Here is a 114297-nt window from a genome sequence, read left to right on the forward strand (position 1 = left end):
CACCCCGCCGCCGGCGTACGGCTATCCGCAGGCGCCGCCGACCGGTCAGCCGACCGTTGGTCCGGGCTACCAGGCGGTGCTGCGCTACCGGGCGCCGGACGGCAGCGAGCAGCAGCTGATCCGCCGCTCGGCGCCCGGTACGCCGCACCCGGAGTGGCAGATGCTGCACGAGCTGCGGGCGATGAACGTGCCTCCGCAGCAGGTCATCGAGTTGCACACGGAGCTGGAGTCGTGTGAGCTGCCCGGTGGTTACTGTGCGCGGATGATCCGGGAGACCTGGCCGCAGGTGCGGATCACGAGCGTCGCCCCGTACGGCACGGACCACGCCAGCCGGCAGCAGGGCATGCAGCATCTGCTGACGCACCAGGGCGAGTTGCACCAGGTGGCGGACGGCCCGGCGAGGCCGGCCCCGGTGCGGGCGCCGCTGCCGCAGATGCAGCCGGCGCCGCCGGTGCCGCCGGAGGCGATCGCGGAGGAGATGCTTCAGACGTTCGGTCCGCAGGGTGTGCTGCGTTTCGATCAGCGTGCGGTGTCCCGTCAGGGTGTGCCGGAGATCGTGGCGCGGACGCTGGTGTGGGCGGGTCTGCCCGCCGACTTCGGGCCGTTCTTCTGGGCGCAGCCGGGTCAGCCGGTGGTGCCGACGCTGGCGGAGCTGGCCGCGCAGCGGCAGGTGCAGCCGGCGTCGGACGCGGGGGCGTACCTGGTGATGGGTTCGGACTTCGGCCGGGCGATCTGTGTGCAGTACGGGACGGCGCACATCGTGGCCGTGCCGGTTGAGGCGGGCCCGGGTGGTGCGCCGGTGCCGCCGCAGTTCGTGAACACGGGGCTGCCGGAGTTCACGCGCTGCATGGCGCTGCTGGGCCGGATGTGGCGGCTGCGCTACGGCCTGAACCCGGAGCAGGCGGGGCGCTGGACGGTGGACTTCCAGGCGCAGCTGGTGGCGCTGGACGCGGCGGCGCTGGCGTCGCCGGAGAGCTGGTGGTCGGTGCTCCTGGAGCAGATGTGGGACGGGCTGATCTGACCGTTCGGTACGGCGGGCGTGGTGCCCCGGTCCCTTTCGGGGGCCGGGGCACCACGCCTTCGCTGTTTGTGATGCCGGTCGCTTCCGTCCGGAAAGCGCCTCATTGATTCAGACTTCTTGACCAATTGCCGCATCCTTGACGTATTGCTCGATGGTCCGTTCCCGGAGCCGGGAAGATCGGAAAGAGGCGTCAAGGATGAGTTCTGCACCGGTGTCCGCGCACGGCTTCACCGGCGTACGGGGTCGTGGGTACCGCCCGGAGCAGGTGGACCGTGCGGTGGCCGCGCTGTCCGCGGAGCGGGACGAGGCCGCGGCGGGGGTGGCGCGGCTGACGGAGCTGGCGGAGCGGCTGGCGGCGGAGTCGGCCCGGCTGGACGAGGCCGTCGCCCGGCTGGCACCGCAGGACTACGCGTCGCTGGGGGAGCGGGCGCAGCGGATTCTGGCGCTGGCGGAGGAGGAGGCGCAGTCGGTGCGGGGCGCCGCGCAGGACGAGGCGCAGGCGGTGTGGGACGAGGCGGACGCGGCGGCGCGGGCCCTGCGGGAGTCGGCGCGCGCGGACGCGGCGGCGGTGCGGGCGGCGGCGGTGGGCCGGGCCGATGAGGTGGTGGCCGCTGCGGAGAGTGCCGCCGGGGAGGCGCTGGAGGCTGCCCGGCTGGAGGCGGCCGGGCTGCGCGAGGAGGCGGAGGCCGCGATGGCGGCGACCCGCAGCCGTACGGCGAGTGTGCTGGCGCATCAGGAGCAGGAGCACGCGGAACGGTGGGCGGCGGCGGAGGGGGAGATGGCGGCCGCGGAGGCGGCGCAGGAGGCGACCCACGCCGAGCTGCTGGAGCGGGCGCAGGCCGGTCTCGCCGAGGCGCGGCGGCTCCGTGCCGAGGCGGAGGAGGCCGCGCGGCACGGGCAGGAGGACGCGGAGGCGCGGGCGGCCGAGCTGATCGCCGGGGCGCGGATGCGTGAGGAGCGGGTGGTGCGGGAGACCGAGCGGATTCTGCGGGAGCACGAGGAGGGCCGCGAGGAGGTCCGGGCGCACATGGCGCACGTACGCAGCTCGCTCGCGGCGCTCACCGGGCGGGTCTCCCCGGGGCAGGACTGACCGCCTCCTCGGGAGGGGGACGGGTCAAGGGCGGGGCCAGGGGCGCTTGGAGAGTCCCTCGATGCTGGTGTTGAAACGCTTGAGGTAGCCGGCGAAGGCGGCGATGTCGTCGTCCGGCCAGTCGTGCATGACCTGGTCCAGGGACCGGACGACGCGTTCGCGTTCCGCGTCGAGGAGCTTCGTGCCCTCGTCGGTGATGCGGAACTTGCGGGCCATGCCGCCGTCGGGGTCGGCGATGCGTTCGGCGAGCCCGGCCCGGGTCACGGCGGCGGTCTGGCGGTTGAGGGTGGAGGCGTCGAGGCCGAAGGCGTCGCTCAGTTCGCCGTTGGACATGGGGCCCTGGACACGCAGGCGGCTCAGCAGGATGTACGCGCTCCGGTCCAGGAGGGCGTACTTGTGGCGCCCGCCCCGGTGATCGGCGAGGCTGTGGCGGCCGAGCAGCATCTGCTCGTACTCCACCTCTTCTGTGGGCCTGGGCATGTCTGCGGCCTCCTGCCTTCTGCGCCGGGGGTCGGTGGAACGGCGGGTTCCGGGTGGCGGGTCCATTCTCGCATGGAGTGTGTATGGGGCACATAATGTGTATGACGCATTGAGCATGTACGATGCACGTCGCTGTCCCGGTAGGCGGGACCACGACCCCACCCCTCAAGGAGTCCCACCTCATGGATGCCCCCCAGCCGACAGCGAGGTCAGGCGGCGTCGTCGCCACGCTGGCCTTCGCCGGCACCGTGGCAGCGATCATGCAGACCCTGGTCACGCCTCTCATCGCGGAGCTGCCCAAGATCCTCGACACCACCTCCTCCAACGCGGCGTGGGTGATCACCGCCACCCTGCTGGTCTCCGCGGTGTGCGTGCCGGTCTCCGGCCGGCTGGGCGACCTGCTGGGCAAGCGGCGGATGCTGCTCGTCTGCGCGGTCCCGCTGATCGTGGGTTCGGTGGTCTGCGCGCTCTCGTCCACCGTGGTCCCCATGATCGTCGGGCGCGGCCTCCAGGGCATGGGCATGGGCATGGTGCCGCTCGGCATCGCCCTGCTGCGTGACGTGGTGCCCGCGGAGAAGATGAGCTCGTCCATCGCCCTGGTCAGCGCCTCCCTCGGCATCGGCGGCGCCCTCGGCCTGCCGATCGCCTCCGCGGTCGCCCAGTACGCGAACTGGCGGGTGCTGTTCTGGGGTTCCGCCGCGCTGGCCCTCACCATCTTCGCGCTGATCTGGTTCCTCATCCCGGACGTCCCGGCCGCCGCCAAGGGGCAGCGCTTCGACGTGCCCGGCGCCCTCGGCCTGGCCGCCGGCCTGGTCTGCCTGCTCCTCGCCGTCTCCAAGGGCGCCGACTGGGGCTGGGCGTCCACGACGGTCATCGGCCTGTTCGCCGCCGCCGTCGTGGTGCTCGTGGCCTGGGGCTTCTGGGAGCTGCGGACCACCGATCCGCTGGTCGACCTGCGCACCACCGCCCGCCCCCGGGTGCTCATCACCAACCTGGCGTCGCTCTTCGTCGGCTTCGGCATGTACGCAGGCATGCTGATCGCGCCGCAGCTCCTCCAGTTCCCCGAGGCCACCGGCTACGGGCTCGGCCAGTCGATGCTCCAGGCCGGTCTGTGGATGGCCCCCGGCGGCATCATGATGATGATCGTCTCCCCGCTCGGCGGGAAGCTCACCGACGCCCGCGGCCCGAAGTTCACGCTGATCAGCGGCGTCCTGGTCATCGCGGCCGCCTACGGCCTCGGCATCCTGCTGATGGGCTCCGCCTGGGGCCTGATGGTGTTCCTCATGGTCAGCAGCAGCGGCGTCGGCCTCGCCTACGGTGCGATGCCCGCCCTCATCATGAGCGCGGTCCCGGCCTCCGAGACGGCCGCCGCCAACGGCTTCAACACCCTCATGCGCGCCCTCGGCACCTCGATCGGCGCCGCCGTGATCGGCGCGGTCCTCGCCCAGATGACCACCGAGGCGGGCGGCTTCACCTTCACCTCCGAGGCCGGATTCCGCATGGGCCTGATCTTCGGCTGCGGCGTCGCCCTGATCGCGGTCGCGATCTCGGCGTTCATCCCGGCGGTACGCCGCTCCGCCACCGGTGAGAAGGCCGAAGCGGCCGCCCCGTCCGAGGTGGCCACGGTCAGGAGCTGACCCGGTCCCTACCCGGCCACTGCCCGGTGCCGGCCTCCGCGGGGGCCGGCACCGGGCAGTTCGCGTTCCGGTCCGGTGAAGGCACCTGCCTGGCTACCGGATGCACTGATCGACCCGTGGAAGCAGTGGCCCGGGTGCCGGGGCGTTACCGCACCGCGGCAGCTCGCCGTGCGAGCGGAGGATGCGGCTGTTGTGCCGGCCGATGCCTGCGCGGTGCTGCGGGCGGCGGGCCAAGGGGCCGTCTGCGTCAGGCGCGCGGGTCCGTGGGGTGCGAGCCGCTGGTGGGGCCGGCGGCCGGGCCGGTGCCGCGGGTGCGCGGGACGTTGTTCTCCTTCTTCTTGCGCGGGATCAGGCCGGCCAGACCCAGGAGGCCGACGAGGCCCCACAGGCCCCAGCCACCGCTGCTGTCGTCCTTGTCGTCGGTCATGTTGGGCTCGTTGGTCGGGGTGGGCGCGGCAGCGACGGAGATGCCCGCCTGTGCGGTGCCGGTCTGGGCGAGGGCGGGTGCGGCGGGGGCCAGGAGGAGTGCGGCGGTGAGGCTGAGAGTGGCTGCGGTGTGTCGCATGTCTTCTGTTCCTTTTCTTCTCTGTGGTCTGCCGGATTCCGGGTGACGTGCCGGTGGCACGGGCCCCTGCGTGTCGCCGCGGTCGTCGTAGCCCGGTCGGCGTCGTGTCCGGCGCGCAGGTGCCTGCGCCTCTTCATCTCCCTGCATCCGGTCCGCACCCGCAACCGCACATCGCCCGTCCGGCCCCCCAGATCGGCGACGAGGGGCGGCGATCCCGCCGCGGCCGGGACCGGCCATGCAGGTGAAGGACGGGGAAACCCGCCCCCCGCCCCCTCTCCGACGCGGCCCGGGCGGGGGCGCCCCCGTATCCGCGGTCTCCTCGCCGCATCGAGGTCCCGCCGGGCCTGTCGGGGGGCCCTCGGGGTTCCCCCGTACCGCCGCCAACCGGGCCGGTCCCCGCCCAGGGGTGTGAGCCCCTGGGTGCAGCCCCTGAGAGACCCGTCCACCCAGGGGACCAGCCCCCTAGGGGTAGCTCCTTACACCGGGCCAGGGCGTGATCGTCCCGCCGGAGGACGTGCCCGCACGACTCCGTTCCGTAGCGTGTTTGTCGTACCGCAGACGTACCGCAGACGTACCGCAGACGTACCGCAGACGTACCGCAGAGGTGCCGCAGAGGTACCGCGGACGGGCGGACCGCAGGGGGCAGGGTGGGGAAAACCCCACCGCAAGACTGCGCCGGGCACCAGCGCGCCGGACCCCCTCCAGCCAGCAGACTTCACAGCAGACGGCGACGAGCCGTCGCTGACCGACATAGGAGAAAAACCGTGACAACGGCTGTAACCATTCCCAGGCACGGGGGCACTGGAGGGCGTACGGCCGTGGCTGCGCGGGCGCGGCAGGTCGTCAAGGCGTACGGGACGGGGGAGACCCGGGTCGTCGCGCTGGACCACGTCGACGTGGACATCGCCCGTGGGCAGTTCACGGCGATCATGGGCCCGTCCGGCTCCGGAAAGTCGACGCTGATGCACTGCCTGGCCGGTCTGGACACCGTGACGTCCGGTCAGATCCACCTGGCCGAGACCGAGATCACCGGCCTCAAGGACAAGAAGCTCACCCAACTGCGGCGCGACCGCATCGGGTTCATCTTCCAGGCGTTCAACCTCCTGCCGACGCTCAACGCGCTGGAGAACATCACGCTGCCGATGGACATCGCGGGCCGCAAGCCGGACGCCGGGTGGCTGAACCAGGTCGTGGAGACCGTGGGCCTGGCCGGCCGGCTCAAGCACCGCCCGACCCAGCTGTCCGGCGGGCAGCAGCAGCGCGTCGCGGTGGCGCGGGCCCTCGCCGCCCAGCCGGAGATCATCTTCGGCGACGAGCCGACCGGGAACCTGGACTCGCGGGCCGGCGCCGAGGTGCTGACGTTCCTGCGCAAGTCCGTGGACGAGCTGGGCCAGACCATCGTCATGGTCACCCACGACCCGGTCGCCGCCTCCTACGCGGACCGGGTGCTCTACCTCGCCGACGGGCGCATCGTCGACGAGATGCACAACCCCACCGCCGACCAGGTGCTGGACCGCATGAAGGACTTCGACGCGCGCGGGCGGACGTCATGACCGTCTGGAAGACCTCGATGCGCAACTTCTTCGCGCACAAGGGACGCATGGCGCTCTCCGCCGTCGCCGTCCTGCTGTCGGTGGCGTTCGTCTGCGGAACCCTCGTCTTCACCGACACCATGAACACCACGTTCGACAAGCTCTTCGCCGCGACCTCGGCCGATGTCACCGTCAGCCCGAAGAAGGCCAAGGTCGACGACATACCCGAGAACGGCAAGCCGGAATCGCTGCCCGCCTCCGTCGTCGCCCGGGTCGAGAAGGCCGAAGGCGTGAAGAAGGCTGAGGGCGGCGTCTCCAGCTCGGCCGTCACCGTCGTGGACAGCCACAACAAGAACATGGGCTCCGAGACCGGCGCCCCGACCATCGCCGGCAGCTGGACGCAGAACGACCTGCGGTCCATGGAGATCACCTCCGGCCACGCCCCGCGCGGCCCGACCGAGGTCATGATCGACGCCGACACCGCCGACAAGCACCACCTCGAGATCGGTGACGAGCTGCGCACCATCGCGGCCACCGGCGACATCAAGGGGAAGATCACCGGCATCGTCGCCTTCAAGGTGACCAACCCGGGCGCTGCCATCGTCTACCTCGACACGGCCACCGCCCAGCGGCAGCTGCTCGGCAGCCCCGACGTCTTCTCGCACGTCTCCGTCACCGCCGAACCCGGCGTCAGCGACGCCCAGCTGAAGCAGAACGTGGCCAAGGCGCTCGACGGCTCCGCCGCGTACAAGCTGCAGACCCAGAAGGAGGCGGCCGACGCCGACAAGGACTCCATGGGGTCGTTCCTCGACGTCATGAAGTACGCGATGCTCGGCTTCGCCGGGATCGCCTTCCTCGTCGGCATCTTCCTGATCGTCAACACCTTCTCGATGCTGGTCGCCCAGCGGACCCGCGAGATCGGGTTGATGCGGGCCATCGGCTCCAGCCGCGAACAGGTCAACCGGTCGGTGCTGCTGGAAGCGGTGCTCCTGGGCGTCATCGGATCGATCCTCGGCGTCGGCGCCGGGATCGGGCTCGCCGTCGGCCTGATGAAGGTCATGGGCGCCATCGGCATGGAGCTGTCCACCGGGGACCTCACCATCTCCTGGACGACCCCGGTGGTCGGCCTCGCGCTCGGCGTCATCGTCACCGTCCTCGCCGCCTACATCCCCGCCCGCCGGGCCGGCAAGGTCTCGCCCATGGCCGCCCTGCGCGACGCCGGAACCCCGGCCGACGCCAGGTCCGGATGGGTCAGGGCCGGTATCGGCCTGGTCGTCACCGGCGCCGGCGTCGCGGCCCTGTGGTGGACGACGCAGGTCGACAAGGCGAGCGACGGCTCCGCCTTCCTCGGGCTCGGCGTGGTCCTCAGCCTCATCGGCTTCATCATCATCGGCCCGCTGCTCGCCGGGGTCGTCGTACGGGCCCTCAGCGCCGTACTCCTGCGGTTCTTCGGCCCGGTCGGCCGCCTCGCCGAGCGCAACGCGCTGCGCAACCCGCGCCGCACCGGCGCGACCGGCGCGGCCCTGATGATCGGCCTGGCCCTGGTGGCCTGCCTGTCCGTGGTCGGCTCCTCCATGGTCGCCTCGGCCACCGACGAGCTGGACAAGTCGGTCGGCGCGGACTTCATCGTGCAGTCGGCCAACGGCCGGCTCATCGTCCCGCAGGCCGCCGAGGCGCTGGCCGCCGCTCCCGGCATCGACCACCTCACGCACTACAAGGTCCTCTCCGCCTCGCTCACCGGCCCCGACGGCAAGAGGGAGGACGAGCACGTCACGGCGGCCGACCCGACGTACCAGCAGGACGTGCGGCGCGAGGTCCTCTCCGGTGATCTGGGGAAGGCGTACGGCAAGGACGCCATGTCGGTCGGCAGCGACTACGCCACCGCGCACCACATCAAGGTCGGGGACACGATCACCGTCGCGTTCAAGTCGGGCGGCGAGGCGAAGCTGAAGGTCGCGGCGATCACCTCGGACGACACGAGCCTCGACCAGGGCGCGATGTACATGAGCATCGCGACCGCCCAGCGGCACGTCTCGGCCGACAAGATGCCGCAGAACATGATGATGTTCGCCAAGGCGAAGGACGGCGACGAGAAGGCGGCCTACGCGGCGCTCAAGACCGCGATCGTGAAGTACCCGCAGTACAAGGTGCAGAACCAGGCCGACTTCAAGCAGGACCTGAAGGACCAGATCGGCCAGCTCCTGAACGTCGTGTACGGCCTGCTCGCCCTGGCGATCATCGTCGCGGTCCTCGGAGTGGTGAACACCCTGGCACTCTCGGTCGTCGAGCGGACCCGTGAGATCGGCCTGATGCGCGCCATCGGCCTCTCCCGCCGCCAGCTGCGCCGGATGATCCGGCTGGAGTCCGTGGTCATCGCCCTGTTCGGCGCCCTGCTCGGCCTCGGCCTGGGCATGGGCTGGGGCACCTCGGCCCAGAAGCTGCTTGCGCTGGAGGGCCTGGGGGTCCTGGAGATCCCGTGGCCGACCATCGGCACGGTGTTCGTCGCCTCCGCCTTCGTCGGCCTGTTCGCCGCGCTGGTCCCGGCCTTCCGGGCCGGCCGGATGAACGTCCTGAACGCTATCGCCACGGACGGGTGAGGCGGGCGCCCGTGGACTGACGGTTCCGGCCCCGGGGCGTTCCTCCGAACGCCCCGGGGCCGGACCGCGTGCGGAGCCGGGGCACGTCCGGGGCCCCTGTCGCGCAAGCGGCTGTCGGTCCGGAGTCGTACGCTTGGAACCCCGGCCCGTGCTACGTGTCGGGCCCTTCGCGTTGTCGCCGAGGCGACGCGCCCTGGCGGCAGCCGGCCGTCAGAGCCCACTCTCACCACCCGGACGGAAGCCCTTCATGAGCCTGCACGGTCTGCTGGATGTCGTCGTACGTGACCCGGCGCTCGACGAAGCGGTGAAGGCCGCCGGTGACGGCCACCGGATGCACATCGACCTGGTGGGCCCACCGGCCGCGCGGCCCTTCGCCGTGGCGGCGCTGGCCCGGGACACCGGCCGGACCGTGCTCGCCGTCACCGCGACCGGACGGGAGGCGGAGGACCTGGCGGCCGCGCTGCGCACCATGCTGCCGCCGGACACGATCGCGGAGTTCCCGTCCTGGGAGACCCTGCCGCACGAGCGGCTGTCGCCCCGCTCCGACACCGTGGGCCGCCGGCTGGCCGTGCTGCGGCGCCTCGCGCACCCGCGTGTGGACGACCCGGAGACCGGGCCGGTCTCGGTCGTCGTCGCGCCGATCCGTTCCGTGCTCCAGCCGCAGGTCAAGGGGCTCGCCGACCTGGAGCCCGTATCGCTGCGGACCGGGCAGAGCGCGGACCTCGGGGAGATCGTGGAGGCGCTGGCGGCAGCCGCGTACGCCCGGGTCGAACTGGTCGAGAAGCGCGGCGAGTTCGCGGTGCGCGGCGGCATCCTGGACGTGTTCCCGCCGACCGAGGAGCACCCCCTGCGGGTGGAGTTCTGGGGCGACGACGTCGAGGAGATCCGTTACTTCAAGATCGCCGACCAGCGGTCGCTGGAGGTCGCCGAGCACGGTCTGTGGGCGCCGCCCTGCCGCGAGCTGCTGCTGACCGACCAGGTGCGCGAGCGGGCCGCCGCGCTCGCCGAGGCCCACCCCGAGTTGGGCGAACTCCTCCACAAGATCGCCGAGGGCATCGCGGTGGAGGGCATGGAGTCCCTGGCCCCGGTCCTCGTGGACGACATGGAACTGCTGCTCGACGTGCTGCCCGAGGGCGCGATGGCCGTGGTGTGCGACCCGGAGCGGGTCCGGACCCGGGCCGCCGACCTGGTCGCCACCAGCCAGGAGTTCCTGCAGGCGTCCTGGGCGGCGTCGGCGGGCGGCGGCGAGGCCCCGATCGATGTCGGCGCGGCCTCGCTGCGGGGCATCGCGGACGTCCGCGACCGGGCCCGTGACCTGAACATGATGTGGTGGTCGATCTCCCCGTTCGCCGCCGACGCGGAGCTGGACGCGGACACGCTGGCGCTCGGGATGCAGGCTCCGGAGACGTACCGGGGGGACACCGCGCGCGCCTTCGCCGACACCAAGGGCCGGCTGGCCGACGGCTGGCGCACGGTGTACGTCACCGAGGGCCAGGGGCTCGCCTCCCGTACCGTCGAGATGCTGGGCGGCGAGGGGATCGCGGCCCGGCTGGACCCGGACCTGGGGGAGATCTCCCCGTCCGTCGTGCACGTCTCCTGCGGGGCCATCGACCACGGCTTCGTCCACCCCGGGCTGAAGCTCGCCGTCCTCACCGAGACGGACCTCACCGGGCAGCGCACCGCCACCAAGGACCTGGGCCGGATGCCGGTCCGGCGCCGCAAGACCATCGACCCGCTGACGCTGGAGACGGGCGACTACATCGTCCACGAGCAGCACGGCGTGGGCCGCTACATCGAGATGGTGCAGCGCACGGTCCAGGGCGCCACCCGCGAGTACCTGCTCGTCGAGTACGCCCCCGCCAAGCGCGGCCAGCCCGGCGACCGGCTGTACATCCCGACGGACCAGCTGGAGCAGGTCACCAAGTACGTCGGCGGCGAGGCCCCGACCCTGCACCGGCTCGGCGGCGCCGACTGGACCAAGACGAAGGCGCGCGCCAAGAAGGCCGTCAAGGAGATCGCCGCCGACCTGATCAAGCTGTACTCGGCCCGGATGGCGGCCCCCGGCCATGTCTTCGGCCCGGACACGCCCTGGCAGCGCGAGCTGGAGGACGCCTTCCCGTACGCGGAGACGCCCGACCAGCTCACGACGATCGCCGAGGTCAAGGAGGACATGGAGAAGTCGGTCCCCATGGACCGGCTGATCTGCGGCGACGTCGGCTACGGCAAGACGGAGATCGCGGTCCGGGCGGCGTTCAAGGCGGTCCAGGACGGCAAGCAGGTCGCCGTCCTCGTCCCCACCACGCTCCTGGTCCAGCAGCACTACGGCACGTTCACCGAGCGCTATTCCCAGTTCCCCGTCAACGTACGGGCGCTGAGCCGCTTCCAGTCGGACTCCGAGTCCAAGGCGACCCTCGAAGGGCTCCGGGAGGGCTCGGTCGACCTGGTCATCGGCACCCACCGCCTCTTCTCGTCCGAGACGAAGTTCAAGGACCTGGGCCTGGTCATCGTGGACGAGGAGCAGCGCTTCGGCGTCGAGCACAAGGAGCAGCTGAAGAAGCTCCGCGCCAACGTGGACGTCCTGACCATGTCCGCGACGCCCATCCCCCGTACGCTCGAAATGGCGGTGACCGGCATCCGCGAGATGTCGACCATCACCACCCCGCCGGAGGAGCGCCACCCGGTCCTCACCTTCGTCGGCCCGTACGAGGAGAAGCAGATCGGCGCCGCCATCCGGCGTGAACTGCTGCGCGAGGGCCAGGCGTTCTACATCCACAACCGGGTCGAGTCGATCGACCGCGCCGCCGCCCGCCTCCGCGAGATCGTCCCGGAGGCCCGTATCGCCACGGCACACGGCCAGATGTCGGAACAGGCCCTGGAGCAGGTGGTGGTGGACTTCTGGGAGAAGAAGTTCGACGTGCTGGTCTCCACGACGATCGTGGAATCCGGCATCGACATCTCCAACGCCAACACCCTGATCGTGGAACGCGGCGACAACTTCGGCCTCTCCCAGCTCCACCAGCTGCGCGGCCGCGTAGGCCGTGGCCGCGACCGTGGCTACGCCTACTTCCTCTACCCCCCGGAGAAGCCCCTGACGGAGACCGCCCACGAGCGCCTGGCCACGATCGCCCAGCACACCGAGATGGGCGCGGGCATGTACGTGGCCATGAAGGACCTGGAGATCCGCGGCGCGGGCAACCTCCTGGGCGGCGAGCAGTCCGGCCACATCGCGGGCGTCGGCTTCGACCTGTACGTACGCATGGTGGGCGAGGCGGTCGCGGACTACCGGGCGTCCCTGGAGGGCGGCGTGGAGGAGGAGCCGCCGCTGGAGGTCAAGATCGAGCTCCCGGTCGACGCGCACGTCCCGCACGACTACGCCCCCGGCGAGCGGCTGCGCCTCCAGGCGTACCGGGCCATCGCGTCGGCGACCTCGGAGGACGACATCAAGGCGGTCCGCGAGGAGCTGACCGACCGCTACGGCAAGCTCCCGGAGCCGGTCGAGAACCTCCTCCTGGTGGCCGGCCTGCGCATGCTGGCCCGCGCCTGCGGGGTCGGCGACATCGTGCTCCAGGGGCCGAACATCCGGTTCGCGCCGGTGGAGCTGCGCGAGTCGCAGGAGCTGCGGCTGAAGCGGCTGTACCCGAAGACGGTGATCAAGCCCGCCCTGCACCAGATCCTGGTCCCGCGCCCGACGACGGGCAAGATCGGCGGCAAGCCGGTGGTGGGACGCGAACTGCTGGCGTGGACGGGGGAGTTCCTGACGACGATCCTGGGGTCGTGAGGCGGGACGAACGGGCGGTTGCCGGAGTCCACGACGATTATGAGAGTTGACTCTCACAATATGTGAGAGGATGCTCTCACGTCATGGACTCCAGCAACCGCATGGGCGACCTCGAAATCACCGACCCGCAGGCGATGCGGGCCCTGGCGCACCCGGTGCGCCTCGCGATCCTCGACCGCCTGCGCCGCAACGGCCCGGCGACCGCGACCGAGCTGGCACCGGACGTGGGGGCGACCCCCTCGGTGACCAGCTGGCACCTGCGCCACCTCGCGACATTCGGCCTGGTCCGGGACAGCACGCCCGGCCCCGACCGCCGCAGTCGGCGGTGGGAGGCGGTGGCGCGCGGCTTCCGCTTCGAGCCGTCGCAGGACCCGGCGGACGACAAGAGCCGGTCGGCCGCGCGCGAACTCTCGCGCCAGATGTTCCTGCGCTACGCGGACCTCCCGGCCCGCTGGGCCGCCGAGGTCGAGCCCGGACTCGACCCGACGTGGCGCGCGGCGGCAGGCCTGGCCAACACCCGGGTCACGGTGACGGCCGAGGAACTTGCCGCGATCCAGGACGGGATCGAGCGTGTGCTCGCCCCATATGCCACCCGCGACCCGGCCGACCACCCCGAGGACGGCCGGGGTGTGGTCCTGCTGCGGTACGTGCTGCCGGAAGGCGGCGAGGACGACGGGGGGAACGGGGGCGACGGGAACGGCGGGAAGGGCGACGGCGATGGCGGCGGCGAGGAGCGGGCGGCGGGGCGGACGTCGTGAGCGGCGCGGAGCGGGCGGCCGAGCAGTCGCCGCCCGCGATACCGGTGTCCCTGTGGCGGGACGGGCGCTTCACCCGCTTCTGGGCCGGGAACTCGATCTCGCAGTTCGGCGACCGGATCACGGAACTGGCCCTGCCTTTGATCGCGGTCGGCGCCCTGGACGCGTCGGCCAACCAGGTGGCATGGCTGACCGCGCTCGTCTGGGCGCCCAACCTGCTCGGGATCTTCCTGGGCGCGTGGGTCGATCAGCACACTCGTAAACGCCGCCTGATGGTCGTCGCGGACCTCGTACGCGCGGCGGTCCTGCTGAGCCTGCCGGTGGCGTACGTCCTGGGGGCGGTGACATCGCCGCAGCTGTACGTCGTGGCGATCCTGGCGGGCGCGGGCGGGGTGCTGTTCAACACTGCCTATCCGCCATTCTTCGTACGGCTCGTGCCGCGCGCGTCCTACGTGGACGCGAACAGCAAGATCGGCGCGAGCCGTTCGGTCTCCCAGGTGGCCGGTCCGGCGATCGGCGGCGCGCTGATCCAGGCGCTGACCGCACCCCTCGCCATCGTGGTGGACGCGCTGACGTTCCTGGCGTCGGCGGTGCTGATCGGCCGCATCCCGGTCGAGGAGGCGGCAACCGCTGATGCGCCATCTCCACTGCTGCGGCGGGCCCGCGAGGGCCTGGCGTTCGTGGTGCGCCACCCGGTGCTGCGGGCCGCCCTCGGCTGCGCGACGACGGTCAACTTCTTCACGTTCGTCGCGGGCAGCGGCCTGCTCGTCCTGTTCGCCACGCGCAGCCTCGGCCTGTCGGCCGGCGCGATCGGCCTCGCTCTGGGCATCGGTGCGACCGGCGCCCTGCTCGGTGCGGTGTGCGCCCCGCGCATCTCGCGCCGACTGGGCGTGGGCCGGGGCATCCTCGTGGGCGCCGTCCTGTTCCCGGCCCCGATCGCCCTCGCCGCCGCCGCGAACGGCCCCCTCTGGCTCCGCGCCACCGCGCTGGCCGGCGCGGAGTTCCTGTCGGGCTTCGGCGTCATGCTGTTCGACGTCAACCTCAACTCCCTCCAGGCGGCGGTGATCCCGGACCACCTGCGCAGCCGCGTCGCGGGCGCGTTCGGCACGATCAATTACGGGGTACGCCCACTGGGTGCCGTGGCCGGCGGCGCCCTGGCCACCCTCTTCGGGTTGCGCCCCACCCTCCTGGTCGCAGCAGTGGGCGGATGCCTGTCCCTGCTGTGGCTCCTGCCGTCACCGATTCCGGGGATTCGGGCGCTGGGGACGGAGGCGGTGGGGGGAGAGAACGCGGTGCGGGGAGAACGCGGTGTGGGGAGGCCGACACTGAACTCGCGGCCGGACGGCACGCCGAGGCAGGCTGTTGTCGTGCCGGTGAGGGCGGCGGAGGAGAAGTACATGGGTAACGAATGGACCAGCACCTCGACGCCCTACCTCGCCGCGCCCTCGGGCGCTCAGGGGGACACCTGGGCGGCCGAGGCCGCAGCCGAGGGGCGGCGGGGTAGCCAGCGCATCGTCCAGGCGGGTGAAGTGGTGGCCCCGGCAGCGGTGGCGGAGCTGCTGGGAGTACCGGCCGGGGGGACTGTCGTCGCTCGGCGCAGGATCATGTATCTCGACGGCGAACCGTGCGAGTTGACGGACACGTACTACCCCTTGGACATCGCGAGCGGCACCGGCCTGGCCGGTACGGCAAAGATCCCGGGCGGGGCGGTCAGGCTCCTGGCGGAGCTGGGTCATGCCGGTGCGCGCGCGTGCGAAGAGGTGACCGCCCGGTCGGCCACCGGGCACGAGGCCGAGCAGTTGCGGCTGACGGCGGGCGATCCCGTACTGCAACTGACGCGGCTCACCCTGGACGCAGCGGACCGGCCCGTTCAGGTCGACGTCATGGCCATGCCCCCGCGACGCCAGAAGCTGCGCTACGAGATCAGGATCGGATGACTGTGCCCACCCAGGGTCAGTACCAGGCGCTGCGACTGCCCGAGTTCACGGCCGAGTAGGGCCTCGTGGGCGGGGCGTTCCGACCGGTTACGCCCCGCCCGGCGTGAACAGAAGCCCGGCGAGCAGCCGGAACGCCTCCTCCGGGTCGCGGTCGCCCACCGCGTCGGTCAGGTTGCCGCTGAGCAGCAGGGTGGCGAAGCCGTGGGCCAGGGACCAGGCGGCCACGCCTGTCAGGCGGGGGTCGTCGGTGCGGGCGGCGGGGGTCAGGGTGGCGACGCCCGAGCGGAGTTCGGCCGTGGCCCGGTCCTTCGCGGCCAGGAGGTCCGGGTCGTCGGTGCGGTAGAGGGCCGGCTGGAACATCACCTGGAAGTGCGCGGGGTGCGTCGCCGCGAACCGTACGTACGCCACGCCCCGCTCGCGGAGGTCCGGCGCCCCGGCCAGGGCGTCGGCGAAGAGGCTGTAGCCCTCGGCGGCGATGGCGGTGAGCAGGCCCGTGCGGTCCTTGAAGTGGTGGGCGGGGGCGGCGTGCGAGACCCCGGCCCGGCGGGCCAGGTCGCGCAGGCTCAGCGCGGCTGGGCCCTCGGTGGCGATGACGTCGAGAGCGGCGGTGAGGACGGCCCGCCTCAGGTCGCCGTGGTGGTAGGTGCGGTCGCGATCGCTGGTCATGGACAGCAGACTACGCCGAATCTAGTCATTGACAAGTTCGAGAGGTGAGGTGCACGCTGGGCATCTGGCCAGTGACAAGATAAATGACGCTGCGGAGGCGGAGACATGTCCGAGGAACTGGGTCGCGTACGGCAGATGTGGCACCTGCTGGAGCCCCTGCACGCCGTTCTCTACTACGCGCCGGAGGCCTTCGAGGAGGCCGCATCCCTCGGGTACGGCGTCGACGAGCGGTGGCCGAGCTACTTCGCCTGGCGGGCGGCGCCGCTCGGGGAGGCCGGGGCGGGGCAGGTCGGCGAGACCTTCTACAGCTTCAGCCCGCGCATGGTGGGCGCCCACGTTCCGGGCATCTGGTCCGTCGCCTCGCCGGACGCGGTGCTCGACGCCCGGGGCCGGGCCGTCGACCGCGCGTACCGGACGCTGCTGGGCGAGGAGGCCGCCGCGCCGGGGACGGCCGAGGCCGCCGCGCTGCTGCGGCGCGTGGCGGAGGCAGCCGATACGGCGGGCCGGCCGCTCGCCGCGGCCAACGCCGCGCTGCCCTGGCCGGACGAACCCCACCTCGCCCTCTGGCACGCGGCGACCGTCCTGCGCGAGCACCGGGGCGACGGCCACCTCGCGGCGCTCGTACGCGCCGGGCTCGACCCGGTCGAGTCACTGGTGTCCTTCGCGGCGATCGGGGCCGCCCGCCGTGAGGTGTTCGCGAGCCGGGGGTGGAGCGAGGGTGAGTGGCAGGAGGGGCTCCAGCGGCTGGAGAAGCGGGGACTGGTGACGGGGGACGGTACGGCGACCGACGCCGGCCGCGCCCTGCGGGCCGAGGTCGAGCGGCGTACCGACGAGTCGGCGGCCGGTCCCTGGCGGGTGCTCGGAGAGGAGGAGCGGGACCGGCTCGTCGGGCTGTCGGGGCCGCTGTGGGTGGCGGCGATCGGGTCCGGGCTGCTGCCGTCGGAGACGACGCTCGGCATCGGCAAGGTGTGATCCAGGCCGCATCGGAGGCGAACGGTGGCCTTGAACGGCCCCTGACGGGGAAGACATCCGTAGGATTCCCGGGTTGGTTCGGCTTTCTCCCCGTCAGGACGGCTACGAGTGATATCCCTCCGCGTGTCTCGGTTGATGGTGCCCACCCTGGCCGTGACGGCCGCGCTGGCCCTGAGTGGTTGTGACCCCGACCAGGTCACCTCCGGCGCCGACCGCTCCGGCGGCGCCGCGGACGGCGGCGGTCAGTCCGTCACCGGTTTCGGGGCCAGCCCGCTGGACAACGCCGACGGTACGAAGCCGGGCCTCGCGCCCCTCACTTCGGACGCGGACCGGGCGGCGGCCCGGAAGGTCATCGAGAAGGTCGCGACCAAGGGGCGCGGCCCCAAGACGGGGTACAAGCGCGACAAGTTCGGGTACGCGTGGAAGGACTCGGTCGACGGCATACCCCTGTCCCGCAACGGCTGCGACACCCGCAACGACCTGCTCGCCCGTGACGGCAAGGACGTCGAACTCCGCTCCGGTTCGGACTGCGTGGTCGTCTCCATGACCCTCAAGGACCCGTACACCGGCAAGACCATCGAGTGGCGCAAGCAGCAGGCGACCAAGGTGCAGATCGACCACGTCATGCCGCTGTCGTACGACTGGCAGATGGGCGCCGCCCGCTGGAACGAGGCCAAGCGGCAGCAGATCGCCAACGACCCGCTCAACCTCATCCCGGTGGACGGCCCGGCCAACAACGCCAAGCGCGACTCCGGCCCCGCGACCTGGCTCCCGCCGTACAAGCCGGTGCGGTGCGCGTACGCGCTGCGCTTCGCCCAGGTCTCGCTGAAGTACGAACTGCCCGTCACCACCGCGGACAAGGAGATGATGCTGCGGCAGTGCGGCGGCTGACCCGGCAGGTCCGGTAAGTCCCACAGGCCCGGTCGGCCCGGTCGGCCCGGTCGGCCCGGTCGTGCTGGGTGGCCGGGCGCCGGGCCCCGTGATCAGAGGCCCGAGCCTCCCGTCGCGTCGATCACCGTGCCCGTCACCCAGCGGGAGTCGTCCGAGGCGAGGAACGCCACGATGTCCGCGACGTCCTCCGGCTGCCCGACCCGGCCCAGCGCCGCCAGCGACGCCGCCTGCGCCTCGGCCTCGGCGTTGCCGCGCAGCCAGTCCGCGTTGATGTCGGTGTCGATGATGCCGGGGGCCACCGAGTTGACCGTGATGCCGCGCGGGCCCAACTCCTTGGCGAGGGTCAGCGTGAAGTTGTCCACGGCGCCCTTCGTCGCGCTGTAGGCGATGATCTCCGGCATGGCGATCCGGGCCGCGCCGCTGGATATGTTGATGATCCGGCCGCCGTCGCGCAGCCGGTCCAGCCCGTGCCGGACGATGAAGAACGGCGCCCGCACGTTGACGGCGAAGACGTCGTCGAACGCCTCCTCGGTGAGGGAGGCCAGCTCGGAGTAGAGCCCGGCGGCGGCGTTGTTCACGATGATGTCCACCCCGCCGCCGGGCACGTGCGCGGTGATCTGCGCGTCGAACGCCTCCCACAGCGCGGCCGCGTCGCCGTGCGCGCCCAGCTCGGCGCGGATCGGGAACGCGGTGCCGCCGTTCTTCCGGATGACCTCCACGACCTCGTCGGCCGCCGCCGCGTCACGGGCGTAGGCGACGGCCACGACGGCCCCGTCCCGCCCCAGCCGTTCCGCGATGCCCCGGCCGATGCCCCGGCTGCCGCCGGTGACCAGTGCGACCTTGCCCTCAAGCCCGTTCTTCTCAAGCCCGTTCGTACGCACGGCTGTTGCCCCTCACCAATTTGTTGAGTGATCGTTCAAGAAAGAACTTAGCACGACTTGTTGAGTGGGCGCTCTAGAATGGGGGGCATGGGAGATAAAGGTGCGACGCGCGGGCGCCCGCGCTCCTTCGACCGGGACGCCGCGCTCGCTGCGGCGATCCGGCTGTTCTGGGAGCGCGGCTACGGTGCGACTTCGATCGGCGAGCTGACGGAGGCGATGGGTATCAGGCCCGCGAGCCTCTACGCCGCGTTCGGCGACAAGCGGTCGCTCTTCGAGGAGGCTGTCGCCGCGTACGGGAGGACGCCGGCCGGTGCCTTCATGGGCGACGCGCTGGAGGAGGAGCCCACGGCCTACCGCGCCTTCGCGCGCATCCTGCGGGACGCGGCACGGATCTACGCCGACCCGTCGCACCCGGCGGGCTGCATGACGATCAGGGCCGCAGTCAACGTCGCCCCGCAGGACGCCGAGGCGGGCGCCCACCTGAAGGGCCTGCGCAACGCCAACGTCGTGGCCTGGGAGTCACGGCTGCGGGCCGCGCAGCGCACGGGCGAACTGCCGGAGAGGGTGAACCCGCGGGCGCTCGCCGGGTACTTCGCCACGATCATCCAGGGCATGTCGCAGCGGTCCTGCGACGGGGCCGGCCCGGACGAACTGGCCGAGATCGCCGAGCTGGCGCTGGCTGCCTGGCCGGGGGAGCGCGAGGGCTGAGCCAGTGAAATGAACGGAACCCGCCGGGAGGGCGGGTTCCGTTCGGGTTCCGTGAGGGCGTACGCGGCGCGTGCGCCCTGCGGGTCAGAGCTTCAGGTCCCACTGCGTCGCGTCGTACGTGAAGCCGGGGTTGACCTCCACGGTCAGGTTCGCGGCGTCGGCCGGCGAGTCGAACGCGTAGAGGACCGTGACCTTCTTGCCCGGCAGGATCGTGCCGCTGAAGCCCTCGCCGACCTTGTCGTCGAAGATCTGCTCGGCGTCGACCCCGTCCTCCCCGGCGCGCGCATCGACGGTCACGAGCATGGAGTCGAACTTCTCCTTGCCCGCGTTCTCGATGACGACGGCGACGCGGTAGGCCTTGTTGCCCCTGGTGTGGCCGACCGCGTACTCGCTCGGGGAGTACTTGGTGGCGTCGCCGACCGTGACCGTGAGGTCGTCGTCGTACACCGCGGAGTCGCCGGCCTCCAGCGCCCCGCTGGTGTCCTTCTTCTCCCCGCTTCCCTTCCCCTTGTCCTCGCTCCCCTTCTCCTCCCCCTTTCCGCTGTCGCCGCCCGCCTTCGGCTTCGCGGACGACGTCGTGTCCGACACCGTCTTGTTCAGGTCGTCCACCGCGTCGCCGACCGCCTTGAACGTGATCACCGCGCCGACCACCGAGAGGATCAGCGCGATCAGCGCGAGGATCGTCCCGAACGTCGCCATGTTCTTGTTCGTCGCCTCGCCCCGCTTGGCGCGGCCCCGGCCGACCAGCCCCAGGATCAGTGCGATCGTGCCGAGGATGCCCGCCAGCCAGAACAGGAACGGCACCAGGCCGGAGACCGACCCGATGAGCCCGAGGATCAGGGCCGCGACGCCCAGTCCGTTGCGCGCGGGGCGCAGGCCGGGGGTCTGCTGGGGCGTGTACGGCTGCTGCGGCTGGGAGTACGGGGACTGCGGCGGCTGCGTGAACTGGGACATGGCTGTGCCCTTCGGCAAGTACGGAATGAGTGGTGAGCGAATCCACCTGTCGCCCTCGTGCAGCGACAGGTCAATCACACCATCATCTGTGAACCGAGTCAACACGGTTCGTGCAAAGGGACGCGATGCACGCTGTGAACCGGGCGGTGTGAACGGATCGGTATGCTCGCCCGCAAGCCCGTCAACGCACTAGGTGATGCGTTGGGGTGGGCCCGACACGACAGCGGTACGAGCACCAGGGAGACAGCAAGTGCCGGAGAACGCGACAGAGGTGACCGCCGCCGGGATCGCCCGCCTGGCGGGCGTGGGGCGCGCCGCCGTCAGCAACTGGCGCCGCCGGCACGCCGACTTCCCCCAGCCCGTCGGCGGCACCGAGACCAGCCCCTCCTTCGCCCTGCCCGAGGTCGAGCGGTGGCTGCGCGACCAGGGCAAGCTTGTGGAGGTCCCGCTCCGGGAACGCGTCTGGCAGCAACTGGCCGGCCACCCCGCGGGCGCCGTCGCCGCCCTGGTCCACGTCGGCTGCGCCCTCCTCGTGGCGGACCGGAGCCCGAGCGCCTGGCGCGAGATCACCGGAGTGTCCGACGAGCGCATGGCGGGCGTGCTCTCCCTCGCGCTCGACGACGCGCTCACCCACCGATTCGGGCCCGCCGGGAACGGGCGCGCGGTGCACACCCCGGACCGGGGCGAGCTGCTGCCGTCCGTGCCCCTCCTGCGCGGCGCCGCGGAGCTGGCCGCCGAGACCGGCACCCGGGAGACGTACGAGTTCCTGCTCGGCCGTCAGCTCGACGCCAACCCGCGCCAGTACACGCTGACCCCGCCCGGACTCGCCGAGCTGATGGCGGCACTGGCCGGCACCGGCGACCCGGACGTGCGTACCGTCCTCGACCCGGCGACGGGCACCGGCGCGCTGCTGGTCGCCGTCCCCGGGCCGGCCGCCCTCCACGGGCAGGAGAACGACCCGGACCTCGCGGCCCTCACCGCGCTCCGCCTCGCCCTGCGCACCGCCCCCGCCGAGTGCGCGCTCGACGTGCGGACCGGGGACACCCTGCGCACCGACGCCTTCCCGCGCCTGGCCGCCGACGCGGTCCTCTGCCACCCGCCGTTCAACGAGCGCAACTGGGGCCACGACGAACTCGCCTACGACCCCCGCTGGGAGTACGGCTTCCCCGCCCGCACCGAGTCCGAACTCGCCTGGGTGCAGCACGCGCTGGCCCGGCTGCGCGACGGGGGCACCGCCGTCCTGCTGATGCCGCCCGCCGCCGCCTCGCGCCGCTCCGGCCGCCGCATCCGCGCCGACCTGCTGCGGCGGGGCGCGCTGCGCGCCGTCATCGCCCTCCCGGCCGGCGCCGCACCCCCGTACGGCATCCCGCTGCACCTCTGGGTCCTGCGCAAGCCGGGGGCGGAACCGCACCCCACACCCGAACTGCTGCTGGTCGACACCGCCGAGCCCGCCGACCAGACCGCCGACCGGGGCGGCCGCGACCGCCTCGACTGGCCGGCCCTGCGCCGCGCCGTACTCGACGCCTGGCAGGCGTACGACGGGCAGAAGGATACGGGGGACACCCGGAAGGAGACGCCCGAAGGGCAGAAGGAGAAGGCGGTCGACGGGCGGAAGGAGAAGGCGGTCGGCGGACAGCGCGATACGGTCGGCGCCTCCCGTACCGTCCCCGTCATCGAACTCCTCGACGACGACGTCGATCTCGCCCCCGCCCGCCACCTGCCGTCCCCCGCCGTCACCGGCGGGCCCGCCGAGCTGGCCGGCGTACGGGAGCGGCTGACGCGGACCCTGGGCCTCGCCTCCGGGCTCACCCCACCGCCCCCGGCACTCTCCGCCCCCGCGCACCGCCCCCTCACCACCATCGGCGAACTCGCCCGCGCCGGCGCACTCCAGCTCCGCCACGGCGGCTCCGGAACCGGCGACGGGCCCGTCCTCACCGAGCACGACGTGCTCGCGGCCACCGCCCCCTCCGGCACCCTGTCCGCCGACGGAACGCCCGAGGAGCCCGTCCTCGTCGCGCCGGGAGATGTCGTCGTCCCCGTGCTCGGCGGCGTCACCGTCGTCCGCGTCATCGACGAGGCCACCGCGGGCGCCGCCCTCGGCCGCAACCTCCAGCTGCTGCGCCCCGACCCGGCCGTGCTCGACGCGTGGTTCCTCGCCGGCTTCCTGCGCGGCACCACCAACAACCGGCAGGCCAGCAGTCACGCCTCCACCGCGACCCGGCTCGACGCCCGCCGCCTCCAACTGCCCCGCCTGCCCCTGGCCGAGCAGCAGCGGTACGGCGAAAGGTTCCGCGCCCTGGCCGCGTTCGAGGACGCGCTGCGGCTCGCCGGACGGCTCGGCGGACAACTCGTCCAGGGCCTGTACGACGGCCTGACGGACGGCACGGTCACCCCGGAGTGAGCCGGGAGTGAGCCCCCGAGCGGTCCCGGCGACAACGGCTCAGCGGTCCCGGCGGCGACGGCTCAGCGGTGCCCGCGACGACGGCCCGCCGGGCGGTACGGTCACACGGAAGGGAGCGGAACCACAACGGTTCCGCACAACTCCGGGCCCCCTGTCGGTGTCGCCCCTTACGCTCGGTCTGCGCGCACGCCCCTGTGCGCGCGGACGTACCACCACCAGGCATCCAGGAGCAGCCATGTACGCCCCGGGTCATCCGCCCACGGCGCCGCGCCGAGTCCCCGGCAGGGCCTGGATCGTGTCCATGCGCGTGCTGTTCACCGTGCTCTCGGTGTTCTCCCTGGGGCTGCTGCTGTGGACGCCGCTGCTGCGGCTGGCGATCGTCCGCCGCAGGGCCTTCGACTGGTGGCTGACCGCGGCCGGGTTCGTGTTCGTGTGCGTCCTGCTGCCCATCATCGGCAGGGACGGACCGGAGGGCGCCCATGGCATCGACGACGTGCTCATCCCGCTGTTGCTCCTGGCGATGCTCGGCGCCCCCGCGTACTACCTGGCCGCCGACATCCGCCACTACGCGCGGCTCACGGGCAGGGGCGGCCCCGCGATCCCGCACGCGACGCCCGGCTACGGATACATGACCACCGTGCCCGTGCCCACCCCGGCGCACGGCCTGACGGGCGGCACCCCGCAGCCCTACCCGCCCCACCCCCACCAGCAGCCCCGGCCCCTTCCCCCCACACGCTTCCCCCAACCCCAACCCCAACCCCAACAGCAGCACCCGGTACCCCAACAGCAGCACCACCCCGTACCCCAGCCCCACCCGGTACCCCAGCAGCAGCACCCCGTACCCCAGCCCCACCCCCAACGCATCGACCAGGTCCGCGCCGAGCTGGATGAGCTGAGCGACTACCTCCGCAAGGAGGAAGGCCGGTGAGCGGTCGCCTCATCGGCGGGCGGTACGAACTGGCGACCATCCTCGGCCAGGGCGGCATGGGCCAGGTCTGGACGGCCTACGACCAGCGCCTGGACCGCCGGGTCGCCGTCAAGCTGCTGCGCCCCGACCGGGTCACCGGACCCATCGGCGGCACCGCCGCCGACGAACTGCGCCGGCGCTTCGTCCGCGAGTGCCGGGTCACCGCCCAGGTCGACCACCCCGGCCTGGTCACCGTGCACGACGCGGGCAGCGACGGCGACGACCTGTACCTCGTCATGCAGTACGTGGAGGGCGCCGACCTCGGCGACCACCTCGCCGAGCACGACCCGTACCCCTGGCAGTGGTCCGTCGCGGTCGCCGCGCAACTGTGCGCCGTCCTGAGCGCCGTGCACGCCGTACCGATCGTCCACCGCGACCTCAAGCCCCGCAACGTGATGGTCCGCCCGGACGGCACCGTCCTCGTCCTCGACCTCGGCGTCGCCTCCGTCCTCGACAGCGACACCACCCGCCTCACCCACACCGGCTCACCCATCGGCTCCCCGGCCTACATGGCCCCCGAGCAGGCGATGGGCGGCGCCGTCGGCCCGTACACCGACCTCTACGCCCTCGGCGTGCTCCTGTACGAACTGCTCAGCGGTGACGTGCCGTTCGCCGGCTCCACCGCCCTCGGCGTACTGCACCGCCACCTCTACGAGCCGCCGCTGCCCGTACGGCAGATCCGGCCCGACATCCCCGAGGCCCTGGAAGCGCTCGTCCTGCGGCTGCTCGCCAAGGACCCGCAGCACCGTCCGGGCAGCGCCCAGGAGGTCTACGAGCACCTCGCCCCGCTGCTGCCCACGCTCGGCTCCCGGGCGCCCTCCGGGCCGCTCGACCCGACCCGCCCCTTCCTGCGCCCGCACGCCCCCTGGCCCGACCGCGCCGCGGTCCCGCCGCCCGCCAGACCCGCCCCGGCGCCCGCCCGGCCGGACGTCGCCGCCGCCGTCGACGAGGTCAAGAAGCTGCTCGGCGAAGGCCGCATCACCCAGGCCGTCGACATGCTCGGCGGCCTCCTCCCCGTCGCCGCCGAACAGCACGGCCCCGCCTCCCCGGTCGTCCGCATCCTGCGCAAGCAGTACGCGGCGACGCTGATGGACGACGGCCAGTACCGCCGCGCCCTGCCCGAACTGCGCCTGCTCGCCGACGACCGGGCGGCCCAGGCAGGACCCGCAGACCCGCAGACCCTCGGCTACCGGTGCGACGTCGCCCAGTGCCTGGAACAGCTGGGGGAGCCCGCCGCCGCACTCGCCGAGTACCGCGCCGTCCTGCCGTACTACGAGAACCAGTACGCCACGGGCAACGACCCGGCACGCTCGTACGAGATCCGCCACCGCATCGGGCAGCTGCTGCTCGCGCTCGGCGACCATGCCGGCGCGCGCGGCCAGCTCCAGTCGCTGCTGTACGACACCGAGCGCACCTACGGGCCGCACCACCCGCTGCCCGTGGAGCTGCGCCGGCAACTGGAGCGCCAGATGGAGGTCCGGGGCGGTTGAGACAGCCGCAGCGGGGAAGGGCACTGGGCCGTTCACCTGATGGCCGCCCACCGGCCACACCGGGCTCCGGCGAGCGTCACATCGACCGGTTGATGTACATGAGTGCTGATCTCGCTGGTGGTGCCTTGTTTCAACGAGGAAGAGATCCTCGAACGCTTCCATGAACGCGTCACGGACGAAATGTCCCGGCTGGGCCACGCGTTCCAGCTGGTGTACGTGGACGACGGAAGCGCGGACCGCACCCTGCCGGTCATCCAGGAACTGGCCGCCGCCGACCCACGCGTCCGGTACGTCTCCTTCAGCCGCAACTTCGGCAAGGAGGCCGCCATGCTGGCCGGTCTCCAGCACGCCGAGGGCGACGCCGTCGTCCTCATGGACGCCGACCTCCAGCACCCGCCCGAGCTCGTCGGCCGCATGCTCCAGGAACACGCCCGCGGCTACGACCAGGTCATCGCCCGCCGCACCCGGACCGGCGACCGCGTCACCCGCACCCTCACCGCACGCGCCTACTACTGGCTGATCAACCGCCTCGTCGACGTCGAACTCGTGGACGGCGTCGGCGACTTCCGGCTGCTGTCGCGCCGCGCGGCGGACGCCGTACTCGCCCTCACCGAGTACAACCGCTTCTCCAAGGGCCTCTTCGCCTGGGTCGGCTTCCCCACCACGACGTTCAGCTACGACAACGCCGTACGCGAACAGGGCCGCTCCGCCTGGACCTTCGGCAAGCTCCTGAACTACGGCCTGGACGGGCTGCTCTCCTTCAACAACAAGCCGCTGCGCGCCGCCCTCTACCTCGGCCTGCTCCTGACCTCCCTCGCCCTCGCCTACGCCGCCTGGATCGTCGGCGTCGCCCTCGTACGGGGTGTCGACACCCCCGGATACGTCACCCTGCTCGTCGTCGTCACCGCACTCGCCGGCGTCCAGATGGTGCTGGCCGGGGTCGTCGGCGAATACGTCGGCCGCATCTACTACGAGGTCAAACGCCGCCCGCACTACCTGGTGAAGGACACCAACACCCACACCCGCCGGCCCGCGCCCGAGCCGGAACCCCGGGAGTTCGTCCGCCGATGACCGTCAAGGCGCAAATGGCGCGTTTCGTCCTCGTCGGAGCGGTGAACACCGCCACGTACTACGGCTGCTATCTGCTGCTCCTGCACGTACTGCCCTACCTGGCCGCGCACGCCCTCGCCTTCGCGCTCAGCATGACCGGCTCCTTCTTCCTCACCTCGTACGTCACCTACCGCACCCGGCCCACCTGGCGGAAGTTCCTGCTCTTCCCGCTCACCAACGCGGCGAACTTCGCCGTCACCACCGGCGGCGTCTACCTGCTCGTCGACGTGGCCGGATTCAGCAGCCGCTACGCACCGCCGCTGGCAGCGGCCGCCGCCATCCCGGTCACCTTCGCGCTCTCGCGCACGATCATGCTCCGGCCGGACACACCGCCGAAACCGGCCGAACGCGTCGGCTGAGGCGGCCCGCCGGCAGGCCACATCCCCAACTCCTCCCGAATCGTCGGTCGAATCAGTGGCCCGGACCACTTCCACTGCCCTAGAGCATCCGGCAGTCGGGGGACGGCGTCACGGGTCTGGGCACGCACATCCGCGGCGTTGTCGTCAATCAACAACGCTCCGCGTTGCCTCAATCCTCCGCCTTGCAGCTGCACGCACCCAGACCCGCTCCTTTTCCCGCCCCCCAACTGCCGGATGCTCTAACATCGATCACCGCAAGGCTTTGTGCACCGCCGCACAATCTCCTCGGGAGGCTCCTTTGCACCGCCGCCGTCGCACCGCGCTCACCGTCTCCGCCGCGCTGCTCGCCGCAGCGCCGCTCCTCACCGCCTGCGGCAGCCAGGCCCACCCCGGCGCCGCGGCCGTCGTCGGCGGGGACCGGATCACGGTGTCCACCGTGCAGGCCCAGGTGGCGGACGTGCGCCAGGCGCAGAACTCCTCCGGGCAGGGCGCCCAGCTCACCGACCAGTCGGGCCAGCTCGCCCGCGCCAAGCTGCACGGCATGATCCTCGACCGCGTCCTGGACCGGGCGTCGGAGGACGCCGGCGTGACGGTGACCCGCGCGGAGATCCAGGAGATGCGCAAGTCGGCCGTCGCCCAGTACCAGGGCGAGAAGGGCCTGCAGGCGGCCGTGCTCCAGGAACGCTGGATCGCCCCCGGCCAGATCGACGCCTTCCTGCGCGAGCAGATCCAGCTGACCAAGCTCGGCCAGGCACTCGGGGCCGACCCGAGCAGCCCGGAGGGCACCAAGGTCATCGGAGAGGCACTGGCCAAGGCGTCCGAGGCGCTGAAGGTCGACGTCAACCCGCGCTTCGGCAAGTGGAACGACCAGCAGATCCAGCTCGCCGACTACAAGGCACCCTGGATCTCGCAGGTCACCAGGCCCGCCCAGGCGCCCACGGAGGCCGGGGCCTGAGGACCGCCGCTCGGCCGGGGTAGATTCGGCCTCGTGAACGCTGAAGACCCCGGCCGCATCGTCCTGCTCACCGCCAGCCACCGGGTCGCGCCCGGACTGCTGTCCTGGCCCGCCTGGCAGGCGCTGCACGCCGCCGACCGGGTGCTCTGCGGGGAGCCGGGCCAGCCCCAGCTGCCTTATCTGCGCGAGGCCGGCATCACCGTCACCCCCGGCGTGCCCGACGCGCAGGAGCTGGTCGACGCCTGTGCGGGCGGCCGGACCGTGGTGATCGTCACCGGCGGCGAGGGCGACCAGCCGCTCACCGACGGCCTGGCCCGGCTCGCCGGTTCGGGGCGGGTGCGGATGCCCGACCTGGAGCTGCTGCCCGGTTCGTACGACCTGCCGGGCGCCCGGCTCCTCGACCTGGTCCAGGTCATGGACCGCATCCGCGTCGAGTGCCCGTGGACCTCGCAGAAGACCCACAAGGGCCTCGCCAAGTACGCCATCGAGGAGGCGTACGAACTGGTCGAGGCGATCGAGGACGGTGACCGCGAGGAACTGCGCGAGGAGTTGGGCGACGTCCTGCTCCAGGTCGTCTTCCACGCGCGCATCGCCGAGGAGGACGAGCAGGAGCCGTTCTCCGTGGACGACGTCGCCGCCACGCTGATCGAGAAGCTGATCCACCGCCACCCGCACGTCTTCGGCGACGAGACCGCCGAGACCCCGGAGGACGTCCACGCGCACTGGCTGCGGACCAAGGCGATCGAGAAGCAGCGTGCGTCGGTCACCGACGGGGTACCGCTCGGCCAGCCCGGACTCGCACTCGCCGCGAAGCTCGCCGGCCGGGCCCGTACCGCCGGACTCGACGTGCCGCTCCCCGAGGGCGACGACATCGGCTACCGCCTCCTCGCCCTCGCCGTACGCGCCCAGGAGGACGGCGTCGACCCGGAGGCCGCCCTGCGCGCCGCGGGCCGCGCGTACCGGGACGCCATCAGGACGGCCGAGGGCACCGGATAACGTCGGGGAGTGAACGACAGCCCCGCCGACCGCCCGGCGGACCGCCCGGCCGAAGCCGCGTCCGTACCCGCCGGATGCCCCGCCCATACGTCCCCCGGCGCCGTGCCACCCGCGCCCGAGCTCTTCACGTGGGAGTTCGCCACCGACCCGTACCCCGCCTACGCCTGGCTGCGCGAGCACAGCCCCGTGCACCGCACCACCCTGCCAAGCGGGGTCGAGGCATGGTTGGTGACCCGGTACGCGGACGCCCGGCAGGCCCTCGCCGACGCCCGGTTGTCCAAGAACCCGGCGCACCACGCCGAGCCAGCGCACGCCAAAGGCAAGACCGGCATCCCGGGCGAACGCAAGGCCGAGCTGATGACACATCTGCTCAACATCGACCCGCCCGACCACACCCGGCTGCGCCGCCTGGTGTCCAAGGCGTTCACCCCCCGGCGCATCGCCCAGTTCGCGCCCCGGGTGCAGGAGCTGACGGACCGGCTCATCGACGGGTTCGTGGAGAAGGGCGAGGCGGACCTGATCCACGAGTTCGCCTTCCCGCTCCCCATCTACGCGATCTGCGACCTGCTCGGCGTCCCGCGCGAGGACCAGGATGACTTCCGGGACTGGGCGGGCATGATGATCCGGCACGGCGGCGGCCCGCGCGGCGGGGTGGCCCGGTCCGTGAAGAAGATGCGGGCCTATCTCCTCGAACTGATCCACCGCAAGCGCGAGAACCCCGGCGACGACCTGATCTCGGGGCTGATCCGGGCGAGCGACCACGGCGAGCACCTGACCGAGAACGAGGCCGCTGCGATGGCCTTCATCCTCCTGTTCGCCGGCTTCGAGACCACGGTGAATCTGATCGGCAACGGCGTCCACACCCTGCTCGGCCACCCGGCCGAGCGGGAGCGGCTGCAGCGCTCCCTGGCGGCGGGGGAGAGCGAGCTGCTGGCCACCGGGGTGGAGGAGCTGCTGCGCTACGACGGGCCGGTGGAGCTGGCGACCTGGCGGTTCGCCACCGAGCCGCTGACCATCGGCGGGCAGCGCGTCGGCGAGGGCGACCCGGTGCTCGTGGTGCTCGCGGCAGCCGACCGGGACCCCGCGCGCTTCGGCGGGCCGGACACGCTGGACCTGTCACGGCGCGACAATCAGCACCTCGGCTACGGTCACGGCATCCATTACTGTCTGGGAGCGCCGCTCGCCCGGCTGGAGGGGCAGGCCGCGCTCGCCACGCTCCTGACACGCCTTCCGGACCTGCGACTCGCGGGGGAACCTACCGATTTGCGCTGGCGTGGCGGGCTCATCATGCGCGGATTGCGCACGTTGCCGGTGCGGTTCACGCCCGGTGCGCGGGTCGGCGAAGGTGACACTCTGTCAACTCTGTGACTTTCACGTGATCTCTGCTGCATCGACTTGTGACTCACGTTCGAGTCCCGCTAGGTTCACCGTTCGACTCACCAGTCGCTTGTCAGTCACACGGAAGGCATCTCCCATGGGCTCCGCGAACGGCAGACACCGTCGCCCTCGTCAGGCACCCGCCATCGTCGTCGCCGCAGGCGTCACCGGCTCGGCCATCGCCATCCCGCTGCTCGGCGCGGCAGGCGCGCACGCGGCGGACGCCTCGACCTGGGACCGGGTGGCCGAGTGCGAGAGCGGCGGCATGTGGAGCGCCGACCTCGGCAACGGCTCCTACGGTGGCCTCCAGTTCACGCCGGAGCTCTGGAAGGCGTACGGCGGTGAGTCCTACGCCGAGCGCGCGGACCTCGCCAGCCGCTCGCAGCAGATCGCCGTGGCCGAGAAGGTGCTGGCCGACAAGGGGCCGAAGGCGTGGCCCAGCTGTGCGGTGATCTCGGGGCTCACGAAGGGCGCGGGGGCGGCCGGCGTCGACCCGGGCAGTACGCCCTCCGACAGCCCCTCCCGGAGCGCGGACGCGGGCCTGGACGCGGGCCTGGGCACCGACCCGGCCGACGACGCGTCCTCGGGGGCGTCCCGCACGGCCTCGGGCGCGGCCAGGGGCGGCGCGACCGGCGGGGCCACGGGCAAGGCCGCCGACAAGAGCGCGGGCAGGAGTGCGGGCAAGGGCGGCAGGTCGAGCGCCGGTGCGTCCGCCTCCCCGTCCGGCGCGCCGTCCGGCGCCCCCTCCGGTTCGGCCGACCCGTCCGGTTCCGCCGACCCCTCCCGTTCCACCGACCCGTCCGGCAGCGCCTCGGACGGTACGCGGGAGTCGGGCGGCAAGCACCGGGGCGCCCCGGCCGCCGATGACGCGGCCGAGGCGGACAGTGGCCGCGACACGGGCCGGCACGCCTCGCGGGGCGACGGGGACGCACGCGACACCGCGGCGGCGGAAGCTGACGGCACGTACACCGTCCGGCCGGGCGACAACCTGTGGGCGATCGCCGACGCGCACGAGCTGCCCGGCGGCTGGACCGGGCTGTACGAGGCGAACAAGGCCGAGGTGGGCTCCGACCCGGACCTCATCCTGCCCGGTCAGAACCTCGACCTCGGCCTGGACGCCGAGTGAGCGCCGTCCGGCGAGCAAGCGCCGTTCGCTGAGCAGCTGAGAACGCCCCGAATTTTGGGGGGTTTAAGAGGCCTATGTCCCACTTTTGATCAAGTGAGACATGGGTCTCTTTGCGTGAACTGGCGCGTCTTGTCCGGGAGGTCCCCTCGCATCCGTTCCGACCTGCGGAAATGAGGGCTCATCGGATACTCATACGGGATGTTTATCCGGTATGTCTGTCTTTGAATATGAGGGTTGCGTGTGTTTACGGTCAGAACCGCTCGCACCGCGGGCCCCGTCGACCGTCACGCCGAATCCTGCCGTCGGTCGAAGGGAACAGACGCGTAAAGCGCCGTAGGCAGGAGCGGGGGACCCAGGTAAGCGCCGGACCCGATCGTCCAAGGACGCGTCAGGACCGGCTTGGGGTGAAGCCGCGTGCAAGGACACGCGGCCGGGCAACTCACTTGGCCCGAACCCGACAGCTCACCTCGCAGGCGTCGGTGAGGAGAAGTCTCGATGCTGCTCAACAGCAAGGGCAACAAGCACCGCCGCCCGTCCAAGCTCGTCCGGATCGCCACCCTCGCCGGTGTCACCGGTGCCGCCGTCGCCGTGCCGCTGATGGGCGCGACCGGTGCCTCCGCCGCGTCCGTCGCCACGTGGGACGCCGTCGCGCAGTGCGAGTCCGGTGGCAACTGGTCCATCAACACCGGCAACGGCTACTACGGCGGCCTGCAGTTCTCCCAGTCCAGCTGGGCGGCCGCCGGTGGTACCCAGTACGCGCCCCGCGCCGACCTGGCCACCAAGGCCCAGCAGATCGCCACCGCCGAGAAGCTCCTCGCCATGCAGGGTCCGGGCGCATGGTCCTGCGCCGGTGCCGGCAACCTGAGCAACGACGGCGTCGACCCGGGCGTCGACACCGGCTCCGGTGCGGCCAAGACCGAGACCGCTCCCAAGCGGCAGTCCGCGCCGGTCCAGAAGGCCGAGCCGAAGAAGGCCGAGCACACCGAGGCCCCCGCCACCAACCGCTCGGACCGCTCGGACGCCCCGAAGAAGGCCGAGAAGAAGACGGTCACCACCCCGACCGGCGAGAAGGTCGAGAAGGGTGACGGCGAGTACAAGGTCGTCGCCGGCGACTCCCTGAGCAAGATCGCCGCCGACCACAAGGTCAAGGGCGGCTGGGAGCGGCTGTTCAAGCTGAACAAGGACATCGTCGAGGACGCCGACCTGATCTACCCGGGTCAGCAGCTCCACCTGACGAGGTAGTCGCGGTCCCTCCTCGCTGATCGCCCAGGCCGCCCCGGCCCGGCGCGCACCTTCCCCCCGTGCGTGCCGGGCCGGGGCACGCCGCTTTCCGCGGTGGCCGGGCGGCGGGTGGCCGGGCGCGATCGTTCAACTGTTGTAGTTACTGACCAGTAATTATCTGGCGCTTTGCCCTGCTGTGCCCGCCCTTGGGTCCTTTTTCGTCCCAGGGGACGGGCGGTCGGCCGACGGAGACGGCCGGGCCGGTTAGGCTCTTGTGGCAAGGCCAAAGTGACCCTGCACAACCAGCGTCATATCCCAGAAGGAGATGCCTCGTGCCGTCCATCGACGTCGTCGTAGCCCGGGAAATCCTCGACTCCCGGGGCAACCCCACGGTCGAGGTCGAGGTTGGCCTCGACGACGGCAGCACGGGTCGTGCTGCTGTTCCGTCCGGCGCCTCCACCGGCGCGTTCGAGGCCATTGAGCTTCGCGACGGCGACCCCAACCGCTACCAGGGCAAGGGCGTCGAGAAGGCCGTCCTCGCCGTGATCGAGCAGATCGGCCCGGAGCTCGTCGGCTACGACGCCACCGAGCAGCGCCTCATCGACCAGGCGATGTTCGACCTGGACGCCACGGAGAACAAGGGCTCGCTCGGCGCCAACGCCATCCTCGGCGTCTCCCTCGCCGTCGCGCACGCCGCCTCCGAGGCCTCCGACCTCCCGCTGTTCCGCTACCTCGGTGGCCCGAACGCGCACCTGCTGCCCGTCCCGATGATGAACATCCTCAACGGTGGGTCGCACGCCGACTCCAACGTGGACATCCAGGAGTTCATGATCGCGCCCATCGGCGCCGAGTCCTTCTCCGAGGCCCTGCGCTGGGGCGCCGAGGTCTACCACACGCTGAAGAAGGTCCTGAAGACCAAGGGCCTGTCCACCGGCCTCGGCGACGAGGGCGGCTTCGCGCCGAACCTGGAGTCCAACCGCGCCGCCCTCGACCTCATCATCGAGGCCATCAAGGAGGCCGGTTACGCCCCGGGCAAGGACATCGCGCTCGCGCTCGACGTCGCCGCGTCCGAGTTCTACAAGGACGGCTCGTACGAGTTCGAGGGCAAGACCCGCTCGGCCGCCGAGATGACCGAGTACTACGAGGAGCTGGTCTCCGCGTACCCGCTGGTCTCCATCGAGGACCCGCTGTACGAGGACGACTGGGCCGGCTGGAAGGTCATCACCGACAAGCTCGGCGCCAAGGTGCAGATCGTCGGCGACGACCTCTTCGTGACCAACCCGGAGCGCCTGGCCCGCGGCATCGAGGAGGGCTCTGCCAACGCCCTGCTCGTCAAGGTCAACCAGATCGGTTCGCTGACCGAGACCCTGGACGCCGTCGAGCTGGCCCAGCGCAACGGCTTCAAGTGCATGATGTCCCACCGCTCCGGCGAGACCGAGGACGTCACCATCGCCGACCTCGCGGTCGCCGTGAACTGCGGTCAGATCAAGACCGGCGCCCCGGCCCGTTCGGACCGCGTCGCCAAGTACAACCAGCTGCTGCGCATCGAGGAGATCCTCGACGACGCCGCGGTGTACGCGGGCCGCTCGGCGTTCCCGCGGTTTCGCTCCGAGAACTGACGAACACAGCAAGGGCTGACAGCCCGGCAGGCTCCAGGGCCCCGGCCTCCGTCCGTCCCCGCACTCGGTCCCGTACCGTGTGCGGGGACGGACGTGCGTGATGGGGAGGCGGAGACATGGCCGCGAAGGACAGGGACCGGTTCTCCACCGCAACCCGGCTGCGGCTGCTCGGTGAGCAGACCGCCGCCCGCGTCTACCGGTCCCAGAACCGCCGACAGGCCCGCCGCTCCCGGCTCACCGGCCGGGCCGCCTTCCTGGCGCTGATCGTCTGCTCGCTGATCGTGGCCCTCGCGTACCCGATGCGCCAGTACGTGTCGCAGCGCGACGAGATCGCGGACCAGCAGCGGCTGGCACGGGAGGCCGAGGCGCGCACCGAGGAGCTGCGCGACGAGAAGGCGCGGCTCCAGGACGACGCGTACATCAGGCGGCTGGCCCGCGAGCACCTGCACTACCTTCTTCCCGGGGAGACCGGCTACACCGTGGTCGACCCCGACGCGGTCAAGGAGCGCAACGGGAAGCCGGCCGAGTCCGGCCGGCCGTGGCACTCCAACCTCTGGGACGGCGTCGACAGCGCCGACCGCGGCTGACGGCCGTCCCCGCCCGTATCTCTGCAGAACCGCGGTTCGAGCAGTCCGATCAGAACTCTAGGCAGGCATGGAAACGCCCCCTCCCCAGACCGAGCCCACCGTCCCCACCGACGCGGACATCGCCGCCTTCCAGCAGCAGCTGGGGCGCCCGCCGCGCGGACTGCGGGCGATCGCGCACCGCTGTCCGTGCGGCAACCCGGACGTGGTCGAGACGCAGCCCCGGCTGGAGGACGGCACCCCGTTCCCGACGACGTACTACCTGACGTGCCCGCGTGCGGCGTCCGCGATCGGCACGCTGGAGGCGAACGGGGTCATGAAGGAGATGACCGAGCGCCTGGGCCGGGACCCGGAGCTGGCGGCGGCCTACCGGGCCGCGCACGAGGACTACATCGCGCGGCGTGACGCCATCGAGGTGCTGGAGGGCTTCCCGAGCGCGGGCGGCATGCCGGACCGGGTGAAGTGCCTGCACGTGCTCGTCGGGCACTCGCTGGCGGCGGGGCCGGGTGTGAACCCGCTGGGGGACGAGGCGATCGCGATGCTTCCGGAGTGGTGGCGCAAGGGGCCGTGCGTGTCGCCGTGCGGCGAGCAGGGCACGGACGAGGGCTGAGGGCGAAGACATGACGCGCGTGGCTGCCATCGACTGCGGTACCAACTCGATCCGTCTGCTGGTCGCGGACGCCGACCCGGCCACGGGGGAGCTCGTCGAGTTCGCCCGGCGCATGGAGATCGTCCGGCTGGGGCAGGACGTCGACCGGACCGGGCGGCTCGCCCCCGAGGCGCTGGAGCGTACGTTCGCGGCCTGCCGTCAGTACGCGGCGGTGATCGAGGAGCACGGCGCCGAGAAGGTCCGCTTCGTCGCCACCTCCGCCTCCCGGGACGCGGAGAACCGGGACGACTTCGTGCGCGGGGTGCTGGACATCCTGGGCGTCGAGCCCGAGGTGATCAGCGGCGACCAGGAGGCCGCGTTCTCGTTCGACGGGGCGACCAAGGAGCTGGCCGGGCGCGACGACCTCGCCAAGCCGTACCTGGTCGTGGACATCGGCGGCGGCTCCACCGAGTTCGTCGTCGGCGACGAGAGGGTGCGGGCCGCCCGGTCCGTGGACGTCGGCTGCGTCCGGATGACCGAGCGCCACCTCGTGCGCGACGGTGTCGTCAGCGACCCGCCCTCGCCGGAGGGGGCCGAGGCGATCCGCGCGGACGTCGCGGCGGCCCTGGACCTGGCCGAGGAGAGCGTCCCGATCACCTCGGCGGCCACGCTCGTCGGCCTCGCCGGGACGGTCACCACGGTGGCCGCCATCGCGCTGGGCCTGGAGGAGTACGACTCCGAGGCGATCCACCACTCGCGGGTCTCCCTGGAGCAGGTGCGGGAGATCACCGCGCGGCTCCTGGCCTCGACGCACGCGGAGCGCGCCGCGATCGGCGCGATGCATCCGGGCCGGGTCGACGTGATCGCCTCCGGGGCGCTGATCCTGCAGGCCGTGATGGAGCGGACCGGGGCGCGCGAGGTCGTCGTCAGCGAGCACGACATCCTGGACGGAATCGCCTGGTCCCTGGCCTGAGCGGCAGGCCCGGAAGATGCTCATACGTCATTCCGGCCGCACCTTTGAGTGGGCGGGATGTGCCTGGTGAGGCGCCTTTCGGGCCGCCTCGCGACCAAGTTCGTGAACTTCTTCACAAGAGATTGGCCGCCCGGGGCCGGACTTCTGCTCCGGATGGGTGGTGGCGAGGGTGAGCGGGGTCACTCGGCGCCCGTACGGGATGGTTCCGGTCGCGGCGCGGCGGTGCGAGGCCGGGAGGGGCGCGTCTCCGGCCCGGGGGCTCAAGGGCCAGCTCACAGGCGGTGAACAACGTTCGCCAACGGCGCGGGGTTCCCGGCCCGGGTCATGACCTGGGTCACGTGGGCGGCGAACTATAGCAGAGGGTGGCCCGAACCTTGTGAAGGGGCTCACGAGCATGCCCCCCGAGTGGGGTGGATACTCGATGGCATGAGCACCACGGAGCGTCCCAGGATTCTCGTAGTAGGCGGTGGGTACGTAGGCCTGTACGCAGCTCGGCGCATCCTCAAGAAGATGCGCTACGGCGAGGCGACCGTCACGGTCGTCGACCCCCGGTCGTACATGACCTACCAGCCCTTCCTCCCCGAAGCTGCTGCCGGCAGCATCTCGCCTCGGCATGTCGTCGTCCCGCTGCGACGCGTCCTGCCCAAGGCCGAGGTCCTCACCGGCCGCGTCACCACCATCGACCAGGACCGCAAGGTCGCCACGGTCGCGCCGCTCGTCGGCGAGGCCTACGAGCTGCCCTTCGACTACCTGGTCATCGCGCTCGGCGCGGTCTCCCGCACCTTCCCGATCCCCGGCCTCGCCGAACAGGGCATCGGTATGAAGGGCATCGAGGAGGCCATCGGGCTGCGCAACCACGTCCTCGAGCAGCTGGACAAGGCCGACTCGACGACCGACGAGGACGTCCGCCGCCGGGCCCTCACCTTCGTCTTCGTGGGCGGCGGGTTCGCCGGTGCGGAGACCATCGGCGAGGTCGAGGACATGGCCCGCGACGCGGCGAAGTACTACACGAACGTGAAGCGCGAGGACATGCGCTTCATCCTCGTCGACGCCGCCGACAAGATCCTCCCCGAGGTCGGCCCGAAGCTGGGCACCTGGGGCCGGGAGCACCTGGAGTCCCGTGGTGTCGAGGTCTTCCTCTCGACCTCCATGGACTCCTGCGTCGACGGTCACGTGGTGCTGAAGAACGGCCTGGAGGTCGACTCCAACACCATCGTGTGGACGGCCGGCGTGAAGCCGAACCCGGCGCTGGCCCGCTTCGGTCTGCCGCTCGGCCCGCGTGGTCACGTGGACACCTCCGAGAAGCTCCAGGTGCAGGGCACCGACTACATCTGGGCCGCCGGCGACAACGCCCAGGTCCCGGACATGATCGGCCGCAAGGCCGGCAACCCGAACGCCTGGTGCCCGCCGAACGCCCAGCACGCGCTGCGTCAGGCCAAGGTCCTCGGTGACAACGTCATCTCCGGGATGCGCGGCTTCCCGCAGGCCGACTACAGCCACGCCAACAAGGGCGCGGTCGCCGGTCTGGGCCTGCACAAGGGCGTGGCGATGATCGTCATGGGCAAGATGAAGATCAAGCTCAAGGGCCGCCTCGCCTGGTACATGCACCGTGGCTACCACGGTCTGGCGATGCCGACCTGGAACCGCAAGATCCGGATCTTCGCCGACTGGACCCTGGCGATGTTCCTCAAGCGCGAGGTCGTCTCGCTCGGCGCCATGGAGACGCCGCGCGAGGAGTTCTACGAGGCCGCCAAGCCGGCCCCCGCGCCGGCCGCCGCCAAGCCGGTGGGCGAGAAGGCCAAGGCCTCCTAGTCCGCGCAAGGCCGTCCAGGCAGTAGTACGACGCCCGAAGGGGCCGTCCGCCATCCGTGGTGCGGGCGGCCCCTTCGGCGTATCCGGGTGTGACGGGGCGGCGCGGGGTGCCGGGGCGCGGGGGCCCGATCCCGGGCGGATGCATGTGGCGTGCACGTATTTTGCCGTTCCCTTGCCCGGTAGCGGGATGGTCCGGCCGCCGCAGACTGTTGAGGGAGGTGTGCCACGCCATGGTGCCCAGGGCGCCGGGGCGTGGTCCGAGACATGTGTGGGCATGTCTGGGCACGTTGGGAAACACCGTCACGGAGGTGTGCGCCATGGCAGACGCCGCATTGCGGCTGACCGCTCTCGCCCAGGAGTTGCTGGGAGAACCCCTACCGGTCCGTATCCGGGCCTGGGACGGCAGCGAGGCCGGACCACCCGGCGCCCCCGTCCTCGTCATCAGGAACCGCCGGGCCCTGCGCCGGCTGCTGTGGAAGCCGGGCGAACTGGGCCTGGCCCGCGCCTGGGTGGCCGGCGAGATCGACATCGAGGGCGACCTGTACGAGGCCCTGGACCTGATGGCCGGTCTGATCTGGGAGCGCGGGGACGACGTGGGCTTCGGCGTCCAAGCCCTGCGCGACCCGAGGGTGAGGGCGGCCGGCAAGGAGCTGCTGAGGCTGGCCGGCCCCTGGCCGGCGCCCCCGCCGCCGCCCGAGGAGGTACGCCGCCGCAGCGGCCCCCTGCACACCAAGCGCCGCGACAAGGAGGCCATCAGCCACCACTACGACGTGGGCAACGACTTCTACGAACTGGTTCTGGGACCGTCCATGGTCTACTCCTGCGCCTACTGGCAGGACGGCGGAACGCTGGAGAGCGCCCAGCGCGACAAGCTCGACCTGGTCTGCCGCAAGCTCGCGCTGAAGGAGGGCGACCGCCTGCTGGACGTGGGCTGCGGCTGGGGCTCCATGGCCATCCACGCCGCCCGCGAGTACGGCGCCCGGGTCACCGGCGTCACCCTCTCCATCGAACAGGCCGCCTACGCCCGGAAGCGCATCGCCGACGAGGGCCTCACCGACCGCGTCGAGATCCGCGTCCAGGACTACCGGGACGTCCGCGACGGCCCGTACGACGCGATCTCGTCCATCGGCATGGCCGAGCACGTCGGCTCCGTCCGCTACCGCGAGTACGCCGACGACCTCTACGCCCTCCTCAAGCCCGGCGGGCGCCTCCTCAACCACCAGATCGGCCGCCGCCCGGAGAAGGACGAGTCCGCGTACGAGATCGACGCGTTCATCGACGCCTACGTCTTCCCGGACGGTGAACTGGCCCCGGTCGGCCGGACTCTGGCCACCCTGGAGGAGGCCGGTTTCGAGGCCCGGGACGTCGAGGTGCTGCGCGAGCACTACGCGCTGACCCTGCGCCGCTGGGTCGCCAACCTGGAACAGGGCTGGGAGCGCGCGCTGAAGATGGTCTCGCCCGGCCGGGCGAGGGTCTGGCGGCTCTACATGGCCGCCTCCGCGCTCTCCTTCGAACGCAACAGGATCGGCGTCAACCAGATCCTGGCGGTGCGCCCGCGGGAGGACGGCTCCTCCCGGATGCCGCTGCGCGCCCGCGCCTGGAAGGCCGACGCGACCGGCTGAGCCCGCGCATGTGAACGGGGCCGGTATCCGCCACCGCGGATACCGGCCCCGTCCGTCGTACGGGTGCGGCTACTCGGTCTTGATGGCCGTCAGCATGTTCAGCTTGGCGGCGCTGCGGGCCGGCCACAGGGCGGCCAGCACCCCCACCACACCGGCCAGCAGCAGGAACACCGCGATCCGGCCCCACGGCACGACCAGCACGTACTGCGGGATTCCGTCGGCCACGGTCCGCCCGATCGCCCAGCCGAGGAACATGCCGAGCCCTATGCCGATGACCGCACCGAAGAGCGAGATCACCACGGCCTCCAGCCGGATCATGCGCTTCACCTTGCGCCGGTCCAGGCCGATCGCCCGCAGCATGCCGATCTCCTGCTGACGCTCGAACACCGACATGGCCAGGGTGTTGACGACCCCGAGCACCGCGATGACCAGCGCCATGGCGAGCAGCCCGTACATGATGTTCATGACGAGGTTGACGCTGCCGCCGAACATGTCCCGGATGTCCTGACGGTCCATGATGCTCATGCCCGGGTTGTCGCCCAGCGCGTCGACCAGCGCCTGCTCGTTGGCCGCGCTCGCGCCGCCGTCCGTCTTCACCCAGATCTCGCGGATGTCCGCCCGGCCCTCGTGCGGGGCCGTGGTCGCGCGGGGGATGAGGACCGGCGACAGGAACTCGTTGTCCTTGTAGAGGGCGCCGACCTTCAGCCGGCCCTTCTTCTTGTCCCCGTACGTGACGGAGACGGTGTCCCCGGGCTTCCAGCCGCGCGACTTCGCGGTCTTCTCGGCCACGGCGATCCCGCCGTCGCCCAGGGAGTCCATCGAGCCCGAGACGGTGTCGACGGTGAGCACCTTCTGCACGTCGCCCGGGGTGACGCCGGACGCCGAGACGTCCTTGCCGCCGATGGTGAGCCGGACGTCCTGCTGGGGTGAGACGGCGGTGACGCCGTCGGCCTTCTCCAGGGCGGTCAGCGCCGACTCGTCGAGCGCGTCGCCGCTCGCCATCGACACCATGTAGTCGGCCCTGATGTTGTCCGTCGTCATCTTGTCGACCGCCTGGCCGAGGGTGACGCCGAGCACCGAGATCCCGGTGACCAGGGTGAGGCCGATCGCCAGCGCGGAGGCGGTGGCGCCGGTGCGCCGGGGGTTGCGGACGGCGTTCTGCGCGGCCAGCTTGCCGGAGACCCCGAACAGCCGCCGCAGCAGCGGGCGCACCAGGGCGATCACCGGGCGGGACAGCAGCGGGATGAGGACGATGACGCCGATCAGCGCCAGGAACGTACCGGCCGCGACGAGCAGCTGCCCGCTCGACCCGGCCTTCGCGGCGCCGCCGAAGATCGCCGCCGCGCCGAGGAGGGTGATGACGCCGCCGATGGTGTTGCGCAGGACCAGGGACTTGACCGTGGCCACCGCGTGCGCGCTGTTCATCGCGGCGACCGGGGGGATCTTCGCGGCCCGGCGGGCGGGCAGCCAGGCGGCCAGTACGGTGATCAGGACGCCGACGGCGAACGCGGCGACGACCGTGGTCGGGGCGATCACCAGCGGACCGGCCGGGATCTTCCCGCCGATCAGGCTCATCGCGGACCGCAGCGCCGTCGCGAGGCCGAGGCCCACCGCGAAGCCGATGACGGAGGCGATGAGGCCGACCACGGCGGCCTCCAGGAGCACCGAGCGCTTGATCTGGCGGCGCGAGGCGCCGACGGCCCGCAGCAGGGCCAGTTCCTTGGTGCGCTGGGCGACCAGCATGGTGAAGGTGTTGGCGATCAGGAAGACGCCGACGAAGAGGGCGACACCGGCGAAGCCGAGGAGCAGTTTGTTGAGGCTGCTGAGGCTGTGCTCGATCTCCTCGGCCTGCTCGTCCGCACGCGCCCGGCCGGTCGTGGCCTCGGCGTCCTCGGGCAGCAGCGGCTTCACGGCGGCCAGCAGCTGCCGGTCGGATGTGCCGGGCTCGGCGGTGACGGAGACGTCCTCGAACTCGCCGGGGCGCAGGAACAGCTTCTGTGCGACGGGGGTGTCGAAGAGGACGAGGCTGCCGCCCGCGTTGACCGCGCCGTCCTCGGTGGTGAAGACCCCGGACAGGGTGTACTCCTTCACCGGCCCGTTGGTGGCGACGCGCACGGTGTCGCCGACCGTGTACTCGCCCTTCTTCGCGGTGTCCCGGTCCAGGGCGATGCTGCCGGCCTCGGTGGGGCCCGAGCCGTCGGTGAAGGTGTACGCGGCGTCCTCGCCGTCCTTGCCGGGGGCGAAGTTGGAGCCGGTGTTGGACCAGCCGTTGCCGATCAGCTTGCCGTCGGGGTCGGCGACCCCGGCGAAGCCGTCGACCCGGCCGGTGGCGGTGGCCACTCCGTCCAGGGCCTGGATCTTCTTCAGGGTGGCCGCGTCGATGGCGCGGGACTTCTCGTCCTGCTGGTCGGCGTAGGTGGTGACGGCGACGGCGATGTCGTCGTAGCTCTTGGCCGACTGGTTGCGGAAGGCGTTGCCGAGGGTGTCGGTGAAGACCAGGGTGCCGGAGACGAAGGCCACGCCGAGCATCACGGCGAGGATCGTCATCAGCAGTCTGGCCTTGTGCGCGAGCACGTTGCGCAGGGCGGTACGGAACATGTCTGTCAGTCCTGGGAGGGAAGGGGGCCGGAGGAAGCGGTACGGAGCGCGGGCAGGGGCCGGCTCAGCTGGTGCGGCCCTTGGCGTCGAACGCCTTCATCCGGTCCAGCACCCCGTCCGCGGTGGGGTGCATCATCTGGTCGACGATCGCCCCGTCCGCCAGGAAGATCACCCGGTCCGCGTAGGAGGCGGCGGCCGGGTCGTGGGTCACCATCACCACGGTCTGGCCCAGTTCGCGCACGGAGTTGCGCAGGAAGCCGAGGACCTCGGCGCCGGAGCGGGAGTCGAGGTTGCCGGTCGGCTCGTCACCGAAGATGATCTCGGGCCGCGAGGCCAGGGCACGGGCCACCGCGACGCGCTGCTGCTGACCGCCGGACAGCTCGGTGGGGCGGTGCTTCAGCCGGTCGGAGAGGCCCACCATCTCGATGACCTTGCGCAGCCACTCCTGGTCGGGCCTGCGGCCCGCGATGTCCATCGGCAGCGTGATGTTCTCCAGCGCGGTCAGCGTCGGCAGCAGGTTGAACGCCTGGAAGATGAAGCCGATCTTGTCCCGGCGCAACTGGGTGAGCTGCTTGTCCTTGAGCGCCCCGAGCTCCGTCCCGCCGATGCGCACCGAACCGCCGCTGAAGCTGTCGAGGCCGGCCACGCAGTGCATCAGCGTTGACTTGCCGGAGCCCGAGGGGCCCATGATCGCGGTGAACTCGCCCTGCGGGAAGTCCACGGTGACCCGGTCGAGTGCGGTCACCTTGGTCTCGCCCTCGCCGTAGACCTTCGACAGTTCCGTGGCGCGGGCGGCCACCGCGGTGGCGCGGTGAGCGGTGGACATGGTGGTCACGGCAGACTCCAGGGTGGGTGGGTGTGTACGGGACGGAAGCCCGCCCGGCGGCCCGCCGCACGGCGGAGCCCCGGGTCAGGGCTACCGCTCCATCGTCTCCGCCGCCTGGCCTCCGGTCGTCACTCCCGGTGCCCGTTCCCGGGCCCTCTCGAGTCGCATCATCCGACCCTCGGCATCCTCCTCCGGTATGACATCCGTCCCGGACAGGCCCCAGGGGTTACGGTCGCGGCGCCCCCGTCGAGCCGCGCGGCTCCAGCCGGGCCGTCGTGTCCTCGTAGCCGTCGGCGGCACCGTCGGTGACCAGGGCGAGCAGCATGCGGGCCGCGTGGCCCCCGTACGCCGGGATGTCGCGGCTGAGCGCGGTCAGCGGGGGGCGGACGACCTGGGAGAGCTGGGAGTCGTCCCAGGCGACGAGGGAGAGGTCGCCCGGCACGTCGAGGCCCATCTCCTGGGCGACCGAGAGACCGGCGACGGCCATGATGTCGTTGTCGTAGACGACGGCGGTGGGCCGCCGGGGCGAGCTGATCAGCCGGCGGGTGGCGTGCGCCCCGTCCTCGCCGGAGTAGGCCGTGTGCACGATGACCGGTTCGCCGAGCCCGAGTTCGGCGCAGACCTCGCGCTGGGCCCGGTCGCGCAGCGCGGTGTGGCTGAGCTCCGGCATCCCGGCGACCCGGGCGACCGAGCGGTGGCCGAGGGCGGCGAGGTACCCGAAGGTGTCGCGGACGGCCGCCGCGTCGTCGGACCAGACGGCGGGCAGCGGACCCGCCGCCGAGGGGTGGCCGATCGCCACGGCGGGCAGGCCGAGTTCGGTGACGCCCTCGATACGGGGGTCGGGGCCGCGCAGGTCGGTGAGGAAGACGCCGTCCACCCGGCCCTCGCCCCACCAGCGGCGGTAGACCTCCAGCTCCTGCGCCGGGTCGGTGACGACCTGGAGGAGCAGGGCGCAGCCGCGCGGCGAGAGTTCGGACTCGATGCCGCTGATCAGCTCCATGAAGAAGGGCTCGACGCCGAGCAGCCGGGCGGGCCGGCACAGTGCCAGGCCGACCGCGTCGGCGCGGGCGCGGGTGAGGGCGCGGGCCGCGCTGTTGGGCCGCCAGCCGATCTCCTGCGCGATGGCCTTGATGGCGGACCGGGTCGCGGGGGAGACGCCCGGCCGGTCGTTGAGCGCGTAGGACACCGCGACCTTGGAGACCCCGGCGCGGGCCGCGATGTCGGCGATCGTGGGGCGGTGTTTGGGCATGCGACCTCGCTTAACCGGTTCGTGTACCACCCACATCCTAGACGCCTGCCTTGCCGGGCACGGCCCCCGCGTCCGAGGGGAGATCGTCCAACTCCCCTGAGGAACAAAGGAATGGGAGCGCTCCCGCACCCTTGACAGCGTCACCCGGGGGCCTTAACTTCACGGCACTTACCCGGTTCAGTAACTCCGCTCGGCAGGGACGGCGGGGAGAAGGAGGGACGATGGGCACGGGATTCCGCGGACGGATCGCGGCCACGCTCGCCGTGATCGCGCTCGCCGCCACCGCGTGCACGGGGGGCGGCTCCTCGGGCGGCTCGGGCGGTTCCGGCGGCGGAGGCGGCGCGCTTCCCCGTAACGAGACGCTGTACACCACCGGCACGCAGTGGGGGCCGCCGGCCAACTACAACCCGCTGCACAACTGGGACCACGCCACCGGCACCAAGGGACTGGTCTACGAGACCCTGTTCCACTTCGACCCCGACGAGGGCAAGCTGACGCCCTGGCTCGCCGAGTCGGGCAGCTGGACCGGGGAGAAGACCTACGAGGTGAAGCTGCGCCCCGGCATCACCTGGTCCGACGGCAAGCCGCTCACCGCCAAGGACGTCGCCTACTCCTACGAGATCGGCAAGATCGAGGCGTCCTCCTTCCACAGCCTGTGGAGCTGGCTGTCCGGCGCCGAGGCGGTGGACACCACCACGGTCCGCTTCACCTTCGAGGAGGCCCGCTACCAGGAGTGGGACTTCACCCTCTACGGGCAGCCCATCGTTCCCGAGCACATCTGGAGCAAACGCTCCGAGAAGGAGGTCCTGGACGGCGTCAATGACAAGCCCGTCGGCACTGGCGCGTACACGCTCAAGAGCCACACCCAGGACCGGGTCGTCTGGCAGCGGCGCGACGACTGGTGGGGCGTCAAGGCACTGTCCATGAAGCCCGCGCCCCGCTACATCGTGGACGTGTCCAACCCCAGCAACGAGGTCGTCATCGGCCAGCTCGGCCAGGGCCAGCTGGACCTGAGCAACAACTTCCTGCCCGGCGCCGCCTCCCTGGTAAAGAGCAAGAAGGTCGTCTCGTACTACGACGAGCCGCCCTACATGCTCTCCGCCAACACCGCCTGGCTGGTGCCCAACACCACCAGGAAGCCGATGGACGACGCCGCCTTCCGCAAGGCGCTCGCCGCGTCCGTCGACGTCGGGAAGATCGTCAAGGGCGTGTACGGGGGCCTGGTCAGGGCCGCCGACCCGACCGGGCTGCTCCCGCAGTGGGACAAGTACATCGACAAGGACCTCGTCGCACGCGAAGGCTTCACCTTCGACACCGCCAAGGCCAAGCAGCTCCTCGCGGACGCCGGCTACAAGGACACCGACGGCGACGGCCTGGTGGAGAACAAGGACGGCTCGAAGATCAGCCTGAAGCTGGCCGTGCCCACCGGCTGGACCGACTGGATGGAGGCCGCCAAGGTCATCGCCTCGTCCGCCAAGGCCGCCGGAATCAAGATCACGACCGAGTTCCCCGACGCCAACGCCCTCAACGAACAGCGCGGCAAGGGCGACTTCGACCTCGTCGTCAACAACGAGCGCCAGCTCTCCAGCACCCCGTGGACGTACTACGAGTACATGTTCCAGCTGCCCGTCCAGAAGCAGCAGAACACGGTCAACTTCGGCCGCTACGAGAACAAGGACGCCTGGAAGCTCGTCCAGGAACTCGGCGGTGTGAAGACCGACGACACCGAGGGCATGAAGAAGGTCATCTCCGAGATCCAGGACATCCAGCTCAAGGAGATGCCGGTCATCCCCCTCTGGTACAACGGCCTCTGGGCCCAGTCCACCACCGGCACCTGGACGAACTGGCCGTCGGACGCCGAAGGCGCGCCCAAGTACGCACCCGCGATGTGGCGCAACTGGCTGGAGATGGGCGGCTTCGAAGCGCTCACCCAGCTCAAGCCCGCCAAGTGACCCCGCAGTCGTGAGAGCGGCCGGCATCCGCGCCGGCCCACTCCGGGGCGCCCGCCGCCCCAGCCCGTACCCATGACCGCCCCGCCGTGCGCGTGCCGACCTGACCGCCGCCCGCACGGCGGGGCTCTCTCCGGGGAGCCTCCTTGCGCCGCTACTTCGCCCGCAAACTTCTCATCTACGCGCTGACCTTCGTCGTCGCCGTCACCGTCAACTGGATGATCCCGCGCTTCATGCCCGGCGACCCGGTCGCCGCCATGGTGGCCCGGGCCCGCGTCTCGCAGCCCGAGGCAGTCGAGGCCATGCGCGCCTACTACAACAACCTCTTCGGCTTCGACGAGCCCGTCTGGCAGCAGTACCTGCACTTCTGGAGCGCCCTGCTCCAGGGCGACTTCGGTCTGTCCATCTGGGTGTTCCCCAAACCCGTCGCCGACGTGCTGCTCGACGCCCTCCCGTACACCCTCGGGCTGATGATCCCGGCCGTCCTGCTCAGCTGGTTCGTCGGCAACTGGGCCGGGGCGCTGGCCGCCCGCCGCAAGGTGCTCGACAACACCGTGCTCCCGGCCGGCTACCTGCTCACCGCCATGCCCTACATGTGGATCGCCGTCATCCTCGCCTGGGCGCTGGGCTCCAAGGCGGGCTGGTTCCCGATCTCCGGCGGCTACAGCCTCGACATCCAGCCGAACTGGTCCCTCGACTTCGCCCTGGACCTGCTCCAGCACTGGGTGCTGCCGTTCCTGTCCCTCTTCCTGGTCGCGCTCGGCGGCTGGGCCATCGGCATGCGCAACATGATCATCTACGAGCTGGAGTCCGACTACTCGTCCTACCTCTCGGCCCTCGGCGCACCCCAGCGCCTCATCCGCCGCTACGCCTTCCGCAACGCCGTGCTGCCCCAGATCACCGGACTCGCCCTCCAGCTCGGCGTCCTGGTGGCCGGAGCCCTCGTCACCGAGATCGTCTTCGCCTACCCGGGGCTCGGCTCACTGATCCTGGCCGCGATCCAGAACCAGGACTTCTTCCTGCTCCAGGGCGCGTTCCTGTTCATCGTCATCGGCGTCCTGATCGCCAACTTCCTCATCGACGTCGTGTACGTCGTCGTGGACCCCCGTACCCGTACCGGCATGGCAGGAGGCCAGTCATGAGCACCGCGCCCGAACCGGCCACCGAACCCGCCGCGCCCTCCGCCCCCGCCACCCGCCCCGGCCGCGAGACCCTGCACTACGCCGTGCGCAACCCCAAGCTCCTCATCGGGTTCACCGTCGTCGTGCTGCTCCTGCTCATCGGCCTCGTCGGGCCGCCGCTGCTCGACACCGCCGACCCCAACGAATACGTCGGCCCGCAGGCCGCCCCGCCCGACGGCACGTACTGGATGGGCACCACCACCTTCGGGCAGGACGTCTACGCCCAGTTCGTGCACGGGCTGCGCGCCACCTTCCTGGTCGGCGTCGTCGGCGGGGCCATCGCCGCCGTCATCGCCATGCTCGTCGGCTTCCTGGCCGGCTACCGGGGCGGAGCCGTGGACGAGATCCTCAACATGCTCACCAACGTGGTCCTCGTGCTGCCCGCCCTGGCCGTCCTGCTGATCATCAACGCCTACCTCGGGGTCCGCTCGGTCCCCGTACAGGGCCTGTTCATCGGGCTGACGTCCTGGCCGTGGGCGGCGCGGGCGATCCGGGCGCAGACGTTCTCGCTGCGCACCCGCGAGTTCGTGGACCTGGCCCGGCTCAGCGGCAGCGGCACCTGGCGGATCATCTTCCGCGAGATCGCGCCCAACATGAGCTCCTACCTCTTCATGATGTTCATCCTGCTGTTCGGCGGCTCGGTCCTGATCGCCTCCTCGCTCGACTTCATCGGGCTCGGCCCCACCGAGGGCGTCTCTCTCGGGCTGATGCTCCAGAGCGCCCAGCAGTGGAGCGCGCTCCAGCTCGGCATGTGGTGGTGGTTCGTCCCGCCGGGCGCCGGGATCACCGCGATCGTCGGTGCGCTGTACATCGCCAACGTCGGCCTCGACGAGGTCTTCAACCCGAAGCTCCGGGAGGCCTGAACCATGAACCTCGCGACCGACCGCTTCCTGGGAGGCCGGACCACATGACCCTGACCGTGACCGATCTCCGGGTCCACTACCGCACCCTGCGCGGTGAGGTCCGGGCCCTGGACGGCGTCTCCTTCGACCTCGCCGACGGGGAGATCCTGGGGCTTGCCGGCGAGTCCGGGTGCGGCAAGAGCACGCTCGGCAAGTCGCTGATCCGCCTCGACGGCCGGATGAGGCACGCGGGCGGCACCGTCACCCTCGACGGCGACGACGTGCCGGTGGCCGACGACCGGGCGATGAACGCCTTCCGCTTCCACCGCATCTCGCTCGTCCCGCAGTACTCCATGAGCGCCCTCAACCCGACCCGCCGCATCGGACGCATGATCCGCGAACTGCTCGCCTCGCGCGGCGTCACCGTGGACACCGCCGAACTCCACCGCAGGCTCGACCTGGTGGGCCTGGACCACGACGTCCTGGACCGCTATCCGATCGAGCTGTCCGGCGGCATGAAACAGCGCACCGTCATGGTGATCTCCACCCTGCTCGACCCGTCCGTCCTCATCGCCGACGAGGTGACCTCCGCGCTCGACGTCTCCACCCAGCGGGCCGTCGTCGGCGCGCTCACCGGACTGCGCGACAAGGGCCTGGTCACCAGCATGATCTTCGTGACCCACGACCTCGGCCTCACCTCGCACATCGCCGACTCCATCATGGTCATGTACGCGGGCAAGCTCGCCGAGAAGGCCCCCACGAAGGTCCTGACGACCGCACCCCGCCACCCGTACACCAAGCTCCTGCTCGGCTCGCTCCCCGCAGTCGGCGCCCGGCACGCCGACCAGCCCCTCAAGGGCATCGCCGGCGCCCCGCCCTCCCTCCTGAACCCGCCGGCCGGCTGCCGCTTCCGCGACCGCTGCCCGGTCGCCGACGAGCGGTGCGCCGAGGAGCCCCCCGTCGTGGAGATCGCCCCCCGCCACTCCGTCGCATGCTGGAAGGCCTGATGCTGACCCTCGACCACGTCACCAAGACCTACCGCGCCGGAGCGTTCGGCGGCGGCTCCGTCACCGCCGTCGACCGGGTCTCCTTCACCGCCGCACCCGGCGAGGTCGTCTCCCTCATCGGCGAGAGCGGCAGCGGCAAGTCCACCATCGGCCGGATGATCCTCGGCCTCACCGGCGTCAGCTCCGGCACCCTCACCCTGGACGGTCAGCGGGTGCGCCCCGGCAAGGACTTCTACCGCCGCGTCCAGGGCGTCTTCCAGGACCCCTTCTCCTGCTACAACCCCGTCTTCCGCGCCGACCGCGTCTTCGACCTGGTCCGCCGCGCCTACCACCCCGGCGTCCCCGACAAGGAGTGGGCCGACCGCGTCGAGAAGGCCGTACGGGACGTACGCCTGGACCCCGCACAGGTCCTCGGCCGCTACCCGCACCAGCTCAGCGGCGGCCAGCTGCAACGCCTCCTCATCGCCCGCGCCCTCCTGCTCGACCTGAGCTTCCTGGTCGCCGACGAGATCACCAGCATGCTCGACGCCTCCACCCGCATCGACGTCCTCAACCTCCTGGCCGGCCTCAAGGAACGCGGCCTCGGCGTCCTCTACATCACCCACGACCTCGCGCTGGGCACCTACCTCGCCGAGAAGACCGTCGTGCTGCGCCGGGGCCGGATCGTGGAACGCGGCGACACCCACAAGCTCTTCGGCAACCCCCTCCACCCCTACACCCGCACCCTGCTGGCCGCCGTGCCCCGCCTCAACCAGCCGTGGGACCCGCCGCAGCCGGTCGAGTCCTGCGCCTTCCACGAGGCGGGCCCACCCGCCACCACCGACCTGTACGAGACCGAGCCGGACCACTTCGTCGCCTGCGCCCAGCTCCCCGACTGCGGAAGGACCCCCGCGTGACCCTTCGCCACCTGCCCCTGCACGACGGCTGGACGCTGCACCCGGCCGGCCCCGTGCCCCCCGGGCTCCTAACAGGAGGCGTCCCCGCCACCGTCCCCGGCTGCGTCCACACCGACCTGCTCGCGGCCGGGCTCATCGACGACCCGTACCTGGACGACAACGAGACCCGGCTCGGCTGGATCGGCCGCACCGACTGGACGTACCGCACCACCTTCGACTGGGCACCCGACGGCCACGACCACGCCGCCCTGTGCTTCGACGGCCTCGACACCGTCGCCACCGTCCTGCTCAACGGCACCGAGGTGGGCCGCACCGCCAACCAGCACCGCTCCTACCGCTTCCCCGTCCGCCCCCTGCTGCGCGAGGGCGCCAACACGCTCGACGTCCGCTTCACCGCCCCGTACACGTACGCCGAGGAGCTGCGCGACCGGCTCGGCGACCGGCCCGGCGCGTACGCGGAGCCGTACGCCTTCATCCGCAAGATGGCCTGCAACTTCGGCTGGGACTGGGGCCCGACGCTCGTCACGTCCGGCATCTGGCGCCCGGTGGCCCTGGAGACGTGGAGCGGCCCGCGCATCGCGTCCGTGAAGCTCCTCCCGGACCTGGACGCGGACGGGGTGCCGCGCCTGACCGTCGAACTGGAGGTGGAGCACGACGGCCTCGCGCCGCTGTCGGGCGAGGTCGGGGTGATCGGCGCGGGCGCCGTCTTCATCGCCACGGAGGACGAGCACCGCGTCTCGGTCACCCTCTCGGTGCCCGAGGCCGAGGTCTGGTGGCCGCACAGCCACGGTGAACAACCGCTGTACGACGTGACGGTCCGCGTCGGCGACGACGTCCGCCGCCTCAGAACGGGCTTCCGCGCCGTCACCCTGGAACGCGAGGCGTTCCGCGTCTCCGTGAACGGCGAGCCGGTCTTCGTACGCGGCGTGAACTGGATTCCCGAGGACTGCTTCCCGGCCCGCCTCACCCGGCAGCGGATCTCCGAACGCCTGGACCAGGCCGTCGCCGCCCACGTCAACCTGATCCGGGTCTGGGGCGGCGGCCTCTACGAGAGCGACGACTTCTACGAACTGTGCGACGAGAAGGGCCTGCTGGTCTGGCAGGACTTCCCGTTCGCCTGCGCCGCCTACCCGGAGGAACAGCCCCTGTGGGACGAGGTGGCGGCCGAGGCCCGCGAGAACGTCACCCGCCTCGCCCCGCACCCTTCGCTGATCCTGTGGTGCGGAAACAACGAGAACCTGGAGGGCCACGCCGACTGGGGCTGGCAGAAGGAGCTGGGCGACCGCACGTGGGGCCACGGCTACTACCACGACCTGCTGCCCTCGATCGTCGCCGAGACCGACCCGACCCGCCCGTACTGGCCGGGCTCCCCGTACTCCGGCACCGAGGACATCCACCCGCAGGACCCGGACCACGGCACCATCCACATCTGGGACGTCTGGAACCGCGCCGACTACCTCGCCTACGCGGACCGGGTGCCGCGCTTCGTCGCCGAGTTCGGCTTCCAGGGCCCGCCCGCATACGCCACCCTGCGCCGCGCGGTCAGCGGCCCGCTCACCCCCGACGCCCCGCTCCTGGCCCACCACCAGAAGGCCGAGGACGGCAACGCCAAGCTGCTGCGCGGCCTGGGCGACCATCTGCCGCAGCCGGGAGCGGACTTCGACGACTGGCACTGGCTCACCCAGCTCAACCAGGCCCGCGCCCTCGCCTTCGGCATCCGCCACTTCCGCTCCCACGCCCCGTACTGCATGGGCACGATCGTCTGGCAGCTCAACGACTGCTGGCCGGTGGTCTCCTGGTCGGCGGTCGACGGAGAGGGCCGCCGCAAACCGCTCTGGCACGCGCTGCGTTCGGTCTACGCGGACCGCCTGATCGCGGTACGCGACGGAGCCGCCCACCTCGTCAACGACACCCCGGCCCCCTGGAACGGCACCCTCCACCTGACCCGGCACGCCCTGGACGGCACGGTCCTGGCCGAGGAGGAGCTGACGGTGACCACGGCCCCCCGCACCACGACCCGCATCCCCCTCCCCCCATCGGTGGCGATTCCCGCCGACCCGACCCACGAACTCCTGTCCGCCCGCCTGGGCGACACCAGGACCCTGGACTTCTACGAGGAGGACACACGGGTGGCGCTACCGCCGGCCCGCTTCGACGCGACGGTGACGGAGGACGGGGGCGGCGGTGCTCCCGCCTACCGCGTCGAGGTGACGGCCCGCACCCTGCTCCGGGACCTCGCCCTGTTCCCCGACCGCCTCCACCCGGACGCCGAGGCCGACCACATGCTGGTCACGCTCCTCCCGGGCGAGAGCACCACGTTCCGGGTCACGGGGGCGGCCCTGGAGGACCCGTCAGCCCTCGGCGCACGCCCGGTCCTGCGGTGCGTGAACGACCGGATCGAGACCTAAAACCGGCCATGGGGTGGCGCGCCCCTGGCGACCAGTGGCGCGCCCCTGGCGAAACGGCTGTGTCGGTGCGGCGACTTTCCGTCAATTCGGCCGGTGCCCCAAGGCTGTCGCCATCTGGTCCGGGCAGGTGGCTACGCGTCCCACGTGCGCTGACGGGCCCTCAAGAGATCGATAAGTAAGACAACATCGAGCCACTGTTCGGCTGATCGGGGTGAGCCCCCCGGATAGGGTCATGTGCCAACGCGGAGCCGCGCGCCAAGCCCGGATGGTGGAATGCAGACACGGCGAGCTTAAACCTCGCTGCCCCTCGGGGGCGTGCCGGTTCGAGTCCGGCTCCGGGCACCATCGCGTACGTGGCCCCAAGGAGACCACCGCCCGGGAGACGGCGGGGTGTTGACCGTTCACCCCGTTCCCGCCCGGCCTCCGCGATGTCGGACCCGTCTGCTGTGATGGCGGCTCGGACGACGGGAACCCGATGCGAGGGGAACGGCAACGGGTACAAGCCGAGCGGCGGGCCGTGCTGACGGCACCTTCGAGCGGCTGGCGGAGGCCGCCGGAGCCAAGTAGGCGTCCGAGGGGCGGGAGAAGTCGTTGGGGCCGGCCCGCGCGACCGGCAGGTTGGGCGTATGACGGTTATGGATCAGTACAAGCACGGTCTGCGGCTCTACCTCCAGGACGCCCGGGACACCTTTCTGTGGAAGCTCGACGGCCTGTCGGAGTACGACATCCGCCGGCCCCTGACGCCCACCGGCACCAATCTGCTGGGGCTCGTCAAGCACGTGACCGGCGCCGAGGCCTTCTGCCTCGGGGCCGCCTTCGGCCGGCCGGTCGACGCGCCCGCGCTCTGGGTCGTCGGTGACGCCGAGCCGAACGCGGACCTGTGGGCCACCGCCGACGAGACCCGCGAGGGGATCGTCGGCGGGTATCGCCGGGTGTGGGCCCACTCCGACGCGACCGTCGAGGCGTTCGGGCTCGACGCCGTCGGCCGGCTGCCCGGCCCGGACGGGGGCGGGCCCGAGCTGTCGCTCCACCGCGTCCTCGTCCACATGGTCGCCGAGACCCAGCGCCACGCCGGGCACGCCGACGTCGTCCGGGAGCTGGCCGACGGGGCGGCCGGGCTGCGGGAGGGGAGCGAGGACATGGCGCCCGGGGACGCGGCATGGTGGCGTGATCACCGGGAACGTGTGGAGAGCGCGGCCCGGGAGGCGGCCGACCGGCTCGCGGGGTGACCGTGCGTACGCCCGGTGCGGGTGGGAAAGATCCTCCCCTGGCACTAGGCTCAATGCTTTGCCTACCCATTACTCTTGTGGGAAGGCCACGCTGGGTGGCCATGGAGGAGTGAGATGAGGAGCAGCAACCCGGTCTTCTCGCGACGGGGCTTCAGCCGCGACAACGGTTACGCCGGTTTCAACGCGTCACCGCAGGCCGGGGCCCCCGCAGCGGGCGCCAACCCGTACGCGCAGGGCACCGCCCCGAACCCGTACGCCACGAACCCCTACGCACCCGCGGGCGGCGTCCCGCAGGCGCCGGCGCGCTCCGGTGCGATGACGATCGACGACGTCGTCACGCGTACGGCGATGACGCTGGGCACGGTCATCCTCGGTGCCGCGCTCGCCTGGGCGCTGCTTCCGGTCGACGAGGCCAACCTCAACAAGTCGTACGGCATCGCGATCGGCGCCGCGATCATCGCGTTCGTGCTGTCGCTCGTCCAGTCCTTCAAGCGCAAGCCCGTACCCGCGCTGATCATCGCGTACGCCGCTTTCGAGGGCGTGTTCCTCGGGGTCATCTCCAGCGCGGTCAGCACCTACATCGGGCCGGGCGTCGTGATGCAGGCGGTGATGGGCACCATGTGTGTCTTCGCCGGTGTGCTCCTCGCGTACAAGATGCGCTGGATTCGTGTCACCCGCCGGTTCTACGGCTTCGTGATGGCCGCCGCCATGGGCTTCATGCTCCTGATGGTGGTCAACCTGCTCTTCGCCGCCTTCGGCGGCGGTGACGGCCTCGGCTTCCGCAGCGGTGGCCTCGGCATCCTCTTCGGTGTCATCGGCATCGTGCTCGGCGCCTGCTTCCTGGCCCTCGACTTCAAGCAGGTCGAGGACGGCATCGCGTACGGCGCGCCGCGCGAGGAGTCCTGGCTGGCCGCCTTCGGCCTCACCATGACCCTGGTGTGGATCTACCTGGAGATGCTGCGCCTGCTCTCCATCCTCAGCGGCGACGACTGATCGCCCCTGGCTCGGTGAAGCGGCCCGCAGGCTCCGGACGGAGCCTGCGGGCCGCTTCACGTATGCGGGTAGGGTCGATGGGTGCTCGATACGACTCCCCTGATCACCGCCGTGGACCGATTCGCCGACCGGCTGCGCGCCGCCCCGCAGAGCAGGCTGAAGCGGGGAGCGGCCGCCGAAGGGCTGGCCGCGGCGCGGGAGCTGGCGATGCGGGCGCAGCGCGCCGAGGCGCCCGGGCGGGAGCCGAGGGTCATGCCGGACGCCGGGATGTTCGCGGTCGGCGACCAGCTCGCCGTCGCGGGGCGCGACCTGGCCGCGGCACTGGAAACGGCCCCGTCCGTCGAGCTGGACGAGGCCGTGCAATTCGTCGAGGAAGCGGCCGCGCGGGCCTTCGCGTAAGGGGCCGGGCGGCGGTACGGGGCGGAGCGGCCGGCGAGAGCCGCTTCCGGCGGAGTGGGGGGTGGAGCCGGAGACCGGTCGGGCGCGCTAGAAGCTCGCTATGACGCGGTCGGCCAGTATGTAGACGTTCTCCCGGCCGCACGAGAACGTCAGCGCGTACGCGCCGGAGACGCCGGAACCGCCCAGCAGCACCGGGTGCTCACCGGCGCGCAGCGATTCGGCCAGACGCTCGGCCGTCTCGCGGTGGCCGGGGGTCATGCAGAGCGTGGTGCCGTCGGCGAAGACGTAGACGTCGAGCGTGCCGAGCGGGCCGGGGCGCACGTCGGAGAGTTCCGTACGGCTGTCGGCCAGCTCCTCCAGGCGGTTCACCGTGCGCTCGTGGTCGGTGACGACGGGCGTCTGCACCGGCACGAAGTCGGGGTGCGAGGGGTGGCGACGGCGGGCCGCGGCCAGCTCGGGGGAGTCCTCGGCGAACTCCGCCGTCTCGGGCAGGTCGGCCGTGTCGGTCAGCTCCGTCATCCCGGCGAGCTCGGTCAGCTCGTCCAGCGCATCGGCGGCGTCGAGGTCCATCGATTCGAGACCGGCGAAGTCGCTCTGGCGGGGCATGAAGAACGGCGCGTCCTCGCCCAGGCCGGTCAGACCGCCCAGCAGCGAGGGGGCGTCGGCGGCGTCCCGCGCCTCCTGCGAGGCCCAGAACGCACGGGCCTCGGCGAGCTCCCGCTCCCGCTCCTCGGCCAGTGCCTCGGCGACGGCCGCGCGTATTTCTTCGGCGGAGGTGGTGTCGTGACGACCTTGAGCGGGTACTGCGGCTGTACGGGCGTGGCCGTCGGCCAGCTCCTTCCGGAGGGCCGAAACCTGCCTGCGCAGCCCGTGAGCGGCGTGCAGAGCGGCGGCGCCCACGGCCGTGGCGGCGGCGGTGGTCAGCAACAGGGCAATAGGCATGGCGCTCACTGACTTACTCCCGGTTTCAATCGATCCTCCGACTTCCTACATCAGCTTGTGCCCCAACGGCACCCTGTGTCAGTGCATTACGTCACGAATTGGACAGGTCTTTGTGCCTGGGGCCTGCCCCCGATGTGGGTGTGACCTGCGGAAATGGCTCTCCCCCAGGAGATAGATCACATCCTGGGGGAGATTCGGTCACGGTCGGGGCTCGGAACCGGCCACGCCGTCGTCCGGGGCCGTGAAGCCGGGGCCGCTCAGCTCAGGCGCTCGATGACCATCGCCATGCCCTGGCCGCCGCCGACGCACATGGTCTCCAGACCGAACTGCTTGTCGTGGAACTGCAGGCTGTTGATCAGCGTGCCGGTGATCCGCGCGCCGGTCATGCCGAAGGGGTGGCCGACGGCGATGGCGCCGCCGTTGACGTTGACCTTCTCCAGCGGCAGGCCGAGGTCGCGGTAGGAGGGGATGACCTGTGCGGCGAAGGCCTCGTTGATCTCGGCCAGGTCGATGTCGTCGATGGTCAGCCCGGCCCGCTTCAGCGCCTGCTTGCTCGCCTCGACGGGGCCGTAGCCCATGATCTCGGGGGAGAGGCCCGAGACGCCGGTGGAGACGATCCGGGCCAGCGGGGTCAGGCCCAGCTCGCGCGCCTTGGTGTCGGACATGATCACGAGCGCGGCGGCGCCGTCGTTGAGCGGGCAGCAGTTGGCGGCCGTGACCAGGCCGTCGGGGCGGAAGACCGGCTTCAGGCCCTGGACGCCCTCCAGCGTGACGCCCGCGCGCGGCCCGTCGTCCTTGGCGACGACCGTGCCGTCAGGCGTGGTCACCGGGGTGATCTCGCGCTCCCAGAAGCCGTTCTTCAGGGCCTCCTCGGCGAGGTTCTGCGACCGTACGCCGAACTCGTCCATGTCCTGGCGGGTGATGCCCTTGAGGCGGGCGAGGTTCTCCGCGGTCTGGCCCATCGCGATGTACGCGTCCGGGACCAGGCCGTCCTCGCGCGGGTCGTGCCAGCTCGCCCCGGACTCCTCGGCGCGGGCCGCGGTGCGGGCCTCGGCCTCGGCGAAGAGCGGGTTGTGCGTGTCCGGCAGGCTGTCGGAGTTGCCCTTGGAGAAGCGGGACACCATCTCGACGCCGGCCGAGATGAAGACGTCGCCCTCGCCGGCCTTGATGGCGTGCAGGGCCATGCGGCTGGTCTGCAGGGAGGACGAGCAGTAGCGGGTGACCGTGCAGCCGGGAAGGTGGTCCATCCCCATCTGCACGGCGATGATGCGGCCCAGGTTGTTGCCCTGCTCGCCGCCGGGCAGGCCGCAGCCGAGCATCAGGTCGTCGATGTCCTTCGGGTCCAGCTCGGGGACCTTGGCCAGCGCGGTCCGGATGATCGTGGCGGTCAGGTCGTCCGCACGCAGGTCCTTCAGCGACCCCTTGAAGGCCCGGCCGATGGGCGAACGGGCGGCAGAGACGATCACGGCTTCGGGCATCACGCGGCTCCATGGGGACTGGAAGGCTGTCTGGCACGACTGCTCTGGAAGTTACCCGGACGTACTGCCGAGGTCACCCGGGGCGGCATGTGATGCGGGCCTCTTTTCTAAGCAACCGCTCAGTCAACTGTCTCACGCGTGCCTCGGCGAGGTGCCTGTGTCCGTGCCGGGGTGCCGCTCCAGCCGCGTGGAGCCGCCTGCCTCCGCGTGCGGGTGGGGGTGCGGTTCCGTGGTCCCGGGCAGGCGCCGCCGCCTGCGGTGCTTGAGCAGCGCCCAGGGCGCCCGGGCCCCGGTGACCTCCGTACCGGCCTCCTTGGCCGCCTGGGAGGCCGCCTTGGCCACCGGCAGCATGCCCTCGCTCCGGGCACCGTCCAGCCGGTCCGACTCCGGCCACAGGCCCAGCACCGCGCAGAGCGTCGGCAGGACCGCCATGGACGCCGTCGCGTACCCCTCGGCCGAGGGGTGGTAGTTGTCCGGGCCGAACAGCTCCCTCGGGTTCGCCTCGAACTCCGGGCCCAGCAGGTCGCCCAGCGACACCGTGCGCCCGCCCTGTTCCACCGCACCGATCGTCTGGGCCGCCGCCAGTTGCCGGCTCACCCGCCGGGCCAGCCACCGCAGCGGCTGGTAGACCGGCTCGATCGTGCCCAGGTCCGGGCAGGTCCCGACGACGACCTCGGCCCCGGCAGTCCGCAGCCTGCGCACCGCCGTGGTCAGACACCGCACCGACTGGGTGGCGGGCATCCGGTGCGTCACGTCGTTCGCCCCGATCATGATCACGCACACGTCCGGCGTCCGGGACGGGTCCGCGAGCAGCAGCGAGACCTGCCGCTCCAGATCGTCCGACCGCGCACCCGGCAGCGCGACGTTGCGCAGATCCACCGGCCGCTCCGACACCGCCGCGAGCCCCGACGCCAGCAGCGCCCCCGGGGTCTGCCCGGCCCGGCGCACCCCCTGCCCCGCCGCGGTCGAATCCCCGAGCAGCCCGAAGCGCAACGGCTCCGCGGGCCCCGTGAACGCCACCCCGTACCGTCCGTCCGCGCTCGGCGGCACGGGGGCGATGCCGCCGCCCACCTGCCGCTTCGCCAACTGGACCTCCGCCAGCAGGACGCCCACCGCCGCGGCCCCCAGCAGCCCGATGCTGCCACCGCCGTAGGCCGCGCCCGCCGCGATCCGCCGTGCCACCCTTGCCGTCGACACAGTCCGGTCCACCTCCTCGTCGCACGTACCGCCGCACAGCCGTACACAGAGCTACCTGCCCGCTACCGGCCGTCGTTCAATCGTTTCGCCCAATCTCGTGCCCGTACGCATACGCTTGCCGCACCATCTCGGAGACCCCGGAGTAAACGGTGCAATTCCACGATTCGATGATCAGTCTCGTAGGCAACACCCCGCTGGTGAGGCTGCGCAGCGTCACGGCCGGCATCCAGGCGACGGTCCTGGCCAAGGTCGAGTACTTCAACCCCGGCGGGTCGGTCAAGGACCGGATCGCCCTGCGCATGATCGAGGCCGCCGAACAGAGCGGCGAGCTGAAGCCCGGCGGCACGATCGTCGAGCCGACGAGCGGCAACACGGGCGTCGGCCTGGCGATCGTCGCGCAGCAGAAGGGGTACAAGTGCGTCTTCGTCTGCCCGGACAAGGTGTCCACGGACAAGATCAACGTGCTGCGTGCCTACGGTGCCGAGGTCGTCGTCTGCCCCACGGCGGTCGACCCCGAGCACCCCGACTCGTACTACAACGTCTCCGACCGGCTGGTCCGTGAGACGCCGGGGGCCTGGAAGCCCGACCAGTACTCCAACCCGAACAATCCCCGGTCCCACTACGAGACCACCGGTCCCGAGCTGTGGGAGCAGACGGACGGGAAGATCACCCACTTCGTGGCAGGGGTCGGCACCGGCGGCACGATCAGCGGCACCGGCCGCTACCTCAAGGAGGTCAGCGGCGGCGCGGTCAAGGTCGTCGGCGCGGACCCGGAGGGCTCGGTCTACTCCGGCGGCTCCGGCCGGCCGTACCTGGTCGAGGGCGTCGGCGAGGACTTCTGGCCGTCGGCGTACGACCGCGAGGTCACCGACGAGATCGTCGCCGTGTCCGACAAGGACTCCTTCCAGATGACCCGCCGCCTCGCCAAGGAGGAGGGGCTGCTCGTCGGCGGTTCCTGCGGCATGGCCGTCGTCGGCGCGCTGGAGGTCGCGAAGCGGCTCGGACCCGATGACGTGGTCGTCGTGCTCCTCCCGGACAGCGGCCGCGGCTACCTGAGCAAGATCTTCAACGACGAGTGGATGGCCGACTACGGCTTCCTGGAGGACAACGGCCCCTCCGCCCGGGTCGCGGACGTCCTGGACCACAAGGAGGGGCCGATCCCGACCCTCGTCCACATGCACCCGGAGGAGACGGTCGGCGAGGCGATCGACGTCCTGCGCGAGTACGGCGTCTCGCAGATGCCGATCGTGAAGCCGGGCGCGGGCCACCCGGACGTGATGGCCGCCGAGGTCATCGGCTCGGTGGTCGAACGGGAGCTGCTGAACGCGCTGTTCGCCCAGCGCGCCTCGCTCACCGACCCGCTGGAGAAGCACATGTCGCCGCCGCTGCCGCAGGTCGGCTCCGGCGAGCCGGTCGAGGACCTGATGGCGGTGCTCGGCGGCGCGGGGGCCGCGGACGCGGCGATCGTGCTGGTGGAGGGCAAGCCGAAGGGCGTGGTCAGCCGCCAGGACCTGCTGGCGTACCTCGCGAAGGACGCACCGGGCGCCGCCAAGGCGTAGGGACCGTGCGCGCGCGTTCGCGAGAACGGTACGTGTGCGTCACGCCGGCGCAGCACCGGCTTAACACGGCTCGGGCACATTGGTGGGTGTCGGCGGGGAGACCCACCGGCACCGGATACGGCGACACGGACTACGGAGCGGCTCCCGGACCTCCACCGTCGCCCGGACGCGCAGACCGGCCCTGACCCGGACCGCGTCGTCCTTCGCGGGGACCGCCGTCGTCCCGCCCCCCGGGAAACCGGGGGTTCGGCGGTCCCCGCGACACACCGTTCTAGGCGCGGAGGTCGCGCGCGCCCTCCTGCTCCTCGGGCCCGGCCGCCGCCCAGCTCGCCAGCAGGGCGATGCGCTCGGCGGTCTCCGAACCCGGCTCGGGGGTGTAGACGACCAGGGAGAGCCCCGGCTCGCCGGGCACGGCCAGCGTCTCGTACGGGAGGGTCAGCGCGCCCACGACCGGGTGGTCGATCCGCTTCACGCCGTACGTCTTCGCCTTCACCTGGTGATCCGCCCAGAGCCGGCGGAAGTCCTCGCTCTTCATCGACAACTCACCCACCAGGGCGGCGAGTTCCTTGTCGTCGGGGTGAAGTCCCGCGTCCAGGCGCAGATACGCGACCGTCTCCGCCGCCACGGCCGGCCAGTCCGGGTACAGCTCCCGGGCCCCCGGGTCCAGGAACACCTGGCGCGGCATGTTGCGTTCGGCGGCCGGCATCCGGGAGAAGCCGACGAGCGCGTCCCCCAGCGCGTTCCACGCCAGCACGTCCATGCGGCGGCCCAGCACGAAGGCGGGCGCCCGCTCGAACAGGTCGAGCAGCAGCCGCAGCCCCGGCCGCACCCGCCGCCCCGCGGGCTCCGCCGCCGTGCGCGCCTTGGGGCGCGCCACCGTCCGCAGATACGCGTGCTCCGTCGCGTCGAGCCGGAGCACCCGGGCTATCGCGTCGAGCACGGCGTCCGAGACGCTGGGGCCGCGCCCCTGCTCCAGCCGGATGTAGTAGTCGACGCTCACCCCGGCGAGCTGTGCCACCTCCTCGCGCCGCAGGCCCGGAACGCGCCTGCGGCCGTACGAGTTGAGCCCCACGTCCTCGGGCCGGATACGGGCACGCCGTGAGCGCAGGAAATCACCGAGTTCGCCGTCCATGGACCCGATCGTAGGAGAACGGCGCCCGCCCAGCCTGGTACTGGCGGACCCAGGAAAGACGCATCCCTGGGTAGCCGGCGCGGCCGGGCCCAGTGTGGTGTCCGGCGGGGAGATGCCCCGGCCGGACACCACACCGAGGAGCACCCCATGTCGTACGAGACGCTCGCAGGCCGCACCGCCGTCATCACCGGAGCCGCCAGCGGCATGGGCGCGGCCACCGCCCGGCTGCTCGCCGCCCAGGGCGTACGGGTGGCGCTGCTGGCCCGCCGCGCGGACCGGCTGGAGCAACTGGCCGCGAAGATCACCGCGGACGGCGGGCAGGCCCTCGCCGTCACCGCCGACGTCACCGACCAGGCGTCCGTGGACGCGGCGGCCGACCGGGTGCACGCGGAGTTCGGCCGGGTGGACCTGGTGGTCAACGCGGCCGGCGTGATGCTGCCGAACCCGGTGGAGGCGGGCCGCGCCGACGAGTGGCAGCGGATGCTCGACACCAACGTGGCGGGCGCCCTGCGCATCATCCGGGCCTTCACCGCTGACCTGGTGACGGCGGCCGCCGAAGGCCGCACCGCCGACCTGGTCAACATCTCCTCGATCGGCGCGCACACCCTGTTCCCGCACTACGCGGTCTACGGCGCCACGAAGGCCGCGCTCACCTACCTGTCGGCCTCGCTGCGCACCGAACTCGGGCCGCGTGACGTCCGGGTCACCAACCTCGAGCCGGGGCTCACCGATTCGGAGCTGGCCGGGCACGTCGACAACGCGGAGCTGAGCGGGCAGCTGGACGGCATGTTCGATGCGCTCGGCGGGCTGTCCGCCGACGAGATCGCCGACCTCATCGCGTACACCACCAGCCGCGCCCGTCACATCAACCTGCGCCAGCTGGTCGTGCTGCCGACCCGTCAGGCGTGAGCCGCGCGCGGTCCGGGCGGTGGGCTCACTCCTCCCAGTCGGAGGCCGCCCGCCGCTCCTCGCGCCCGCGGAACAGCCGCCTGCCGTGGCCCGCCTGGAAGACGTTGACGCCTACGATCCCGAGCCAGGCCACGATGAGCCCGCCGATGCCCGCGTTCGCGGCGCCGATGGCGGACAGCGGGACGGCCAGGACCAGCGAGATGATCCCGAATCCGAAGCGCTCCCCGAAGTGCCCCGTAGGCTGCCCCGGCGCACGCGCGCCCCGGGCGAGGGAGGTCTGCTGCTCCGCGAGATGCCGCCGGACCCTCCGGTCGAGTGTGACGTCGAGTCGCTGTTCCACCTTCTCCAGGAACGACTCGACGAGCGCGGAGTCGTAGTCGTTCCCCAGCTCGCTGCGGGCCGCCTGGCAGCGGTGGGACAAGGTGTCCGCGGCCGGCGACCCGCTGCCGTGGGTGCGGACCGTGGCGGTGCGGCTGGCGGTCACCACGTGGCGCAGGACGCGCGGCCGGCTGCGGGCGCACTTCCGGCACGGGGCGCCCGCCGATGTGCCCGGCCTCTCCGAGGACCGGGCGGCCCTGGCCGGCGCGCTGGGGGAGCTGAACAGGGAGCGGCGCCGGGCCCCGGTCTCAGGAGGCGGGCCGCAGGGCCTCGCCCCCCGTACGGCGGGTCAGCCACCAGGCCGAGGCGAGGTGGACGGCCGCCGCGAGGGTGCCGCCGGCGGCCATGCCGGTGATGCCCCGCTCGACGCCGATGTACGCGTCCCCGAGCTGGGCGGCCCCGGCCACCGCCAGGACCGGGGCGAGCGCCCGGTGTTCGGTGCGCAGTACGTGGGCCAGGGCGGCGGCGAGCGGGAGGGCACGGGCCGCGTAGAGCTCCGCGTACGTCCGGAGGCCGTCCGTCGCCTCCGTGCCGGGCGGCAGGAGGAGCGTGGGGAATCGCTGACCGCCACCGTGGCCTTCCAGCTCGGCACGGTCGGCGCGATCACCGCGGAGCTGTACGCCGAGCGCATCGCCGTCCACGGCTTGAAGCCCAAGCACGCCGGGCTGCTGGCCCTGCTGGCCAGTGGGGCCGCGGCCTCGCAGCAGGAGATCGCCCGCGCCATGCGGGTGACGCCCAGCCTCGTCGTCGGCCTCGCCGATCACCTGGAGGAGCTGGGCGCGATCGGCCGTGAGCGCGACCCCGGCGACCGCCGCCGCCAGATCCTCACCCTCACCGCACACGGCCGCGAACTGCTCGCCCTGTGCGCGGCGGAGGCGAGCGCCGTCGACGAGGAGCTGACGGCCGGTCTCGACGAGGAGTTCCGGGCCCGGCTGCGCGAGACCCTGGCCGTCCTCACCGCGCGGGCGGGCCTGCCCGGGTAGTCGGCGCAGGCGGCTGGATATGGACATGCAGGGGCCTTGCTGGCTGAATGGATTCGTCGGCGCCGGACCTCGGCACGGCGGACCTACCGAGGGGACAGGATGAGCGGGAGCAGCCCGGCCGCACGGTTGCAGGAGCTGTTCGAGGGCCACAGGCTCACGCCCACACAGCGCCGCATCGCGCACTCGATGGTGCGCAGGGCCGGTGACGCCCCGTTCCTCTCCAGCGTCGAACTCGCCGAACTGGCCGGGGTCAGCCAGCCCTCCGTCACCCGGTTCGCCGTCGCCCTCGGCTTCGACGGCTACCCCGCCCTGCGCAAGCACCTGCGCGAGGTCGCCCCGGCCGGCCCGGAAGCGGGCGAGGAGACGTACAACGAGTACCAGCAGGCGGTGCTCGGCGAGATCGAGAACCTGCGCCACCTCGCCGAACTCCTCGCCGACCCCGGCCCCGTCGAACGGGCCGGCCGGCTGCTCGCCGACTCCCGGCCGCTGCCTGTGCTCGGGCTGCGCGCCGCGTCCTCGCAGGCCCGGGGGTTCGGGTACTTCGCCGCCAAGGTGCACCCGGATGTCCGGGTGCTCGACGAGGGCGGCAGCATGCTGCACGACCGGATCGACGCCGCGCGCCGGGCCGGTGCCACCGCGCTGATCTGCTTCGCCCTGCCCCGCCACCCCCGCGAGGTCGTGGACGCCCTCGCGTACGCGCGCGCCCAGGGGCTCGCCGTGGTCTCGGTCGCCGACTCCGCGTTCGCGCCCGTGGCCCGCCACAGCGACCTGCTGATCCCGGCCGCCGTCGGAACCGGCCTCGCCTTCGACACGGCCTGCGCGCCCATGCTGCTGGGGCGGGTGCTGCTGGAGGCCATGTGCGACGACCTGCCCGACGCGCAGGCCCGCCTTGAGGAGTTCGACGCGGGCGCGGTGGCCCGGGGTCTGTTCGTGGAGTGAGGCGGTAACCCCGGTCCGGGGCGGGGCCCTTGGGCGGGCGGCATCCTTGAGCCTGCGCCCCGGTCCGGGACGCGGGGTTCCGTCCTCAAGCGCCGGACGGGCTTGAACGGGGCGCCGGCCCCCACGGGTTTCCCCCGGTCCGGGGCGCGGGGTTCCGTCCTCAATCGCCGGACGGGCTCAAAGGCGCGCCCCGGCCTTGTGGGTGGGGTCCGGGGGCCCTCCGGGGCGTCTCCTCGGACGACGAACGTTCGGCGGGTACGCAGCGGCACCCGGGTATCCGTTCCTCGTCCTGCGGGGACTCCCCTGCACGCCCCCGGACCACCCGTCGCGCGCCTGCACACCGGTTGGCACGAAGGTCGCAGACGCAAGGCGGCCGGGTGGGGGCGTGCAGGGCAGTCCCCGCAGAAAATGGCGTACGACCCGGGTCCCCCACGCACCCGGGTGAACACGCCGTTTTTGAGGAGTCTGCCCGGAGGGCCCCCACCCCCACCCACCGGACAGGAGGCGACCCGCACCCCGCAGAGCAACCCGCACAAACCCAGCCCGTCCGGCGCTTGAGGACGGAACCCCCCGCCCCGGAAGGGGGCAAGCCCAAGGATGCCGCCCGCCCAAGGGCCCGGCCCCGCCCGTCAGACCTCCAGGTCCGCCTCGATCTTCTTCAGCTGGTGACGGGCCATGGCCAGGTTGGCCCGGCCCGCGTCCAGGACCAGGTAGAGGAAGAGCCCGGTGTTGCCCCGGGTCTTGAGCAGCCGGATCAGGTGGTACTGGGTGCCCAGGGTGATCAGGATGTCCTCGATCTCGTCCTGGATGCCGAGGTGCTCCATGGTGCGGAGCTTGGCGCGTACGACGTCGGTGTTGCCGGCGGCCGCGACCTCCAGGTTGAAGTCCTTGCCGCCGCCGAGGGTGCCCAGCGCCATGCCGCTCGTGTAGTCGACGAGGGCGACACCGGTGGTGCCCTCGATGGACGACATCGCTTCCTTCAGTGACGCTTCGGTGTTCGCCATGAGTGGGTGTTTCCTTTCCTCGACCGGCCGCTGAGACCGGTTCCTTTTTCCTTCGGGTGTGTGTCGGTGGTGTCTGCGGGGCCCGTCAGGTCGGGCGGTGCGGGAGGGCGCCGGGCTGTTGCGGGGCGCGGGGCACGGGCGGCGCGGGCTGCGGGGCGCGTTCCAGGGCGCCGTCGACCAGCGCGCCGATGCGGGAGCCGGCCCGGCGGCCCTCCAGATGGAGCCGGCCCACGTTGATCCGGTCCTCGGCCAGCAGGGTCAGGACGGCCTGCGAGCCCGCGGCGTACGTCGCGATGTAACCGGTCTCGCCGCGCACGAGCAGTTCGCGGAAGCCGCCCCGGCCGGTCGCCTCCGTCATCCGGACCGCGACGCCGAGCGCGGCCGCGGTCAGCGCGGCGACCCCCTCGGCCTCCACCCCCGGCGTGTCATGGGCCAGGACCAGGCCGTCGGTGCTGGCCGCCAGCGCGCCCGAGAGGAGCGGTACCCGCGCCCGTAACCGCTGGAGCTCGGCCAGGACGTCCTGCGCTTCGGCTTCGGGCACCATCAGCTGTCTCCTTCCGGCACGCTGTCTGAGCGCGCGTATCACAAGGCCTCCAATGCGTCTCGGAGCCGGCGCAACAGGGCGACGTCGGGGTCGGCCGTGACCTCGGGAAGCGCGATCCGGGCCGCCGCGGAGGCGGCAGAGGCGGCCGGGGGGACCGCCTCGACGAGTCCGGCCGCCGCGAGGCGCCGCAGGTCGACCAGGATGTGGAACGCGGACGTGCCGAGCTCCTGCGCGATGTCGGTGGCCGTACGCACCCCGTCCACGCACTCCAGCACGCGGCGCTGACGCGGCGGCACGGGCGAGTCGGCCGGGCGGCCGGTCCGCAGGAGCGGGGCCGTGTCGCCCGCCGCGTCCGGCCAGATCCGGTCCAGCAGTTCCCGGCGCCGGAGCGTCTCGCGCTGCACGGCGTCCACGGGAACGGGGCGCACGGGGCCGATCCAGTGCGCGACCCCGTAACGGAAGCGGGCCGGGGTCCGGGTCGGGGCGAGGGCGAAGAACGCCGCGTCGTACAGCGCGCCCAGGTGGCACAGCTCCAGCGCGCCGCCCGGCACCCGGCCGCTGTCCACGAGGTGCCGCCCGACACGCTGGCCGGCCCCCGCCTCGGCGACCGCGTCCCACCAGCCCTCGCGCCGCAGCGCACCGCCCCGGGTGAGCAGGACGTCGATGCCGGGCGTCGCCGGGGACTCGGCGTGCACCACCTTGCCGTCGGCGAGGTACAGCGTGCCCCGGTCGCGCATCAGGGCGCCGGTGGCCCGTTCGGCGGCGAGGCGCTGGAGCATGGGCGAGAGCACCGGGGCGGCGGGGACGGACTCTCCCGCGAGGGCGGCTGTCATGCGAGGACCAGCCGCTCGGCCATCTCGCCCAGCCGTATCCGGGCCAGCGCCAGATTGCCTTCCGCGCGGTCCAGCCACAGGTGGAGGAAGACGCTGCTGTCGAAGTCCGTCTCCACGAACCGCAGGATGTGGTAGCCGGCGCGGGTGGTGACGATGACGTCCTCGACCGGGGGAGCGGCGGTCCCCCCGGCGGCGGCCGGCGCGTCCGGTAACCCGAGGGCGAAGGCGGGCTGTTCGGCCGCCATCCGGGCCACCTCGGCCGTCTCCGCCGCGGTGGCCTCGTGGTCGCCGTTGGGCGATTCGCCGATGGTGCCGAGGGCGAGACCGCTCGTCCAGTCGACGACGGCGGCGCCCCTGGCACCGGGCAGTCTCATGACGTCGAGCAGGCACTCGTCGATTCCGGGCACGCGGATTCCCCTCCGACACGGTGTTCGGCTGTGACCCAGAGGTTACGCAACGTGCTCGATCCAGGTGGGGGTTCTGGCATTTTCCATCGGTACATGCAGGTGGTTGCCGGAGAATGCCCCGCCGCGAAGCGGACGGGGCGGCTCCTGGGCCTCCCGGCCCGGGCTGTTGACTGGAGCTATTCACCCACCCAAGATGTGAATAGAAAAATCACAGTCGCGAGGAGGCACCGCCATGTCAGGACCCCGCCCCGTACGGGCGCCGCGCGGTACGGAACTGAGCGCCCTGGGATGGCAGCAGGAAGCCGCCCTGCGCATGCTGCAGAACAACCTCGACCCCGAGGTCGCCGAGCACCCCGACAAGCTCGTCGTCTACGGCGGCACGGGCAAGGCGGCCCGCGACTGGCGCTCGTTCGACGCGATGGTCCGTACGCTGCGCACGCTCAAGCAGGACGAGACGATGCTCGTCCAGTCCGGGCGGCCGGTCGGCGTCATGCAGACGCACGAGTGGGCGCCGAGGGTCCTGATCGCCAACTCCAACCTGGTCGGCGACTGGGCGAACTGGGAGGAGTTCCGCCGCCTGGAGGCGCTCGGGCTCACCATGTACGGGCAGATGACCGCCGGATCGTGGATCTACATCGGCACCCAGGGCATCCTTCAGGGAACCTACGAGACGTTCGCCGCCGTCGCCGCGAAGAAGTTCGGCGGCTCGCTGGCCGGGACGATCACCCTGACCGCCGGACTCGGCGGGATGGGCGGCGCCCAGCCGCTCGCCGTCACCATGAACGACGGCGTCGCGATCTGCGTCGACTGCGACCCGCGCGCCATCGAACGCCGCATCGAGCACCGCTACCTCGACGTGCGCGCCGACTCCCTGGAGCACGCGCTCCAACTCGCCGTCGAGGCGCGCGACGCCCGCCGTCCGCTCTCCATCGGCCTTCTCGGCAACGCGGCGGAGCTGCTGCCCCGGATGCTCGCCGAGGGCGCCCCCATCGACATCGTCACCGACCAGACCAGCGCGCACGACCCGCTGGCCTATCTGCCGGCCGGCGTCGACTTCGACGACATGGCCGCCTACGCCGCCGAGAAGCCCGCCGACTTCACCCAGCGGGCGCGCGAGTCGATGGCCCGCCACGTCGAGGCCATGGTCGGTTTCATGGACGCCGGCGCGGAGGTCTTCGACTACGGCAACTCGATCCGCGGCGAGGCGCGGCTCGCCGGGTACGAGCGGGCCTTCGACTTCCCCGGCTTCGTCCCCGCCTACATCCGGCCGCTGTTCTGCGAGGGCAAGGGCCCGTTCCGCTGGGCGGCGCTGTCCGGCGAGGCGTCCGACATCCACAAGACGGACAAGGCGCTGCTCGAACTCTTCCCGGGGAACGAGTCCCTGCACCGCTGGATCAACATGGCCGGCGAGCGCGTCCGCTTCCAGGGCCTGCCCGCCCGCATCTGCTGGCTCGGCTACGGCGAACGGGACCGGGCCGGCGAGCGGTTCAACGACATGGTGGCGAGCGGTGAACTCGCCGCGCCCCTTGCGATCGGGCGCGACCACCTGGACTGCGGGTCCGTGGCCTCCCCGTACCGCGAGACCGAGGCCATGCTCGACGGCTCCGACGCCATCGCGGACTGGCCGCTGCTGAACGCCATGGTCAACGTGGCGTCGGGCGCCTCCTGGGTCTCCATCCACCACGGCGGCGGCGTCGGCATGGGCCGCTCCATCCACGCCGGCCAGGTCACGGTCGCGGACGGCACGCCGCTGGCCGGCGAGAAGATCCGCCGGGTGCTGACCAACGACCCGGGCATGGGGGTCATCCGGCACGTGGACGCGGGGTACGACATCGCGGAGTCCGTCGCCTCGGACAAGGGTGTGCGGGTGCCGATGAGGGAGGACGGAGCGTGACGGGGCCGTTCCCGGCCGGTTCGGGGGACGGCACCGGTCCGGTGGGGGGTGCGGGGGCGTTGCCGGGCGCGGCTTCCGTCGTGCCCGCCCTCCCCCACAGCCCCGAGGGCGTGAGAGGTACCCCCCTCGCCCTGCGGAACGAACGCCCACAACAGTCCTTCCAGGCCATGTGGGCGGAGCTCGCGCCCATCGGGCGGCACTCCGGCAGCGGCGGGTACCGGCGGTACGCCTGGACCGGGGCCGACACCGACTGCCGGGACTGGTTCCGGGCGCAGGCCGAGGCCCGGGGGCTGGTCCTGGAGACCGACCGGAACGGCAACCAGTGGGCCTGGCTCGGTGACCCCCTCGCGGGGGACGCCGTCGTCACCGGCTCGCACCTCGACTCCGTACCCGACGGTGGCGCCTTCGACGGGCCGCTCGGTGTCGTGTCCTCCTTCGCCGCGCTCGACGAACTCCGCCGCAGGGGTGCGGAGTTCACCCGGCCGCTGGCCATCACCAACTTCGGTGACGAGGAAGGGGCCCGCTTCGGCCTCGCCTGCGTCGGCTCCCGGCTCGCCGCCGGGCAGCTGACCGTCGAGGCCGCGCACCGGCTGCGCGACGGGGACGGTGTCACGCTCCCGCAGGCCATGGCCGCCGCCGGATACGACCCCGACGCCATCGGGCCCGACCCCGAACGGCTCGCCCGTATCGGCGCGTTCGTCGAACTCCACGTCGAGCAGGGCCGCGCCCTCGACCTCACCGGCGACCCCGTCGGCATCGCCTCCGCGATCTGGCCGCACGGGCGCTGGCGGTTCGACTTCCGGGGCGAGGCCAACCACGCCGGCACCACCCGCCTCGCCGACCGGCGCGACCCGATGCTCACGTACGCCGAGACCGTCCTCGCCGCCCGCCGCGAGGCGGAACTCGCAGGCGCCCTTGCCACCTTCGGCAAGGTCGCCGTCGAGCCCAACGGCGTCAACGCCATCCCCTCCCTCGTGCGCGGCTGGCTCGACTCCCGCGCCGCCGACCAGGACACCCTGGACACCGTCGTCGCCGCCGTCGAACAGGCCGCCCGGGACCACGCCGAACGGGCCGGCATCGACCTCGACGTCGTCCGCGAGTCGTTCACGCCCGTCGTCGAGTTCCAGCACGCCCTGCGCGACGAACTGGGCACCCTGCTCAAGGGCTCCGCCCGGGGCACCGGCCGCGCGGTCCCCGTGCTCGGCACCGGAGCCGGACACGACGCGGGCATTCTGTCCGCCTCGGTCCCGACCGCCATGCTGTTCGTACGGAACCCGACCGGGATCTCGCACTCGCCGGCCGAACACGCCGCCGAGGACGACTGCGTGGCCGGGGTGACCGCACTCGCCGACGTACTGGAAGGACTCGCGTGCCGCTGACGACGGAGGGGACGGGCAAGCCCGTCACCGTGACGTACTGGCTGTCCCATGCCTGGCTCGGCACCCATGTCGAGCCGGGCGTCCTCCTGGAGGTGTCGTCCGGCGGGCGGATCGCCGGCGTACGGACCGGCGTGGACGCCCCGCCGCCCGGCGCGACCGTGCTGCGCGGGCTCACCCTGCCGGGGCTGGCCAACACCCACTCGCACGCCTTCCACCGCGCCCTGCGCTCCACCGTGCAGGTCGGCTCCGGCACCTTCTGGACGTGGCGCGAGACCATGTACCAGGTCGCGTCCCGGCTCACGCCCGACACGTACCACGCGCTGGCCCGGGCGGTTTACGCGGAGATGGCGCTCGCCGGCATCACCGCGGTCGGCGAATTCCACTATCTGCACCACGGGCCCGGCGGCACCCCCTACGACAACCCGAACGCCATGGGCGAGGCGCTGATCGCGGCCGCCCGGGAAGCCGGCATCCGGATCACCCTGCTGGACACCGCCTACCTCTCCGCCGGATTCGGCCCCGCGCCCGCCCTGTACCGCAAGCCCGACCGGCACCAGCTGCGCTTCAGCGACACGACCGCCGAGGCCTGGGCCGAGCGCGCCTCCCTCCTCAAGGGCGACGACCACACGCTCATCGGCGCCGCCGTCCACTCCGTGCGGGCCGTCCCGGCCGGCGAACTCGCCACCGTCGCCCAGTGGGCCGAGGAGCGGCAGGCGCCCCTGCATGTCCACCTCTCCGAGCAGACCGCCGAGAACGACGCCTGCCTCGCCACCCACGGCCGCACCCCCACCCGGCTCCTCGCCGACCACGGCGTCCTCGGACCCCGCACCACCGGCGTCCACAACACCCACCTCACCGACGAGGACATCGCGCTCCTCGGCTCCACGGCCACCGGCACCTGCATGTGCCCGACCACCGAACGCGACCTCGCCGACGGCATCGGCCCGGCGGCCGCCCTCCAGCGCGCCGGCTCCCCGCTCTCGCTCGGCAGCGACAGCCACGCCGTGATCGACCTCTTCGAAGAGGCCCGCGCGATGGAACTCAACGAGCGCCTGCGCACCCGCCGCCGCGGCCACTGGACCGCCGCCGCCCTGCTGCGCGCCGCCTCCGCCGACGGCCACGCCGCACTCGGCCGGCCCGACGCGGGCGTCCTCGAACCGGGCGCCCCCGCCGACCTGGTGACCGTCGCCCTGGACTCCGTCAGAACAGCGGGCCCCGTGCCACGACTGGGGGCCGAGACAGCCGTATTCGCCGCCTCCGCGGCCGACGTCCGCCACACGGTGGTCGCGGGGCGCCACCTCGTACGCGACGGGCGGCACACGCTGATCGACGACGTCCCCGAAGCGCTCGCCCGGGCCGTCGCGGCCCTGCACCACTGAGCAGCGGCCCGGGGGACAACCCCCGGCGGCCCCCACACAAGGAGAGCAGTCCCCCGATGACGACGACCGCCATCACCCACATCTCCGCCCTGGTCACCAACGACCCCTCCCTCGGCGACGAATCCCCCCTCGGACTGATCCAGGACGCCGCCGTCGTCATCGAGGGCGACCGCGTCGTGTGGACCGGTGAATCAAGCAAAGCACCCGCCACTGACAACGCCGTCGACGCGGGCGGCCGGGCCGTCGTCCCCGGCTTCGTGGACTCCCACTCCCACCTGGTCTTCGCGGGCGACCGCACCCAGGAGTTCAACGCCCGGATGTCCGGCCGGCCCTACAGCGCGGGCGGCATCCGCACCACCGTCGCCGCCACCCGCGCCGCCACCGACGAGGAGCTTTCCGCCAACGTCGCCCGCTACCTCGCCGAGGCGCTGCGCCAGGGCACCACCACGTTCGAGACCAAGTCCGGTTACGGCCTCACCGTCGAGGACGAGGCCCGCGCCCTGCGCATCGCCGCCCGCCACACCGACGAGGTCACGTTCCTCGGCGCCCACATCGTCCCCCCGGACCACGCCGACGACCCGGCCGGATACGTCGACCTGGTCACCGGCCCGATGCTCGACGCCTGCGCCCCGCACGCCCGCTGGATCGACGTCTTCTGCGAGCGCGGCGCCTTCGACGGCGACCAGGCGCGGGCGATCCTCACCGCGGGCCGCGCCAGGGGCCTGCACCCCCGGGTCCACGCCAACCAACTCGGCCACGGCCCCGGCGTGCAACTCGCCGTGGAACTCGACGCCGCGTCCGCCGACCACTGCACCCACCTGACCGACGCGGACGTCGACGCGCTGGCCCACTCCGCCACCGTCGCCACACTGCTGCCGGGTGCCGAGTTCTCCACCCGCGCCGCCTGGCCGGACGCCCGCCGCCTCCTGGACGCGGGCGCCACCGTCGCCCTCTCCACGGACTGCAACCCGGGCTCCTCGTTCACCTCGTCCCTGCCGTTCTGCATCGCCCTCGCCGTGCGCGACATGGGCATGACCCCGGACGAGGCCGTCTGGTCCGCCACCGCGGGCGGCGCCGCGGCCCTGCGCCGCGACGACATCGGCCGCCTCACCCCGGGCGCCCGCGCCGATCTGGTGCTCCTGGACGCGCCCAGCCACGTCCACCTCGCCTACCGGCCGGGCGTGCCGCTGGTCCACGAGGTCTGGCGCGCCGGCGAGCGCGTCGTGGCCCCGCACAGTGGCGGCCCCCACAGCGGGCCCGTACGCCACCCCGTAAGGCGGCCCCCACAGCGGCCCCTACGCCGCACCCCGTAAGGCGGCCCCCACAGCGGCCCGTACGGCGGCTGGCGCGGACGACCGGCCGGGAAGTCCCGGGAGCGGGAACGCGGAAGGACCTGCCCCGGCGGGGCAGGTCCTTTCTCCGGCAGGCCTCGCGCACACCGCCCGGCGGGCGCGCCGCGAGGTGTGCGCTACTCGTCCAGCGTCAGACCCCTGCGCAGCTTCACCAGCGTGCGCGAGAGCAGTCTCGACACGTGCATCTGGGAGATGCCCAGCTCCTCGCCGATCTCCGACTGCGTCATGTTGGCGACGAAGCGGAGCGAGAGGATCTTCCGGTCGCGGCCGGGCAGCGCGGCGATCAGCGGCTTCAGGGACTCGACGTACTCGATGCCTTCGAGCCCGTGGTCCTCGTAGCCGATCCGGTCGGCCATCGCGCCCTCGTGCTCGTCCTCCTCGGGCTTGGCGTCCAGCGAGCTGGCGGTGTACGCGTTGCTCGCGGCCATGCCCTCCACGACCTCGTCGCGGCTGAGGCCGAGGCGGTCGGCGAGCTCGCCCACGGTGGGCGCCCGGTCGAGCTGCTGGGCGAGCTCGTCGCCCGCCTTGGCCAGGTCGAGCCGCAGTTCCTGCAGGCGGCGCGGTACGCGCACGGACCAGCTGGTGTCGCGGAAGAAACGCTTGATCTCGCCGACGATGGTCGGCATCGCGAAGGTCGGGAACTCGACGCCCCGGCTGAGCTCGAAGCGGTCGATCGCCTTGATCAGACCTATGGTGCCGACCTGGACGATGTCCTCCATCGGCTCGCTGCGGGAGCGGAACCGGGAGGCGGCGAACTTGACGAGGGCCAGGTTCAGCTCGACGAGCGTGTTGCGTACGTAGGAGTACTCGGGCGTGCCCTCTTCGAGGGTTTCGAGCCGCGCGAAGAGCGTCTTCGACAGGGCCCTGGCGTCCAGCGCCCCCACTTCGGTGTAGGGCGGGATCTCGGGAAGCCCTGCGAGGCCGTCGGTGTCGAATGCGGCACTGTGTGTGTACGGGGCGCTGTGCGTGTACGAGACGCTGTGCGTGTACGGGGCACTGTGCGGGTATGCGGTACTGCGGGTGAAGCGGTCACTGCCACTGCTGGTGCTGCCGGTGCGCGTGCCGTGCGGGACGGTCGCAGCAGGGGAGTCTGATTCGGTCAGTCCCTGAGGACATGCCGACGTCGCGTTGTGGGTACGCGCTTCGTCGAGCCGGGGTGACATGGTCTCCTCCATCGTTCTCGGCATATGGCTGCCGATGCCCATACGTGTTCCTGCGGTGAAGCGGCGCCTCCAAAGCCGGTCGTGTTTTGGGTGTCCCCCTACCCTTACCCGCTCGTCATGGGTCGGTACAACCGCCAATTGACGCTATATGTCCGGTTTGTTGAGGTCTTCGGCTACCGCATGGCGCATGGAACGCGTAGTGTTCCAAGGACATCAGTGACAGCTGCCACGCATCTGCAGGTACAGGGATGCGGACAGTGACGAGCGGTGAAGAGGGACGGGCATGGACCGCGGGACGGTCGGCAGTGCGAACCGGGGTCGGCTTCAGGTCGAGGTCCGGACCGAGGGGCGCAGCGAGGTGGTGACGCCGGTGGGTGAGCTCGACCACCACACGGCGGATCTGCTGCGTGAGCCCCTGGAGAGCGCGGTCGAGCAGGGGCGTGCGCGCCTGGTGGTCGACTGCTCGCGACTCGACTTCTGTGATTCAACCGGGCTGAACGTGCTGCTCGGTGCCCGCCTCAAGGCGGAGGCAGCCGGGGGAGGGGTTCATTTGGCCGCAATGCAGCCGGTGGTGGCGCGGGTCTTCGAGATCACGGGGGCCGAGGCGGTTTTCACCGTCCACGCCTCACTCGACGAGGCCCTGGCCCCCTGACCGGGAGGCGTTCCGGCACCCCGGGCGTCTCGTCCGTGACGGGAGTTACGCGGTCCGCGTAGCCGAAATGGGTGTCGTCGCGATTGGGCCGGGCAGGAGATCTTCCGGCGAGCCCGGGCGGCCCGGCCACCCGTACCTGTGCGGTTCCTGTATCAGTGTCCGTATCGGTATTCGTATTCGTATCTGTTCAATGGGTCGTATCCGTTCCAGGGCGACATGGTGAATCGGTGAGGTGAAGCGCTGATGAGCACCACCCGGCAGCATCCGCCGGGCGGCCTCGGCCGCGAGCCGGAGGGCGCGGGCGTTTCCTCCGCCGAGCCCGTCCGGCCGGCCGAGGGCGCCGAGCGGCAGTGGCGCAGGCTGTCGTTGCGGGAGGCAACCGGCATCGTGCCGACCGCCCGTGATTTCGCCCGCCAGGCGCTCCAGGACTGGGGCTGGCTCCCCGCGGCCGGCGCCGACCGCCGCGCGGCCGCGGAGGACGTCCTGCTGGTCGTCTCCGAGCTCGTCACCAACGCGTGCCTGCACGCGGACGGCCCCGACGAGATCCGCATCGCCCGCAGCCCCAAGATGCTGCGCGTGGAGGTCGCCGACGGCGGGGCGGGCCAGCCCGCGCCGCGTACTCCCCACCGGGCGGGGCGCCCCGGCGGCCACGGCATGTTCATCGTGCAGCGGCTCTGCATGGACTGGGGAGTCGTACGTGTGCCGGGCGAGCCCGGCAAGACCGTCTGGGCGGAGCTGGCCGCCCCGGCATAACCGACCCCCCTCCCCACCCCCCCTCCAGGAGCGCGCCGGATCGGCGCGCTCTTTGTCTTCCCTCCACACGGCCCCGGGCGTACCTTGAGCGCCCAATCTGATGTGTCGTCAGTTATGTGTGCCGCATCGCGGCGGCGCGCGACGACCCGGCCTGAGGGGAATTCGAGGTGCCGAACCAGAAACGAACAGCTCTCGCGCTGGCGTCCGGTCTTGCGGGTGCGGCGGTGCTGCTGGCCGCGCCCGCCGCCCACGCGACGGTCGTCGACGTCGACTACAAGTGCAAGACCCCCATCGGGGACAAGGCCGCCGTCTCGCCCATCGACATCAAGAGCGTCAAGAGCGGCAGCGGCTACAAGCTGACGATGTCCTTCCAGAAGGGCGTCTCCTCCAGCCCGGTCGAGCTGGGCAAGGGCGCGATGAACCCCAGCGCGGTCATCAAGGTCGGCGGCGCCGACCCCGGGCAGCTCACCGTCACCGGGCCCGCCAACACGGCCGCCATCCCCGCCAACAGCCCCATCAAGATCAGCGACCTGAGCGGGACGTACACCCCGAAGAAGAGCGGCAAGGTCACCTTGACCGCAGGCGTCCTCACCATCAAGGCCCTCGGTACGACGACGACCTGCACCCCCGCGAACAACCCGGGCCCCTCCCTCACCCTCGACGTCACGGCCGCGGGCGGCGGTACGACGCGGACCGAGCCGTCCACCCAGGACGCGCTGCCCAAGACCGGACCGATGGACTCCGCGATCGCGCTCGGCACCCTCGGCGGCACGGTCCTCCTGACGGGCGCGGCCGGAGTCCTGTGGCTGACCCGGCGCGGACAGCACGCGGCGGGCTGACCTCCCCGCGCGACCCGCCCCCCGCCGCCACGCACCAGGGAGCCGCCCATGCCGCCGCCGACCGGCCCTACTGCCCGACGCGCCCTCGCCCTGCCGCTGCCGCTGCTGCCGCTGTTCGCAGTCCTCCCGCTGCTCGCCGCCCCGGCGGCGGCCGGAGCCGCCGAGCAGCCCGCCGCCCCGGCGTGGACGGCGGGCCCCTCGGCGCACGCCTCCGGGGAGGCCGTCGCCCGGCCGTACTTCTACCTGGAGGGCCTGCCCGGCAGCGTCCTGCGCGACCGGCTCTCGGTCACCAACCCGGGGACGGAGCCGGTCACCGTACGGCTGCGCGGCGCCGACGCGTACAACGCCGGCGACGGCTCCTTCGCGGTGCGAGGTAAGCGCGGCTCCACCGGCACCGGCGCCTGGCTGCGGACGGCGCGCACCGAGGTGACCGTGCCCGCCCGCACCCGGGCCGACGTGCCCGTCACGTTCACCGTGCCCGCCGACGCGCTGCCCGGCGACCACCCCGGCGCGATCGTCGCGGAGAGCGGCGGCCGCTCGGTGGGCGTACAGGTCAGGCTGCGGGTCGGCGGGCCGAGGCTCGCCGCGCTCACCGTGGAGGACGTCGGCGTCGTCGGGCACACCATCCGCTACACGCTGGTCAACCGGGGCAACACCGTCCTCGTACCGCGTCTGGCCGTCAGCGCGGACGGACTCTTCGCCCACCTGCGGCGCGGCGCCCGCGCCCTGCCCGTGGAGCTGCTGCCCGGGCAGCGGGCGCACCTCACCGAACCCTGGCCGGACGCCCCCGCGCTGGACTCCGCCACCGTACGGCTGCGGGTCACGGCGGCGGGCGGCGCCCACGACGAGGCGACGGCCACGGCGGTCTTCGTCCCCTGGGCGCCCGTCACCGGCGGCGCCCTGCTGCTCCTGGCCGCCGCCACCGCGTTCGCGTACGGGCTCCGGCGCAGGCGGCGGGCCGGGCGGGCGGCGCGCGACGAGGGGGCGGGCCCGCAGGCCGGGCCCCGGAAGCACACCGACGAGAGGCACCTGGTGAAGGCGGGAGCGCAATCGTGACTGGAAGGACCGGAGCTGCGACGACCCGGAGCGACGGCCGCGAGCGGGCGGCCGTGCTGCTCGCCGCCCTGCTGGCCGCGCTCCTGCCCGCACTGCTCCTGAGCGCCCCCGGCGCCCATGCCGACGGCCGGAGCGCGACCGCCCCGAAACCGGCCGTCACGCTGCCCGACAAGGAGGCAGGCAAGGGCGGTTCGATCACCGTCAAGGGCAGCGGCTGGCGGTCCGGGGCGCTGCTCATGCTGCTCATCTGCGGGCAGTCCAGCCCCGCACGCGGGGTGATCGGCGGCACCAACTCCTGCGCCAACGCGGACGGCAGGGCGGTCACCACCGACACCAAGGGCGCGTTCAGCACGAAGCTGCCCGTCTCCGAGCCGCCCGTGCCGTGCCCCTGCGTGGTGCATGTCGCCACGGTCACCGGGGAAGAGGCCCTGGCCGACGCGGTGTTCGTGGTCGCGGGACACCCCGTCGCCGCGCTGCCGAAGCAGACGGGACAGGGCAAGCTCGCCGTCCTGGCCGCCACCCGCCTGGAGGGTGAGAGCTCCGTCCTCACCTGGTTCGGCGCCCCGCCCACCCGCCGCCTCGTGTTCACGGTCGGCAACATGGGCTCGGCCCCGGTCCAGGACCCGGTCTTCCGGGTCGGCACCGCGCACGGCGTCTACGCCCCGCAGTGGGAGGAGCGGCAGTGGCACGGGACCGTCGCACCCGGCCGCAAGGCCCGTATCGAACTGCCCGTCGAGCTGGCGGCGGGCGCCCACGGCGACTACCGGATCTCCCTGAAGTACGGCACGAAGGTGCTCGCCGAGCAGCCGTGGGGGGTCGGCCGCCCGTGGGGCGTCACGCTCTTCTGGATTCTGCTCTGCCTCGTGGTGCCCGCCGCCGTCTTCCGCATCGGCATGGCGGTCGTCGACCGGGTACGGCCGCGCTCCGCGCACGCGGCGTCCCGCCGGGGCCGGCGCGCCTCCCCGCTCGCCGGGGCGACCGCGAGGCTCCCGAGGCTGCGGCGCGCACACGCCGCGCCCGTACCCGCCGCACCGGCCGGTGAACCACGCGCCTCCGGCACGGCCGCGCTGCCCTGGTTCACCCCCGAATCCGCACCGTCAGAGCACAGCCCGACGACGAAGGGACATACGTGAGTACGCAACGCAGGACGGTCGCGGCGGGAGTCGCGATGATGATCGGCGGGGCGGGCATGCTGCTGGCCGCGAGCCCGGCCCAAGCCGCCGACATCTCGTACAAGACGGAGTGCGTACCCCCGGCCATCTCCGGACTGCCGGCCGTACAGGGCACCACGCAGGTCCAGTTGACCGCGCCCGCCGAGGCCAAGGTCGGGGACACCGTCGAGGTCGTGTGGAAGACGGTCCAGGCCGCCTCCAGCAACCCCGACGTCCTCGATCTCGACAAGGACACCGTCAAGCCGACCGGCACCATCAAGCTGGGCGGGGCCGCCACCGGCGACCTGAAGCTGGAGGGGCCACGGCAGAACCCGGCGATCCCGAAGAAGAGTCCGATGATCCTGCCGGACATGAAGGGGTCGCTGAAGCTGGAGAAGGCGGGCGAGCTGACGCTGACGCCGGACGCGTACGCCATCAACGTCTCCAAGCCGATCTCCACCGACACCAAGTGCACCCCCAAGGAGACCGTCCGGCCGGGCGCGACGATCAAGGTCACGGACGGCGGCACGGGCACGACCACGGGCGGCACGACGACCGGTGGTTCGACGGACGGAGGGACGACGAGCGGGGGGACGACGAGCGGGGGGACGACGAGCGGAGGGTCGACGACCACGGGTGGTACGACGGCCGGTGGTGACACCGGCGGTTCAACATCCGGCGGTACAACTTCAGGTAGTACCGCTTCAGGTGGTACCACCACCGGCGGCAGTGGCGGCGCCACCGACTTCCCCGGCAAGGAGGTCGCCGTCGACTTCGCCTGCAAGTCGCCGGGGCCCGCCTCCATCGCCTCCAAGGTGACGATCAACGCCAAGAAGAGCGGCGGCGGCTACGGGCTGACGGTCAAGACGGCCAAGGGTGTGATGGACAGCCCGGCCGCCCTGCCCGCCGGGGCGCTCAAGCCGTCCATGCAGATCGTCATCGGCGGCGCCGACAAGGGCTCCGTGACCGTCACCGGGCCGGGCAACCCCGCGCCGCTGGAGACGGGCAAGCCGGTCGACCTGCCGGACATGACGGGCACGTACAAGCCCGGCGCCTCCGGCTCGTCCACGCTCACCCCCGGCGCCCTGACGATCGACGTCACGCTCGGCGGCGCGAAGATCAACATTCCGTGCACGGTCACGGGCTCGCCGAAGGCCTCGCTCACCCTCGACACCACCGCCCAGGAGGGCGGCGTGTCCGGCGCGTCCGGCGGGGGCTCCACCGGCTCGGGCGGAGCGGCGGCGGCCGGCGGCACGGCGTCGGGCGGCGGGCTCGCGGCCACCGGGGCCGACGACCACGGCGCCCTGCGCGCGCTCGGCCTGGTGGCCGGCACGGCGATCCTGTTGGGCGGCGCGGTGTTCACGTTCACCCCGTGGCGCCGACTGCGCGCCGGACGCTGAGCCGGACCCGTACGGCACACGGAAAGGGCCGCCGCACCCGTGGAAACGGTGCGGCGGCCCTGGGGCGTGTTCCGGAAGTCGCGCCCGCCGTGCGGCTCCAAGCGGTCAGTTCACGTCGCCCATGTGCTGGGAGACCTTCTTGCGGTACATCCAGATGCCGACACCGGCGATGACGGCGAGGATCACCTCGAAGGCGACGGCCCCGGTGTTGTCCAGGTCGATGCCGATCTGCTTGGAGGTGAGGAGACCGGTCACGGAGTCGCCGGCGGTGACGGCGAGGAACCAGACGCCCATCATCTGGGAGCTGTACTTCGCCGGGGCCATCTTCGTGGTGACCGACAGGCCGACCGGGGAGAGGCAGAGCTCGGCGACCGTCTGGATGAAGTAGATCGCCACCAGCCACATCGGGCTGACCTTGCCGCCGTTGGCGGCGGTGTCGAGCAGCGGGATCAGGAAGACGGCGAAGGAGACGCCGATCAGCACGAGGCTGGAGGCGAACTTGACGGCGGTGCTCGGCTCCTTGCCGCGCTTGTTCAGCCACAGCCACGCCGAAGCGAGCACGGGGGCCAGCGCCATGACGAAGATCGGGTTCAGCGACTGGTACCAGGACGTCGGGAAGTGGAACCCGAGCAGGGTGTTCGTCGTCGAGTGCTCACCGAAGATCGACAGGGTCGAGCCGTTCTGGTCGTAGATCATCCAGAAGACGGCGGCGACCACGAAGAACCAGATGTAGCCCGACAGCTTGGACTGCTCGGTGGTCGTCAGCTCCTTGTCGCGCTTCATGCGGACCAGGACGGCGACCGGGATGATCAGTCCGGCGAGGGTGATCGGCAGCACGCCCCAGTCGACGAAGTTGCCGGTGACGCCGAGCAGGCCGTAGAAGGCGACCGCGACGATCAGCCAGATCAGGCCCTTGCGCAGGGCGGAGCTCTTCTCCTGCTCCGTGGCCGGGGTGGCGACGACGTCGCTCTCCGGGCTCAGGTGGCGGGTGCCGAGCATGAACTGGGTGAGGCCCAGGGCCATGCCGACCGCGGCCAGCGCGAAGCCGAAGTGCCAGTTGACGTTCTCGCCGACGGTGCCGATGGACAGCGGGGCGAGGAAGGCGCCGACGTTGATGCCGATGTAGAAGAGGGTGAAGCCGCCGTCCCGGCGCGGGTCCTCCGGACCCTTGTAGAGGTGGCCGACCATCGTGGAGATGTTGGCCTTCAGCAGGCCGGAACCGAGCGCGACGAGGGCGAGCCCCGCGAAGAAGGTCGCCGAGTTGGGCACCGCGAGCGTGATGTGGCCGAGGATGACGACGGCGCCGCCGATGGCGACCGTCTTGCGCGGCCCCCAGAAGCGGTCGGCCATCCAGCCGCCGGGCATGGCGAGCAGGTAGACCATCGCCATGTAGGCCGAGTAGATCGTCGTGGCCGTGGTGGCGTTCATGTGCATGCCGCCGGGCGCGATCAGGTACAGCGGCAGCAGTGCCTTCATGCCGTAGAAGCTGTAGCGCTCCCACATCTCGGTCATGAAGAGGGTGGCCAGGCCGCGGGGGTGGCCGAAGAAGGTCTTCTCGCCGCCCCCGGTGCTCGCCGGGTCCTTCGTCAGGCTGGACGCCATGATCGATCCTTGAGTGCTCGGGACGCGACGCCTCGGTGAAGCGGTACGCGCCCGGTGGGGGGAGGCCGGCACCGGCGCGGGTACGCCCACCGCGACGGGATCCACACCCGGGACGCGCTCATCGGCGTCCGGGCCCGGCCCACAGGTCATTCACTGAAACTTCCGGGCCGGCGGGTACCGGCCCCGCACACGAAAGAGACCCTTGGCGCTCAGAGCTGCCCAAAGGTCCTTGAGTAGTGCAATAGGCGTCGAGACACCATACGACACGACAGAGACCGATATGGAAGGACTTGAGAGATGGATCACAGGCCCAGGTGCAACCACACTCCCACATTCGAAGGTCCCCGCGGTAACAGGGTGCGGACCCGCAGGGCTTTTGGATCACCTCCCTCCCCGTCCGTCGCGCGGACTACCATCAGTGCATGACCCGTGTACTGCTCGCCGAGGACGACGCATCCATCTCGGAACCGCTGGCCCGCGCCCTGCGGCGGGAGGGTTACGAGGTCGAGGTGCGGGAAGACGGCCCGACCGCTCTCGACGCCGGCCTCCAGGGCGGCATCGACCTGGTCGTGCTCGACCTGGGGCTGCCCGGGATGGACGGCCTCGAAGTCGCCCGCAGGCTCCGCGCCGAGGGCCACACCGTGCCGGTCCTGGTGCTGACCGCCCGCGCCGACGAGGTGGACACGGTCGTCGGGCTCGACGCGGGCGCCGACGACTACGTCACCAAGCCCTTCCGCCTCGCCGAACTCCTCGCCCGGGTACGGGCCCTGCTGCGGCGCGGCGCCACCGAGCCCGCCCCCCAGCCCGCCACCCACGGCGTCCGCATCGACGTCGAGTCGCACCGCGCCTGGATGGGCGACGAGGAACTGCAGCTCACGGCCAAGGAGTTCGACCTGCTCCGGGTCCTGGTGCGCGACGCGGGCCGGGTCGTCACCCGCGACCAGCTGATGCGCGAGGTCTGGGACACCACCTGGTGGTCGTCGACCAAGACCCTCGACATGCACATCTCCTGGCTCCGCAAGAAGCTCGGCGACGACGCCGCCAACCCGCGCTACATCGCCACGGTCCGGGGCGTCGGCTTCCGCTTCGAGAAGAGCTGACGTACGCCGTCCGAGCCCCTGGCCCCTAGCCCCGAGCTCAGGGCCCAGAGCTCCGAAGCCCCGGGCCCGCACCCAGCCTCGGGCCCGGGCACCACGCACCCAGCCCCGGGCACCACGCACCACGAGCACGCCATCCGCACGAGCTGACGTACAGAAGCAGGCATGCGCCGACGACTGATCAACTCCACCCTCGCCGTCGTGCTCGTGGTGATCGCCGTCTTCGGCGTCTCCCTCGTCCTCGTCGAGACCCGCACCATCAGCAGCAGCGCCCAGGAAAGCGTCGACTCCGAGGCGCTGCGGCTCATCAGCGTCATCGAGAGCCGGCTCCTGGGCGCCGAGCGGATCAACCCCAAGGTGCTGGCCGAGCAGGTCGACGACAAGCGGTACGCCCTGGTCAAGATGGACGGCCGCGCCCCCATCGAGGTCGGCGAGCGCCCCAGCGGCAGCGTGATCACCGCGACGGAGACGGGGGAGCACGGCGAGAAGGTCACCATCGAGGAGTCCCGGTCCGCCGTCACCCGCGAGGTCGGCCGCACGCTGATGATCATCGGGGCGGTGGCGCTGCTCGCCATCGTCTCGGCCGTCCTCCTCGCCGTACGCCAGGCCGACAAGCTGGCCTCGCCGCTCACCGACCTCGCCGAGACCGCCGAGCGCCTGGGCTCCGGCGACCCCCGGCCACGCCACCGGCGGTACGGGGTGCCGGAGCTGGACCGCGTCGCGGACGTCCTCGACGCCTCCGCCGAACGGATCGCCCGGATGCTCACCGCGGAGCGCCGGCTCGCCGCCGACGCCTCCCACCAGCTCCGTACGCCGCTCACGGCCCTGTCCATGCGGATCGAGGAGATCTCCCTCACCGACGACCCGGAGATCGTGAAGGAGGAGGCGCACATCGCCCTCACCCAGGTCGAACGGCTCACGGACGTGGTGGAGCGGCTGCTGACCAACGCCCGCGACCCCCGGACGGGCTCCGCGGTCGTCTTCGACCTGGACGAGGTCGTCAAGCAGCAGATCGAGGAGTGGCGCCCCGCCTACCGGGGTGAGGGCCGCGCCATCGTCTGCTCCGGCAAGCAGGGGCTGAGCGCCGTCGGCACCCCGGGCGCGGTCGCCCAGGTCCTGGCCGCGCTGATCGAGAACTCACTCATGCACGGCGGCGGCACGGTCGCGCTGCGCACGAGGGTCACCGGCAACCAGGCGGTGATCGAGGTGACCGACGAGGGCCCCGGCGTCCCCGCCGACCTGGGCGCGCGGATCTTCGAGCGGACCATCAGCGGCCGCAACTCCACGGGCATCGGCCTCGCGGTCGCCCGCGACCTCGCGGAGGCGGACGGCGGCCGGCTGGAACTGCTCCAGCAGCAGCCGCCGGTCTTCGCGCTGTTCCTCAGCCGAGTGGCCCTGAACAGGAAGGAACCGGAACGCCCGGTGAGGTGAGGGAAGAGGTGAGGGAAGCGGTGGGCGGCACTGTCCAGCCCGTCCGGCGATTGAGGACAAGACGTCCGCCCGGACGCTCCGCGCCCTACCGATGAGCAGTGTCCGCCTCGACCCGCACCGTGGGGCCCGGCACGGAAACGTGCCCACTCACGACGGCTCCTTTGTCGGCCACCGCCTCCGACTCGTCGGAGACCGGCTCCGGAAGCGCCTTGAAGACCCACGTCCGGTAGGACCAGAAGCGGAACAGCGTCGCGATACCGATGCCGAGGATCTTGAAGACGTTGCTCTGCATCGGGCTGTTCCAGCCGAACCCGTACGTCGCCACGTACAGCACACCGGTCTCGATGACCGCGCCCACCGCACTGAACAGCAGGAACAGCGTCAGCTCCCGGGTGCGGCCGGACTTGTCGCGGTCGCGGTACGTCCAGTAGCGGAAGCCCACGTAGTTGAACAGGATGGCGACGAACGTGGCGAGCAGGCCCGCGCGCACCGTCGGGATGTCCGTGTAGCGCCACAGCAGGTTGGACACGGCGATGTTGACCACCAGACCGACCGCGCCGACCACGCCGAACTTGGCGACCTCCCGGGCCAGCAGCTCCAGCCGGGCCCGCAGTGCGCCTCGTTCGCTCATGTGATCGCTCAGCCCGTCCGTCGGTTCCGCTCCATGTTCCGTCAACCCGGCCATGCTAACCAGGACACCCGGCGGACGCTTGTGCGTACCGGCGCTGGTGTGGCGAGTCCGTGCCGGGCCGGGCCCCCGCCCCGGGCCGCCCACGGGCGTTGCGGATACCCTGGAGGCGTGACGTTCCCGGTAGTCGGCATGGTCGGTGGCGGTCAGCTCGCCCGTATGACCCACGAGGCGGGCATCCCCCTCGGCATCAAGTTCAAGCTCCTCAGCGACACCGCTCAGGACTCCGCGGCCCAGGTGGTGGGCGAGGTCGTCGTCGGCGACTATCGCGACCTGGAGACGCTGAGGGCCTTCGCGCGCGGCTGTGACGTGATCACCTTCGATCACGAACACGTGCCGACCGAGCACCTGCGGGCCCTGGAGGCGGACGGCATCCCCGTGCGCCCCGGCCCCGACGCTCTGGTGCACGCCCAGGACAAGGGGGTGATGCGCGCGAAGCTCACCGAGATCGGCGCGCCCTGCCCCCGCCACCGCGTCGTGAAGGACCCGGCCGACGCCGCGGCCTTCGCCGAGGAGGCGGGAGGCTTCCCGGTCGTCCTCAAGACCGTGCGCGGCGGCTACGACGGCAAGGGCGTCTGGGTGGTCCGCTCCGAGGCGGACGCGGCCGAGCCCTTCCGGGCCGGTGTCCCGGTCCTCGCGGAGGAGAAGGTCGACTTCGTACGGGAGCTGGCGGCCAACATCGTCCGCTCACCGCACGGCCAGGCCGTCGCCTACCCCGTCGTCGAGTCCGTCCAGGTCGACGGCGTCTGCGACACGGTGATCGCCCCCGCCCCCGAGCTCGACGAGCGCCTCGCCGGCGAGGCCCAGCAGCTCGCGCTGCGGATCGCCGCCGAGCTGGGCGTGGTCGGCCACCTCGCGGTCGAGCTGTTCGAGACCCGTCGCGACGACGGGACCCCTGGCATTCTCGTCAACGAACTGGCGATGCGCCCGCACAACTCCGGGCACTGGACCCAGGACGGCGCGGTGACCTCGCAGTTCGCCAACCACGTCCGGGCCGTCCTCGACCTCCCGCTCGGCGACCCGCGCCCCCGCGCCACCTGGACGGTCATGTGCAACGTCCTGGGCGGCGACTACCCGGACATGTACCAGGGCTACCTGCACTGCATGGCCCGCGACCCGCAGCTCAAGATCCACATGTACGGCAAGGACGTGAAGCCCGGCCGCAAGGTCGGCCACGTCAACACCTACGGCGACGATCTGGCGGACGTGCGCGAGCGCGCCCGGCACGCGGCCGACTACCTGCGAGGAACGATCACCGAATGACTTCCCCCGCCTCCACCGCACCGGTCGTCGGCATCGTCATGGGCTCGGACTCCGACTGGCCCGTCATGGAAGCGGCGGCCAAGGCGCTCGACGAGTTCGAGATCCCGTACGAGGTCGACGTCGTCTCCGCCCACCGCATGCCGCGCGAGATGATCGCGTACGGCGAGAGCGCGGCGGGTCGCGGCCTCAAGGCGATCATCGCGGGCGCGGGCGGCGCCGCCCACCTGCCCGGCATGCTCGCCTCGGTCACCCCGCTGCCCGTCATCGGCGTACCGGTCCCGCTGAAGTACCTCGACGGCATGGACAGCCTCATGTCGATCGTCCAGATGCCCGCCGGCATCCCCGTCGCCACCGTCTCCATCGCGGGCGCGCGCAACGCGGGCCTGCTCGCCGTCCGCGTCCTCGCCGCGCACGACCCCGAGACGCAGCGCCGGATGACGGACTTCCTGGGCGACCTGAACGACCAGGCGACCGAGAAGGGCAAGCGGCTGCGCCACAAGGTCGAGGGCGCGGACTCCTTCGGCTTCGGGAAGTAGGGGACGATGGCGGACCGACTGGACCGGGCACGGGACCTCCTCGCCGAGTACCCCGTGGTCGACGGCCACAACGACCTGCCGTGGGCGCTGCGCGAGCAGGTCGGCTACGACCTGGCCGCCCGCGACATCGCCACCGACCAGTCGGCCCACCTGCACACCGACATCCCCCGGCTGCGGGCCGGCGGCGTCGGCGCCCAGTTCTGGTCCGTCTACGTACGGTCCGACCTGGCGGGCGACGCCGCCGTCAGCGCCACCCTGGAACAGATCGACGCCGTCGCCGAACTCCTCGACCGCTACCCCGCCGACCTGCGCCGCGCCCTGACCGCCGACGACATGGAGGCGGCCCGCGCCGAGGGCCGCATCGCCTCCCTGATGGGCGCCGAGGGCGGCCACTCCATCGACAACTCGCTGGGCACCCTGCGCGGCCTGTACGCCCTCGGCGTCCGCTACATGACGCTCACCCACAACGACAACATCGCCTGGGCGGACTCGGCGACCGACGAGCCGGGCGTAGGCGGCCTCTCGCCCTTCGGTCACGAGGTCGTACGGGAGATGAACCGCACCGGCATGCTGGTCGACCTCAGCCACGTCGCGGCGACGACGATGCGCGACGCGCTCGCCACCTCCACCGCGCCGGTGATGTTCTCGCACTCCTCATCACGGGCCGTCTGCGACCACCCGCGCAACATCCCCGACGACGTCCTCGCGCAGCTCCCGGCCAACGGCGGCATCGCCATGGCCACCTTCGTACCGAAGTTCGTCCTGCCGGAGGCCGTCGCCTGGACGCACGCCGCCGACGAGAACCTGCGCGCGAACGGGCTGCACCACCTGGACACCACCGAGCGCGCGATGAAGGCGCACGCCGCGTTCGAGGCGGCCAACCCCCGCCCGAAGGCGACCGTGGCCACCATCGCCGACCACCTCGACCACATGCGCGAGGTCGCGGGCGTCGACCACATCGGCATCGGCGGCGACTACGACGGCACCGCGTTCCTGCCCCAGGGCCTGGAGAGCGTCGCCGGCTACCCGAACCTGATCGCGGAGCTGCTGCGCCGCGGCTGGTCCGCCGCCGACCTGGCCAAGCTCACCTGGCAGAACGCGGTACGGGTGCTGCGCGCCGCCGAGGACGTGGCACGGGACCTGCGCACGCGCCGCGGCCCGTCGCACGCCACGATCGAACAGCTGGACGCCCCGGCGGGCTGAGCCACGGGGGCGTCCTCACGCTCCCTAACAGGCGCAGAGGCAGAACGGGTGCCCCGCCGGGTCGGCGTACACCCGGAAGGACCGCTCCCGGTCGTCCGCCTCCAGCACCGTCGCGCCGAGCGCCAGGACCTCGCGCTCCGCCGCGTCCAGGTCCGTCACGGTCAGGTCCAGGTGGACCTGCTGCGAGGCGTCGGGGCGCGGCCACTTCGGCGGTACGAAGCCGGGTGCCGCCTGGAAGGCGAGCGAGGTGCCGGTGATCCCCGTGAGGTCCACCCAGTCCTCCCGCTGCTCGACCTCGCCGCCGAGCAGCGCGGCGTAGAAGTTCGCCAGGGCGACGGGGTCGGGGCAGTCCAGGACGACGGCACCCAGTGCGGCCACAGCCATGTTGCTTCTCCTCGGGCAGATTCGCGGGCAGATGACGGACAGGTGGTTACCGCTAAAGCCGCTGAACCGGTAACCGTAACTGCATGCTGCCGCACCGGAGGTACCGTCGCAACCATGAATGAGAGGGATTCCGCACCCGGCGGGCTCGCGCTGGTGGAAGCGCTGGTCAACACCCTGGACGTCGAGACCGGTGCGGACACCCTCGACACGGCGGACGGGCGCGCCGCGTTCGCCCTCGCGGAACCGGACGTGCCGGCGGCCCGCGCCCTGCGCGAGGCCCTGCGCGCGGCGTGCCTGGCCCACGCCGGACACCGCGAGGAGGGCGACTGCGACCTCGTACTGGACCGGCTGCTGGCCGATGCGCCCCTGCGCGTCACCGTGGACGCGGCGGGAGGGGCCGCGCTGTGCCCGGTGGAGGAGCCGCCCGGTCTCGCGGCACGGATCGCGGCCGCCATCGCCGCCGCGTCGGCCGACGGCACCTGGGCCAGGCTCAAGGCGTGCGAGGCGGCGGACTGCCGGTGGGCGTACTACGACCGCAGCCCGGCGGGGCGCCGCCGGTGGTGCTCGATGTCGGTGTGCGGCGCCCGCGCGAAGATGCGTACGTACCGCGCGAAGCGCGGCTGAGGACGGCGGAGCCGGTCAGGCTTTCGGGCGGCCCATGGCCCGGTAGGTCCAGCCGGCCTCGCGCCACACGACGGGGTCCAGCGCGTTGCGCCCGTCGAGGATGATCCGGCGGCCCGCCACCGCGCCGAGCGCCTCGGCGTCCAGCTCGCGGAATTCGCGCCACTCCGTCAGGTGCAGCACCACGTCGGCGCCGCGCACCGCGTCCAGGGCGCTGTCCGCGTAACCGAGGGTGGGGAAGAGGCGGCGGGCGTTCTCCATGCCCTTCGGGTCGAAGACGGTGACCTGCCCGCCCTGGAGGTGCACCTGCCCCGCGACGTTGAGCGCCGGCGAGTCGCGTACGTCGTCCGAGTCCGGCTTGAACGTGGCACCCAGCACGGCGACCCGCTTGCCGAGGAAGGAGCTACCGCCCACAGCCTCGCGGGCCAGCTCCACCATGTGGCCGCGGCGGCGCATGTTGATCGAGTCGACCTCGCGCAGGAACGTCAGCGCCTGGTCGGCGCCCAGCTCACCGGCGCGGGCCATGAACGCGCGGATGTCCTTGGGCAGACAGCCGCCGCCGAAGCCGATGCCGGCCCGCAGGAATTTCTTCCCGATGCGCTCGTCGTGCCCGATCGCCTCGGCGAGCTTGGCCACGTCGCCGTCGGCGGCCTCGCAGACCTCGGCCATGGCGTTGATGAAGGAGATCTTGGTGGCGAGGAAGGAGTTGGCTGCGGTCTTCACCAGCTCGGCGGTCGGGAAGTCCGTCACGACGAACGGGGAGCCCTCGGCGACCGGTACGGCGTACACCTCGCGCAGCAGCTTCTCGGCCCGCTCGCTCCTCGTACCGACGACGATCCGGTCCGGGTGCAGCGTGTCGTTCACGGCGAAGCCCTCGCGCAGGAACTCCGGGTTCCACGCCAGCTCCGCGTCGGCGCCCACGGGGGCCAGCTCGGCGAGGCGCTCGGCGAGCCGGGCCGCGGAGCCGACCGGCACGGTGGACTTGCCGACGACGAGGGCGGGCCGGGTCAGCAGCGGGGCGAGCGAGTCGAAGGCGCTCTCGACGTAGGACATGTCGCAGGCGTACTCGCCGTGCTTCTGCGGGGTGTTGGTGCAGACGAAGTGCACATCGCCGAACTCCGCCACCTCTTCCCACGAAGTGGTGAACCGCAGCCGTCCGGTGGCGCCCTCGATGCCGGCGACATGCCGCTTCAGCAGCTCCTCCAGCCCGGGTTCGTACATCGGGACCCGGCCGGCCGACAGCATCTCGATCTTCTCGGGCACGACGTCGAGTCCCAGGACCTCGAAGCCCAGTTCCGCCATGGCCGCGGCGTGCGTGGCGCCGAGATAGCCGGTGCCGATCACAGTGATCCTGAGGGCCATGTAGTGCTCCTGTGAGATGCGGACAGACGTGCGGTGAATGAGCATAGTCCTGCCCCTGAAACCTCCCATTTCCGGCTGTCGCTCCGGCTGTCGCTCCGGCTGTCGCGAAGCTCACGGCCCGAGCGCGTATGCCGGAGACGGGGCGGGCGCCTAAAATTGGGTTACTTAACGGTAGTTAGCACCCTGGGGAGTGAGCGTCTTGGCGGGTTCGACCGATTTCGACCTGTACCGTCCGGCCGAGGAGCACGAGATGCTCCGTGAGACGGTGCGTGCGCTCGCCGAGGCGAAGATCGCCCCGTTCGCGGCCGCGGTCGATGAGGAGGCCCGCTTCCCGCAGGAGGCGCTGGACGCCCTCACCGCCGCCGATCTGCACGCGGTCCACGTACCGGAGGAGTACGGCGGCGCAGGCGCCGACGCGCTCGCCACGGTCATCGTGATCGAGGAGGTGGCCCGCGCCTGCGTCTCCTCCTCCCTGATCCCGGCCGTGAACAAGCTCGGCTCCCTCCCGGTGATCCTGTCCGGCTCCGAGGCCCTGAAGAAGAAGTACCTGGGCCCGCTGGCCAAGGGTGACGGCATGTTCTCGTACTGCCTCTCCGAGCCGGACGCGGGCTCCGACGCCGCCGGCATGAAGACCCGCGCGGTGCGCGACGGCGACTCCTGGGTCCTCAACGGCGTGAAGCGCTGGATCACCAACGCGGGTGTCTCCGACTACTACACGGTCATGGCCGTCACCGACCCGGAGAAGCGCTCCAAGGGCATCTCGGCCTTCGTCGTCGAGAAGTCCGACCCGGGCGTCTCCTTCGGCGCCCCGGAGAAGAAGCTCGGCATCAAGGGCTCCCCGACGCGCGAGGTCTACTTCGACAACGTCCGCATCCCCGCCGACCGCATGATCGGCGAGGAGGGCACCGGCTTCGCCACCGCGATGAAGACCCTGGACCACACCCGCATCACCATCGCCGCCCAGGCCCTCGGCGTCGCCCAGGGCGCGCTGGACTACGCCAAGGGCTACGTCCAGGAGCGCAAGCAGTTCGGCAAGCCGATCGCCGACTTCCAGGGCGTGCAGTTCATGCTGGCCGACATGGCGATGAAGCTGGAGGCGGCCCGCCAGCTCACGTACTCGGCCGCCGCCAAGTCCGAGCGCGTCGACGCCGACCTCACGTTCTTCGGCGCCGCAGCCAAGTGCTTCGCCTCCGACGTCGCGATGGAGGTCACCACGGACGCGGTCCAGCTCCTGGGCGGCTACGGCTACACCCGGGACTACCCGGTCGAGCGGATGATGCGTGACGCCAAGATCACCCAGATCTACGAGGGCACGAACCAGGTCCAGCGCATCGTGATGGCCCGCAACCTGCCGTAACTGGGTTTCCCCGAGTCAGCTGGTTTCTCGGGTGATCGCGGAGCGGCTGCCGGCTTCCGGTCCGTTCGGGGCCGTTCCGGACTGATCCTGGGCGTCATGCTGGGGGAATACTGGGCGGGGACTGGGCGCGGAACGGGTGCTGACCTGTATGGACGAGAAGGCCCCCGGCGCGATGCCCAGGTTCAAGGGGGCGTCGCAACACCACTTGGTTTTAGGTGGTGAGTAGATCGCGTAGACGTTCGGCCGGGGTATCCCGGCCGAACGTCTTGCGTGGGCGGCCGTTGAGTTCCTGATGGACGTTCGGGCCCCGGGTCGCTTCGAGGCACCAGCGCTACCGAGCTACGCTCGGTAGCGCGAAGGGCGCTCGGCTACCTGGTCAGGGCTGAGGTCGTCCACGGCCAGGTTGCCGGTCCACAGGTGGTCTCGGTTGGCGTAGGTGGTTTTGAATCTGACGCGCTTCCCACCGGCCTTCAGCTTCCAGCCCCGGTCATGGAACTGCGCGATACGGTCGCTTCCGCAGACGAACGCCCGGGTTGCCTGGTTCAGAATCCACTGTGCGAGTTCGGTGTCCTTGGCTGCGGGCCTGCCACAGGAGCGGGCCATCTGCCACAGCCGTGGCCACTCGACAGCAGGGGTCAGGGGGCCGATTACGGCCACGTCCCCGATCCGTCGTTCGTCAAGATGGTGTGTGGCGGAGCCGAAGACCGTGCCGAACATCGCGAACACCGTGACCCGACTTCGTCCGGTCAGGCTCTCGTCATTGCTGCTCATCTTTGGAACCCCTGGCTGTGGTGGTCCGGGCGCCTTAGCCACGCCCGGACCGCTTCCGTTCAGTGAGAGTGGGTCAGCAGCCGTCGCCGTCACCGCAACACGCGGGCGGGTTGCAGTCCTTCGCCGCGCCCCACAGACGGTCATCGACGTGGAACCCGGCCGCCCTGACGCGGTCCACCACGGCACCGATCAGCGGGCGGGTGCGGACGGTGGCCTTGGGCTCATGTCCGAGGAAGAACCCGAACTGTTCCTCGCACCACGTGGCGTACGCCTGGGTGTGGAGCACAAACGAGTGCCATCCGGGGTCCACGGTGTCGGACGGGGTCATGTCGAACGCGCGAGTGTCGCCCATGACCTTGAGGAAGGCAAGGGCCTGGTCCACGATCCGGCGGGCAGCGGACAGCTCGTGTCCGTACTCCTCCGCGCAGAACTCCGACACCTTCTCGAACAACTCGGCACTGACAAGGTCCCGCCCGTGCCGTAAGGCGACGGGGGGGTTCCAGCATGGTTGTCACAGTGAGATTCCCTCTCTCGACGGTTGGGGGCTGGCTACGCGGCGGGCGGAGGCGGGCACTTGTCTCCGCCGTCCTCGGGCTTGTCGCGGGCAGTCATGCTGCACATCCTGATCTGCCGCGCGCACTCGGGGGAACCGGCCGCCGGCCGGGGCGAGGGGGGTCCGTCCGCGTAGGCAGCGTCACCGTTGGTTCGTGCCACCGATTCGGTTCCGTCGTCATTACGCCGCGCCCTTCCGATCGCTTCCGAGGCCGATGGAATGACCCTAGAAAGCGGGGAACGGAGCGGGCCACGGTCTTGCACGAGCTTGCACACGAACTAACCGAGAGATGTGATCGCATCCGAGATCAGAGCACGGGCGGGTGCACCGTAGACAGCGAGCTTGGACAGCTCGGAGAACGCCTTGGCGTATGTGGCAACCTCGCTGGGCGCCGTGACGTTCACTGCGGCCGTGAGCAGCTCCACGCTCGCTTGGCGTCCGTCGAAGAGATAGAAGGCTTCCAAGGGCCAGACAAGCCGCTGGGCCGTGAAAGGGATTACCCCGAGGCTCACGTTTGGAAGCGCCATGACGGCCAGCAGGTAGCCGAGCTGTCCAGCCATGGCGGGCGCGTCGCCAATGCGATAGCGGAGCACCGTTTCTTCCAACAGGAGAGCGAAGCGGTGGTTGCCGTCATGGAGCACGTGTGAACGCTCGATGCGGGATGCTGCCGCCGTCTGCGAGTCGTCAGGGGTTCCTTGGAAGGTGGCAATGGTCGAGAGCAGAGCTGCCGCGTACGCCTCGGTCTGGAGCATGCCCGGTACTACGTTCGAGCAGTACACGCGGAAGTGGTGGGTCTGCTCGTAGAGAGGGACGATCTCCTTCTGTGCCCGGCGCATGCCGTGCCGGTGCAGCTTTTGCCAGTGGACGTACATTTGGTCGGCTTGGCGGTTCGCCGCGATCAGATCGTCTGTTTGGTCGTCTGCTCCGCACGCTTTGCACCAGGCGCGGATGTCGGCGGCCGACGCAGGGGTCTTGGCCCGCTCAATGCGGGAAGACTTCGCGGGACTCCAGCCACACCGAAGAGCCAACTCATGCCCGGTCAGCTCCGCGTCTTTGCGTAGGCCTCCGAGACGGGCGGCGATGGCTTCACGGGCGGCCTGGGCACTGGACGAGGGGGACGCGGACATGAGTGGGATCTTCGTTTTCCGTCAGGTCAGACCGTGTACTTCTCGTGCGGGATGCCTCGCTCCCAGACTGCCTCGAACGCAGCTGAGGCCAGACGTGTCACGGCGGGTTCGGAACGCACCTCCCAGCCGGGCTCGGACCAGTTCCCATTACCGGAGAAATGGTTGAAGAGCGCGATCCCTCCGTCGAACACCCAGCAGTCGTTTCCGGGAAGCGCGATGTCGGAAGCCTGCCGCCTGGGCAGCCAGCGCACCTGCTCCCCGGCGTGAAGGTTGACCACAGTGCCGGCGTGAAGGTTGACCACAGTGCCGGCGTGCTCGTACCGGATGTAATCCGTTACGGGTTCCGATACGACGCGGGCGCGGCGGACGGTCACGCCTCGGGCCACGGTGCTGCGAATCAAATCAGCCCACGGCGTCCAGTAGGTGGACGCCGGGTCGATGTCGCGCATGCCCGTACGCTTCCAGGTCTCGAAGTCCTCCGCCTCATCACCCACGCCGTACGAGTCGCGCAGCTCCAGGTGCACAGCCGAGTGCTTGGCTGCGGCCAGCAACTCGTCAAAGCCCGGCTCGTTCTGCGACATCGCACGCCTTCCTGAGCATCGGCACCATACGGGCCGGAATCCGAATTACGGCTTCGTGCGGCGGGATGCCCGGAGCGTGCCCGGGGACCTCGAACGCCGCGCACTCCGCCTCTAGCCTCTCGTCCGGCTTCCAGCCTTGAAGCACCAGCTCCCCCTTTCCTCGTCCACCCATACGGTGGGGGAGCCCTGCTGCCCGGTGTCTGGATCAATCCCGATGAACCGTAGTGCCATGGCTGCCTCCGGTGTCGAGTGGCTTGCGCCAGCTTGCACAAGCGTCATCCCTACACGGCAGGAGCGTCAAGGGGGCCGCTGGAGCCCCGCAGGCCGGGGTGGCGGGCGCCACAGCGGCCTGACCGTAACGGCACCGCTCGCACGCGGCAGCGGCGGGGGTTCTGCTGGATGCGCTGCGCGACGCGAGCGAGCGACGCCAGGTGATCGCGACGAGTCACAGCCCCGACCTGCTGGACCGCCACGACTTCGAGCTTTCCCAGCTGCGCGCAGTGCGCTCGACAGGTGGCGAGACGCGGATCGGGCCGCTTGACGCAGCAGGGGCGCTGGCCATGCGGGAACAGCTCTACACACCAGGAGAACCGCTGCGGACGGACCAGTTGCTGCCGAAGGCCACTCAGTGACCGTGCCTGTGGTCGCCCCGATCGTATAGGGGCATGGAGAGGTAACAGCGGTACGCGAACTCATCACGGGGATCGCTGCAGAACTCAACGGCACATATGCGGAGGTTGCCCAGCCCTTTCGCCTCGATTCCGGAAAGATGCGCAGGCCGGACGAGCTGGGTAAGGATCGATCCCGCGCGGTGGAACTCCTGATCCGCTAGTCCCTACTTCTTCGGCGAGGGCCGCCGACGCGAGGTCCCTTCCTGGTGAGGGCGGTGGCCGGTACGGGAGGCGGGACATCGACGCCGAGCACCTCGGAAACCCGGGAGAGCAGGCCCGGTGCCGGGCAGCGGAAGGCGCGGTCAGGCGGGGTAGAGCGTGTGCCGTTCCGAGATCTGGTCGGTGGCGAGCCCGTCGATGGTCATGTTTCCCGTCCAGAGTTGGTCACGGTTGGCGTACGTCGAATCGAACCGCACGCACGTGCCGCCGGGGGCCAACGTCCATCCCCGCTCGTGGAACTGCGCGATGCGCTCACTACCGCACACGAACGCCCGAGTGGCTTGGGTCAGCACCCATCGGGCCAGTTCGGTCTCGCCTGCCGTGGGCCGTCCGCAGTGGCGGGCCATCTGCCACAGGCGCCCCCAATCGAGGCCGGGAGTCAGCGGGCCGACGACGGCGACGTCCCCGATCCGACGTGCGTCGAGGTGGTGGGTGGCGTACCCGAAGACCACGCCGAACATCACGAATACGGTGACTCTGCTGCTGCCGGTCAGACCGGCTCCGGATACCACGGGCGGCACCTGCGCTCAGCAACCGTCGCCGTCGCCGCAACAGGCCGGAGGATTGCAGTCCTTCGCCACGTCCCACATCCGCTCGTCGACGTAGAAGCCGGCTGCCTTGACTCGCTCCACCACGGAGCCGATCAGCGGGCGCGTGCGGATGGTGGCCCCTGGTTCGTGGTCCAGGAAGTAGCCGAACTGCTCCTGACACCAGGCGGCGTAGGCGCGGGTGTGGAGCGCGAACGAATGCCAGCCCGGATCGACAATCCGGGACGGCGTCATGTCGAACGCGCGGGCGTCGCCCATGACCTTGAGGAAGGCAAGGGCTTGGTCCACGATATTTCGGGCCGTGCACATTTCGTGCCCGTACTCCGCGGCGCAGAATTCGGACACCTTATCGAAAAGCTCGGGAGTTACGAGATCGCGGCCCCGTCGCAAGGCGGCCGAAGTCTCCACCGTGGCTGTGGTCGTCATGAGTGCGCCCTTCGTCACTTCGGGAATGGACGACTCATCGTGACCGGGCGCGGGGTCGCGTTCTAGTCGGTTTCCTGTTCGCGCAAAAGCTCGTCCCGGATTCTTCCGACCAGGGCTCGCATCTCTTCACCGGAACAGGCGGATGCCCTGAAGCCATCGAACTTGGATACGTACAGGGCGATATCCCTGGGGTCGGTTACCACTGTCTCGGCGTGGACCGTCTCGATGGCTACCGTGCGGTCATCCTTGATTGAGAACGAATGGCCCGGAAAATCATGCTGCGGGGCCGACAACTCGACCACTCGGATGTCCACATTGGGCAGTCGGGACGTCGAGATGATCCGATCGAGCTGTCCCACCAGCACCAGGGGCGGAACGATCCGCCACCGGAGGACCGATTCCGTGATGATGAAACGGAAAGTCTTGCCTTCCGAGTAAAGGACACTCTGCCGTGCCAGTCGTGCGCCGATCGTGCGCTCCAGCTGGGCTTCGCTCAAGTTCCGGCGGGCGAAGACCGCCCTGACGTATTCGGGGGTCCGGAGCAGGCCGGGGACGAGGGAGGGCTGGAACAGGCGCAGCAGTGTGGTCTGTGATTCGAGGGCCTGCACCTGCTGTTGTTTGCGGTTGTAGCCCAGACGGCGGATCAACCGCCACGCCGTGGCTTCCGTGGCCGCCTGCCTGGCCGCTGCCATGTACTCGGCCTTTGCCTCATCCGATACGCCTATGGCGGTGAGGATGCAGTCGACGTCGGTGACGCTCGGGGCCGTGTTCCCGTTCTCGATCTTCGACAGCTTGGACCGGGACATGGCGGCGCCACGGGCAACCGCTTTTGCTTCGAGTCCGGAGGACTCCCGAAGTGCCCGTAGCGCCGGTCCAAGGCTGTGTTTGTTCACTCGCCGTACTTCGACCACCATTCAGTGAAGGGGACGGCGTGTTCCATCGCCTTGTCCCTGAACGCCAGAAACTCGGGCAGTCGTTCCTCTCCGGGGAATACAGTGCCGGTATACCTGCCGTCCTGCGTGTAGCTCATCGTCCCGACAGCTCGCTCGTCGAACATCCAGAAATCCGGTGCATCCGTGATCGGGTTGTCCCGACCAGTCGTGTCCAGGATGTAGAACTCCTCACCGGCGGTCATATTGCGGCGGTATCCCCAGGATAGTTCGAAGCGTAGATACTCCGTCAGTGGGCGAACGAGGACGTGTACGCGGTAGATCCGCTTCCCTGCCCGGACCGCGTTCCCCACAGTTGTGAGCCAGCCGGCTGTTCTGTAACTCTCCGGCTGCGGTTCTCCCGCCAGAAACGCCTGGTAGGCATCGACCCCGCCCGATTTGCTGTAATCGTCCAGCGTCTCAAGGCGGAACGCTTCTCGTTCGAAGTCTTCGAGCCAGTCTCCGAGGGACTTAGACGAGGTTGTCACGCATGGCCTTTCGGATGAGCTCGACCGGAATTTCCACCAGCGTCTCGTGAGCGGGGACATTCAGCCCGTGGTCGGCTAAACGGCTGCCCTGGACGGCAAGTGTTCCCCGGTCCGTGGCGTAGATCGCAGGGCACTCGCCCTCGTCGCACTGGCCGACCAGTCGTGTCAGCTTCACGGAGTCTCCTTATGGACGAGTGCGGTGATCCGATGCTTGCTGTCCCGTCGCCCGGGAGCAAGAGGGTGGAGTTTCCGTTACTGGAAACCGCCGGTCCGGCAGTCGCGGCAGGGCCCCGGGGCCGGGGCGCGGAAGGCGCGGTTGCAGTCGTCGCAGTTCTGGAGGGGGATCACGGGCGGCGGCGCCGGGCGTTGCGCGGTGAGGTCCGCCGGGGCCGGGAGCGGGGGCGGCCGGAGGGTGGTGATCCGGTGGCGGAGGAGCCTCGCCGGGTGCGTGACCGGTGTGGGGAGGGACGTGCTGAGAGCACGACGGATGGTGTCCGGGTGTGCTTCGCGTTCCAGCCAGGCGGCGATGCCCGGGGCGAGGGCGGCGATGTCGGCCTCGGAGAGCGTCAGTTCGGGGGCGTGGCGGCGGAGGTCCGCGAGGAGCAGGGCGGCGGTCCGGTGGAGGGCGTCGGTGGGGGTGCGGGGGTGGGGGAGCGGCCCCGGGAGCGTCGTCCTGGCTGCGGGGGCGGGCGGGGTCGTCGGCGCGGCGGTGGGCTTCGGCTCGGGCAGGGGGCGCGGCGGTTGCGGTGCGGGGCGCGTTGGGGTGGTGCCCGGGCGGTTGTACGACTCCGTGCGCGTCACCACGCGGCCGTCCCTGAGGCGTACGCGGGTGCGGCGCAGGTAGCCCGCCGCCTCCAGCTCGCGCAGGGCCGCCGCGATGCGCATCTCGCTCTCCGGGAAGCGGGCCGCGAGCGTCTTGACGCCGACCTTCGCGCCCTCGGGCAGCGACTGGATGTGGACGGCAAGCCTGATCGCCAGGAGGGAGAGCGCGTCGTGCTGGGCCAGGTGGTTGCCGATGACCGTGAAGCCGGACGCGTGACGGGTGTTGACGTGGATGACACCGGAGGTCGGTGTGACGTCGCCGGGAGGGCCGGGCGGGGCGCACGGGGGCGCGATAACCTGCTGGGCAGTCATCGGGAAGGTCTCTTCTTCCTCGGTGGTCAGGCCCCGGCCGGGGTTCTCAGTCCTGGTCGGGGCCGACTCGTGTCTGGGTTGTTGCGGCGAGCATATGCCCGACAAGCCGCCTAAAAACCAGCCCAGTTGCCATTTGTCACCCGCGCGAGTGATGAGGGTTCGTACGGGGGCCGGGTGGGGTGGGGTTGGGTTCTTTTCCCGGTTTCTTCCAAAGCATTTGATGTCGTGGCGCACCGGGTCGCGGGTTTCCGCGACCCCATGTACGAGGTCGCGGAAACCCGCGACCCGGTGGGCCGATCGCGTCACGGTACGAGGTCGAGTTCGGCCCACACCGTCTTGCGCGGAACCGGCCCCGAGGTCACGCCCCAGCGGTCGGACAGGGCCTCGACGATCAACAGGCCCCGCCCGCTCTCCGCGTGTTCGCCGGGTACGGATGCCACGGGCAGGCAGTCGCCCTTCGTGTCCGTCAGCTCGATCCGGAGCACGGTGTCCTCGCGGACGGCTACGGCCAGTTGGAAGTCCCGGCCCGGCACCCTCCCGTGCATCGCCGCGTTCGCCGCCAGCTCCGCGACGATGTGCGCGGCCGGCTCCGAGGGCACGCCCCAGAGGTCCAGATGCGCCACGGCGAGCAACCGGGCGAGCCGGGCGCCCCGGCGGGTGGGGGAGAGCAGCACGGTGAACGCGCGCTCAGTGGTGGGCCGTTGGAGGCCGGCAATTTGTTGGTTCACATCACTCAGCGTGGCCGCGTCTGCGTACCGTGCACAGTGACCGAGCCCTTGCGTACGGTGACTGTCCGGTGCTTGTCCGGCGTTGTCCGGGCTGTCCGGAGTGACGTGTGGGGACGGGGGCGGTTGAGGAAGAACGGCACGCACGTCGGAAGTGGGGCACGGATGAGTGTGGACGCGGTCGGCAAGGACCGGAGCGCCAACGGTGAGTCGGACGAGCACGGTTGGGACGTCGATCCCGAGGACGAGTCGGGCGCGGCGGTGGTCGCCGCCGTTGGCCGTCAGCTCAAGGTATGGCGCGAGGCGGCGGGGCTGCGCGCGGCGGAGTTCGGGGCGCTGATCGGGTACGGAGAGGACCTGATCTACAAGGTCGAGGGCGGCAGGCGCATCCCCCGGCCCGAGTACCTGGACAGGTCGGACGACGTCTTGGGCGCGAACGGCAAGATCGCCGTGATGAAGCAGGACTTGGCGGTGGTCCGGTACCCGAAGAAGGTCCGGGATCTGGCGAAGATGGAGGCGCTCGCCGTTGAGATGGCGGTGTATGCCGAGCACGGCATCCACGGTCTTTTGCAGACGGAGGGGCATGCCCGTGCGCTGCTGGAGACGCGGCAGCCGTCCTATTCGCGCGACGAGGTGGAGCGTGGGGTGGCGGCCCGATTGGCTCGACGCTCGATCTTCGACCGTACACCGGCCCCGGCGCTCAGCTTCGTCCTGGAAGAGGCTGCACTGCGTCGGCCCATCGGCGGCAGAATGGAGTGGCGAAGGCAGTTGGAACGCCTGCTTGCCATTGCACAGTTGAGAAACGTGTCGCTTCAGATCATGCCCCTCAACTGCGAGACTCATCCTGGGCTGGACGGTGGGATCGAGGTGTTGAAGTTCGGGGACGGTACGGCTGTGGGTCGTTCGTGGGGTGCGTTCAGCGGGCGCCCCGTCACCGACCCGAAGCAGCTCCGAATCCTGGAACTGCGGTATGGCATGATCCGGGCCCAGGCCCTGACGCCAGCGGAGTCACTGGCCTTCATCAAGCAAGTGCTGGGAGAGACATGACTGACAATCCCTCCGCCGGGGACGCTTCTGCGATGAACTGGTTCAAGAGCAGCTACAGCGACAGCAGCAGCGGCAATAACTGCGTCGAGGTCGCCACCGTCCCCAGCGCGGTCCTCGTGCGCGACTCCAAGGACGCCCACGGCCCCCGCCTCGCACACGCTCCGCGCGCTTGGGCAGCCTTCGTCGCGTACGCGGCACAGGGCTGAGGGGCCCGCGTGGCGCATCCTCATCTGCCCTCCACCGAAGCCGCCGTCACCGCTGTGCGCGAGGTCGCGCGGGCGTACAACCTGGAGATGACCGTCACCGACGACATCGGGACCGACCGGACGTCCCGGCGCACGTCGGCGGGGGCCTTTGCCGTGGTCGACGCGGACGGGTCGCTGCCGCACGAGGCGTTCATCGAGCTGGGCGGGGCGCCCGCCGTCACCGTGCAGGTCTTTCCGGAGGACGACGCGCGGATCACCGTGGACGGGGTGGCGATCGACGACGTGCCCCGTGACTCCGTGCCCGCGTTCCTGCGGTCCGTGTACGGCGGGCTGGCCTACGTGAAGGGCCGGCTCTTCACGCGGGGGTATTGGCTCGTCGTGCCGTTGCCCGGGGACGAGACGTACAAGGAGCTCGTGCCGCGCGCCATCCTCAGCCCCTGGCTCTCCCGTAACCTCCGCAGCCGCTGAGGGGGCCCGGTGGGGGAGGACATCGAGAAGCTGACGCGGCTCTTCGAGGCGCTGGGGGCCGAGGATGCCGAGGGGTGGGCCGAGTCGGAGGCCGAGGAGGGGCTGCCGCAGCTCGCCCGGTACCGGTTCCTGCGCATGGTCTGGCAGGACATCGACGCCTGGAGCACCACCGCGCCCCGCTGGGTGGCCGCCTACCGTGAGGAAGGGGTGGCCGGCGGGGCCGTGGAGCGGGCCGTCCGGCTCGGGCTGACGGCCGTGGAGCTGGGCGAGATCGCCCGCGAGGTCGCCAGGGAGACGGCGTTCGCGCTGCTCCAGGGAATCGATGATCCGGAGCGGGGCGATGTGCCGCGTGAGGTGGAGGGGCGGTTGCCCGGGTGGTTCCTGGGGGAGCTGTCCGGCCGGGGCGAGGCCACCGGGCGCGCCCTGGGCTCGCTGCACGAGGACCTGAACGAAACGGAACCGCAGTCCCCTACCAGCAGCAGCGCCGGAGGCGACACCGTATGACCGCGTTCGACGTCAGTGAGCGGCGGATCTGGGACGGGCGGGCCGAGAGCTACGCCCGCACCTTCGCCCGGCTCTGCGTCCACACCGTGCCCGCCCTGCTGGACGCCGCCGAGGTGCGGGACGGAACCCGTCTGCTCGACGTGGGGTGCGGCAGCGGCAGCGTGACCGTCGCCGCCCTCGCCCGGGGCGCGGTCGTCCGGGCGGTGGACGCCGAGCCTGGCATGGTCGAGGCGACCCGGCGGGCGGCGCCCGGGGTCTCGGTGCGCGTCGGCTCGCTGCCCCAGCTGCCGTACGCCGACGGGGAGTTCGACGCCGTCGCGGCCAACTTCGTCCTCAACCACGTCGGCCGCCCGCTGGACGCCCTGGTCGAGCTGCGCCGGATCACCCGCCCCGGCGGCCGGGTCGCCGTCACCGTCTGGCAGGCGCCCGGCGGCCCGGGGCAGGCTCTGGTCGGGCGCGCCGCCGAGGCCGCCGGGCTGACCCGGCCCGACTGGCTGGCCACCGTCGACGCGGAGCACATCTTTCCCCGCACCCCGGACGGGCTGGACGCCCTGCTCACGTCCGCCGGGCTCGGGGACGTACGAAGCACATCGCACGCCTGGGACCACCGGGCCGACCCGGAGGACTGGTGGGCGGGGCCCGCCGCCGGGGTCGCCGCGATCGGCCGGCTGGTCACCAGCCGGGGGTCGGAGGGCGTGGCCGCCGCCAAGCGCGAGTACGACGTGCTGTGCCGGGAATTCCTCGCGGACGACGGGCTGCTGGTGCTGCCGCACGTGGCGGTGCTGGGACGAGGGACGGCGTAGGAACCGCCCGGGCACGTCCCCCGGTACACCGCCCGGGGGGCGTCTTCCGATATACCGTCCGGGCGCGTCCCCGCACGGCGTCCGGCACATGCGAGAGGACCCGTACGGCGCCCGCGCGCATGCGAAGGGGCCCGTACGGCGAAACCGACGCTGTTGGTCGAATTAACCAACAGCGTCGGCGAAACCGTCCGGGCCCCGAGAGGCGCACGCGCGCGCCCGCGCCCGCCTCAGTTCCCCGTGACCGTGACCTTCTCGTCGTTGTTGAGCTGGTCCACCAGCTGCTTGACCTTGGCCTTGTCCCAGACCAGGTTGCCGCCGACGGAACCGGAGATCGGCATGTTCAGCGAGGTGCCGTCGCCGCCCGTGACGTCCTTCAGGGCGAAGAACATCTTGCCCAGGGACCACAGCGACATGTCCTTGTCGACGATCAGCGTGTCCAGGCCGGAACCCAGCGTCGGGTACAGCTTGAACGGGTTGATGATCGTGGAGAAGGTCGCCGTCTGGCTGGCCAGGGCCGCGAGGAACTTCTGCTGGTTCTTCGTACGGTCCAGGTCCGAGGTGAAGGCGTGGCGGGTGCGGACGAAGGCCAGGGCCTCCTGGCCGTTGAGGGTCTGCTTGCCGGCCTGGAAGTCGGCGCCGGAGTACTTGTCCTTGAACGCCTTCGGGATGTCCAGCTCCACCCCGCCGATCGAGTCCACGATCTTGGCGAAGCCGCCGAAGCCGATCTCGACGTAGTGGTCGATGTGCAGGCCGGTGTTGAACTCGACCGTGCGCACCAGCAGCTCCGGCCCGTCCGTCGCGTACGCCGCGTTCAGCTTCGTCGTGCGGCCCGTGGCCTCGTACTTCTTGCCGGACTCGGAACCGACGAAGGAGGGGATCTCGACGTTGGAGTCGCGGGGCAGCGAGACCAGCGTCGGGCCGTTGCCGCCGTCGTGCAGGATCATCATCGAGTCGGTCCGCTTGCCCTCGGCCGAGCCCGTGTGGAGCCGCTTCTTGTCCTCGGCCGTCATGCCCTCGCGGCTGTCGGAGCCGACGATCAGGTAGTTCGTCCCGTCGCCGCCCTTCGGCCGCTCGATGACCTTGGACAGGTCGACATCGCGGTTCAGCTTGGAGTCGGCCCAGAAGTACGTGCCCACGGAGACGCCGAGCACCGCGACGACCAGGACCAGCGCGCCGATCTTGATCCGGCGGGCCCAGTTGGGTGCGGCCCCCGGGCGGCCCTGGACGTAACCCCGGTCAGCGCCGGCGCCACCGGGGCCACCGGGGCCGCCGCCGTGACCCGCGCCACGGCCGCCGTTTCCGCCGCCGTAGACCTGGCCCGTGTTGTATCCGCTGTCGTACTGCGGCTGACCGTCGTCGTAGCCGGCCGGCTGCTGCGGCACCGGGCGCTGCCTCGGCGGCGCGGGGCGCTGCCTCGGCGGCGCGGGGCGCTGCTGCGGCGGGGCCGGGCGGCGCTGGACGTGCGGCATCGAGCGGGCGCTCTCGGGCCGCTCGTTCGCGCTGCCCTGCCCGTAGCGGTTACCGCTGCGGTCGTCGTCGGTCCAGCCGTCGGGCCAATCGTTCATAGGGACCAGTGTGCAGGTCGGGGCCGTTCCTCTTACAGGGTGTGAGGAAAATCGGACCAGGGCTGTTGCGAAGCTGATGCATTGCGACGCCTCCCAAGCCCACGCATAAGGTGGACGGTATGACAGATCAGGCTCCGCGCCCGGAGAGCGACATTCCGGCCAAGCCCACCGCGGCCTCCCGGACCACCCTCAGCCACATCATGACCGGCAGCGACACCAATCTCCTGGGTACGGTGCACGGCGGCGTGATCATGAAGTTGGTCGACGACGCGGCGGGCGCCGTGGCCGGCCGGCACTCCGGCGGGCCAGCAGTCACCGCCTCGATGGACGAGATGGTCTTCCTGGAGCCGGTCCGCGTCGGCGACCTCGTGCACGTGCGGGCCCAGGTCAACTGGACCGGCCGCTCCTCCATGGAGGTCGGCGTCCGGGTCATGGCCGAGCGCTGGAACGAGTCGACGCCGGCGACGCAGGTCGGCAGCGCGTATCTGGTGTTCGCGGCGGTCGACGCGGACGGGCGGCCCCGCCCCGTACCGCAGGTCGTCCCGGAGACGGAGCGCGACAAGCGGCGCTACCAGGAGGCCCAGATCCGCCGCACCCACCGGCTGGCCCGCCGCCGCGCGATCCGTGAGCTGCGGGAGAAGCGGGTCGCAGACGGCATCGAGGACTGAGGGGGCGGGACCGGGCGGGGCGCCCGGCATCCGGCGTGAGCGGTACGTCCCAGCCCGCCGGGCGATTGAGGGCGGAACCGGTTCGCCGGGGGGCGGGGTCTTGCCGGGGGCCGGGGCCTTTGGCGGGCCCGCACCGCAGAGCGCGGGGTTCACCCCCGACCGGTTCCGTCCTCAAGCGCCGGACGGGCTGGGGTTGCCCGCCCGGCCCGCCCCCCGCTTACGGGCACACCACCTCGTCCCCCTTGACCGCGCCGAACTTCCCGGAGTCCGGCTCCTCCGCGTGGACCGGCCGCACCTTGTGGTAGTCCTCGCCCGCCGTCACCTTCATCGTCGCCCCCTGCCCCGGCACCGCCCGCAGCTCCGCCCCCGGCAACGCCGCCGCCAGGGTCTTCGCGGAGCGGTCCCAGCGCGGGTCGTACGTGACCAGCGTGTGCTTGAGGTCGCGCTGCGGTGAGGTGAGCGGGGCGCGGGTGGTGTCGAAGCCGGTGGCGTGCAGCGCGGCGTCGACGGTGGAGCCGAGGCCGTCCTTCTCGGTCCCGTTGTAGACCTGGACCCGGATCTGCTGCGGCGGCACGTCGACCTTCTTCGCGGCGGCCTGCGCGGCGGGCCGGGCGGTCGTGAGGGGTTTGTCCTCGCGCAGGGCGGTGAACAGCTGCTTCGACTTGACCGGGTCCCATTTGACCGTGGAGCCGATGCCCTTGACCTGGTAGGCGACATCGCCCATCGGCACCGAGGTGAACTCGGACGAGGCGGGGGAGAAGCCGCGCATCGCCTGGCCGATGGAGAGCAGTTGCTCCGTGTCGAAGCCCTTGTCCGCCCGTACCGACTTCAGCATCGTCGAGGCGACCTCGCGGAACTTCACCGGGTTCAGGAGGACCCCGCTGCTCGTCGCCTGCTTGATCAGCGAGGCCATGAACTTCTGCTGGCGCTGCATCCGGCCCAGGTCGGCGGCCCCGTCGATGTGCCGGGAGCGTACGAACTGGAGCGCCTGGCCGCCGTCCAGCGTGTGGGTGCCGGCCGCGAGGTCCAGGCCGGTGTAGGAGTCCTTCAGCGGCCGGGCGGTGCAGATCCTCACACCGCCGAGGGTGTCGACCGTCGTCATGAAACTGGTGAAGTCGACCTCCAGGTAGTGGTCGATCTTGACGGCGGTCATCTGCTCGATCGTGCGCACGGTGAGGCTCGGACCGCCCTCCGCGTACGCCGCGTTCAGCTTCACCGGATGCGCCGCGTGCTCCTCGCCGGTCGTCCGGTCCCGGTGCGCGGGGACCTCCGCGTAGCTGTCGCGCGGCAGGCTGACGACGCTGGCGCGCTGCTTGTCCGCCGACAGGTGCACCAGCATGATCGTGTCCGTGCAGTGGCAGGGCTCGCCGCCCAGCCGGTACTTCCGCTTCTCGTCCTTGGTGATCTTGTCGCGCCCGTCGGTGCCGACCAGCAGCAGATTCATGCCGTGTCCGCCCGCGGGCCGGTTCTTCATGTCCTTGAACGGGTCGATGCGGTCGATCCCGCTCTCCAGGTTCGTCACGACCGCGTGCCCGATCCCGCCGGCCCCGAGCACGAGCACGGAGAGCCCGGTCGCCACCCGCGTGCCCCAGCGCGGCCGCTCGTCCGGCCGTCTCGGCCGCCTGCGCTGCGGGGAGGCGGTGCGGGGCCTGGGCGGACGGGGGGAGCGGTGCGGCGTGGGCACGGGGGGACACCTCCGCGGTGCGAGGGGGACCGTTCGCACGGTAGGCCCATATGATCTGCATCCCGGGAGGCCACCCGGCGGCGCGCACCGCTGTCCCCCATTCGCGGTAACGTGGCGGCCGAATACCGCCGCCTGGTGGGGTGCGAACCCCCGGCGCCCCCGAGGACCCCCCGAGGACCACATGTCTGCCGCGCAGCCTCCCGCCGTCTCCGTGATCATGCCGGTGCTCAACGAGGAGCGCCATCTCCGGAACTCCGTCCGCCACATCCTGGAGCAGGAGTACGCGGGCGAGATGGAGGTGGTGATCGCGCTCGGCCCGTCCACGGACCGTACGGACGAGATCGCCGCCGAACTGGTCGCGGAGGACCCCCGGGTCCACACCGTGCCGAACCCCACCGGCCGCACCCCCGCCGCACTCAACGCGGCGATCAAGGCATCCAGCCACCCCATCGTCGTACGCGTCGACGGCCACGGCATGCTCTCGCCGAACTACATCGCGACCGCCGTCCGGCTCCTGGAGGAGACGGGCGCGCAGAACGTCGGCGGCATCATGCACGCCGAGGGCGAGAACGCCTGGGAGGACGCCGTCGCCGCGGCCATGACGTCCAAGATCGGCGTCGGCAACGCGGCCTTCCACACCGGCGGCCAGGCGGGCCCCGCCGAGACCGTGTACCTGGGCGTCTTCCGCCGGGAGGCGCTGGAGAAGGCCGACGGGTACAACGTCGAGTTCATCCGCGCCCAGGACTGGGAGCTGAACTTCCGCATCCGCGAGGCCGGCGGCCTGATCTGGTTCTCGCCCGAGCTGCGCGTCCAGTACCGCCCCCGCCCCTCCGTCCGGGCGCTCGCCAAGCAGTACAAGGACTACGGCCGCTGGCGCCACGTCGTCGCCCGCTACCACTCCGGCTCCATCAACCTGCGCTACCTCGCGCCCCCGACCGCCGTGGTCGCCATCGCGGCCGGCCTCGTGGTGGGCGCCGCGGTCACCCCGTGGGCCCTGATCGTCCCGGGCGGCTATGTCGCGGCGATCGTCGCCGGGTCACTCCCGGCGGGCAAGGGCCTGTCGCTGAAGGCCCGGGCGCAGATCCCGGTGGCGCTGGCGACCATGCACATGTCGTGGGGGTACGGCTTCCTGACGAGCCCGCGCTCGCTGGCCAGGAAGGTCATCGCGAGCCGCCGCCCGGCGGTCACCGAGCCGGGTACGCCGGTGGCCTGACCCGGACACGACGAAGAGGGGGCGCCCGGCCGGACCGGGCGCCCCCTCTCGCGTACCTGAGACGCCTACGGCGTGCGGTACGGCCAGTACACGTCCATGCAGTCGTCCGTCTTGGCGCCGTTGACGGACTCGGTGCCCTCCAGCGGGTCGCTGTCGTCGTCGACGGTCTTCGGCGCCTCGGCGCCCGTACGCCAGTCGGAGCCGACCGTGAGCGTCAGCCCGGCCCCGCTCGGGGTCTCCTTGACGGCGCTCGTCGGCAGCGACAGCGCCTTGGCCACGGACAGGGCGTCCGACTTGCCCTGGGCCCCGGCGCTGTGCGGGTACGTCACCTCGGTCGTCAGCGCGGACCCCGGGTCGGACGTGGTGTCCGCCTCGGTGAAGCCCTTGTCCTTCAGCAGGTCCCGGACCGCGGCCGCACGGCCCTCGGTAGGCGCCCGGCCGTCGGCGCCGGTGCCGTTGACCACGGTGATCCCGATCGACGCCGGAGCACCGGCCTCCGGTCCCGCCGCCGCCTTCTTCTTCGCCTTGGCACGGTCCTTGGGGTCGAGCGACTGGTCCTCGCGCAGCATCGCCCACAGCCTGTCGGCGGCGCCGGGCTTCGGCAGGACGTGGGCGTCGGGGTCCTCGGGGTCGGGAATCCGGGGCATCGTCAGCATGTTCATCTTGTCCAGCGGCAGGTTCTTGAGCTGCATGCCGAGGTCGAACAGCTTCTTGACCGTGCCGATCTCCTGCGAGACCTGGAGCGACTTGGTCGCGGTCTCGGCGAGGTTCATCAGCTTGCCCGTGTCGGTGAAGGCGTTCTGGCTCTTCAGCTCGCGCAGCACGGAGTTCAGGTACATGTGCTGGGCCTTGGACCGGCCGATGTCGCTCTCGAAGGCGTGCCGGGTGCGCAACCACTTCAGCGCCTGCTCGCCCTTGATCTTGTGCCGGCCCGCCTTCATCCGCAGGTACGAGCCGCCGGGCACCTTGGGCTTCGGCAGGTCGTAGACGTCCTGCTTCACACAGACCTCGGCGCCGCCCACGGCGTCCGCCATGGCCACCACACCGGCGAAGTCGACCATCATCCAGTGGTCGATGTAGACCTTGGTGAGCTGTTCCCAGGTGTCCAGGGTGCAGCCGGGACCGCCGCGCAGCGACTCGTTGATGATGCCGTTGCTGGCCGGGTACTTCTCGTGGGTGTCCGGGTTCTCGCAGGCGGGTATGTCCACGCGGGTGTCCCGGGGGATGCTGACGACCGAGGCGTTCTTCCGGTCGGCCGACACGTGCAGCAGCATCTGCACATCGGCGAGCGGGGTGGCGCCTACGCTGTCCCGCGCTCCGCCGAGCTTGAGGTTCTCCTTGCTGTTACGGCTGTCGGAGCCGATCAGCAGGATGTTCAGCGGGGTCTGGCCCTCGGCGTTCGGGGTGGCCTTCTTCGCCCCGCTGTTGCCCGCACTCCGCTCACCCTTGCGGAGGTTGCTGTTCAGGTGCTGATACCAGAGGTAACCGGCCGTGCCGGTCCCGAGTATGAGGAAGGCGACGGAGAAGGCCAGCCAGCGCAGCACACGGTGCTTCTTCTTCGGTTTTCGGCGCCCGCCCCGGTTCCCGGCGCGATGCCCGCCCCCGGAGCTGCGCCCCCCGCCCTTGCCGGCGACGACGGCGGTCGCACCGGCGCCGTCCGTGTCCTGGTGGCGTTCCCCGGCTCCGCGGGCGTGCGGGGGCCGCGGTCGGGTCCCCTCCCCAGGCGTGCTGCTCCGTCCCACCGGGACCCCCTGCTGTTCAGACTCGCGGTATCGCGCGGTGACCCGGTGTCACTTGGCGCACTCTGCCTTGTCGGCGCTGGCCTTCGGGATGTCGATCTTCGTCGGCCCGGTGATCGGGGTACCCGCCGCCTTGAAGTCCGCGCCCAGTGTCAGCACCATCGCCTGAAGTCCCTCGGCGTCGGCCGTGCCCGGCTTCATCGCGGACCCGGGCAGCCCCATCATCTCGGCGAGGGCGCGGGCCTGGTCCGCCTGGTTCGGGGCGTACTCCAGCGTCGTCTTGGCGATCTTCTTCGGCGCGTTGGCCTTGTTCGTGGACTTCAGGACGCCCTTGGTGTTCTGAAGCCAGGTGACGGTCTGCTGGGCGCCGCCGGCGATCTGGCCTCCGTTGTACACATCGACCCGGACGTCGCCCGCCGCGGCCTTGGTTCCCTTCAGGAGTGCGTCCTGCTTGCTCTTGGCCTTCTTCTTCTGCGCGGCCACCTCGGTCAGCGAGGTGTCGTCGCGCATCATCGAGAACAGCTGCTCCGCCTGCGTGGGGTGCGCGACCACGGTGGCGTGCTTGACCTCTTCCGGGTTGTCTATCACCGGCATCGTGACGAACGTGATGTTCTTCGTGTCGATCTTGCTGAGTTCCTGGGCGAGCGAACTGAGCTTCTTCACCGTGCCGATGGCCGAGTCGACCGTCAGCGCCTTGGTCGCCGCGTCCGCGAGCTTGTACAGCTTCGTCGGGCTGGTCAGGGTGTCGTCGGACTTCATCTGCCGGATCATCGAGCCGATGAACTGCTGCTGGACCTTGATCCGGTCCAGGTCGCTCTGATTGCCGAAGCTGTGCCGGGTCCGTACGAACGCCAGCGCCTGTTCACCCTGGATCTTGTGCTTGCCCGCCGGGAGGTCGAGGTGGGAGTCCTTGTCCTTGACCGGCTTCGCGAGGCAGACCTCGACGCCGCCGACCGCCGTGGTCAGCTCCTTGACGGCGTTGAAGTCGACCATCATGAAGTGGTCGACGGTCAGGCCGGTCAGCTCCTTGACGGTGTCCATCGTGCAGCCCGGATCGCGGCCGTCCTGGCCGAGGCTGGTGTTGAACCGGATGTGCGTCGTGCCCGGGATGACCTTCTCCGAGCCGTCCTCCTGCTTGGTCCTGCACTCCGGGATGTCGGTGATGAGGTCGCGCGGGATGCTCAGCGCGGTGGCGTTGGTGCGGTCCTCGGACACGTGGAAGAGGATGTTGGTGTCGGCGTGGCCGACGCTGCCCTTGTCGCCGTAGCCCTCGTTGCCCTTACCGGTGCGCTTGTCCGTACCGATGATCAATATGTTGAGCGGGGCGTTGGCGGTGATGACGTCCTTGTTGCCGCGGTCGCCGATGTCCACGGTGCTCAGGTTGCCGTTGAAGTGCTGGTACAGCCAGTAGCCACCGGCCGAGACGCCGACGAGCAGGAACGCCATCACGCCGCCCGTCCAGACCAGCGCCTTCTTGCCGCGCGACTTGGGCGCCTTGCGCTTGCGGCGGCCGGGGCCGGCGTCCTTGGGGGCCGTACGCTCCTGGCCGCGCTGACCGCCCGCCGACCGGCGCCCACCCTGGCGCGGGACCTCGGCGCTGCGGCGCGGGGAGTCGTCCGCCGGGCCCCGGCGCTCGCCGCCGTCACGAGAAGCGCCCGTGCGCCCGGGGCCGCGCTGGGCCGGAGGCGTCGTGGAGCGGGGGGAATTCCCTCCGGAATGGTTCAGTCGCAGTTCGTAGTCGCCGGTGTCCGGGTTGAGTACCCACTGGTCTGCGGGATCATCCATGTCTTCCGCCCGCCCACGGCTTTGCGCATCCACGGTTGCTTGAGTCCTCCGTCGGTGCCACGCGAGGCGCCTCCCCCGAAAAGGCGCTCAGTCTTTCGCTCCAGAAGTGCGCGGCCGGGTGGCCGGAAGCACCGGATCGCGTCACACTATCCGTCCCATTCGGCGTCCAGCGACGCGCGTGACACATTCCACGGCCCTTACAACCGGGCATTCTGCCCATTGCACGCCGAACGTTGGTGTCTGTTTGGCCATTGCTTTACTGCTTGCACAGGTCGGTTGCCGCATTGTTCCCCGAATAGGTGGGTGTGGGAGACGGCCCCGAGGCGTCGGTGGAGCCCGCGCTCTTGCCGTCGTCGTCCTTGCCGTCGTCGCTCCGGCCGTCTTCCTTCTTGTCGCCGTCCTTCTTCACCTCGTCGGAGGGCACCACCGCGACCGGCTTGTCGTCACGCAGCTGCTTGAAGAGCTTGTCCGCGTCGGGCTGTACCAGTTCGTCCCGGTTCGCGTTGAGGTGGTACGGCTGCCGGGGGACCGTCAGGAACTGGACCTTGTCGGTGGGGACGTCACGCATGCCCCGCACCAGGTCGTAGAGGTCCTTCAGGCTGGCCAGCCCCGGGTCGGTGGTCAGCGCCTTGGTGGCCGCGTCCAGCACCGGGTAGAGCCGCGTCGGGTTGAGGAGGACGCCGTTGCTCTGCACCTTGTTGACCAGCGCGCCCAGGAACTGCTGCTGGCGGTCCATGCGGTCGGTGTCGCTGCCGTTGCCGAGCGACTTGCGGGCCCGTACGTAGCCGAGTGCCTGCTCGCCGTTGAGCTTGTGGCGGCCGGCCGGGAGCTTGAGGTGGGCGTCGCTGTCGTCGATCGGCTCCTTGAGGCAGATGTCGACCCCGTCCACCGCGTTGACCATGTCCTTGAAGCCGTTGAAGTCGACGACCATGTGGTGGTCGATGCGGATGCCCGTCATCGTCTCGACGGTCCGGACGGTGCAGGCGGTCCCGCCCATCTCGAAGGCCCAGTTGAACTGGGCGAACTGCGGCTTGCTCGCCGTCTTGTCCGCCTTGTGGCAGGCCGGGATGTCCACCATCAGGTCGCGCGGGATCGACATGGCGGTGGCGCTCTTACGGTTCGCCGCCAGGTGCAGCAGGATCGTGGTGTCCGAGCGCTGGCTGCCGCCGTCGTCGCGGCCGTACTCGCGGTTGTCGCCGGCCCGGCTGTCCGAGCCGATGAGCAGGATGTTCTCCGCGTCGTGGACGACGGAGACGGGCCGCTCCTTCTCGTACGCCTTCAACTCGGCCGCCGCCGAGGTGTCCGTCCGGATGTTGCCGTCGAGCTTCTTGTACAGCCACCAGCCGGCGCCCGCCGCGACGAGCACCACGAACGAGGCGCCGAGCGCGGTCCAACGCAGCCAGTGCCGCTTGCGCTTGACGGTGATGTCGAGGGCCGCGCCCCCGCCCTCCGGCTCCGGCCCCGACCCGCTGCCCGACCCGCTGCGCGTCTCACCGCCGGGCGCAGCCTGCTCGGCGGGCTCGCTTCCGGGTGGCGGCGCGTCCGGTGTCTCACCACCGGGCGCGTCCTGCGACTCACCGTCCGCCGCGTCCTGCGGCGCAGCCTGCTCGGCGGGCTCGCTTCCGGGTGGCGGCGCGTCCGGTGTCCGGTCCTCGCCCGCGGCCGAGTCGTCGGGGTCGCCCGGAGTGCCGGCGCTTTCGGTCACGTCTGCGTCCATCCTTCACGTTCGGCGGCGCGCTGGGCCGCCGGTCGCAGAAGTAGACGGCTGAACCTCACGCTTGGTTGTGCCCAGGGCAGACCCTTGGGTGGTCGGTACCGCAGATCATGTACCGGAGTTGAGCGCCAGAGCGGGGGGCTCGGCCCATGATGGGCCGGACGGGTGCCCCTCGGGGGGTTGTCCCGCCGGGTACGAGGGGCACCTCGCCGTCACACCGTCAGCGTGACCCGCTCGCTCTCCACCCGCTGGGCCAGCGCGTCCGCGCCTAGCTGGTCGAGGTGGCGGCACAGGACCACGGAGCCCCCGGTCGCCAGCGGCGCGTACAGCCCGGCGCTGAGGCCGTCCCAGCTGTCGTACGTACGCCCCGACAGCAGCCGCGACCCCTCGCCCAGGCCCAGCGCGGCACCGTCCTCGCGACCCCGCGCCACCAGCTCCGCCGCCGTGAACCCGGCGCCGCCCACCGTCAGGGCCGGCGCGTCCGGGTCCACCGGCGCGAACGGCGCGAACCGGTCGCCCTGCCCCGGCACCTCCACGGCGTAGTCCGCGAAGCCCTCGGGCGCCTGCGGGAACCGCCCGCCCAACGGGCGCAGCGCCAGGGCGATCCGCTCGCCCCGGCA

Annotated in this window: 104 protein-coding genes, 1 tRNA gene, 3 pseudogenes and 1 riboswitch (1 of these 109 only partly in view); of the genes and pseudogenes, 67 read left to right on the forward strand and 41 right to left on the reverse strand. The window is 71.4% G+C overall.

The window, feature by feature from the left end; translation table 11 throughout:
- Positions 1–1021: SUKH-4 family immunity protein (locus E6P78_RS16920; protein ID WP_206307826.1), on the forward strand; the 1021-nt coding region annotated here is incomplete at its 5' end.
- Positions 1022–1217: 196 nt separating this feature from the next.
- On the forward strand, positions 1218–2111 hold the full coding sequence (locus E6P78_RS16925; protein ID WP_168712638.1) for a cellulose-binding protein: 894 nt from the start codon (positions 1218–1220) through the stop codon (positions 2109–2111).
- A gap of 24 nt (positions 2112–2135) precedes the next feature.
- Here E6P78_RS16925 and E6P78_RS16930 read toward each other — a convergent pair whose 3' ends face one another.
- Positions 2136–2591 carry a MarR family transcriptional regulator gene (locus E6P78_RS16930; protein ID WP_136204429.1) on the reverse strand — a complete coding sequence of 152 codons (456 nt, stop codon included), beginning with the start codon at positions 2589–2591 and terminating at the stop codon, positions 2136–2138.
- 182 nt (positions 2592–2773) lie between these two features.
- Between E6P78_RS16930 and E6P78_RS16935 the strand changes: the two genes are divergently transcribed.
- Positions 2774–4228 (forward strand): MFS transporter, encoded by a 1455-nt coding sequence (locus tag E6P78_RS16935; protein WP_136204430.1) that lies wholly within the window; start codon positions 2774–2776, stop codon positions 4226–4228.
- A gap of 247 nt (positions 4229–4475) precedes the next feature.
- Here E6P78_RS16935 and E6P78_RS16940 read toward each other — a convergent pair whose 3' ends face one another.
- Entirely contained in the window at positions 4476–4793 is a 318-nt protein-coding gene (locus E6P78_RS16940; RefSeq protein WP_136204431.1) for a WGxxGxxG family protein, read from the reverse strand.
- A gap of 764 nt (positions 4794–5557) precedes the next feature.
- Between E6P78_RS16940 and E6P78_RS16945 the strand changes: the two genes are divergently transcribed.
- From E6P78_RS16945 to E6P78_RS16970, 6 genes and pseudogenes are all read left to right on the forward strand, one after another.
- The gene (locus E6P78_RS16945) at positions 5558–6346 is read left to right on the forward strand and encodes an ABC transporter ATP-binding protein (protein WP_136204432.1); all 789 of its coding nucleotides are present in this window, start codon (positions 5558–5560) and stop codon (positions 6344–6346) included.
- Positions 6343–8922, forward strand: a complete 2580-nt coding sequence (locus tag E6P78_RS16950; protein WP_136204433.1) for an ABC transporter permease — start codon at positions 6343–6345, stop codon at positions 8920–8922. Before E6P78_RS16945 ends, E6P78_RS16950 begins: the two co-directional genes overlap by 4 nt.
- Positions 8923–9169: 247 nt before the next feature.
- On the forward strand, positions 9170–12700 hold the full coding sequence (gene mfd / locus E6P78_RS16955; RefSeq protein ID WP_136204434.1) for a transcription-repair coupling factor: 3531 nt from the start codon (positions 9170–9172) through the stop codon (positions 12698–12700).
- 83 nt (positions 12701–12783) lie between these two features.
- Complete coding sequence (locus E6P78_RS16960) at positions 12784–13458, forward strand: helix-turn-helix domain-containing protein (protein ID WP_136204435.1); 675 nt, start codon at positions 12784–12786, stop codon at positions 13456–13458.
- Positions 13459–13502: 44 nt separating this feature from the next.
- Positions 13503–14705 (forward strand): annotated as a pseudogene (locus tag E6P78_RS16965) (MFS transporter); the annotation flags it as partial.
- A gap of 147 nt (positions 14706–14852) precedes the next feature.
- The gene (locus E6P78_RS16970) at positions 14853–15392 is read left to right on the forward strand and encodes a UTRA domain-containing protein (RefSeq protein ID WP_136204531.1); all 540 of its coding nucleotides are present in this window, start codon (positions 14853–14855) and stop codon (positions 15390–15392) included.
- An 87-nt stretch (positions 15393–15479) separates the two neighbouring features.
- On the opposite strand, the gene E6P78_RS16975 is transcribed toward E6P78_RS16970, so the two are convergent.
- A complete protein-coding gene (locus E6P78_RS16975; protein WP_136204436.1) occupies positions 15480–16058 on the reverse strand; it encodes a TetR/AcrR family transcriptional regulator in 579 nt (192 codons plus the stop codon).
- A gap of 105 nt (positions 16059–16163) precedes the next feature.
- Here E6P78_RS16975 and E6P78_RS16980 point away from each other — a divergent pair, with 105 nt between their 5' ends.
- Positions 16164–17030, forward strand: coding sequence for a hypothetical protein (locus E6P78_RS16980; RefSeq protein ID WP_136204437.1), 867 nt, complete (start codon positions 16164–16166; stop codon positions 17028–17030).
- A gap of 135 nt (positions 17031–17165) precedes the next feature.
- Complete coding sequence (locus tag E6P78_RS16985) at positions 17166–17921, forward strand: HNH endonuclease family protein (protein WP_240799235.1); 756 nt, start codon at positions 17166–17168, stop codon at positions 17919–17921.
- Positions 17922–18013: 92 nt separating this feature from the next.
- Here the strand turns inward: E6P78_RS16985 and E6P78_RS16990 are convergent, their stop codons facing one another.
- Entirely contained in the window at positions 18014–18802 is a 789-nt protein-coding gene (locus tag E6P78_RS16990) for an SDR family oxidoreductase (protein ID WP_136204438.1), read from the reverse strand.
- Positions 18803–18880: 78 nt separating this feature from the next.
- On the opposite strand from E6P78_RS16990, the gene E6P78_RS16995 reads away from it, so the two are divergent.
- Positions 18881–19510, forward strand: a complete 630-nt coding sequence (locus E6P78_RS16995) for a TetR/AcrR family transcriptional regulator (RefSeq protein WP_136204439.1) — start codon at positions 18881–18883, stop codon at positions 19508–19510.
- An 84-nt stretch (positions 19511–19594) separates the two neighbouring features.
- Here E6P78_RS16995 and E6P78_RS17000 read toward each other — a convergent pair whose 3' ends face one another.
- Positions 19595–20464 (reverse strand): DUF4190 domain-containing protein, encoded by an 870-nt coding sequence (locus tag E6P78_RS17000; protein WP_136204440.1) that lies wholly within the window; start codon positions 20462–20464, stop codon positions 19595–19597.
- A 250-nt stretch (positions 20465–20714) separates the two neighbouring features.
- On the opposite strand from E6P78_RS17000, the gene E6P78_RS17005 reads away from it, so the two are divergent.
- From E6P78_RS17005 to E6P78_RS17085, 16 genes are all read left to right on the forward strand, one after another.
- Complete coding sequence (locus E6P78_RS17005; RefSeq protein WP_136204441.1) at positions 20715–22865, forward strand: N-6 DNA methylase; 2151 nt, start codon at positions 20715–20717, stop codon at positions 22863–22865.
- Between the two features lie 235 nt (positions 22866–23100).
- A complete protein-coding gene (locus E6P78_RS17010) occupies positions 23101–23793 on the forward strand; it encodes a hypothetical protein (protein WP_136204442.1) in 693 nt (230 codons plus the stop codon).
- Complete coding sequence (locus E6P78_RS17015) at positions 23790–25322, forward strand: serine/threonine-protein kinase (RefSeq protein ID WP_136204443.1); 1533 nt, start codon at positions 23790–23792, stop codon at positions 25320–25322. The genes E6P78_RS17010 and E6P78_RS17015 overlap by 4 nt, the downstream gene beginning before the upstream one ends.
- A gap of 102 nt (positions 25323–25424) precedes the next feature.
- Positions 25425–26393, forward strand: a complete 969-nt coding sequence (locus tag E6P78_RS17020) for a glycosyltransferase family 2 protein (protein ID WP_136204444.1) — start codon at positions 25425–25427, stop codon at positions 26391–26393.
- The gene (locus tag E6P78_RS17025; protein ID WP_136204445.1) at positions 26390–26791 is read left to right on the forward strand and encodes a GtrA family protein; all 402 of its coding nucleotides are present in this window, start codon (positions 26390–26392) and stop codon (positions 26789–26791) included. The genes E6P78_RS17020 and E6P78_RS17025 overlap by 4 nt, the downstream gene beginning before the upstream one ends.
- A 298-nt stretch (positions 26792–27089) precedes the next feature.
- Positions 27090–27746 carry a SurA N-terminal domain-containing protein gene (locus E6P78_RS17035; protein ID WP_136204446.1) on the forward strand — a complete coding sequence of 219 codons (657 nt, stop codon included), beginning with the start codon at positions 27090–27092 and terminating at the stop codon, positions 27744–27746.
- A 33-nt stretch (positions 27747–27779) separates the two neighbouring features.
- Positions 27780–28742: a nucleoside triphosphate pyrophosphohydrolase gene (locus tag E6P78_RS17040; RefSeq protein WP_136204447.1), complete on the forward strand. Its 963-nt coding sequence runs from the start codon at positions 27780–27782 to the stop codon at positions 28740–28742.
- Positions 28743–28844: 102 nt separating this feature from the next.
- Positions 28845–30110: a cytochrome P450 gene (locus tag E6P78_RS17045; RefSeq protein ID WP_240799247.1), complete on the forward strand. Its 1266-nt coding sequence runs from the start codon at positions 28845–28847 to the stop codon at positions 30108–30110.
- Between the two features lie 106 nt (positions 30111–30216).
- Positions 30217–31245 (forward strand): transglycosylase family protein, encoded by a 1029-nt coding sequence (locus E6P78_RS17050; RefSeq protein ID WP_136204449.1) that lies wholly within the window; start codon positions 30217–30219, stop codon positions 31243–31245.
- A gap of 319 nt (positions 31246–31564) precedes the next feature.
- A riboswitch (cyclic di-AMP (ydaO/yuaA leader) is annotated at positions 31565–31736 on the forward strand.
- Between the two features lie 4 nt (positions 31737–31740).
- Positions 31741–32487 carry a transglycosylase family protein gene (locus E6P78_RS17055; RefSeq protein WP_136204450.1) on the forward strand — a complete coding sequence of 249 codons (747 nt, stop codon included), beginning with the start codon at positions 31741–31743 and terminating at the stop codon, positions 32485–32487.
- 311 nt (positions 32488–32798) lie between these two features.
- Entirely contained in the window at positions 32799–34085 is a 1287-nt protein-coding gene (gene eno / locus E6P78_RS17060; RefSeq protein WP_136204451.1) for a phosphopyruvate hydratase, read from the forward strand.
- 116 nt (positions 34086–34201) lie between these two features.
- Positions 34202–34672 (forward strand): septum formation initiator family protein, encoded by a 471-nt coding sequence (locus E6P78_RS17065; protein ID WP_136204452.1) that lies wholly within the window; start codon positions 34202–34204, stop codon positions 34670–34672.
- A 67-nt stretch (positions 34673–34739) separates the two neighbouring features.
- Positions 34740–35279, forward strand: coding sequence for a DUF501 domain-containing protein (locus tag E6P78_RS17070; RefSeq protein WP_136204453.1), 540 nt, complete (start codon positions 34740–34742; stop codon positions 35277–35279).
- Positions 35280–35289: 10 nt separating this feature from the next.
- Positions 35290–36231, forward strand: a complete 942-nt coding sequence (locus E6P78_RS17075) for a Ppx/GppA phosphatase family protein (protein ID WP_136204454.1) — start codon at positions 35290–35292, stop codon at positions 36229–36231.
- 426 nt (positions 36232–36657) lie between these two features.
- Positions 36658–38043: an NAD(P)/FAD-dependent oxidoreductase gene (locus E6P78_RS17080; RefSeq protein WP_136204455.1), complete on the forward strand. Its 1386-nt coding sequence runs from the start codon at positions 36658–36660 to the stop codon at positions 38041–38043.
- A gap of 317 nt (positions 38044–38360) precedes the next feature.
- Positions 38361–39665 (forward strand): cyclopropane-fatty-acyl-phospholipid synthase family protein, encoded by a 1305-nt coding sequence (locus E6P78_RS17085; protein ID WP_136204456.1) that lies wholly within the window; start codon positions 38361–38363, stop codon positions 39663–39665.
- A 69-nt stretch (positions 39666–39734) separates the two neighbouring features.
- Here the strand turns inward: E6P78_RS17085 and E6P78_RS17090 are convergent, their stop codons facing one another.
- From E6P78_RS17090 to E6P78_RS17100, 3 genes are all read right to left on the reverse strand, one after another.
- Positions 39735–42263: an FtsX-like permease family protein gene (locus E6P78_RS17090; protein WP_136204457.1), complete on the reverse strand. Its 2529-nt coding sequence runs from the start codon at positions 42261–42263 to the stop codon at positions 39735–39737.
- 64 nt (positions 42264–42327) lie between these two features.
- Positions 42328–43098 carry an ABC transporter ATP-binding protein gene (locus E6P78_RS17095; protein WP_136204458.1) on the reverse strand — a complete coding sequence of 257 codons (771 nt, stop codon included), beginning with the start codon at positions 43096–43098 and terminating at the stop codon, positions 42328–42330.
- 217 nt (positions 43099–43315) lie between these two features.
- On the reverse strand, positions 43316–44338 hold the full coding sequence (locus tag E6P78_RS17100) for a LacI family DNA-binding transcriptional regulator (RefSeq protein WP_136204459.1): 1023 nt from the start codon (positions 44336–44338) through the stop codon (positions 43316–43318).
- A gap of 221 nt (positions 44339–44559) precedes the next feature.
- On the opposite strand from E6P78_RS17100, the gene E6P78_RS17105 reads away from it, so the two are divergent.
- The 10 genes from E6P78_RS17105 to E6P78_RS17150 all read left to right on the forward strand — a co-directional run bounded on the left by E6P78_RS17105 (position 44560) and on the right by E6P78_RS17150 (position 55242).
- A complete protein-coding gene (locus E6P78_RS17105) occupies positions 44560–46290 on the forward strand; it encodes an ABC transporter substrate-binding protein (protein WP_136204460.1) in 1731 nt (576 codons plus the stop codon).
- Positions 46291–46433: 143 nt separating this feature from the next.
- Positions 46434–47429, forward strand: coding sequence for an ABC transporter permease (locus E6P78_RS17110; RefSeq protein ID WP_136204461.1), 996 nt, complete (start codon positions 46434–46436; stop codon positions 47427–47429).
- The gene (locus E6P78_RS17115; RefSeq protein ID WP_136204462.1) at positions 47426–48331 is read left to right on the forward strand and encodes an ABC transporter permease; all 906 of its coding nucleotides are present in this window, start codon (positions 47426–47428) and stop codon (positions 48329–48331) included. Before E6P78_RS17110 ends, E6P78_RS17115 begins: the two co-directional genes overlap by 4 nt.
- 44 nt (positions 48332–48375) lie before the next feature.
- Entirely contained in the window at positions 48376–49317 is a 942-nt protein-coding gene (locus E6P78_RS17120) for an ABC transporter ATP-binding protein (RefSeq protein ID WP_136204463.1), read from the forward strand.
- Positions 49302–50213 (forward strand): ATP-binding cassette domain-containing protein, encoded by a 912-nt coding sequence (locus tag E6P78_RS17125; protein WP_240799236.1) that lies wholly within the window; start codon positions 49302–49304, stop codon positions 50211–50213. Before E6P78_RS17120 ends, E6P78_RS17125 begins: the two co-directional genes overlap by 16 nt.
- Positions 50210–52621 (forward strand): glycoside hydrolase family 2 TIM barrel-domain containing protein, encoded by a 2412-nt coding sequence (locus tag E6P78_RS17130; RefSeq protein ID WP_136204464.1) that lies wholly within the window; start codon positions 50210–50212, stop codon positions 52619–52621. The genes E6P78_RS17125 and E6P78_RS17130 overlap by 4 nt, the downstream gene beginning before the upstream one ends.
- A 259-nt stretch (positions 52622–52880) precedes the next feature.
- A tRNA-Leu gene (locus E6P78_RS17135) sits at positions 52881–52966 on the forward strand.
- A gap of 281 nt (positions 52967–53247) precedes the next feature.
- A complete protein-coding gene (locus E6P78_RS17140) occupies positions 53248–53850 on the forward strand; it encodes a DinB family protein (RefSeq protein ID WP_136204465.1) in 603 nt (200 codons plus the stop codon).
- A 114-nt stretch (positions 53851–53964) separates the two neighbouring features.
- Positions 53965–54843, forward strand: a complete 879-nt coding sequence (locus E6P78_RS17145; protein WP_136204466.1) for a Bax inhibitor-1/YccA family protein — start codon at positions 53965–53967, stop codon at positions 54841–54843.
- Between the two features lie 81 nt (positions 54844–54924).
- Positions 54925–55242: a hypothetical protein gene (locus tag E6P78_RS17150; RefSeq protein WP_136204467.1), complete on the forward strand. Its 318-nt coding sequence runs from the start codon at positions 54925–54927 to the stop codon at positions 55240–55242.
- Between the two features lie 87 nt (positions 55243–55329).
- Here the strand turns inward: E6P78_RS17150 and E6P78_RS17155 are convergent, their stop codons facing one another.
- The 3 genes from E6P78_RS17155 to E6P78_RS17165 form a co-directional block, all read right to left on the reverse strand.
- A complete protein-coding gene (locus E6P78_RS17155; protein WP_136204534.1) occupies positions 55330–56169 on the reverse strand; it encodes a hypothetical protein in 840 nt (279 codons plus the stop codon).
- 272 nt (positions 56170–56441) lie between these two features.
- On the reverse strand, positions 56442–57662 hold the full coding sequence (locus tag E6P78_RS17160) for an acetyl-CoA C-acetyltransferase (RefSeq protein WP_136204468.1): 1221 nt from the start codon (positions 57660–57662) through the stop codon (positions 56442–56444).
- Between the two features lie 132 nt (positions 57663–57794).
- The gene (locus tag E6P78_RS17165; RefSeq protein ID WP_136204535.1) at positions 57795–58844 is read right to left on the reverse strand and encodes an SGNH/GDSL hydrolase family protein; all 1050 of its coding nucleotides are present in this window, start codon (positions 58842–58844) and stop codon (positions 57795–57797) included.
- A gap of 164 nt (positions 58845–59008) precedes the next feature.
- Between E6P78_RS17165 and E6P78_RS17170 the strand changes: the two genes are divergently transcribed.
- A complete protein-coding gene (locus E6P78_RS17170; RefSeq protein WP_136204469.1) occupies positions 59009–60418 on the forward strand; it encodes a cystathionine beta-synthase in 1410 nt (469 codons plus the stop codon).
- A gap of 271 nt (positions 60419–60689) precedes the next feature.
- Here the strand turns inward: E6P78_RS17170 and E6P78_RS17175 are convergent, their stop codons facing one another.
- Positions 60690–61550: a helix-turn-helix transcriptional regulator gene (locus tag E6P78_RS17175; RefSeq protein ID WP_136204470.1), complete on the reverse strand. Its 861-nt coding sequence runs from the start codon at positions 61548–61550 to the stop codon at positions 60690–60692.
- Between the two features lie 147 nt (positions 61551–61697).
- Here E6P78_RS17175 and E6P78_RS17180 point away from each other — a divergent pair, with 147 nt between their 5' ends.
- Positions 61698–62459, forward strand: a complete 762-nt coding sequence (locus tag E6P78_RS17180) for an SDR family oxidoreductase (RefSeq protein ID WP_136204471.1) — start codon at positions 61698–61700, stop codon at positions 62457–62459.
- A 25-nt stretch (positions 62460–62484) separates the two neighbouring features.
- On the opposite strand, the gene E6P78_RS17185 is transcribed toward E6P78_RS17180, so the two are convergent.
- Positions 62485–62880: a hypothetical protein gene (locus E6P78_RS17185; protein ID WP_136204536.1), complete on the reverse strand. Its 396-nt coding sequence runs from the start codon at positions 62878–62880 to the stop codon at positions 62485–62487.
- Between the two features lie 205 nt (positions 62881–63085).
- A complete protein-coding gene (locus tag E6P78_RS32795) occupies positions 63086–63478 on the reverse strand; it encodes a hypothetical protein (protein WP_168712637.1) in 393 nt (130 codons plus the stop codon).
- Between the two features lie 3 nt (positions 63479–63481).
- Between E6P78_RS32795 and E6P78_RS17195 the strand changes: the two genes are divergently transcribed.
- Both E6P78_RS17195 and E6P78_RS17200 read left to right on the forward strand, forming a co-directional pair.
- Positions 63482–63820, forward strand: a complete 339-nt coding sequence (locus tag E6P78_RS17195; RefSeq protein ID WP_240799238.1) for a MarR family transcriptional regulator — start codon at positions 63482–63484, stop codon at positions 63818–63820.
- A gap of 99 nt (positions 63821–63919) precedes the next feature.
- On the forward strand, positions 63920–64759 hold the full coding sequence (locus tag E6P78_RS17200; RefSeq protein WP_136204472.1) for a MurR/RpiR family transcriptional regulator: 840 nt from the start codon (positions 63920–63922) through the stop codon (positions 64757–64759).
- Between the two features lie 629 nt (positions 64760–65388).
- On the opposite strand, the gene E6P78_RS17205 is transcribed toward E6P78_RS17200, so the two are convergent.
- The 4 genes from E6P78_RS17205 to E6P78_RS17220 all read right to left on the reverse strand — a co-directional run bounded on the left by E6P78_RS17205 (position 65389) and on the right by E6P78_RS17220 (position 67547).
- Positions 65389–65763 carry a hypothetical protein gene (locus E6P78_RS17205; RefSeq protein ID WP_136204473.1) on the reverse strand — a complete coding sequence of 125 codons (375 nt, stop codon included), beginning with the start codon at positions 65761–65763 and terminating at the stop codon, positions 65389–65391.
- Positions 65764–65848: 85 nt separating this feature from the next.
- On the reverse strand, positions 65849–66307 hold the full coding sequence (locus E6P78_RS17210; protein WP_136204474.1) for a roadblock/LC7 domain-containing protein: 459 nt from the start codon (positions 66305–66307) through the stop codon (positions 65849–65851).
- Between the two features lie 38 nt (positions 66308–66345).
- Positions 66346–67140: a transcriptional regulator gene (locus E6P78_RS17215; protein ID WP_136204475.1), complete on the reverse strand. Its 795-nt coding sequence runs from the start codon at positions 67138–67140 to the stop codon at positions 66346–66348.
- Entirely contained in the window at positions 67137–67547 is a 411-nt protein-coding gene (locus E6P78_RS17220) for a hypothetical protein (RefSeq protein WP_136204476.1), read from the reverse strand. The genes E6P78_RS17215 and E6P78_RS17220 overlap by 4 nt, the downstream gene beginning before the upstream one ends.
- 232 nt (positions 67548–67779) lie before the next feature.
- On the opposite strand from E6P78_RS17220, the gene hutU reads away from it, so the two are divergent.
- The 4 genes and pseudogenes from hutU to hutI all read left to right on the forward strand — a co-directional run.
- Positions 67780–69441 (forward strand): urocanate hydratase, encoded by a 1662-nt coding sequence (gene hutU, locus E6P78_RS17225; protein WP_136204477.1) that lies wholly within the window; start codon positions 67780–67782, stop codon positions 69439–69441.
- 167 nt (positions 69442–69608) lie between these two features.
- The gene (locus tag E6P78_RS17230) at positions 69609–70820 is read left to right on the forward strand and encodes an allantoate amidohydrolase (RefSeq protein WP_136204538.1); all 1212 of its coding nucleotides are present in this window, start codon (positions 69609–69611) and stop codon (positions 70818–70820) included.
- Complete coding sequence (locus tag E6P78_RS17235) at positions 70811–72199, forward strand: formimidoylglutamate deiminase (protein WP_136204478.1); 1389 nt, start codon at positions 70811–70813, stop codon at positions 72197–72199. The genes E6P78_RS17230 and E6P78_RS17235 overlap by 10 nt, the downstream gene beginning before the upstream one ends.
- A 56-nt stretch (positions 72200–72255) precedes the next feature.
- Positions 72256–73425: pseudogene (gene hutI, locus E6P78_RS17240) on the forward strand (imidazolonepropionase); the annotation flags it as partial.
- A 242-nt stretch (positions 73426–73667) separates the two neighbouring features.
- Here hutI and E6P78_RS17245 read toward each other — a convergent pair.
- A complete protein-coding gene (locus tag E6P78_RS17245) occupies positions 73668–74714 on the reverse strand; it encodes an RNA polymerase sigma factor SigF (protein ID WP_136204539.1) in 1047 nt (348 codons plus the stop codon).
- Positions 74715–74997: 283 nt separating this feature from the next.
- Here E6P78_RS17245 and E6P78_RS17250 point away from each other — a divergent pair, with 283 nt between their 5' ends.
- From E6P78_RS17250 to E6P78_RS17275, 6 genes are all read left to right on the forward strand, one after another.
- A complete protein-coding gene (locus E6P78_RS17250; RefSeq protein WP_136204479.1) occupies positions 74998–75366 on the forward strand; it encodes an STAS domain-containing protein in 369 nt (122 codons plus the stop codon).
- Positions 75367–75609: 243 nt separating this feature from the next.
- Positions 75610–76119: an ATP-binding protein gene (locus tag E6P78_RS17255; protein WP_136204480.1), complete on the forward strand. Its 510-nt coding sequence runs from the start codon at positions 75610–75612 to the stop codon at positions 76117–76119.
- Between the two features lie 167 nt (positions 76120–76286).
- The gene (locus E6P78_RS17260) at positions 76287–76958 is read left to right on the forward strand and encodes an LPXTG cell wall anchor domain-containing protein (RefSeq protein ID WP_136204481.1); all 672 of its coding nucleotides are present in this window, start codon (positions 76287–76289) and stop codon (positions 76956–76958) included.
- 48 nt (positions 76959–77006) lie between these two features.
- Complete coding sequence (locus tag E6P78_RS17265) at positions 77007–78014, forward strand: hypothetical protein (protein WP_136204482.1); 1008 nt, start codon at positions 77007–77009, stop codon at positions 78012–78014.
- The gene (locus tag E6P78_RS17270; RefSeq protein WP_206307827.1) at positions 78011–79147 is read left to right on the forward strand and encodes a hypothetical protein; all 1137 of its coding nucleotides are present in this window, start codon (positions 78011–78013) and stop codon (positions 79145–79147) included. The genes E6P78_RS17265 and E6P78_RS17270 overlap by 4 nt, the downstream gene beginning before the upstream one ends.
- Before the next feature lie 35 nt (positions 79148–79182).
- Positions 79183–80565 (forward strand): hypothetical protein, encoded by a 1383-nt coding sequence (locus tag E6P78_RS17275; RefSeq protein WP_136204541.1) that lies wholly within the window; start codon positions 79183–79185, stop codon positions 80563–80565.
- Positions 80566–80670: 105 nt separating this feature from the next.
- On the opposite strand, the gene E6P78_RS17280 is transcribed toward E6P78_RS17275, so the two are convergent.
- The gene (locus tag E6P78_RS17280; protein ID WP_136204483.1) at positions 80671–82167 is read right to left on the reverse strand and encodes an oligopeptide:H+ symporter; all 1497 of its coding nucleotides are present in this window, start codon (positions 82165–82167) and stop codon (positions 80671–80673) included.
- Positions 82168–82589: 422 nt separating this feature from the next.
- Between E6P78_RS17280 and E6P78_RS17285 the strand changes: the two genes are divergently transcribed.
- Positions 82590–83267: a response regulator transcription factor gene (locus E6P78_RS17285; protein ID WP_018524728.1), complete on the forward strand. Its 678-nt coding sequence runs from the start codon at positions 82590–82592 to the stop codon at positions 83265–83267.
- 162 nt (positions 83268–83429) lie between these two features.
- Complete coding sequence (locus tag E6P78_RS17290; protein ID WP_136204484.1) at positions 83430–84695, forward strand: ATP-binding protein; 1266 nt, start codon at positions 83430–83432, stop codon at positions 84693–84695.
- Between the two features lie 85 nt (positions 84696–84780).
- Here E6P78_RS17290 and E6P78_RS17295 read toward each other — a convergent pair whose 3' ends face one another.
- Complete coding sequence (locus E6P78_RS17295) at positions 84781–85326, reverse strand: GtrA family protein (RefSeq protein WP_136204485.1); 546 nt, start codon at positions 85324–85326, stop codon at positions 84781–84783.
- A gap of 168 nt (positions 85327–85494) precedes the next feature.
- Here E6P78_RS17295 and E6P78_RS17300 point away from each other — a divergent pair, with 168 nt between their 5' ends.
- From E6P78_RS17300 to E6P78_RS17310, 3 genes are read left to right on the forward strand one after another with little or no spacing between them, the layout of a single operon-like run.
- The gene (locus E6P78_RS17300) at positions 85495–86646 is read left to right on the forward strand and encodes a 5-(carboxyamino)imidazole ribonucleotide synthase (RefSeq protein WP_240799240.1); all 1152 of its coding nucleotides are present in this window, start codon (positions 85495–85497) and stop codon (positions 86644–86646) included.
- The gene (purE, locus tag E6P78_RS17305; protein ID WP_136204486.1) at positions 86643–87182 is read left to right on the forward strand and encodes a 5-(carboxyamino)imidazole ribonucleotide mutase; all 540 of its coding nucleotides are present in this window, start codon (positions 86643–86645) and stop codon (positions 87180–87182) included. Before E6P78_RS17300 ends, purE begins: the two co-directional genes overlap by 4 nt.
- Positions 87183–87188: 6 nt before the next feature.
- The gene (locus E6P78_RS17310) at positions 87189–88385 is read left to right on the forward strand and encodes a dipeptidase (RefSeq protein ID WP_136204487.1); all 1197 of its coding nucleotides are present in this window, start codon (positions 87189–87191) and stop codon (positions 88383–88385) included.
- Between the two features lie 24 nt (positions 88386–88409).
- Here E6P78_RS17310 and E6P78_RS17315 read toward each other — a convergent pair whose 3' ends face one another.
- Positions 88410–88769: a VOC family protein gene (locus tag E6P78_RS17315; RefSeq protein WP_136204488.1), complete on the reverse strand. Its 360-nt coding sequence runs from the start codon at positions 88767–88769 to the stop codon at positions 88410–88412.
- A 114-nt stretch (positions 88770–88883) separates the two neighbouring features.
- Here E6P78_RS17315 and E6P78_RS17320 point away from each other — a divergent pair, with 114 nt between their 5' ends.
- Entirely contained in the window at positions 88884–89393 is a 510-nt protein-coding gene (locus tag E6P78_RS17320) for a CGNR zinc finger domain-containing protein (protein WP_136204489.1), read from the forward strand.
- Positions 89394–89408: 15 nt separating this feature from the next.
- Here the strand turns inward: E6P78_RS17320 and E6P78_RS17325 are convergent, their stop codons facing one another.
- Positions 89409–90752, reverse strand: a complete 1344-nt coding sequence (locus E6P78_RS17325) for a UDP-glucose/GDP-mannose dehydrogenase family protein (RefSeq protein ID WP_136204490.1) — start codon at positions 90750–90752, stop codon at positions 89409–89411.
- Positions 90753–90951: 199 nt separating this feature from the next.
- Between E6P78_RS17325 and E6P78_RS17330 the strand changes: the two genes are divergently transcribed.
- Positions 90952–92109 carry an acyl-CoA dehydrogenase gene (locus E6P78_RS17330; protein ID WP_136204491.1) on the forward strand — a complete coding sequence of 386 codons (1158 nt, stop codon included), beginning with the start codon at positions 90952–90954 and terminating at the stop codon, positions 92107–92109.
- Between the two features lie 339 nt (positions 92110–92448).
- Here the strand turns inward: E6P78_RS17330 and E6P78_RS17335 are convergent, their stop codons facing one another.
- The 5 genes and pseudogenes from E6P78_RS17335 to E6P78_RS33440 form a co-directional block, all read right to left on the reverse strand.
- Positions 92449–92880, reverse strand: a complete 432-nt coding sequence (locus E6P78_RS17335) for a hypothetical protein (protein ID WP_136204492.1) — start codon at positions 92878–92880, stop codon at positions 92449–92451.
- Positions 92881–92953: 73 nt separating this feature from the next.
- A complete protein-coding gene (locus E6P78_RS17340; protein ID WP_240799241.1) occupies positions 92954–93331 on the reverse strand; it encodes a hypothetical protein in 378 nt (125 codons plus the stop codon).
- 380 nt (positions 93332–93711) lie between these two features.
- A complete protein-coding gene (locus E6P78_RS17345) occupies positions 93712–94560 on the reverse strand; it encodes a helix-turn-helix transcriptional regulator (RefSeq protein WP_136204493.1) in 849 nt (282 codons plus the stop codon).
- Positions 94561–94586: 26 nt separating this feature from the next.
- Positions 94587–95141, reverse strand: a complete 555-nt coding sequence (locus E6P78_RS17350; protein WP_136204494.1) for a DUF6879 family protein — start codon at positions 95139–95141, stop codon at positions 94587–94589.
- Positions 95116–95372 (reverse strand): annotated as a pseudogene (locus tag E6P78_RS33440) (hypothetical protein). The gene E6P78_RS17350 and the pseudogene E6P78_RS33440 overlap by 26 nt, the downstream one beginning before the upstream one ends.
- 200 nt (positions 95373–95572) lie before the next feature.
- Between E6P78_RS33440 and E6P78_RS17360 the strand changes: the two are divergent.
- Positions 95573–95773, forward strand: a complete 201-nt coding sequence (locus E6P78_RS17360) for a hypothetical protein (protein ID WP_240799243.1) — start codon at positions 95573–95575, stop codon at positions 95771–95773.
- A gap of 341 nt (positions 95774–96114) precedes the next feature.
- Here E6P78_RS17360 and E6P78_RS17365 read toward each other — a convergent pair whose 3' ends face one another.
- The 7 genes from E6P78_RS17365 to E6P78_RS17395 form a co-directional block, all read right to left on the reverse strand.
- The gene (locus tag E6P78_RS17365) at positions 96115–96543 is read right to left on the reverse strand and encodes a hypothetical protein (RefSeq protein ID WP_136204495.1); all 429 of its coding nucleotides are present in this window, start codon (positions 96541–96543) and stop codon (positions 96115–96117) included.
- Positions 96544–96558: 15 nt separating this feature from the next.
- Positions 96559–97005 carry a hypothetical protein gene (locus E6P78_RS17370; protein ID WP_240799245.1) on the reverse strand — a complete coding sequence of 149 codons (447 nt, stop codon included), beginning with the start codon at positions 97003–97005 and terminating at the stop codon, positions 96559–96561.
- A gap of 62 nt (positions 97006–97067) precedes the next feature.
- A complete protein-coding gene (locus E6P78_RS17375) occupies positions 97068–97919 on the reverse strand; it encodes a helix-turn-helix transcriptional regulator (protein ID WP_136204496.1) in 852 nt (283 codons plus the stop codon).
- A complete protein-coding gene (locus E6P78_RS17380; RefSeq protein ID WP_136204497.1) occupies positions 97895–98422 on the reverse strand; it encodes a DUF6879 family protein in 528 nt (175 codons plus the stop codon). Before E6P78_RS17380 ends, E6P78_RS17375 begins: the two co-directional genes overlap by 25 nt.
- On the reverse strand, positions 98406–98597 hold the full coding sequence (locus E6P78_RS17385) for a hypothetical protein (protein WP_136204498.1): 192 nt from the start codon (positions 98595–98597) through the stop codon (positions 98406–98408). The genes E6P78_RS17380 and E6P78_RS17385 overlap by 17 nt, the downstream gene beginning before the upstream one ends.
- 77 nt (positions 98598–98674) lie before the next feature.
- A complete protein-coding gene (locus E6P78_RS17390; protein ID WP_136204499.1) occupies positions 98675–99556 on the reverse strand; it encodes a helix-turn-helix domain-containing protein in 882 nt (293 codons plus the stop codon).
- A gap of 302 nt (positions 99557–99858) precedes the next feature.
- Entirely contained in the window at positions 99859–100284 is a 426-nt protein-coding gene (locus tag E6P78_RS17395; protein WP_136204500.1) for an ATP-binding protein, read from the reverse strand.
- Positions 100285–100446: 162 nt separating this feature from the next.
- Between E6P78_RS17395 and E6P78_RS17400 the strand changes: the two genes are divergently transcribed.
- The 5 genes from E6P78_RS17400 to E6P78_RS17420 are packed head-to-tail and all read left to right on the forward strand — an operon-like array spanning position 100447 to position 103309.
- Positions 100447–101328, forward strand: a complete 882-nt coding sequence (locus tag E6P78_RS17400) for a helix-turn-helix transcriptional regulator (protein WP_136204501.1) — start codon at positions 100447–100449, stop codon at positions 101326–101328.
- Entirely contained in the window at positions 101325–101534 is a 210-nt protein-coding gene (locus E6P78_RS17405; RefSeq protein ID WP_136204502.1) for a DUF397 domain-containing protein, read from the forward strand. The genes E6P78_RS17400 and E6P78_RS17405 overlap by 4 nt, the downstream gene beginning before the upstream one ends.
- A gap of 9 nt (positions 101535–101543) precedes the next feature.
- Positions 101544–102002 (forward strand): hypothetical protein, encoded by a 459-nt coding sequence (locus E6P78_RS17410; protein ID WP_136204503.1) that lies wholly within the window; start codon positions 101544–101546, stop codon positions 102000–102002.
- A gap of 9 nt (positions 102003–102011) precedes the next feature.
- Positions 102012–102506, forward strand: a complete 495-nt coding sequence (locus E6P78_RS17415; RefSeq protein ID WP_136204504.1) for a hypothetical protein — start codon at positions 102012–102014, stop codon at positions 102504–102506.
- Positions 102503–103309: a class I SAM-dependent methyltransferase gene (locus tag E6P78_RS17420; RefSeq protein WP_136204505.1), complete on the forward strand. Its 807-nt coding sequence runs from the start codon at positions 102503–102505 to the stop codon at positions 103307–103309. The genes E6P78_RS17415 and E6P78_RS17420 overlap by 4 nt, the downstream gene beginning before the upstream one ends.
- 227 nt (positions 103310–103536) lie before the next feature.
- Here E6P78_RS17420 and E6P78_RS17425 read toward each other — a convergent pair whose 3' ends face one another.
- Entirely contained in the window at positions 103537–104874 is a 1338-nt protein-coding gene (locus E6P78_RS17425) for an LCP family protein (protein ID WP_136204506.1), read from the reverse strand.
- Between the two features lie 119 nt (positions 104875–104993).
- Here E6P78_RS17425 and E6P78_RS17430 point away from each other — a divergent pair, with 119 nt between their 5' ends.
- Positions 104994–105542, forward strand: a complete 549-nt coding sequence (locus E6P78_RS17430) for an acyl-CoA thioesterase (protein ID WP_136204507.1) — start codon at positions 104994–104996, stop codon at positions 105540–105542.
- 217 nt (positions 105543–105759) lie between these two features.
- Here E6P78_RS17430 and E6P78_RS17435 read toward each other — a convergent pair whose 3' ends face one another.
- Complete coding sequence (locus E6P78_RS17435; RefSeq protein WP_136204545.1) at positions 105760–107121, reverse strand: LCP family protein; 1362 nt, start codon at positions 107119–107121, stop codon at positions 105760–105762.
- Between the two features lie 286 nt (positions 107122–107407).
- On the opposite strand from E6P78_RS17435, the gene E6P78_RS17440 reads away from it, so the two are divergent.
- The gene (locus tag E6P78_RS17440; protein WP_136204508.1) at positions 107408–108439 is read left to right on the forward strand and encodes a glycosyltransferase family 2 protein; all 1032 of its coding nucleotides are present in this window, start codon (positions 107408–107410) and stop codon (positions 108437–108439) included.
- A gap of 65 nt (positions 108440–108504) precedes the next feature.
- Here E6P78_RS17440 and E6P78_RS17445 read toward each other — a convergent pair whose 3' ends face one another.
- From E6P78_RS17445 to E6P78_RS17460, 4 genes are all read right to left on the reverse strand, one after another.
- The gene (locus E6P78_RS17445) at positions 108505–109983 is read right to left on the reverse strand and encodes an LCP family protein (protein WP_136204509.1); all 1479 of its coding nucleotides are present in this window, start codon (positions 109981–109983) and stop codon (positions 108505–108507) included.
- Positions 109984–110229: 246 nt separating this feature from the next.
- A complete protein-coding gene (locus E6P78_RS17450; protein WP_136204510.1) occupies positions 110230–111963 on the reverse strand; it encodes an LCP family protein in 1734 nt (577 codons plus the stop codon).
- A gap of 256 nt (positions 111964–112219) precedes the next feature.
- Entirely contained in the window at positions 112220–113668 is a 1449-nt protein-coding gene (locus tag E6P78_RS17455; protein WP_136204511.1) for an LCP family protein, read from the reverse strand.
- Positions 113669–113889: 221 nt separating this feature from the next.
- Positions 113890–114297, reverse strand: partial view of a TIGR03089 family protein gene (locus E6P78_RS17460; protein WP_136204512.1) — the 3' portion only. Its footprint extends 342 nt past the window's final position; 408 of the gene's 750 nt are visible here — the last part of the coding sequence; the start codon falls outside the window, past its right edge — the gene reads right to left on this strand; its stop codon occupies positions 113890–113892.

Origin of the sequence: Streptomyces sp. A0958, assembly GCF_004795035.1 — a bacterium.
GTDB lineage: Bacteria > Actinomycetota > Actinomycetes > Streptomycetales > Streptomycetaceae > Streptomyces.

Coding starts and splice junctions, on each gene's coding strand:
- E6P78_RS16925 (WP_168712638.1), top strand. CDS start 1,218: ATGAGTTCTGCACCGGTGTCCGCGCACGGCTTCACCGGCGTACGGGGT.
- E6P78_RS16930 (WP_136204429.1), bottom strand. CDS start 2,591: ATGCCCAGGCCCACAGAAGAGGTGGAGTACGAGCAGATGCTGCTCGGC.
- E6P78_RS16935 (WP_136204430.1), top strand. CDS start 2,774: ATGGATGCCCCCCAGCCGACAGCGAGGTCAGGCGGCGTCGTCGCCACG.
- E6P78_RS16940 (WP_136204431.1), bottom strand. CDS start 4,793: ATGCGACACACCGCAGCCACTCTCAGCCTCACCGCCGCACTCCTCCTG.
- E6P78_RS16950 (WP_136204433.1), top strand. CDS start 6,343: ATGACCGTCTGGAAGACCTCGATGCGCAACTTCTTCGCGCACAAGGGA.
- mfd (WP_136204434.1), top strand. CDS start 9,170: ATGAGCCTGCACGGTCTGCTGGATGTCGTCGTACGTGACCCGGCGCTC.
- E6P78_RS16960 (WP_136204435.1), top strand. CDS start 12,784: ATGGACTCCAGCAACCGCATGGGCGACCTCGAAATCACCGACCCGCAG.
- E6P78_RS16970 (WP_136204531.1), top strand. CDS start 14,853: ATGGGTAACGAATGGACCAGCACCTCGACGCCCTACCTCGCCGCGCCC.
- E6P78_RS16975 (WP_136204436.1), bottom strand. CDS start 16,058: ATGACCAGCGATCGCGACCGCACCTACCACCACGGCGACCTGAGGCGG.
- E6P78_RS16980 (WP_136204437.1), top strand. CDS start 16,164: ATGTCCGAGGAACTGGGTCGCGTACGGCAGATGTGGCACCTGCTGGAG.
- E6P78_RS16985 (WP_240799235.1), top strand. CDS start 17,166: ATGGTGCCCACCCTGGCCGTGACGGCCGCGCTGGCCCTGAGTGGTTGT.
- E6P78_RS16995 (WP_136204439.1), top strand. CDS start 18,881: ATGGGGGGCATGGGAGATAAAGGTGCGACGCGCGGGCGCCCGCGCTCC.
- E6P78_RS17000 (WP_136204440.1), bottom strand. CDS start 20,464: ATGTCCCAGTTCACGCAGCCGCCGCAGTCCCCGTACTCCCAGCCGCAG.
- E6P78_RS17010 (WP_136204442.1), top strand. CDS start 23,101: ATGTACGCCCCGGGTCATCCGCCCACGGCGCCGCGCCGAGTCCCCGGC.
- E6P78_RS17025 (WP_136204445.1), top strand. CDS start 26,390: ATGACCGTCAAGGCGCAAATGGCGCGTTTCGTCCTCGTCGGAGCGGTG.
- E6P78_RS17050 (WP_136204449.1), top strand. CDS start 30,217: ATGGGCTCCGCGAACGGCAGACACCGTCGCCCTCGTCAGGCACCCGCC.
- E6P78_RS17055 (WP_136204450.1), top strand. CDS start 31,741: ATGCTGCTCAACAGCAAGGGCAACAAGCACCGCCGCCCGTCCAAGCTC.
- E6P78_RS17065 (WP_136204452.1), top strand. CDS start 34,202: ATGGCCGCGAAGGACAGGGACCGGTTCTCCACCGCAACCCGGCTGCGG.
- E6P78_RS17070 (WP_136204453.1), top strand. CDS start 34,740: ATGGAAACGCCCCCTCCCCAGACCGAGCCCACCGTCCCCACCGACGCG.
- E6P78_RS17075 (WP_136204454.1), top strand. CDS start 35,290: ATGACGCGCGTGGCTGCCATCGACTGCGGTACCAACTCGATCCGTCTG.
- E6P78_RS17080 (WP_136204455.1), top strand. CDS start 36,658: ATGAGCACCACGGAGCGTCCCAGGATTCTCGTAGTAGGCGGTGGGTAC.
- E6P78_RS17085 (WP_136204456.1), top strand. CDS start 38,361: ATGGCAGACGCCGCATTGCGGCTGACCGCTCTCGCCCAGGAGTTGCTG.
- E6P78_RS17090 (WP_136204457.1), bottom strand. CDS start 42,263: ATGTTCCGTACCGCCCTGCGCAACGTGCTCGCGCACAAGGCCAGACTG.
- E6P78_RS17100 (WP_136204459.1), bottom strand. CDS start 44,338: ATGCCCAAACACCGCCCCACGATCGCCGACATCGCGGCCCGCGCCGGG.
- E6P78_RS17105 (WP_136204460.1), top strand. CDS start 44,560: ATGGGCACGGGATTCCGCGGACGGATCGCGGCCACGCTCGCCGTGATC.
- E6P78_RS17115 (WP_136204462.1), top strand. CDS start 47,426: ATGAGCACCGCGCCCGAACCGGCCACCGAACCCGCCGCGCCCTCCGCC.
- E6P78_RS17120 (WP_136204463.1), top strand. CDS start 48,376: ATGACCCTGACCGTGACCGATCTCCGGGTCCACTACCGCACCCTGCGC.
- E6P78_RS17125 (WP_240799236.1), top strand. CDS start 49,302: ATGCTGGAAGGCCTGATGCTGACCCTCGACCACGTCACCAAGACCTAC.
- E6P78_RS17140 (WP_136204465.1), top strand. CDS start 53,248: ATGACGGTTATGGATCAGTACAAGCACGGTCTGCGGCTCTACCTCCAG.
- E6P78_RS17145 (WP_136204466.1), top strand. CDS start 53,965: ATGAGGAGCAGCAACCCGGTCTTCTCGCGACGGGGCTTCAGCCGCGAC.
- E6P78_RS17160 (WP_136204468.1), bottom strand. CDS start 57,662: ATGCCCGAAGCCGTGATCGTCTCTGCCGCCCGTTCGCCCATCGGCCGG.
- E6P78_RS17175 (WP_136204470.1), bottom strand. CDS start 61,550: ATGGACGGCGAACTCGGTGATTTCCTGCGCTCACGGCGTGCCCGTATC.
- E6P78_RS17180 (WP_136204471.1), top strand. CDS start 61,698: ATGTCGTACGAGACGCTCGCAGGCCGCACCGCCGTCATCACCGGAGCC.
- E6P78_RS17200 (WP_136204472.1), top strand. CDS start 63,920: ATGAGCGGGAGCAGCCCGGCCGCACGGTTGCAGGAGCTGTTCGAGGGC.
- E6P78_RS17205 (WP_136204473.1), bottom strand. CDS start 65,763: ATGGCGAACACCGAAGCGTCACTGAAGGAAGCGATGTCGTCCATCGAG.
- E6P78_RS17210 (WP_136204474.1), bottom strand. CDS start 66,307: ATGGTGCCCGAAGCCGAAGCGCAGGACGTCCTGGCCGAGCTCCAGCGG.
- E6P78_RS17215 (WP_136204475.1), bottom strand. CDS start 67,140: ATGACAGCCGCCCTCGCGGGAGAGTCCGTCCCCGCCGCCCCGGTGCTC.
- hutU (WP_136204477.1), top strand. CDS start 67,780: ATGTCAGGACCCCGCCCCGTACGGGCGCCGCGCGGTACGGAACTGAGC.
- E6P78_RS17230 (WP_136204538.1), top strand. CDS start 69,609: ATGTGGGCGGAGCTCGCGCCCATCGGGCGGCACTCCGGCAGCGGCGGG.
- E6P78_RS17245 (WP_136204539.1), bottom strand. CDS start 74,714: ATGTCACCCCGGCTCGACGAAGCGCGTACCCACAACGCGACGTCGGCA.
- E6P78_RS17250 (WP_136204479.1), top strand. CDS start 74,998: ATGGACCGCGGGACGGTCGGCAGTGCGAACCGGGGTCGGCTTCAGGTC.
- E6P78_RS17255 (WP_136204480.1), top strand. CDS start 75,610: ATGAGCACCACCCGGCAGCATCCGCCGGGCGGCCTCGGCCGCGAGCCG.
- E6P78_RS17265 (WP_136204482.1), top strand. CDS start 77,007: ATGCCGCCGCCGACCGGCCCTACTGCCCGACGCGCCCTCGCCCTGCCG.
- E6P78_RS17275 (WP_136204541.1), top strand. CDS start 79,183: ATGATGATCGGCGGGGCGGGCATGCTGCTGGCCGCGAGCCCGGCCCAA.
- E6P78_RS17280 (WP_136204483.1), bottom strand. CDS start 82,167: ATGGCGTCCAGCCTGACGAAGGACCCGGCGAGCACCGGGGGCGGCGAG.
- E6P78_RS17285 (WP_018524728.1), top strand. CDS start 82,590: ATGACCCGTGTACTGCTCGCCGAGGACGACGCATCCATCTCGGAACCG.
- E6P78_RS17290 (WP_136204484.1), top strand. CDS start 83,430: ATGCGCCGACGACTGATCAACTCCACCCTCGCCGTCGTGCTCGTGGTG.
- E6P78_RS17295 (WP_136204485.1), bottom strand. CDS start 85,326: ATGAGCGAACGAGGCGCACTGCGGGCCCGGCTGGAGCTGCTGGCCCGG.
- purE (WP_136204486.1), top strand. CDS start 86,643: ATGACTTCCCCCGCCTCCACCGCACCGGTCGTCGGCATCGTCATGGGC.
- E6P78_RS17310 (WP_136204487.1), top strand. CDS start 87,189: ATGGCGGACCGACTGGACCGGGCACGGGACCTCCTCGCCGAGTACCCC.
- E6P78_RS17315 (WP_136204488.1), bottom strand. CDS start 88,769: ATGGCTGTGGCCGCACTGGGTGCCGTCGTCCTGGACTGCCCCGACCCC.
- E6P78_RS17320 (WP_136204489.1), top strand. CDS start 88,884: ATGAATGAGAGGGATTCCGCACCCGGCGGGCTCGCGCTGGTGGAAGCG.
- E6P78_RS17325 (WP_136204490.1), bottom strand. CDS start 90,752: ATGGCCCTCAGGATCACTGTGATCGGCACCGGCTATCTCGGCGCCACG.
- E6P78_RS17335 (WP_136204492.1), bottom strand. CDS start 92,880: ATGAGCAGCAATGACGAGAGCCTGACCGGACGAAGTCGGGTCACGGTG.
- E6P78_RS17345 (WP_136204493.1), bottom strand. CDS start 94,560: ATGTCCGCGTCCCCCTCGTCCAGTGCCCAGGCCGCCCGTGAAGCCATC.
- E6P78_RS17350 (WP_136204494.1), bottom strand. CDS start 95,141: ATGTCGCAGAACGAGCCGGGCTTTGACGAGTTGCTGGCCGCAGCCAAG.
- E6P78_RS17370 (WP_240799245.1), bottom strand. CDS start 97,005: ATGACGACCACAGCCACGGTGGAGACTTCGGCCGCCTTGCGACGGGGC.
- E6P78_RS17375 (WP_136204496.1), bottom strand. CDS start 97,919: ATGGTGGTCGAAGTACGGCGAGTGAACAAACACAGCCTTGGACCGGCG.
- E6P78_RS17390 (WP_136204499.1), bottom strand. CDS start 99,556: ATGACTGCCCAGCAGGTTATCGCGCCCCCGTGCGCCCCGCCCGGCCCT.
- E6P78_RS17400 (WP_136204501.1), top strand. CDS start 100,447: ATGAGTGTGGACGCGGTCGGCAAGGACCGGAGCGCCAACGGTGAGTCG.
- E6P78_RS17405 (WP_136204502.1), top strand. CDS start 101,325: ATGACTGACAATCCCTCCGCCGGGGACGCTTCTGCGATGAACTGGTTC.
- E6P78_RS17420 (WP_136204505.1), top strand. CDS start 102,503: ATGACCGCGTTCGACGTCAGTGAGCGGCGGATCTGGGACGGGCGGGCC.
- E6P78_RS17425 (WP_136204506.1), bottom strand. CDS start 104,874: ATGAACGATTGGCCCGACGGCTGGACCGACGACGACCGCAGCGGTAAC.
- E6P78_RS17430 (WP_136204507.1), top strand. CDS start 104,994: ATGACAGATCAGGCTCCGCGCCCGGAGAGCGACATTCCGGCCAAGCCC.
- E6P78_RS17440 (WP_136204508.1), top strand. CDS start 107,408: ATGTCTGCCGCGCAGCCTCCCGCCGTCTCCGTGATCATGCCGGTGCTC.
- E6P78_RS17450 (WP_136204510.1), bottom strand. CDS start 111,963: ATGGATGATCCCGCAGACCAGTGGGTACTCAACCCGGACACCGGCGAC.